Genomic DNA, 110620 nt, shown 5'->3' on the forward strand with positions numbered 1-110620 from the left:
CGGGCGCCTCGAGCGCGAAGGCGCGGGCGACGGCGAGCGCGTGGCAGCCCTGTCGGAGTTGAGCGCGCGGGTCATCCTGGCCGGCGACCCCGATGGGGTACCCCGGACACGAACCGACCCACCGCTGGAAGGCGATGACGCGCTTCTGCACCGGCCCACGGTGTCGACCTACAACAGCTTCGCCGACGCGATCGTCCGCGAGCACGCCGTCCGGATCGGATGGGACTCCGAAGCGGCGATCCTCTCGGAGTCGGCGGCGTGGCTCCTCATGCGCCGCGTCGTGTTCGCGTCGGACGACGAGCGCCTCGATACCCGCGAGGAGGCGGTGCGGAGCATCATCGACGGTGCGCTGCGCATCGCCAGGGACGCGGTGGACAACCTGGTCGACCTCGACGACCTGTGCGGGTTCCCCGAACGTTTCCGAGATGTGCTCGAGCGGCCGTCGACGAACAAGCGCACCACCGTGTACGCAGACGTCAAGAAGATCGAGGTGTCGGTCTCGGCACTGTCGCTGCTCACCGATCTCGCCCGTGCGTACGCCGCCGAGAAGCGCCGACGCGGTGTGCTGGACTTCTCCGACCAGGTCGCCGGTGCGACGCAGATCGTGCAGAGACACCCGGCCGTCGCCGAGGAGCTCCGACAGCGGTACCGAGTGGTGCTGCTCGACGAATACCAGGACACTTCGGTCGTCCAGACCGACCTGCTCGCGGCGCTCTTCGGTGGCACGGCCGTCATGGCGGTCGGAGACCCGCACCAGGCGATCTACGGGTGGCGCGGTGCGAGCGCGGGAAACCTCGGCGGCTTCGCGGCGGCCTTCAGCCCCGGCATCCGCTCCGCCTCGTACTCCCTGCTGACGAGCTGGCGCAACAGCGAAGGAGTGCTGGCGGCCGCGAACGCGGTGCTGGCCCCGCTGGCACCGCGATCACCGGTCGCGGTGCAGGAGCTGCGTGCGCGCCCGGGCGCTCCCCTCGGGCGGGTGGAGCTCGGGTTCGACTCCGACCTCGACACCGAGGCCGGCCGGGTCGCCGAATGGTTCGAACGGGTGCGCGCCGAGCGCGCGCGCGACGGTCGCCCCACGACCGGCGCGGTGCTGTTCCGCAGCAAGAAGCACATGCTGCGCTTCGGTGACGCCCTCGGTCAGCGCGGCATCCCACACCGCATCCTCGGACTGGGCGGTCTGCTGTCGACCCCCGAAGTGGTCGATGTCGTCTCGGCGCTGCGCGTGATCTCGGACCCGTCGGCCGGCTCGGCGCTCATCCGCCTGCTCGCGGGCCCCCGCTGGAGCATCGGACTCGCCGACCTGCGGGCGCTGGCGCAGCTGAGCAGACGCATCGCTCGACACGATGCGGCACTGCAGCCGCTCACCCCCGAGGTGTCGGAGCGCATCCGCGCGGGGGCGGGTGAGGAACAGGGTTCGCTGGTCGACGCGCTCGACTTCGTGCTCCGGCACCCGTCCGATCACGGTTGGCTCGCCGAGTTCACGGCCGAAGCGCGCGATCGGCTGAGCGAGGCCGGTTCGGTGTTCGCCGCGCTCCGACAGGCGGCCGGGATGCCGATTCCCGATCTCGTGCGGGTGATCGAGCGCGAGCTGCGGCTCGATGTCGAGCTCGCCGCCAACGAGTCGCGGGGGCCCGCCCGCATCGCGTCGTCGCAGTTGCGCGCATTCGTCGACGAGCTGCATGCCTTCCTGGCGGCGGACGAATCCGGGTCCCTCTCGAGTCTGCTCGCCTGGCTCGACCACGCCGAGATGCTCGACGAATTCGCCCCGCGCACCGAGCCGCCCGAAGACGACGTCGTTCAGCTCCTGACGATCCACGGCTCGAAAGGACTGGAGTGGGATGCCGTCGCCGTCGTTCGACTCGTCAAGGACGAACTGCCCAGCGCCGCACGCGACACGAAGGGCTGGCTCGCGTTCGGCGTGCTTCCCTACGCTTTCCGCGGCGACGCGCCCTGGCTTCCCGTCTTCGCGTGGGAGCGGCACCGCGCGCCCACCCAGCAGGATCTGAAGGGCGCGCTCGACGATTTCGTCGAGGCCAATCGTTCCCGGCAGCTCGACGAGGACCGGCGCCTCGCCTATGTCGCGGTCACCCGGGCGCGTGACCATCTCCTCCTGACCGGTGCGACGTGGTCGGGAACCAAGCGGCCGCGCGAGCGCAGCGCGTTCTTCGACGAGATGGCGACAGCGCTGGAGGTGGATCTGCCTGTCGATGACGCGGGAGAGAACCCCTACCTCGGAGAACGGCGCGTGCTGGAGTGGCCGATCGACCCGCTCGGGGGCCGACGGGAGAGGGTGGAGTATGCTGCCGCCGTCGTCCGCGCCGCGGGTGGAGCACCGCGCGTGGAGCCCGAGGCCGATCTCGCGCTTCTGCTCGCAGAGCGCGAGGCCCGACGTGCACCGGGTGGGCGGACGGCTCCGACGCGGATCCCGGCGTCGCGGTACAAGGAGTTCGTGACGGATTACGCGGGCACGGTGGCACGCATCGCGCGCCCCCTGCCCGAGCGCCCGTATCGACAGACGCGCCTGGGCACGCTGTTCCATGCGTGGGTCGAGACGCGCTCGGGTTCCGTGGGAACGCGGGGGTCGCTGGATGATGCGCTGTGGGAGAGCGACGAGGAGCAGCCGGGCAGCACGGGCACGTCGGAGGATGCGGCGGACCTCGAGCGCCTGCAGCAGAACTTCGAGAGGTCCGAGTGGGCGCGTCTACAGCCCCTCGAGGTCGAGACCGAGATCGATTTCACCGACACCGGGCTCGACGGAACCGCGCATGTCGTCATCTGCAAGCTCGATGCCGTCTACCGGCGCGACGACCGCGATGGTCGCATCGAGATCGTCGATTGGAAGACCGGCAGGCCGCCGGCGAACGACACGGAGCGCCAGGAGCGGATGCTGCAGCTCGAGCTGTACCGCCGCGCCTATCATCTCGGGCGCGGAGTGCCGATGGATCGTATCGACGTCGCCCTCTACTACGTCGCCGCGGACGTGGTCCTCCGGGGGTGAACCGCGGCCGGTGGCGGGTGCAGGCTACTTCTCGTCCTGCGTCCAGCGGCGCAGCGCTGCCTCGGCCGACCGATCAGCGGCGGCCTGATGGTCGTCCGTCGAGCGCAGGGAATCCTGACCGACGTCCTGACCGGGTCGCGATCCGTCGCTTCCACCGCCCAGGCTCTCGCCGAGCGGGGCGGTGTCCTGGAGGAGGGCCGCGATGTCGATCGGTGCGGTGGACACGTCGTCGGCGACGCGGGTCCCGCTCGCGGACGATTCCGCGGGAGCCGGGACCACGAGGGGAACGGGCGATGCCGCTCCCTGCTCGGCGCCGTCGTCCTCGCGCCGCACGTCCGGATCGGAACCCGCGTCCGCTTCCGCGATGAAGAGCGAAAGCATGGCCGGATCGTAGGCATCGGTCTGCATGGAGGTGTCCACAGCCGCGGTCGAGGCATCCGGCACCCGGCCCAGCAGCGCGATCGCGTCATCCACGTCGAGCGACGCGTCCGAGATGAGGTCTTCACCCTGCAGACCCGTCGCCAGGGCGGTGAGAAGATCGACCGCATCGCCGACGACGTCCTCACTGCCAGCGTCGAAGCCGTGCACGAGCCACTTGGCGAACTCGAGCTCCGCGTAGAACCTCGCGCGTTCGCGCACCAGACCGTCCGGTGCCCGCCGGCTGTGCGCGGCGTACGCCCGGTAGACGTCGTCAGCCGCGTTGGGCGCGGAGGCAAGCCACTGCAGATCGGTGGCCGGGTCGCCGACCGAGAGACCGTGCCATTCCAGGACCCCCGTGACCGTCGGCGCGCCGTCGGCGTCTTCGAACAGGAACGATGCCGCACCCGCGCCGCCGAGGACGACCGCAGACTCGAAACGCCACAGCGCATCGGCCTCCACCGCCCGCCGCCAGCGGGCGACCAGCTCTGCGGGGGCTCGGCGTGTGTGCTCGACGCGGTCGAGGAGTCGGTTCACGTCGTCGCGGATCTGCTGAGGCGTGCGTACCGGGAGTCCCTCGGTGCGGACGATCGACAAGGGGAGTGCGTGCAGCGCGGCGAGGGCCTCGCCGATCGAGGTGGCCGCCCCACGGCCCGCGGGCACATGTGCGGCATCGACCCGGTAGCCGGGCAGGAAGTCCACGACCACCGTGGGGGCGCCGCCGATACCGGATTCGCCGAGCAGCTCAGGCGCCCGGAACGGGAGCAGTCCGCGCACGCCCGGAGTGAGCGCTTTCAGCGCTCTCGCCTCGGCGGCGAGCTCCGACGAGTCGGCGGGGTCGGTCGGGGTGCGCACGACGACCCGCCGTCCGTCGTCGAGTTGGGCGACCGCGGAGTCGTAGCGCCCGGCTGCCCCCTCGGTCAGCGCGCCGACCCCGATGACCCCGGCCTGGGGCAGAGCCGAGGCGACCGACGCGGCTAGAGTGAGAGGAGATCGTGCCATGAGCCCAGGGTAGGTCTGGCTAGTCGGTGGAGCCTCGCGCCACGCCCGGCATGGCCACGCCCGGCATGGCGAACGTCGTAGAAAGGTCTCTCCGATGGCGCCTGCCCGCTCGAATCCTCCCGTCCTGCCCACCGCCTTCGATCGCGCCGCCGACGAGCGGACGGTCGACGGACTGGTCGATGCCCTCCGAGCGGATGCCGCCACGAGGGTTCTGGTGCTGCACGGCGACGCCGCTCCGTTGGGCGCGGATGACGCGCTGCAGTTCTTCGCCCCTGATGACGTGGCCGACGGTGGCGAATGGGCGTTCCTCGGACGCGATGGCGACGGGACCGCCGTACTGACGTCCGTCTTCGCGCGCGACGCCGCCGCACCCGTCGAGCCGATCGGGGGGTGGGGGGCGCTGCGTGCCGTCGGCGGCGGGCTGGCACCGGGGGAGTCGGCGCTGTTCGTGGAGGCTCTCAGTCTGGGTCGCTGGCTGTTGGACGCACCGTTCTGCCCGGCGTGCGGCGCACACACGGAACAGCGACAGGCGGGCTGGGCCCGGCACTGCCCGTCGTGCGGTCGCGAGCACTTCCCGCGCACCGATCCCGCCGTCATCGTCGCCGTCGCCAGCGCGCAGCAGCCATCGCGCCTCCTGCTCGGTTCGAACGCGATGTGGGGGGCGAATCGCTTCTCCTGCTTCGCCGGTTTCGCGGAGGCAGGCGAATCGCTGGAGTCCACGGTCGCGCGTGAGGTGTACGAAGAGGCCGGGGTCGCCCTGCGCGACATCCGGTACAGCGGATCGCAGGCCTGGCCGTACCCCCGTTCGCTGATGCTGGGCTTTCACGCCATCGCCGCGGACGACGACGCCGCGCGTCCCGACGGCGACGAGATCGTCGACGTCCGCTGGTTCACCGCCTCGCAGATCGGCGAGGCTCTTGCGGGGGAGGGCGAGCTGCTGCTGCCCGGACCCGCGTCGATCTCGCGGCGACTGATCAAGGAATGGCACGCGAGCGCCCGATGACGCAAGACCCTCTTCACGGTCTCGACGAGATGCAGCGCGAGGCGGTGACCACCCTGCGCGGTCCGCTCCTCGTGCTGGCGGGCGCGGGCACGGGCAAAACGCGCGTGATCACCCACCGGATCGCGCACGGTGTCGACACGGGCGCCTATTCGCCCGGTCGGGTCATGGCCGTCACGTTCACGGCGAAAGCCGCGGGCGAGATGCGCGGGCGACTTCGTGCGCTCGGCGTGCAGGGCGTCTCGGCCCGGACCTTCCACGCGGCGGCGCTGTCGCAGCTGAACTACTTCTGGCCGACGGTCGCGGGCGATTCGGCTCCGACCATCATCGACAACAAGGTGCGCGTGCTCGCGCATGCGGCCGACGGCATCGGGATGGAGCCCGACACGGCGACTCTTCGCGAGATGGCCGGCGCGATCGAGTGGCGCAAGGTCACGATGCGCAGCGTCGAGGCGTATGCGCGCGACCGGCCCGACGGGGTGGGGCGATACGACATCTCACGCGTCGCGGATCTCATGCGCGCCTACGAGAAGCTGAAGGATGAGCGGCGGCAGTTGGACTTCGAGGACGTGCTGCTCGCGTGCGCGGGGATGATCGAGAGCGAACCGCGCGTCGCTCAGTCCGTGCACGAGCAGTACCGACACTTCACGATCGACGAGTTCCAGGATGTGTCCCCTCTGCAGCACCGACTGCTCGAGCTCTGGCTCGGCGGACGTCGCGACCTGTGCGTCGTGGGTGACGCGAGTCAGACCATCTACTCGTTCGCCGGCGCCGAGGCTCGTTTTCTGCTCGAGTTCGAGCAGCGCCACGACGACGCGCGCGTCGTCCGTCTGGAGACCAATTACCGGTCGGATGCCGCGATCCTGGCTGTGGCGAACGCGCTCATGCGCGACCGGGCGGGGGCACTGGCCCTGCACCCACCGGTGAGGTCGGACGTGGCCGATGACGCAGCCGCCGGGGCCGCCCTTGTCGATGCCTCCGGTGCCGTGGTTCCGTCTCCCGCGGGCGACGCTGTTCCGACGGTCACCGCGTACGACGACGATCAGGCCGAGGCGCGCGGCACAGCCGCCGCGATCGCGGCGGCGCTGCGGACGGGCGTCGACCCGCAGGGGATCGCCGTCCTCTACCGCTCTCATGCGCAGTCGGCGGAGCTGCTGCGCGCACTCTCGGACCGAGGCATCCCGACGACGGTGCTGGGCGGCAAGCGCTTCTTCGACATCCCGGAGGTGCGTCAGGCGGTCATGGCTCTGCGTGGCGCGTCTGTCGCGACGCAGGAGGGAACCCTGGTCGACGCCGTGCGTGATGTGCTGCGGTCGCTCGGCATGACCGACGAGCCGCCCGCGGCGGGCGGCCCCCTTCGCGACGCGTGGGAGGCGCGCGCCGCGCTGCGGAGGCTCGCGGAGGAGTCGCCCGCGGGGACCACCCTGCGGGTGTTCACCGACGACCTGCAGGCCCGCGCCAAAGCGCAGCACGAGCCCGCCCTGCGCACCGTGACACTGTCGACGCTGCACGCCGCCAAAGGCCTCGAATGGCCTCACGTCCACCTGGTCGGGCTCGCGGAAGGACTGTTGCCGATTTCATACGCGACCACTTTCGAGCAGATCGACGAGGAGCGCCGACTCGCCTACGTCGGCATCACGCGAGCCGAGCGGACGCTGTCCCTGTCGTGGGCGCGGACGTCGGGGCATCGGGAGCGGACCGTGTCGCGCTTCGTGCAAGAGATCGGCAGCGGCACGCTTCGTGCGGGCGATGCACGCGCCACCACCGCCGAGCGGAGTCGTCGTGCAGGCGCACCGACCGGGAAGCGGGCCCCGCATCACGAGCCGCGCTGATCAGGCGCGCGGCGACCAGGCCCGCCTCGCACGCGAGGGCGTCGCTGATCGGTGCGGGATCGCGACCGATCAGCTGCGCGGCGATCATCGGCCACGCGGGATCCACGTCGGTGCGGTGCTCGTCGATGCACGCCAGACATGCGGTCTCGCCCGGGACGACGAGCGGCCCGACGTCGACGCGCCCGGCCGTGAACAGCACGGGGATGTGCGGGACGTCTGCGCTCAGGAGGGCCGCCCCGCGCCGCGGCTCGATGACGTGGTGCCCGACGAGGACGACAGCGGTTGCGACCTCTTCCGTGCCGCTCGGGCCGGCGGGCCGGGTCGTGTGGCCGCCGACGGCCGCGGCGATCTGCGCGGCCGCCCGAGCGGGGAACGCGTCGGAGACATCGACGCGCACGTTCTGCGACCGCGTGGCGAGCGTCGTCGACACCAGCGCGGGGCGCAGCTCCGCCAGGAATGCGGGAATGTCGGGAGGGGCTGCGCCGAACGACCTCGCCATGCCGGCGAAGGCGATGTCGGGCACGCCGCGCGTGAGCTCGTGCAGCATACGCTGCTGCCAGGGTGAGGGGTCATCGATCACCACGAGCGCGTCGACGCCGAACTGCAGCGTCGACGCCGTGCGCCACACCAGAGGGTGGGCCGGGTCCAATCGGAGCATCTCCCGATTGTGTGCGCGTTCAGCCGGGCGCAGGCGAACTCCACAGGATCATGCCGTCCGTTGCGCGGATCGCCGCCCTGGGGAGGAGGGGATGCTGTGACCGCACGCGCGTCGATGCTCGACGGGAGCGGCATCCGTCACCGTCAGACGGGGCGGGGGTCCTCCGGGACGTCGTCGTCACCCTCGGCGTCGGTCGCCGGATCGCCGTCCGCCGCCGGCGACTCGTCCGCAGCTTCGCCCGAGACCTGCGTCTCCTCCCCGGCCAGCAGCCGCGCCAGAGCGTCGTCGAACTCGTCCGGTGCCGGCTCTTCGCCGCGCGCACGCGCTTCGAGCCGCGCGATGAGTGCAGCCGGATCGTCGATGTCGTCTGCGGTGGGCATCAGGTCGGGGTAGTCCCACAGGGCATCACGCGCGCCCATGCCGACGGCATCACCCACGGCACGCCACATCGCCGCCGCTTCGCGCATGCGGCGCGGCCGCATCTCGAGGCCGACGAGGGAGCCGAGCGCCTGTTCGGCAGGGCCGCCGACCGCGCGCCGACGGCGGACCGCTTCGGCGATACGCGGCGAGGTGGGCAGGCGTGAGGTCGCGTCCTCCGTCACGACGTCGACCCAGCCTTCGATCATCGCCAGCACGTTCTCGAGGCGGGCGAGCGCGGCGCTCTGCGCCTCGGAGCGCGCAGGGATGAGCGCGCCGCTCTCGAGCGCCTGACGCAGCTCGTCCGGCTGAGAAGGATCGAACCGCGACGCGAGGTCCTCCAGTGCGCCGGTGTCGATGTGGATGCCGCGGGCGAAATCCGTCACCTGCGACATGACGTGCAGCCGCAGCCACTTCGCATGCCGGAACAGCCGGGCGTGCGCGAGCTCCCGCGTTGCGATGTAGAGCGCGAGCTGATCGTCGGGGATCTCGAGATCGCGGCCGAAGTCCGCGAAGTTCTGGGGCAGGATCGCGGCCTCGCCGGCGGGCATCACGGGGATGCCGACATCGCCGCCGCTGACGACCTCGGTGGCGAGACGGCCGACGACCTGGCCCAGCTGGGTGGCGAAGAGCGAGCCTCCGACGGTCCGCATGAGCTTGCCGGCGCCGGCGATGAGGCTCTGCATCTCTTCGGGCGCCTGTTCCCGCAGTGTCGCGGTCAGGGCGTCGGCGATGCTCGAAGCCACCGGCTCGGCGAGCTCCTGCCACACCGGCAGCGTCTCCTCGACCCAGCCGCCACGGGTGAGGGTGCGCGGAGGAGAGGAGAGTTCGGAGATCGTCGTGGCCTCGCTCAGCCAGAGGGTCGCGAGAGCGAAGGCCTGATCGAGGTCGGTGCGCTGTCCGGCGGTCACTCCCAGGCCGTCCTGATTGGCGATGTGCAGGGCCTGCCGCTTGGCGAGATCCCAGGAGATGCCGCCGGGGTCGGAGGTGTTGAACGCCCCCTGGAGCTGGCTCATCACGGCCTGCATCATCGCCGGGTCCATACCCGACATCTTCGCCAACTGCTCGGGGTCGACGTCGCCGCCCATACCCGCGAACAGCTGCCGCATCAGCTCCTGGAAGTCGTCTTCCGGGCTCCGGTCCTCATCTGCCACTTCAGCCGCCTTTCAGCCCGGTCATGACGTTGCGATCTACGCTAGTCGCACGGACCATCGCAGGTGCCCGGCTGCGACCCTCGCGCTTACGCCGGTCGCGAACGACCAGGCAGAGGAAGACCACCAGTGGCACTGTTCGACGAAAACGTCGTGATCACGCCCGCTCCGCGGCGCCGGATGAACCGCAGGACGAGCGTCGGCGTCTGGGCTCTCGTGGTCGCGATGGTGGTGCTCCTCGTCCTCACCTTCCTGCCCACCGCCTACGTGATCCAGCAACCCGGACCGGTGTACAACACGCTGGGTGAGACGCAGTCCTCCGACGGCACCACGGTGCCGCTCATCTCCGTCGAGGGCGCCGAGACCTACCCGACGGAGGGGGCGCTCGACCTCCTGACCGTCCAGGTGGTCGGCAACCGCGAGCGCACGCCGTCGTGGTTCGAGCTGGCACTGGCATGGTTCGATCCCTCCCGCGCGGTCGTTCCGATCGACGCGGTGTTCCCCGCCGGGCAGTCCAGCGACGAGCGCAATCAGGAGAGCGCGGCGATGATGGTGGACTCGCAGAAGGAGGCGACCGCGGCCGCGCTCACCGAGCTCGGCTACGACGTCGACGCGAAGCTGACCGTCTACTCGCTGTCGGACGGGTCGGCCTCCGAAGGTGTGCTCGAGGCAGGCGACGTGATCCAGAGCGCGAACGGGCAGCCGGTGACGGATGCCACGTCCCTGCGTGCGGTCATCAACGAAGGTGGCGGCGCCCCCGTGGAGATCGGCATCGAGCGCGGGGGAGAGCCGCAGACCGTGACGGTCACGCCCTCCGAGGCGACGGCGGAGGACGGCACGTCGGTGTGGCTCATCGGTGTGACGCTCACCACGGACTTCGACTTCCCGATCGACGTGACGATCCAGCTGAACAACGTCGGCGGGCCGAGCGCGGGAATGATGTTCGCTCTGGGGATCATCGACACCCTCACCCCAGGCTCGCTCAACAGCGGCCAGAACGTCGCGGGTACGGGCACGATCGACGCTGCCGGCACAGTCGGACCGATCGGCGGCATCCGGCAGAAGCTGTGGGGTGCCGAGGAGGCCGGCGCGACCGTGTTCCTCGCTCCGGCGTCGAACTGCGACGAAGTTGTCGGTCACGTTCCGAGCGGTCTGCGGGTGTTCTCCGTCGCCACGCTCGGCGACTCGATGGCGGTGCTGAAAACCATCGCCGACGGCGGAGACCTCGACGCCCTGCCGACCTGCTCGGCGGGCTGACCTTTCCTGGGAGATGCTCAGGCGTCCCATCGGCATCCGCCCAGAGGGCCCCGCTTAGGATGAGTGGGTGACCTCCACAGCATCCCCCACCTCGGCCACACCGAATCGTTCCCGAAGGATCATCGCCATCTCGCTGGCGATCATCGCCGCGCTCGTCGTGGCCTTCTTCGTGTTCGCTTCCCTCTATGCGGACTGGATGTGGTTCGCGCAGCTGGGGTTCGACCAGGTGCTGCTGACGCAGTGGACCGCGCGCGTCGTGATGTTCGTCGTCGGATTCCTCGGCATGGCCTTGCCCGTGTGGCTCGCGATCCAGCTGGCGTACCGCCTGCGGCCCGTCTATGCGCGTCTCAGCTCGCAGCTCGACCGCTACCAGGAGGTCGTCGAGCCCCTCCGCCGACTCGCGATGTGGGGAATCCCGATCTTCTTCGGCTTCTTCTCCGGGTTCGCGGCGTCGGCCCAGTGGGAGACCACGTGGATGTGGTTCAACGGCGTCCAGACCTCGGCCACCGACCCCGAGTTCGGCCTCGACACCGGCTTCTACCTGTTCGCCATGCCGTTCTACAGCGCCGCGCTCGGGTTCATCTCCGCGGTGCTGCTCATCTGCCTCCTCGTCACGGCGCTGGTCGCGTACCTCTACGGCTCGGTGCGCGTCGGTCAGCGCGAACTGCGGATCTCGAAGGCCGCACGCATCCAGCTCGCCATCATCGCCGGGCTGTATCTGCTGGTGCAGGGGGCGAGCCTGTGGCTCGACCGCTACAAGACGCTCGTCGAACCGGGTGACCGCATCACCGGGCCCGGCTATGTCGGCGTCAACGCCATCATCCCCGGGCAGACGATCCTCGCGATCGTCGCCGTGCTCGTCGCGGCACTGTTCTTCGTGACGGCCTTCGTCGGGCGCTGGCGCTGGCCCCTGATCGCGACGGCGCTGCTCGTCGTCTCGGCCATCGTGCTGGGCGTCGGCTACCCGTGGGTCGTCAACACGTTCCAGGTCAAGCCGAACCAGCTGTCGCTCGAACGCGAGTACTACCAGCGCAACATCGACTCGACGCAGACCGCCTACGGCATCGACGGCCTCGAGAAGAGCGACTACGACGCGGCCACCGACGCCGAAGCGGGACAGCTGCGATCGGATGCCGCCACCACGGCCTCCATCCGCATCATGGACCCCGCCATCATCACTCCGACGGTCGCGCAGCTCGAGCAGTACCGTGCCTACTACCAGTTCCAAGACCCGCTGGACGTCGACCGCTACCAGATCGACGGGCAGTCGCAGGACAGCATCGTGTCGGTCCGCGAGCTGAACCAGGGCGCGCTCGGCGCGGCCGCCTCCTGGCAGAACACGGCGCTCGTGTACACCCACGGGTACGGACTCGTCGTGGCCAAGGGCAATGAGCGCACCGCCGACGGCGACCCGGTCTTCATCGAAAGCGGCATCCCTGCCACCGGCTTCCTCTCGTCGACCGACTTCGAGCCTCGCGTGTACTTCGGCGAGAACTCACCGGCCTACTCGATCGTCGGAGCCCCCGAGACGACCGACCCGATCGAGCTGGACTACCCCTCTGGCGCCGACGGTGCCAGCGAGACGAAGACGACGTTCGAGGGCGACGGCGGACCGAGTGTGGGCAACGTCTTCAACCGTCTGATCTACGCCCTCAAGTTCCAGTCCGAGCAGATCCTCTTCTCCGACTACGTGAACGACGACTCGCAGATCCTGTACGACCGCGACCCGGCGCTGCGCGTCCAGAAGGTCGCGCCCTACCTCACGCTCGACAGCGACCCGTACCCGAGCGTCGTGGACGGCAGGATCGTCTGGATCGTCGACGGCTACACCTCGAGCGCGACGTACCCGTACTCGACCACGGTCAGCTTGGCTGCTGCGATCCAGGACGCGAACAACACCGCGCCGCGCTTCGCGCTCGACAACATCAACTACATCCGCAACTCGGTCAAGGCGACCGTCGATGCTTACGACGGCACCGTCACGCTGTACGCCTGGGACCCGGATGAGCCCGTGCTGAAGACGTGGCAGAAGGTCTACCCGACGACGCTCAAGCCCATCAGCGACATGTCCGCCGACCTCATGAGCCACGTGCGATACCCGACCGACCTTTTCAAGGTGCAGCGGGCCATGCTCGGCATCTACCACGTCGACGACGCGCAGTCGTTCTACCAGCGCGACAACGCATGGGCGACGCCGAACGACCCGCAGACCGATGCGCGTCTGCAGCCGCCGTACTACCTCACGATGCAGATGCCCGGGCAGGAGTCGCCGGTCTACTCGATGTTCACGTCGTTCATCCCTTCTTCGGAGGGGGCGACGTCGCGGAACGTCCTCATGGGCTACTTGGCGGTCGACTCGAACGCCGGATCGGACGCCGGCACGAAGGCCGAGGACTACGGCAAGCTCCGGATGCTGGAGATCAACGCCGACACGACGATCCCCGGTCCCGGGCAGGTGCAGAACACCTTCAACTCCGACCCGACCATCTCGGCGCAGATCAACATCCTTAAGCAGGGCCAGTCCGAGGTGCTCAACGGCAACCTGCTGACGCTCCCGGTCGGTGGCGGGTTCCTCTATGTGCAGCCGGTGTTCGTCCAGGCCTCGAGCGGAACGCAGCTCCCCCAGCTGCAGAAGGTCCTCGTCGCCTTCGGCACGCAGGTGGCCTTCGAGGACACGCTCAATGACGCACTGAACACCCTCTTCGGCGGGGAGTCCGGCGCCAACGCCGGCGACGAGGATGTGGCGCCCGATTCATCGGCCAGCCCCAACCCGTCGCCGTCCGACACGGGCGCGACCGACGGTGGCTCCAGCGATGGCGCCACCGGTGGAACGACGCCGACCATCGAGTACCAGGCCACTCTGCAGGAGGCGCGCCAGGCGCTCCTCGACCGACAGACGGCGCTGACGGCCGGTGACTGGACCGCCTACGGCGCCGCCGACGCCCGCCTCACCGCGGCGGTCGACAAACTGATCCAGCTCGGCGGCTGAGCGCCACCGCCTCCGCGCGACGACCGGGCCCGGTCGTCGCGCGGAGGCGCGCGTCGGCGCGGGCCGTCAGAAGATCAACCTGCGGTGACGGGCATCAGCCAGCGCCAGCACAGCAGCAGGGTGACGCCGAAGCCGGCGACCTGATTGATCCAGAGGAACCGCCGCCACCCCCGCGTCGCCGTCTGTGCGGTGTCGTCTGTCACGGCACGGAACGGCCACACGGCGGCGAGGTAGGGGATCACCAGCACCGCCGCGAGGGGACCGGGCCACGCGGTGAAGAGCATGACGACGCCCGCGGCGGTGTAGCAGGCCAGAGCGAACCACACCGTCCAGCGGGCCCCGCGTGCGGTGGCGATCGAAGCGATGCCCGCTTCGCGGTCCGCCACCACGTCCTGCACGGCGCCGAAGGCGTGCGATGCGACACCCCACAGCGCGAACGCCAGGATGACGGCCCACAACGGTGCGGTCCACGACGCGCCCGCGAGGACCAGACCATAGACGGCGGGCGAGAAGAAGTGGATGCTGCTCGTCATCGAGTCCGCGAACGGCACTTCCTTGAGGCGCAGCGGGGGCGCCGAGTAGAACACGACGAAGAACAGGCTGATCGCCAGGACCAGCCAGGACAGGGGCGAGCCGTCGATCGCCAGATAGACCACGAACGGCAGACAGCTCAGGCCGGCGGCCCACAGCGTCAGGCGATGCAGCCGGCGGTCGAGCACGGCTCCGTGCGCACCGCCCTTCCGCGGGTTGCGCAGATCCGACTCGTAGTCGAAGACGTCGTTGATCCCGTACATCGCGAGGTTGTAGGGGATCAGGAAGAACAGCGTTCCGACGACCAGCGTCGCGTCCACGTGGCGCGTGGTCATCAGGTACGCCGCCGCGAACGGGAAGGCCGTGTTGATCCAGCTCACCGGACGAGAAGAGACGAACAGGGTCTGCAGGACGGATGCCGCGCTCAGGCGCGCAGCGGATCGGTCGGTCATGCGCGACCGGCCGAGAGATCGGACGGGCCGGGGCGCGCGCGACGGGAGAACAGGGTGAACAGCGCCGGCAGGAGGAACGCGGCACACAGCGGGTAAGAGAAATCCTCGAGAGGTGCCGCGCCGATGCGCAGGCCGCTCAGGTGCACCGGCGGATAGGTGAACAGGCCCGCGGCGATCATCACATTGTCGAAGATGGCCGTCAGGACGAGCAGCACGACCGCGGTGATGCCGGAGGCCGCCATACGGCGGCCGAAACGGGGGCGTGCCAGTGTGCACAGCGTGATCACCGCGGTGACCACGACGAAAGGCAGGACGATGAGCGGGTAGGTCATGAGGCGTCCTCGCGGCGCGCAGCCTTCGACACGGCGGCGGGGGAGCTCCGGCGCCCGGGGTCGCGGCGCGGTCGAGCGAGCAGGCGCTGCACCCCGGCCCAGACCACGATCGCAAGATAGCAGAGGAACGCGAGGAAGAAGGGTTCCTCGATCGGGAGCTGCGGGGCCAGATCGATGCCGACGAGGAGGGGGCTGCCGCCTTTCACGAAGACGCCGGTGGCGATGCCCACCGCGTCCCAGACCAGGAAGAACGCCGTGCCGATGACGACGACGAGCGCTGTGCGGCCGGGCGCGCGCCACGCCGCCAGCCGCCCGCGGGCGTCGATCGCCGCGATGCCGGCCGCCGAGACCAGGATGGCCAGGAGGTACAGCCCCGGCACGTCAGACCTTCGCGGGGATCGGTTCGGGGAGGGGGCCGGCGGTGTGGTCGCCTCGCAGTCGCTTCACGACGAGCTCGGCCGAGATCAGGCACATGGGAAGGCCGATACCGGGCAGCACCGATCCACCCGCGTAATACAGCCCCGCGACCTTCTTCGAGGCGTTCCGCGGCCGGAACACGGCACTCTGCCCGAGCGTGTGCGCCAGTCCGAGGGAATTGCCGCGCCAGGAATGCAGGTCGTGCGAGAAGTCACCCGGAGTGACGGTGCGGCGGGTGACGACGCGCTCGGCGAAGTCGGGGATGCCGCACCACTCGCCGATCTGCCGGATCACGTGGTCGGCGGCAGCCTCGATCCGGGCGTCACCGTCTCCGTCGACCCCACCTCGTCCCAGCGACGGGTCTGCCGGGATCGGAACGAGCACGAACAGGTTCTCGGACCCCTCGGGCGCGACATCCGGATCCGTCGCGCTCGGCTTGCACACGTAGATCGACGCGGGTTCGGGGATGTGCGGAGTCGGCCCGAAGATCGCCTCGAAGTTCGCCCGCCAGTCGTCCGTGAACACGAGGGTGTGGTGAGCCAGCTCGGGGATGCGTCCGCGGACGCCGAGCATGATCAGGAGCGCGCCGGGGCTCGGGGTCTTCTTCGTCCACCACGATTCGGGGTAGGTCTGAAGCGCGGGCGGCAGGAGCTTCGTCTCGGTGTGGTGCAGATCGGCTGTCGAGACGACGATGTCGGCGGTGAGGGCGGTGCCGTCGGCGAGTCGGACCCCGGTGGCCGCAGTCCGATCGGGCCGCCCCGACGCCGCACGCGGCGCGTCGGTGCCGCCGCGGCCTGCGGACGTGGTGATCTCGAGCACCTCGGCGTTCGTCCGGATCTCGACGCCCCGAGCGCGCGCGAGGCCCTCGATGGCTGTGATGATCGTCGTGAAGCCGCCTTGCGGGTACACGACGCCCTCGTCGAGGTCGAGGTGGCTCATGAGGTGGTAGAGACTCGGCACGCCGTACGGAGATCCGCCGAGGAAGACGGCGGGGTAGCCGAGCACCTGGCGCAGCCTCGGGTCGTGGAAGCGCTTGTCGATGTATGAGGCGAGCGTGCGGGTGAGGAGCGGAACGAGCGTGGGCAGCCGCGTGAGCAGCGCGGGGTCTCGGAGGCCCGTCGTGGTCTCGTAGGTGTCGTACAGGAACCGCGTGACGGAGAGCTCGTAGGCGTCCGCCGCGGAATCGAGGTAGGCCTCGAGTCGCTCGCCGGCGCCGGGCTCGATGTCCTCGAACAGTGCGGTGGCGGCGCCGCGACCGGAGACGATGTCGAGTGGCGCCCGCTCCGTCTCGGTGTACAGCCGATACGCCGGCTCGAGCGGCACGAGGTCCAACTGTTCCGCCGACGTGGTGCCGAGCAGCCGGAAGAAGTGGTCGAAGACCTCCGGCATGAGGTACCAGCTGGGGCCGGTGTCGAATCGGAAGCCCTCGCTCTCCCATGACCCGGCTCGACCTCCGAGTTCGCCGTGGGCCTCGAGCACCGTCACACGGTGTCCTTCGTCGGCGAGGAGGGCGGCGGTGGCGAGACCGGCGATGCCGCCGCCGATCACGATCGCGTGGCTGCTCATGCGGGCACGTCCTTGTCTGTCGCGGAAGATGTCGTCACCCTCGATTCTCCGCTGTCGCGGGAGGGTGAGGATCGGCTGAGACGGCCGGAAAACGCGCGGGCGGCGATGAGCGCCTTCACGGGGTCGGGGACGCGGACCCGGGTGTAGGGCGGGGAGTCCCGGCGAAGACGTGCGGCCAGTTCGGCGAAGAGGTCGTGTGCGAGGCGCACGGCGCGTCGGGAATCGGCCGGAAGGGCCGGGATCACGGCCGCGGCCGCCGCCAGATCGGCGTCGATGCGCGCGAGCACCTCTGCGCGACGGACCGTGGAGTTCCGGTCGCCGAGGTAGTCCCGTCCGAGTGCCGCCGTGTCGTCCTCGATGTCGCGCAGGAAGTTGACGTCCTGGAACGCGGCCCCGAGTCGTCGAGCCCCGTCGACGAGCGCGGGGTCAGGTGCGATCGGGTGCGCACGCCCCGCGTTGACGAACACCTGCAGGCACATCAACCCGACGACCTCCGCGGAGCCGTACACGTAGGCGTCGTGCGACGCCCGATCGTGCGCCGCCTGCGTGATGTCCGTGCGCATCGACGTGAAGAACGGTGCGATCTGGTCGGCGCCGATGCCGCACTCGCGCGCCGTCAGGGCGAAAGCGTGCACGACGAGATTGGCGCTGAACCCGCGCGCGATGGCCGCCATCGTCTCGGCTTCGAGCGCGTCCAGCACCTCACGCTCGGCCGCCTGGTCCATGCCCGCCTCCGCGGCGGGTCCGTCCACGATCTCGTCGGCGACGCGCACGAGGGCGTAGATGCTGCGCACGTGTCCCCGCACGCGGGGACCGAGCAGCCGGCACGCGAGGCCGAACGACGTCGAGTAGGCGGTGATGACCGTGGCGGCGGCATCCCGCGCCGTCCTGTCGTACAGCGCGAGCCCGGTGCGCGCGGCGCGACTCACCGGAGCCTCGCCTCGAGCACGTCGGCGAGCTCTCGCAGCAGATCGCGGGCGGACTCCGGGAGAACGGGTGTCGCGGCCTGGGTCCGTGCCCGATTGAGCGTCTGGCCGATGACGGCCTCCAGGCCGATCCTCGCGCCGCTCTCGTCGAGGATCCGCTGCGCTTCGCGGACGGCGATGGGGCCGGTGTGCGCCTGAGAGAGGGCGATGTTGACCTCGGGCCACCACGCCGTGTCCCGTGCCATCGCGACCAGCGGAGTGCGCTTCGCCTCGCGCAGATCTCCGCCGGGTTCACGGCCGGCCTGGTCGTGCGTCCCGAAGGCGCCGATGAGGTCGTCGCCCAGCTGATACGCGAGGCCCAGACTGCTCCCGCATTCCAGCAGGGCTTCCGCTTGGATGCTGGTCGCTCCCGCGAGGGCGGCACCGGCGCCGAGCGGGGCGCCGAACGAGTACACCGCCGTCTTGTCGTGCGTGGCGCCCATGATCGCATCGGTGTCGGCGCCGTCACCCGAGAGCGCATTCACGACGTCCGCCAGCTCGCCGGCCACCGACACGAACACGGCCTCGTCGATGAGCTCGAGGAGAGCTGTCCGCAGTGCGGTCTCGAGCGGTGCGAGCGAGATCATGCGCACGGCCTCGTGCAGGAGCAGATCGCCCGCCAGGATGGCGGCGGCGTCACCCAGAGTCGTCGATCCTGCGGCGTCGGCGCCCAGCAGGCGACCCAGCTCGCGGAACTCGCCGGAGATGTTCGGGATGCCGCGTCGCTCGATGTCGTGGTCGATCACGTCGTCGTGCACCACGAAGGCGGTGTGCAGCAGTTCGAACGCCGCGGCAACCGTGTACAGCGCGGGTGTCGCCGCGACGGAGCCGTCGAACGCACGGAAGGCGCTCACGACCAGGGCCGGTCGGAAGCGTTTGCCGCCGCCTGCCGCACGGGCGATGGCATCGGCGAGTTGGACCGCGTGCGGACCGAGACGGGCGGACCGGTGTTGGATGCGCTGCAGGGCACCGTCGATCTCGGCGTCGATCGCGGCACGCTCGGCGGGGTCTGTGCGCAGCTTCATCAAGACGCTCGGCGACTTTCGAGGGGCGGGGATGCGGAGCGCGTGCCACCGAAGAGGTGCAGCTGCTCGGCCTGGAGGACGAGCCAGGGGCTGAACGCCCACGGCGTCGCGACGAGAGCAGCGGCGAGGTCGGTGGGATCCACCCAGCGGGAGTCGGCCACCTCGAGCGGGTTGAGAACCGGTTCCGCGTGTGCGCGGGCGATGTACACCGGGCAGATCTCGTGCTCGACGATGCCGCTCGCATCGACGGCGCGGTAGCGGAACAGGGGGAGCGACAGCTCGATGTCGGAGAGTTCGAGGCCGATCTCGTAATCCGCGCGACGCTGCACGGCCGACAGCACGGGCTCGGCAGGTCGGGGATGACCGCAGAACGAATTGCTCCAGACTCCCGGCCAGGTCGTCTTCCCCAGCGCGCGCCGCGTGACGAGGACCTGCCCGTCGTCGTTCACGACATGGCACGAGAAGGCGAGGTGCAGCGCGGTGTCCGTGCCGTGCACGCTGCTCTTGAGGGCGGTGCCGATTTCGCGGCCGTCGTCGTCGAGCAGGACGACTCTGTCTGTGTCGATCATGTATTCCTCCGCTCGCTAGCTTAGCTAGCTAAGTCGTGGGACGATATCACTGCAGCGGCGAGGGGGTGTCCGATGGCTGAGCGGTGGGTGCCGCAGACCGAACATGACCATGCTGTCATGTCTGCGCTGCTCGAGGTCCGCGCGTTCGGCGATGCCATGGATCGCATGCACAGCGGTATGAAGAGCGGGATGGACATGAACGCGACCGATCTTGCGGCGCTGCGCATGCTCATCATGCGCGAGCAGCGCGGTGTGGCCGTCAGCCCGCGCGACCTGGCTGATCACCTCCGCATCTCGACGGCGTCCACGACGAAGCTGCTCGATCGTCTGACGGAATCGGGTCATCTCGAGCGTCGGCCGCACCCGCGCGACGGTCGTGCCCGGGTCGTGGTGCTCACGGATGCGTCGCGGCGTGAGTTCTTCCAACAGCTCGGCGAGAAGATCCTCGAGATGCGGGGAGCCGCGCAGAAGTACAGCGAAGACGAACTGGCGGTCGTCACGCGTTTCATGTCCGATGTCGGCGCTGTGATGGACAGCGACTGAACGGGTCGCAGGGCGCAGGCGCCTCGATTCGCCGCCCCCCGGATCGCGTGCTAGGCTCACTGCTTGTGCCGCGGGGTGGAGCAGTTCGGTAGCTCGCTGGGCTCATAACCCAGAGGTCGCAGGTTCAAATCCTGTCCCCGCAACGAAATGAAGAAGGCCCCGGTTCGCCGGGGCCTTCTTCTTCGTGTCGGAGTGGTCGTGGAGAAAACATCGCGACGCCCGAGTGCGCCCACCCTATTCACGCCGCGCGTGCACCCGGCTTGCCCGACGACCCGCGCCCGGGCAGGGTGGACGCATGGCCACGCTGCGAGACCCGGACGCCCTGGACGACCGGGCGGACGGGCGCGACGAGAGCCCGGTGGAACGGGCCGACCGCAACTGGCTGGAGGTGCTCCAGGAGTTGCGCGTGCTCCAGACCGGCACGCAGATCCTGACGGGCTTCTTGCTCGCGCTCGCCTTTCAGCCCGCGTTCACGGAGCTCAGCACGGGTCAGCGGATGCTCTATCTCGCCCTCATCGTGCTGTCGGCGCTGAGCGCCATCATCGCGCTCGCCCCGGTGGCGCTGCACCGGGCGCTCTTCCGCCGACAGGTCAAGCCCACGCTGGTGACGCTGGGACACGTCGCCCTGGTGGCCGCGCTCGGCGCCGTCGCCCTTCTCCTGGTGGGCGTCGTCGCCTTCGTCTTCGACGTCGTCATCGACATCCAGGCCGCGTGGATCGTCGTCGCGGGCCTGGGCCTCGTGATCGCTGTGCTCTGGCTCGTCATCCCCTTCATCGTCCGTCGCCGTCACCCCGCCGAGGAGCATTCATGACCGATCACGCGGACCCGGGGAGGGTCGTGGTGGCGGTCGCGCAGTTCGCACCGACGGCCGACCGTGCGGCCAATCTGACGCTGATCGACGAGCTCACCGGCGAGGCATCCGCTCGAGGCGCACGTGTCGTGCTGTTCCCCGAGTACTCCAGCTACTTCATCGACCCGTTCGACGCGTCATTGGCCGACCATGCGGAAGAGATCGGCGGGGACTTCACGAACGGCCTCGCAGAGATCGCCGCACGATACGACACGCACGTGGTGGCCGGGCTGCTGGAGCGCGCAGGCGATGATCGGCGTGTACGCAACACGGTGGTCGCCGTGGATGCACAGGGTGTCCGTGCCCGCTATCGCAAGCTGCACCTCTACGACGCGTTCGGACAGCGCGAATCCGACTGGGTCGAGCCGGGGGAGATCGGCGCCCCCGAGACCTTCGAGGTGGACGGTCTGCGGTTCGGCATGCAGACCTGCTACGACCTGCGGTTCCCCGAGGTCTCCAGGACGCTTGCCGATGCCGGGGTGGACGTCATGCTCGTCGCCGCGGAGTGGGTCCGCGGACCGCTGAAGGAGCAGCAGTGGCGAACGCTGCTGCATGCCCGGGCGATCGAGAACACGTCCTACGTGCTGGCCGCGGATCACCCGCCGCCGCTCGGCGTGGGCCACTCGATGATCGTCGACCCGCAGGGGGTCGAGATCGCCGCGGTCGGCGTCACGACCGACGTCGTCGTCGCACACCTCGATCGCGCCGCCGTCGAGCGTGTGCGCCGGGTCAACCCCGCGCTGGCGCTCCGGCGCTATCGGGTGGTTCCCCGCGACTGATCCGCAGGCGGTGCCCCCGCGCCGCTCGAGTGCGCGCTCGTCGTGTCAGGCGAGAACGGCGAGACGGGATGCCGCGTCCTCGAGCACGTCGATGCGCTTGCACGCTGCGAACCTCACGAGCCGGGAGTACTCCGCCCGACGCTCGGGCGTGACGAACGCCGTGAGCGGGATCGCCACGACGCCGGCACGCTCGGGAAGGGAGCGGCAGAAGTCCGCGGCATCCGTCCCCTCATCCGTCGGTATCGCCGCGACCGTGAAGTACGACCCCTGCGGTACGGACACCTCGAACCCGGCCGCGCGGAGTCCGGCGCCCAGCAGATCGCGCTTGACGCGGAGCTCGTCGGCCACGCCCCGGAAGAAGGCGTCGGGCAACCGCAGGCCGGTCGCGATCGCCGGCTGAAAGGGGGCCCCGTTGACGTAGGTCAGGAACTGCTTGACCGCAAGGACCGCGTCGATCAGGAAGGCCGGGCCCGACACCCAGCCGATCTTCCAGCCCGTCGTCGAGAACGTCTTGCCGGCGGACGAGATCGTCAGCGTGCGCTCCCACGCTCCGGGAAGGGTCGAGAGGGGCACGTGGGCATGACCGAAGACGAGGTGCTCGTACACCTCGTCGGTCACGATCACCGCGTTGTGGCGCTCCGCCAGCCGCACCACTTCGCTGCGCACCTCGGCGGAGAACACCGCACCGGTGGGGTTGTGCGGGTCGTTGACCAGGATCAGGCGTGTCCGGTCGGTGACCGCACGACGCAGATCGTCGAGGTCGGGCTGAAAGTCGGGCCGGCGGAGCGGCACCGTGATGAGGCGAGCGCCGGCCAGGGCGACGCACGCCGCATAGGAGTCGTAGAACGGCTCGAAGACGACGACCTCGTCCTCGGGCCCGGCGATCAACGCGAGGAGCGTCGCCGAGAGCGCCTCCGTGGCACCCGCCGTGACGAGAACGTCCCGCTCCGGGTCGAGAGTCAGACCGTAGAACCTCTTCTGGTGCTCGGTGATGGCCACCCGCAGGTCGAGGATGCCGCGGCCGGGCGGGTACTGATTCACCCCATGCGCGATCGCATCCCGCGCTGCGTCGAGCACGACGGCCGGGCCGTCCTCGTCGGGAAAACCCTGGCCGAGATTGATCGCGCCGGTTCTCGCCGCCAGCGCGCTCATCTCGGCGAAGATGGTGGGGCGGGAGGAGCCGTCCGGAGCGAGCAGTCCCGCGCCTTGCGCGGTGCGGCGCCAGGCGCCTGCGAGGTCGTGCATCTGCTTCACGCTACTCCCATAGGTCCATCCCACCCTCGGCATAAGAAATCCACAGGAACGGTTGACAGTGTGAGCAGTGCCTGGAAAGAGGAGCAATCATGAGTGACACCCAGGGCGACCGCCCGGACGAGTTCGCCGCATCCACGTCATCCGACGACGGCTCAGCCGCGTCGGTCACACCCCAGTCCTCGGACGGTTCGCACGGCAGCGATGCCGGAGCGCCGGTCGAGAGCGCGCCGGTTCAGGACGCGCCGGCCCAGCCGGCCGCCGGCCAGCCGACCGCGAGCGGGTCCGCACACGGCGAGCCCAGCCCGGACGCGCCTGCCCAGAGCGCGCCGGCCGCGCCGCCTGCCCCGCCGGCGTACACCGGGGCGCCGCCCTCGGGCACCGGCTACACCGCGCAGGGGTATGACGCCCCCCAGCAGCCGCAGCCATACTCCGGCGCCTCCGCGCCGCAGAGCCCGCAGGCGCCGCAGCAGGGCACGTACGCCTACCCGACCGGTGCCGCGTTCGGTGCTGCGCCTCAGGGCACCCACCCGACGCAGCCCACTCAGCCGCTGCATCCGACGCAGGCGTACGCCGGATCGGTCACGACCGATACGGCCGCCCCGGCCAAGAAGCGCTCCGGCGCCGGTGCCGTGGTCGGTCTGATCGTGGCGGCGGCGCTCGTCGGCGGTGCCGCGGGCCTGGGCGGCGCCTACGCGGGTGTCAACATGTGGAGCACGTCTGCCTCGGCTCCGGCGTCCGGACCGGGCACCGTCACGGTCAACAACACCGACTCGGTGACGGCCACCACGGCGATCGCCGCGAAGGTGACGCCCAGCGTGGTCACGATCGAGGTCTCCGGCGGTACGTCGGGCGGCACCGGGTCGGGCGTCGTCCTCACCGCCGACGGCTACATCGCCACCAACACGCACGTCGTCACCCTCGACGGCGCGACATCCGACCCCACGATCCGCGTCACGACGTCCGACGGCAAGGTGTACTCCGCCACGCTCGTCGGCACCGACCCGACGTACGACCTCGCGGTGATCAAGCTCGAGGATGCGTCGAACCTCACGCCCATCACGTTCGGCGATTCGAGCAAGATCAACGTCGGCGACCAGTCGGTCGCGATCGGCGCGCCCCTCGGACTCTCGAACACCGTCACGACAGGTATCGTCAGCGCGCTCAACCGCTCGATCGAGATCGCCTCGTCGGCCGCTCCGGAATCGGGCGACTCTTCGGGTGACAGCGGCGACAGTGGTGAGAGCAACGGTCAGAACGGCCCGTTCTTCTTCGACAACGGTCAGGGCACGCAGCAGCAGTCCGCGACCGAGACGATCAAGATCGCCGTGATCCAGACCGACGCGGCCATCAACCCGGGCAACTCGGGCGGCGCTCTCGTGAACGGCGACGGCGAACTGATCGGCATCAACGTCGCCATCGCGACGGCCGGCGGCACGACGAGCAGCAGCCAGTCGGGCTCGATCGGCGTGGGCTTCTCGATCCCGTCCGACATCGTCAAGCGGGTCACCACCGAGATCATCGACAACGGATCGGCGACGCACGGTCTGCTCGGCGCCGGGGTGCGTGACGCGGCGTCGGTCGACGGCTCGACCATCTCCGGTGCCTACATCTCCGAAGTCGTCGACGGCGGCGCGGCAGCGGGCGGCGGGCTCCAGGTCGGCGACACCGTGACCGAGTTCAACGGTGTCCCCGTCACCGACGCGACGGACCTGACCGCTCAGGTGCGGGCGGCCGCGGCCGGCAGCCAGGCCTCGGTCACGTACGTACGCGACGGCAAGACGGCGACGGCGGACGTCACCCTCGGGACGCTCGGCCAGTAACCCCGGCCACTCACGATCAGGACGCCACCCCGCGATAGGCTCGTGGGGTGGCGTCCTTCTCTTTCGGCGCGGGTAACGCGCGGAAGCTGATGCGCATCCCGCTGTACGTCGCGGGCCGGCTCGCCACCCTCGTCATCCCGCGCTCGCGGGACGAATGGGTCTTCGGCTGCGGTGTCGGGGTCGCCGACGGAGCGCTCGCCCTCTGGCCGGTCGTCGCCGCCGGTGGGCATCGCGCCGTGTGGCTCGGCGACAGCGCACGCGAGAGGGCGGATGCTGCGGCCCGCGGCATTCCGTTCGTCCGTGGTCACTCGCTGCAGGGGTTCTGGCGGACGGCGAGGGCCCGCGTGGTCGTCGTCACGCACGGCCTCGGCGACGTCAACCGGTATGCCGTCGCCGGGGCGTTCGTCGTGCAGCTCTGGCACGGGATCCCGCTGAAGCGCATCGGGTTGGACTCGCCGGAGACGACGCGTCTGAGCGGGCGCGCACGGCCCTCACTCGCCGCTGTCGTGGCCTCTCGCGTGCTGCACCAGCTGTATCGCCGGACCGTGAGCGGCATCCGCGTTCTGCCCGCCGCATCCCACCTCGTGCGCGGACGCCTGCAGTCCGCCTTCGCGTTGGCCGATGGCTGCGTGCCCGTCACGGGCGAGCCGCGCGTCGACGTGCTGTCGCGAGGCACCGCGGAGGAACGCCGCTCAGCCGCGCGCGCCGGTGTCGTCGCGGCGGTGGGCGAGCTTTCTGACGACACCCGATTGGTGCTCTACGCGCCGACCTGGCGCGACGGACAGGTCGATCCGGCGATCCCCACGCCGTCGGAGTGGAAGCTGCTCGAAGAGGTGCTCGCGGCGAACGACGCCGTGCTCCTCATCCGATCGCACCCGCTCGGCGCCGGGCACTACACCCCTCCCGCGGCCACCCCGCGCGTGCGCCTGATCGGGAGCGACGTCGTCGCCGATGTCACTCCACTGCTGCCGGCACTGGATGCGCTCATCACCGACTACTCGTCGCTGGCATTCGATGCCGCGCTCGTGCCGCTCCCCGTCATCTACCTGGCTCCCGATGTCGAGGAGTACGGCAGCCGTCGCGGCTTCTACGGACGATTCGTGGACGTGGCCGGCGAGGACTGGGCGAGCGATTGGACGCGCGCGGCGGCCGACCTCGGTGCCGTGCTCGGCGACGCCGTCGAGGCGGAACGGCGCCGACAGCGGTCCCGTGAACTGAGCGACCGCGTGCACGCCTTCCGCGACGGGTCGAACACCCAGCGTGTGTATCGTGCGATCCAGTCGCGGCGGGGGCGCCGGACACCGGTCGGGCGCATCGATGCCCGCACCGGACTCACTGCAGGAGGAAGCTCATGAGCGGTCCCATCGTGTCGGCGTACTTCGAGACCGGCGACGAGCCGGCGCTCGTGCTCACCGGCCAGAAGCCGGTGCCCACGGCGGTGGTGCTGCGCGGACCGCGCGCGCACGTCGACGCCGAGGTGACGACCGACGAGGACGCAGGAACGTGGCGCGCACACGCGCCGCTCAGGGCGTCGCGCTGGGGTGGCCCCGAGCTTCCGCTGCCCGCGGGGGAGTATGCCCTCGAGGTCACACCCGACGGCGGAGAGAGCTCGACAGGTGCCGGCGCGGAAGCCGCAGCATCCGTCCCCCTCGCCCAGCTCGGAACCCTGCGTGCGGAGCTGGCTGAAGGCGTGCTGACCGTGGGGCCGCCGATGGACCCCGCCTACGACTCCGGCGAGGGGCAGGACGCCCTCGAGCGACGCTACGCGACTCGTCCGGGCGGCGTGGAGAACGCCGTCTTCTTCGAGAGCTTCTACGGACGGAACGCGAGCTGCAATCCTCTCGCGATCGACCGCGAGCTCGCGCGGCGCGCTCCGCACGTCACGCGGTACTGGAGCGTGATCGACCTCTCGGTGCAGGTGCCCGAGGGCGCGGTGGCCGTGGTCGACGGTACACCCGAGTGGTGGCGCGCCCGCGGCACGGCGCGATTGCTCGTGGTGAACGACTGGCTGCGCCGCCGGTTCTCGCGCCGCACGGGACAGATCGTGCTGCAGACCTGGCACGGCACGCCGTTGAAGCGCCTCGCGCTGCATCGCCCCGGGTTCGATCCCCGGCGGGCGGTCGCGGTCGTGAAGGAGTCGCGGCGCTGGAACGTGCTCCTCGCGCAGAACCCCTACTCTGCGCGCATCCTGAGCAAGGCGTACGCGTTCCTGCGCCGCCCCATCTGGATTGAGGGATACCCGCGCAACGATGTGCTCACGACCGGCGACGGAGCCGCGACACGCGCGACACTCGGCATCGGACCCGACGAACGGGTGCTGCTCTACGCGCCGACGTGGCGCGACGACCGCACCGAGATGGTCGATTTCGTCGATCCGGCGGCGCTGGCCGCGGCATCCGATGCGGTCGTCCTGGTGCGAGGTCACTCGCGCACCCTTCAGCCGGGGCGAGATGCCGAGGGTCCGCGCGTCATCGACGTCACGGGCTTCCCCGACACCGCACAGCTGCTGCTCGCGGCCGATGCGCTCATCACGGACTACTCCTCGGTGATGTTCGACTTCTCCGCGACGGGCAAGCCGATGTACTTCCTCGTCCCCGACATCGAGCATTATCGCGGCGAGCTGCGGGGGTTCTACTTCGACCTGCCGCGCTACGCGCCCGGACCCGTCGTGCGCACGCAGGACGACCTCATCGCCGCTCTGCGCGACACCGACCCCTCGGAGTTCGCCGCACGCTACGCGGCGTGGCGCGCCAAGTTCAACGCGCGCGACGACGGAAGAGCAGCCGAACGGGTGGTCGCGCGTATCATCGATCAGGGACTCCTCGATCCGTCCTGAGCGACGGGCACGGATGCTCCGCCGTCAGGGAAGCGGCGTGTTCCGGTCGCCCAGCCTCGAGGTGTCGACGGTGTCGCGCGCACCGCGCGCCACCCCGACGAGGAAGCCGAAGCCCCAGGACAGGTGCATCGTCGGCAGCACGGCGGCCATCCACAGCTTGTCGCGCCATCCCGTCCCGCCCGAGGGTCCGATGGCGACTACCAGGACGAGCAGGACGTACGCGAGCAAGGGAAGGTAGACCACGGAAAGCACCAGCGACCACCAGCCGATAACGATGCCGGTGAGCTGGAGGACCCCGATCACGATCGCCGCCACGAGGGCGAGCAGAAGGATCGGCGGAGCGAAGAACCGCAGGGAATTGCGTCTGCCGTAGCGCCGCACGAGCTCGCCGCGCCATGCGCCGGTGGCGCGGAACTGACGAGCGAGGCGCACCCAGCTCTCGCGCGGCCAGTAGGTCACCGACAGCGCGGGGTCGAACCAGACGCGGTAGCCGGCGCGGCGGATGCGGAGGTTGAGCTCCCAGTCCTCGCCGCGCCGGATGCTCTCATCGAACAGTCCGACCTCGTCGAGGACCGCCCGGCGCATGACGCCGAGGTACGCGGACTCGGCTTCACCCTCCCGGGTGCCGCCGTGATAGGCGCCGCCACCGAGCCCGATGGGGGAGTTGTAGGCACGCGCGACGGAGCGCTGGAACGGCGTCCTGCCGTCGGCGCGCATGACACCGCCGACATTGGCCGCCCGCGTGCGCGCCAGCACGCCGAGCGCGCGGCGGGTGTAGTCCGCGGAGAGCTCCGAGTGGGCGTCGACACGCACGATGGTGGGATGCGATCCGGCCCGGATGGCGAGGTTGAGGCCGACCGGGATGTCGGCGGCCGGGTTGTCGACGAGCACGATGCGCGAGTCCTCGGAGGCCATCCTCTGCGCGAGTTCGGTGGTGCCGTCGCTCGAGGGCCCGAGGGCGAGGATCAGCTCCGCGGGCCCGGGCACGTCCTGGTCCAGGACCGTCCGCACCGCCCGCTCGAGGTAGGCGCGTTCGTTGAGCACCGGCATGACGAAAGTGACGCCCGCGCTGTCCGGCGTGGCGGGAGCATCCCGTCGTCCCGCTTCGTGCACGTGCATCCGTCGATCATGTCATGTCGCCCCTGCTGGCTAGGGTGTAGTGATGGGCCTCGGATCGGATGTGCAGACCGCCGTGGGCTTCGTCCGCAAGGCGCTGGTGAGCAGATCCGCCGTGCGTGACATCCGCCGCATGACCGCGCAGCGCGCGCCGCACCCTGCTCAGCACTACCGGGTCGCGGTGTATTTCGCGGACGGCGTCGTGAACATGTACCAGATACGCCAGTGGTATCGACCGCTCGCGGACATCGCTGCAACGTGGCCGGTCGTGGTGTTGAGCCGGTCCGCGACCGGCGCGCAGGCGCTGCTGCAGGAGAATTCGCTTCCGGTGGCTTTCGTGCCGTCGGTGCGAGACCTCGAGGACTTCCTCGCCGCGCAGGACATCCGCGTCGTGCTGTACGTCAACCAGAACACGCGCAACTTCCAGATGTTCCGCTACGGGCATCGCTGGCACGTCTTCATCAACCACGGCGAGTCCGACAAGATGTACATGACCACGAACCAGTACAAGGCCTACGACTACGCCTTCATCGCGGGCGAGGCCGCTCGCGAACGCCTCTCGCGCATGCTGTGGGACTACGATCTCGACCGCCGGACGATCCAGATCGGCCGTCCGCAGGCCGACCACTATTCGGGGATCCTCCCGTACACCCCCGACGGACGCATCGTCGTGCTCTACGCCCCGACCTGGGAGGGGGACCGTCCGTCCGCCCGGTACGGGTCGATCGCCACGCACGGCGAAGCGCTCGTGCGTGCGTTGCTCGCCACCGGGATGCATCGGGTGATCTACCGGCCGCATCCTCGGTCGGGCGTGGTCGATCCCGCCTACGGAGCGGCGAACAGGCGGATCGTGGCCGCGCTCGAAGCGGCCAACGCAGCGGATGCGGACGCCCACCACGTCTTCGACGACGGACCCGATCTCGGATGGCAGCTCGCGGCAGCCGGCGTCGCCATCGTCGACATCTCCGCCATGGTGTACGACCGCCTCGCCGCCGACAAGCCGCTGCTGATCACCCGACCCGTCGAGGTGGAGGCGATCGTCGACGACCACGGCTACCTCTCGGCATGCGAATGGCTCGAGGCGTCCGACGCGCCGCAGATCGTGGCCGCGTCCGACCGGCTGCTGCGAGACCCGGAGGCGACAGCCCGCCTCGAGCATTGGGTCGGCCACTACTTCGGGGACACCGCGCCGGGCGCGGCGACCGCTCGATTCCGCGCGGCCATCGAACGACTGATGGACGACTGGCAGGTCTGGCATCGTCGGGCTCCCGCTTCCGGTGCGGACACCGTCGGGGAGGACGCGGACCTCGACGATTGACGCGCTCCCCGAGGGTGGACCGGGTCACGGGGCGTCGGCGCCGCGTGCCTCCCACGTCTCGACCGATGTCAGCGGCCCGTCCCACAGCTCCGATCGCGTCAGGCCGGCTTCGCGCAAGGCGCGGAGGTCGTCGGCGATATCGGCCGCCGACAACGCGCGACTGCGGACGTAGAACACGCGTGCCTTCTCTCGAATCGCGGGAACGGCCGCCGTCGCGGAGGATCGTTCCGCGAACAGGGCCGCGCGCTCGTCACCGGGTGTGAGGAGGGTCAGATCCTTCAGGTCGGCGACGTCCCCCGGATAGACCAGTCCGATCAGACTCGGCCACGTCCGGTAGTCGATCGGCGCGGAGTAGAGAACGCCGTCGGATGGCGTCGACGAGGATGCCAGGTGGGCCGCGACGAGGGGCCAGTCCGCGTTCTTCGACGTCAGCTCGCGGTTGAGGGGGAATGCGCCGGCACCCGCGACCACGATCACGACGACCAGGACGAGCGGAACCACCCTGCCGAACGCCCGCCGAGTCGCCTCCGCGAGGAGCACGCAGAGGGCGGGCGCCGAGATCACGAGCGCGCGCGGCTGGAGGACGGACGGGCCGACGAAGGAGAGCGCGATGACGGCGACGGCCGGCAGCACCAGCCAGGGCACGAGGACCGGCCATGGAGAGGAAGACGCCGCGTGACCGGATGCCGCTGTCGTGTCCCGATGACGCCGGACCGAGATGACGGCCACGGCCACCGCCAGAGTCGACCAGGCCAGCAGCGCCTGCAGCAGTTCGCGGTGGAAGAATCCGCCGACGAGCACATGACGAATGGCGTCGGCATCGAGGGGGAACGTGCCGCCGAGCTGGCCCCGCTGGGAGAGCACGACGAGTCCGAGAGGGATGCTGAGCGCCACCGCCGTCCCCGCCGCCCCCAGGAGCCGCCACCGGCGGTCGGCGGGGATGCGCAGCCAGAGGATCGCGACCACGTGCGCTCCGACGACGAACACCAGATAGACGAACACGTGGATCGCCACCAGCGCCACAGCACCGTAGGCGAGGGCCGGCGCGGTCGCGCGTCGCGCGCGCAGCGCGACGACCAGGAGCAGTGTGAGCACCGAGGCGAGGAGCGTCGCCAGTGCGAATGAGCGCGCTTCGGTCGACATCCACGTAGCGCGTCCCAGCCCGGCGGACAGGATCGCGGCCGCCGCCGCCGACCAGGCCGTGCCGAAGAGGCGTGCGAGCGCGTACACCGCCGCCGCGGTGGCACCCACGCAGAGCGCCGACGTGAGCCGCAGGGCCGACATGTCCGGACCGACGGCGTGGGCGAGCGGGTGCAGGAGCGCGTAGTAGAGACCGTGCACGGCGTCGATCGAGCCGAGCATCGACCACAGGCTGGACCATGTCCGGGAGGCGCCGGAATAAGTTGCCGCCTCGTCGTACCACGGCGAGGGGACGCCGATGCCCTGGGCGTGCACGACCACCACCAGGACGGCACCGAGCACGACGACGAGGGGCTCGCGGTACCCGATCCGCCGACGAGCGACTTCCCCGAGAGCCCGCGGGACGACGGGTGGAGCGGTGCCGGTCATGGTCCCCCTATCGGCGGCCTTCGGCATGGCGGGTCAGCCGGAACTTTACCCGACCACCGCTGCGTGGCCCCTGGCGTCGCGCGGACGCGGTGTACGTTCGGGTCATCCGGGCTCACCCCGAGCGATCCCGGACGCGGCTTCTCATCGACGAGGACGAGCCGGAGAACGATTGCAAGATCGGCGAAACAGCGACGAAACGTTGGGGCCGAACAATGACAAGCAAGCGACACGACGGAGGCGACAATGGCGATCGTACGAGCGGCCATCACCCAGACGACCTGGACCGGCGACAAGGAGTCGATGCTCGACAAGCACGAGCAGTTCGCCCGGGACGCGGCGGCGGAGGGCGCGCAGGTCATCTGCTTCCAGGAACTGTTCTACGGGCCGTACTTCGGCATCACCCAGGACAAGAAGTACTACGAGTACGCCGAACCCGCCGACGGTCCGATCGTGCAGCGCTTCGCCGCCCTCGCCGCCGAGCTGAACATGGTGATGATCCTGCCGATCTACGAGGAGCAGCAGACCGGGGTCTACTACAACACCGCGGTCGTGGTCGACGCGGACGGCACGATCCTCGGCAGCTATCGCAAGCATCACATCCCGCACGTCGAGAAGTTCTGGGAGAAGTTCTACTTCCGTCCGGGCAACCTGGGGTACCCGGTGTTCGACACCGCGGTGGGAAAGGTCGGCGTCATCATCTGCTACGACCGCCACTTCCCCGAGGCGTGGCGGGAGCTGGGGCTGAACGGAGCCCATCTGGCCTTCAACCCGAACGCCACGAAGCCGGGCCTGTCCAATCGTCTCTGGGAGGTCGAGCAGCCCGCCGCGGCCGTCGCCAACGGCTACTTCGTGCTCGCCCCCAACCGGGTCGGGCTCGAAGACAACGAGTACGGCGATGAGGCGGTGAACTTCTACGGTACGAGCCAGGTGGTCGATCCGCGAGGCGACTACGTCGGCGCCCTCGGCTCGGGCGAGCACGAGGAGATCCTCATCCGCGACCTCGACATGGACCTCGTGCGTCAGATGCGGGACGACTGGCAGTTCTACCGCGACCGTCGGCCGGATTCCTACGGCGAGATCACGGCACCGTAGGCGGCGATGATGACCACCACACTCATCTCCGGCGGCACCGTCGTCAGCGCCACCGGCCGGACCGCAGCCGACGTCCTCGTCGACGGCGAGCGCATCGTCGCGGTCCTCGCGCCGGGCTCGAACCTCCTCGGAACGGATATCGCGGCATCCGTCGACCGCATCATCGACGCCACCGGGAAGTACGTGATCCCCGGCGGCATCGATGCGCACACCCACATGGAGCTGCCCTTCGGCGGCACGGCCGCATCGGACACGTTCGAGACCGGCACGCGTGCCGCGGCGTGGGGCGGGACGACCAGCATCATCGACTTCGCCGTGCAGCGGACGGGCGAACGCATCCAGGACGGATTGGCGGCCTGGCACGAGAAGGCGGCAGGGAACTGCGCCGTCGACTACGGCTTCCACCAGATCATCGGCGGGGTCGACGGCGATGCACTCGCGGCGATGCCCGGCCTGATCGACGAGGGGATCACGAGCTTCAAGCTGTTCATGGCCTATCCGGGCGTGTTCTATTCGGATGACGCCCAGATCCTCAAAGCGATGCAGGTGTCGCGCGACACGGGCATGCTCACGATGATGCACGCCGAGAACGGCCCGGTGATCGATGTGCTCGCCGAGCAGCTCGTGGCCGAGGGCAAGACCGACCCCTATTTCCACGGCATCGCGCGGGCGTGGCAGATGGAGGAGGAGGCCACACACCGCGCGATCATGCTCGCGAACCTCACCGGTGCGCCGCTCTACGTGGTGCACGTCAGCGCCAAGCAAGCGGTCGAACAGCTCGCAGCGGCGCGCGACAAGGGTCAGAACGTCTTCGGCGAGACGTGTCCGCAGTACCTCTACCTCTCGCTCGAGGAACAGCTCGGCGCGTCCAGCGAGCAGTGGGGGCATTTCGAGGGTGCGAAATGGGTGTGCTCCACGCCGCTGCGCTCCCATGAGGAAGGCCATCAGGGCGCGATGTGGCAGGCGCTGCGCACGAACGACCTGCAGATGGTCTCGACCGACCACTGCCCGTTCTGCATGAAGGACCAGAAGGAGCTCGGCCTCGGGGACTTCCGCAAGATCCCGAACGGCATCGGTTCGGTGGAGCACCGCATGGACCTCATGTACCAGGGCGTCGTCACGGGCGAGATCACGCTCGAGCGCTGGGTCGAACTGACCAGCACGACCCCGGCCCGCATGTTCGGCCTCTACGGCAGGAAGGGGGTGATCGCTCCGGGGGCGGACGCCGACATCGTCGTCTACGACCCGCGCGGTCACACGTCGATCGGGTACGACAAGACCCACCACATGAACATGGACCACTCCGCGTGGGAGGGGTTCGAGATCGACGGACACGTCGACACCGTGCTCTCGCGCGGACGCGTCGTCGTCGACGACGGGCAGTATCTCGGCGCCGCGGGACACGGATCCTTCCTCAAGCGCGGGTTGAGTCAGTACCTCACGTGATGACCCCACGCCTCCTCCCGCAGAAAGAGGTCCGATGATGGATTTCGGTGCCGTCCTCCAGACCAACCCTCCCGCGTCCCGCACGATCGCGCTGGCCAAGCTCGCCGAGCAGCACGGGTTCTCGCACGTATGGACGTTCGATTCGCATCTGCTCTGGCAGGAGCCCTACGTCATCTACAGCCAGATCCTCGCCGAGACGCGGCGCATCACGGTGGGACCGTTCGTCACCAATCCCGCGACGCGGGATTGGACGGTGACGGCGTCGGTCTTCGCCACCCTCAACGAGATGTTCGGCAACCGCACCATCGTCGGGATCGGCCGAGGCGATTCCGCGGTGCGCGTCACCAACGGCGCGCCGACGACGCTGAAGGCGCTGCGGGAATCGATCCACGTCATCCGCGAACTCGGGAACTCACGCGAGGTCGAGTACAACGGCGCGACCCTGCGGTTCCCGTGGTCGGTCGGCAGCACCCTGGATGTGTGGGTGGCCGCCTACGGCCCCCTGGCCCTCAAGCTGGCGGGAGAGGTCGGCGACGGTTTCATCCTGCAGCTCGCCGACATCGACATCGCGCGGTGGATGATCACGACGGTGCGACGCGCGGCAGAAGCGGTCGGACGCGACCCGATGAGCGTCAAGATCTGCGTCGCTGCGCCGTTCTACATCGGCGAGGACTGGGCGCACATGCGTGATCAGTGTCGCTGGTTCGGAGGAATGGTCGGTAACCACGTCGCCGACATCGTCGAGAAGTACGGGGCGTCCACCGGGTCGGTCCCGGCGGCGCTCACCGACTACATCGCGGGGCGCCAGGGATACGACTACAACCAGCATGGACGGGCGGGCAACACGCACACGGACTTCGTGCCCGACGAGATCATCGACCGGTTCTGTCTGCTCGGGACGGCCCCCGATCACATCGCGAAACTCGAGGAGCTCAAGGCGCTCGGCGTCGATCAGTTCGCCGGCTACCTCCAGCACGACAACAAGGAGGAGACCCTGCGCGTGTACGGCGAGACCGTGATCCCCGCACTCGCCGACCACGTGACGGCGAAGTCGTGACGGCATCGGTCCTCGCAGATCGTGCCGCCCCACCCCCATCCCTGCGCCGGCGCCCCCGACGGCGGTCCCACGCCTGGCTGTGGGGCATCGTCGGACTCGTCTCGGTGGCGGTGCTCTGGGAGGTGTACAAGCTCATCGCTCCGGCGGACGGCGTCGTCGTCGGCGACCTGCGCGTGCTTCCCCGTCCCACCGATCTCGCCATGCCGCACGTGTGGGACATGGCAACCCGTCTGCTCGAGCCCGTCACGAGTGCGCCCGGCGCCCGCCCGCTCTGGGTCGAAGTACTGCTGGCGGCCCTCGTCACGCTCGGCATCGCGGCCGCCGGGTGGGTGGTCGGCGTCGTCGTGGGCATCGGACTCGCCATGCTCATGCAGCGCTGGCGCCTCGCCGAATGGGGCCTCCTGCCGTGGATCGTCCTCTCTCAGACGGTGCCGCTCATCGCCTTCGCCCCGATCGTGAAGAGCTGGGGGTCACGGATCCAGGTCGGGGCGTTCGAGTGGCAGGACTGGATGAGCGTGGCGCTCATCGCGAGTTACCTGGCGTTCTTCCCCGTGGCCATCGGGGCGCTGCGCGGCCTCCAGGCTCCCGATCGGCTGCACCTCGAACTCATGCACACGTACGCGGTGGGACACTGGTCGACGCTCCGCCACCTCCGGTTCCCCGCGGCGGTGCCCTACCTCATCCCCGCGCTCCGACTGGGCGCCGCCAATGCTGTCGTCGGCGCTGTCGTGGCCGAGGTGTCGACCGGCCTCCAGGGCGGTATCGGCCGCATCCTCATCCAGTACGCGGGCCAGGCCTCCGGCGACCCCGCCAAGGCGTGGGGGCCGATCTTCGGCGCCATCGTCCTCGGGCTCGTCGCCGCGGGTTCCGTCGCCATCCTCGGACTCATCCTCAAGGACTACCGACGCGTGGAGGTCAGCGCATGACTGGAAGCACCGCACGCGACGAGACATCCCGCACCGGTCTTCCGGGGGCGGACGCGGTCACCGTGGAGGGCCTCGACAAGGTCTTCGACACGCGAACGGGCCCGGTGCACGCACTCCAGGCGATCGACCTCACCGTGTCGGCGGGGGAATTCGTGTCGCTGATCGGACCGTCCGGCTGCGGCAAGTCGACACTGATGCGACTGATCGCCGATCTGGATCAGCCCACGGCCGGAAGTGTGCGGGTGTTCGGGAAGACCGCCGACCGTGCGCGTCGCGATCAGGACTACGGCATCGCGTTCCAGCAGGCGGGGCTGCTGCCGTGGCGCACGGTGGCCGGGAATGTCGGCCTTCCGCTGCAACTGCACGGGACGGATGCCGCAGCCCGACGAGCCCGGATCGCCGAGCTGCTCGAGATGGTGGGCCTCTCGGACTTCGCCGACCGCTACCCCGACCAGCTCTCGGGGGGGATGCAGCAGCGGGTCGCGATCGCGCGGGCGCTGGCGGAGCGACCGAGCCTGCTGCTCATGGACGAGCCTTTCGGCGCACTCGACGAGATGACCCGCGAGCGCATGCAGACCGAGCTCGTGCGCATCTGCGCGGAGACCGGTGCCGCTGTCGTCTTCGTCACGCACTCCATTCCCGAAGCGGTCTTCTTGTCGGACCGCGTCGTCGTGATGTCGCCGCGCCCGGGCCGCATCCAGCAGATCGTGCCGATGAGCCTCGAGCAGACCACAGCTCGCACCGACGAACTCCGCGAGGACGCCTCGTTCTTCGAGATGGTGACGGCGGTGCGCGAGGCTTTGCATCAGGGGACTCCGACCGCGCGCGGTGTGGAGAACAGATGACGTCGGCCATGTCCGGGGCGGTGCGATCCCCGGCTCGCGCGCGGGACCGGCGGGATGCCTGGCTTCGCGTGATCGCGCCGGCCGTCGTGGGCGCGATCGTGCTGGGCGGCTGGCAGTTCCTGGTGGGGGTCGTGGGAGTGAGCGACTACCTGCTGCCCAGCCCGGCCGCGATCGCCGCTCAGTTCGTCGAGTTCGGCCCCGCGATCCTCTCCGCCACCGCCATCACCGGCACGAACGCGCTGGTCGGATTGATCGTCGGCTCCCTGGGGGGAGTCCTCCTCGCAGCGCTGGCTGCGCGGTGGAGGGTGCTCGACCAGATGGCCGCACCGGTCGTCGCGAGTCTCGCGGTGATCCCCATCGTGGCCCTGGCCCCCGTCCTGAACTCCATGTTCGGCGCCGACAGCCAGTTCGGCCGGCAGGCGATCGCCGCCCTGGCATCGTTCGTTCCCGTGTTCCTCAACACCCTCCGCGGCTTCCGTCAAGTCATCCCCGTGCACCGTGACCTGATGCGCGTCTACGCGGCGCGGGGCGGTCAGGTGCTGCGCACGGTCACGCTTCCCACGGCAGCGCCCTTCGTCTTCACGGGCATCCGCATCGCATCGTCGCTCGCGGTCATCTCCGCGCTCGTCGCCGAGTACTTCGGAGGGCCGCGCGGCGGGCTCGGCGGCCTGATCTCGACGTCCGCCGCAACGAGCGCCTACGCCCGCGCCTGGTCGTACGTGTTCGCAGCCATCCTCCTCGGGCTCGTGTTCTACGTCGTCGCCCTTCTGCTCGAACGACTCGTCACCCGCAGACGGTCAGCGTGACGACCCCGTCGCATCGACCCGACCGCACCCGACCGAACCATCACCACACGAAGACATGAAAGGGAACGACATGAGACACAGCACACGCCGCATGCTCGCCGCCGGGGCGATCGCCCTCACCGGAGCGCTCGCCCTCGCGGGCTGCTCCGGAGGAACCGACGACGGCGGTTCATCGGCTGACGCAGGCGGAGGTGCAGACCTGACGCCGGTCAAGCTGCAGCTGCAATGGCTGCCGCAAGGGCAGTTCGCAGGGTATTTCGCGGCTGCCGACCAGGGCTTCTTCGAGGAGGAGGGACTGGACGTCGAGATCATCCCCTCCGGCGGTGACATCGTGCCTCAGGATGCCCTGGCCAACGGTGACGTCGATTACGCGATCGCCTGGGTGCCGAAGGTGCTCGGGTCAATCGAGGCCGGCGCGAACCTCACCGACATCGCGCAGATCTTCCAGCGCTCCGGCACCCTGCAGGTGTCGTGGGCGGACTCCGGCATCGATTCGATCGCCGACTTCGAAGGCAAGAAGATCGGCTCGTGGGGTTTCGGGAACGAGTGGGAGATCTTCGCGGCGATGGCGGCCGAGGGCCTCGATGCGACGACGGTGCAGATCATCACGCAGGACTTCAACATGAACGCGTTCCTGCAGGGCGACATCGACGCCGCGCAGGCGATGACCTACAACGAGTACGCGCAGCTCCTCGAGACGACGAACCCCGACACGGGTGAGCTGTACACGCCCGACGACTTCAACGTGATCAGCTACGAGGACACGCAGGGCGCGATGCTCCAGGACGCGATCTGGGCCGACACCGAGAAGCTCGCGAGCGACACCGCCTACCAGGAGACGACGGTCAAATTCCTCAAGGCCGTCATCAAGGGGTGGGTCTACGCGGCCGAGAATCCGGAGGAGGCGTCGCAGATCACGATCGCCGCGGGCTCCGCCTGGGGTCCGAGCCACGAGCTGTGGATGGTCAACGAGACCAACAAGCTCATCTGGCCTTCGACGGAGGGGATCGGCGTGATCGATGAGGCCGCGTGGGACAAGACCGTTCAGGGAGCCCTCGCCGCCGTGAACGAGACGGGCGCGCACCTGATCACCGAGGATCCGCCCGCGACGGCGTACTCGAACGAGTGGATCCAGAAGGCCCACGACGAATTGGCGGACGCGGGCCTCGACCTCACCGGTGCGGACTTCGCGCCGATGGACGTGACCCTCACCGAGGGCGGTCAGTAGGAGACCGACCGGGATCGGCGGCAGCCGCGCACACCGCGGCGCCGCCGATCCGGCGGCACGGAAGAACGCCGGCGAGCGCGCCGACACCACCGGAGATACCCTTCAACCATGACCGATGCTGCTCAGCCCGATCTCGACGCCCGCACCCGCGAACTGGACCGCGCGCATGTCTTCCATTCCTGGTCCGCGCAAGCGCTCATCTCGCCGCCGGTGCTGGCAGGCGGCCTCGGGAGCACGGTCTGGGATCACGCGGGCAACCGCTGGCTCGACTTCTCCAGCCAGCTCGTGAACACGAACATCGGCCACCAGCATCCGGCCGTCATCTCGGCGATCCACGCGCAAGCCGATCTGATGGCGACCGTGGCCCCCTCGACCGCGTCCCTTCCTCGGGGCGAGGCCGCACGCCGCATCCTCGCCCACGCACCCGACGGGTTCTCGAAGGTCTTCTTCACGAACGGCGGCGCCGACGCGATCGAGAACGCGATCCGCATGGCGCGTCTGCACACCGGTCGCGACAAGGTGCTCTCCACCTATCGCTCGTATCACGGCAACACCGGCGCTGCGATCGTGTCGACGGGGGATTGGCGTCGCATCCCCAACGAGTATGCCCGGGGTCACGTGCACTTCTTCGGGCCGTACCTCTACCGGTCGGAGTTCTGGGCGAGCACGCCGGAAGAGGAGTCGGCGAGAGCGCTGCACCACCTCGAGCGCGTCATCCAGTCCGAGGGCCCGGCCGGTATCGCGGCGATCCTCCTCGAGTCCGTGCCCGGCACCGCGGGCATTCTCATCCCACCGCCCGGCTACCTGGCGGGGGTCCGCGCCCTGGCGGACAAGTACGGCATCGTGCTGATCCTCGACGAGGTCATGGCGGGCTTCGGTCGTACGGGACGGTGGTTCGCGTTCGACGGCTATGACGTCGTGCCCGACCTCATCGCCTTCGCGAAGGGTGTGAATTCGGGATATGTGCCGGTGGGCGGTGTCATCATCTCCGACGTCATCGCCGCCGACTTCGACGAGACAGTCTTCCCCGGGGGGCTCACGTACAGCGGACATCCTCTGGCGGCGGCGTCGATCGTCGGCGCCCTCGACGCGATGGAGTCCGAGGGGATCGTCCCGCACGCTGCGCACATCGGCTCGGACGTGATCGGTCCGGGCCTGCGCGCCCTGCAGGAGCGGCACGCGATCATCGGGGAGGTGCGGGGTGAGGGCGTGTTCTGGGCCATGGAACTGGTCACGGATCGAGACTCGCGCGAGCCGGTGTCGGCAGGCGCGATGGCAGAGCTCAAGAAGGGCCTCTTCTCGGCGGGACTCCTGCCCTTCGTCCAGGACAATCGCATACATGTCGTCCCGCCGTGCGTCGTCACCGAAGACGAGGTGGCGCAGGCGCTCTCGATCTATGACGACGTGCTCGGGAAGAACAATGAAGGCTGACGTCACAGGCGTCACGACGTCGACGGCCGCGGGAGAATCCGGTGGCGCGGGAAAGGACACAATCTCATGACCGATACGACCGCGATCGAAACCGACACCTCCGAGAGGGCGGTTGACACTCTCGACCACTGGGTCGGCGGGGCGAGCTGGGCCGGCGACTCCGACCGCACCGCCCCGGTCTACGACCCGGCGCGAGGGGTGGTGCAAAGACGCGTCCGGCTCGCCTCCGCGGCCGACGTGGACGCTGCGGTATCGGATGCCCGCACGGCAGCGGAGTCCTGGCGGGACGCCTCGATCGCGAAGAGGCAGGGTGTCATGTTCGCCTTCCGCGAGCTCGTCAATGCCCGCCGCGAAGAGCTCGCCGCGATCCTGACTTCCGAGCACGGCAAGGTCACCTCCGATGCTCTCGGCGAGATCGCCCGCGGCATCGAGGTCGTGGAGCTCGCCTGCGGCATGGCGACCATCACCAAGGGCGCCTACTCGGAGAACGTCTCCACCGGCGTGGACGTGTACTCGCTACGGCAGCCGCTCGGGGTCGTCGCCATCATCAGTCCGTTCAACTTCCCCGCGATGGTGCCACTGTGGTTCTTCCCTGTGGCGATCGCCGCCGGCAACGCCGTGGTGCTGAAGCCGTCGGAGAAGGATCCCTCCGCAGCGAACTGGCTGGCCGCCGTCATGAAGGAAGCAGGCCTCCCCGACGGCGTGCTGAACGTGGTGCACGGCGACAAAGAGGCTGTCGATGCGCTCCTGGAGCACCCTGACGTCCGAGCCGTCTCCTTCGTGGGATCCACACCGATCGCCAAGTACATCTTCGAGACCGCGAGCGCGCACGGCAAGCGTGTCCAGGCGCTCGGGGGAGCGAAGAACCACATGCTCGTCCTGCCCGACGCCGATCTCGATCTGGCGGCCGATGCCGCCGTCAACGCGGGATTCGGCTCAGCAGGTGAACGCTGCATGGCGATCTCCGTGGTCCTCGCGGTGGACAGCATCGCCGATCGCTTCATCGAGAAGGTGTCGGAGCGGATGGCGACGCTCCGCACGGGCGACGGAACGCGAGGCTGCGACATGGGCCCGCTGATCACCGGCGTTCACCGCGACAAGGTCGCCGGCTACATCGACATCGCTGCCGCAGACGGCGCGGACGTCGTCAGGGACGGTCGGGATGCCCCCTTCGACGGCGACCCCGACGGCTTCTGGCTCGGCCCCACCCTGATCGATCGGATGCCGACGACCTCGGCGGCGTATCGCGACGAGATCTTCGGACCGGTCCTCTCGGTGGTCCGAGTGTCAGGATACGAGGACGCGCTGGCCATCATCAACGGCAGTCCCTACGGCAACGGCACGGCGATCTTCACGAACGACGGCGGGGCTGCGCGGAGATTCCAGCGCGAGGTCCAGGTCGGGATGATCGGCATCAACGTGCCGATCCCCGTGCCCGTGGCATACCACTCGTTCGGAGGATGGAAGGACTCGCTGTTCGGGGCGTCCAAGGCCTATGGCGAGCACGGGTTCGACTTCTTCACCCAGGAGAAGGCGGTGACATCGCGCTGGCTCGATCCCTCGCACGGCGGCCTCAACCTCGGGTTCCCGCAGCACGAGTGACGCCCCGGGCGCGGGCGCTCAGGTCGTGATGAGCAGAAGCACCCCCGCGACGACGGATGCCACGGCCAGCAGCAGCGCGATGCCCACCAGGACGGCGTGCACGCGCAGGAACGCCGTGGGTCGGCCCGCGGCATCCCGCGCGCGAGGATCGCGCAGCACCCGCCGGAAGAACGACGGCCAGGCGACGATGTTGAAGAGGGCGTTCGCGAACAGGATGAGGGCGATGACGACGGGCACCCCTCGAGGCTAATCGACCGCCATGGCCGCGCATCCTTCCGTGTCTGCGACGATGAGCAGATGGATGAATTGGACACGTGGAGCTATGAGGCCGTGACCTTCGACGGGGAGACGAGGGACGTCTGGCGCAAGGGGTCGGGGACCGGAGTCATCGTCATCCACGAAGTGCCCGGCATCGAGCCGTCGCTCGTCGCCTTCGCCGAAGAGGTGGTCGCGCGGGGTCACACGGTGCTGCTCCCGCGTCTGTTCGGCACACCCGGCGGGGGCCTCGGATTCCGTAACGTCGCGGGCGACCTCGCCCGGTTCTGCGTCCGACGCGAGTTCTCGGTCTTCGCGCGTGGCAAGACCAGTCCGGTCGCGGGCTGGCTGCGGGCGCTGGCACGACGTCTGCACGAAGACGTCGGGGGCCCGGGTATCGGTGTCGTGGGCATGTGCTTCACCGGCGGTTTCGCGCTGGCCATGATGGCCGACGCGCCGGTGATCGCGCCCGTGCTCGCGGAGCCGTCGCTCCCGGCCGCGGTGGGCCTCCCGAAGGGCGCCGCCGCGCGTGGCGCCGACCTCGGCCTGAGCCCCGCCGATCTGCAGGTCGTCCGCGATTCAGGCTGCGAGGTGCTCGGTCTGCGCTATCGGACGGATGCCGCCACGGGAACGCGATTCGACACGCTCCGTCGCGAACTCGGTGATCGGTTCATCGCGGTGGAGTTCGAGGGCAAGGGCCATTCCGTCCTCACGATGGACCGGCAGCAGACCGGCGTCGACAGGGTGCTGGACTTCTTCGACGACAAGCTCTCCGCGGGGGTCTAGTCGGACCCGGTGCTGCCCCCCGGATCGCCGCCGCCCGCGTCCACGCCGCCCTCCGGCGCGGTGTCGACCGGCAGCGGAACGGGGATGAGGATCGACTCGATCGAGCTGCTGCCCTGAAAGGCGAGCAGATCAGCGGATGCCGCAGCATCCGCCAGTTGCTCGGCAGGAGACTTCTCCGACAACGGCTCCGACGGCAGTCCCGCCCACTCGGTGGGTTCTTCGGGACGCGAACTGAACAGGCCCATGAGACCATTCTGCGCCCGCGTTGGAGGTCTTCGGACCGCGCGTCAGGACCTCCCGGTGGCCACCGCCGTCAGGACGGCGTAAGCGACCTGGCGTCCGGTGATGTCGGAATGTCCGGAGATGAACGCGTCGCCGTTCAGCGACGACACGCGCCCGGCCTCGAAGGCGTAGGCCCCGCCCACGTCCAGCAGAGTGCCCGCGGGGAGCGATGCCGCGGTCTTGAGTGCGCCGTTGCGCCCGATGCCTCCGTACGGGTCCTGCTGATCCCCGAGACCGGCGCCGATCTGCCGCGCGAGTCGCGAGGCGATCGGGTACGCCACCCCCACGGCCTTGTCGTTGCGGGTGAAGGTGACGATGATCGGTCCGTCGATCCTCGACGGCACCTTCTCGAAGGCGCCGTCCTTCCCGGTTCCGTCCCAGTCATCCGCCATGCCGAAATGGCTGTACGCGGCCTGCAGGAGGGACAGGGACGACACCTTCGCTGACGTCGCCAACGCCGCTGCGGTGACGGCGCGTCCGCCGAACGAGTGACCGACCAGGTGCAGCCGGGCATCCGGCGCCGCGTCGTGGAGTGCCTCCAGAGCTTTCGCGACACCGTTCCGGCCGACGGCGCCCGCGCGCTCCTTCATCGTGTAATACGTCGTCAGGTTGAGGAGGTTGCGGCCGGCACCCATGATGCTGTCGAAGAACCCCGCGCCGCCGCCGTCATCGAGCGGAGCGACGCCCATCGGATCGATGCCGGCCGCCCCGCCCGCCGCCGCGAGCGCGTCCGGCGCGTCGGTTCCGCCTTTGGCGGCCGACAGCACCTCTCCGACGTCGCCGGTCGCCAGCATCTCGAACGCGGCCTCGTCCTCGCCTTCCGTCGAGGCAGGCAGCGTCTTGCGAAGGAGGGCGACGAACTGCTCCTGCGCCGTCGACGAGGCCTCGAGCCGGGGCACGAGTTCGACGAGCCGGTCGGCGACGGACGCGTCGTCGATGCGCGCGCGGATCATGTCCTGAAGCGTCTCCTGCTCGTCCGCGACACCGGCTCCCGCGCCCGAGTCCTCATCGTCCGCCCACTGGATCGACGGCCACAGCACGCCGATGACCACCATTCTGCGGCTGGCGGCACCGGGTACTTCTGCCTGCACCATGTGCATCGATTCCACCACTCGGGTGTACAGGTCGCGTGCCTGGGCCGCGGTGTTGTTCCAGCCGTGACAGATCACGATGACGTCGGTCGCCTTTTCCCGGGAGATGACGGATGCTGCGTCCTTCACCTGCCCCGGGTGTACCCGTTCGCCCGTGTCGTCGAACTCGATCTCCGCATACGGCAGCTTCATCGCGCGCCCTCCTAGGTATCGGTTGCTTTCTGAATCACACGCTCTGGATGGCGCGCATGGCGTCCACCAGTCCGCGACCCTGGAACGTCCGCTCGCGACCGAGGTCGCTCGCGGAGTCCATCAGGATCCGCTTCACCTCGTCGGGCTTGCCGATGAACTCCCTGTGCACAGAGAGGAACGCCGCCGCCACTCCTGATACATGCGGCGCCGACATCGAGGTGCCCGAATCCTCGACGTAGGTGATGTCCGCGGCATTCTGTCCCGCGCCGAGGGCGACATTCGCACGCGCCTTCTCGAGGAGCTCGCCCGACCCGGCGCTGACCACGCGTTCGCCCGGCGCGACGAGGTCGGGCTTGAGACGGCCGTCCCCGGTCGGTCCTTTCGAGGAGAAGTAGGACACCCCTGACGAATACGGATTGATGGATGTCGAGCCGACCGTGATCGCGCGGGCGGCGTTACCCGGGTCGTTGATGGTCATGCCGAACCCGAGGCGCATTTCGCGCCCGCCGGTGTCGCGTGCGGCACCATAGCCCGTGTTCCCCGCGGACACGACAACGCAGACCCCGTCGGCGACGAGCCGATCGACCTCACGGCAGACAGGGGAGAGGCCGGTGGCGAACCACGAGGGATCGAAGGGGTACCCGAGCGAGAGGTTGATGCCGTGGACGGCGATGTCGCGCCCTCCGCGGTTGAGCTCCTGGATGTACTCCAGTGCCTCCAGCAGGGAGGCGAGGTCGCCGGTGCGGTCGTCTCGCAGCACCTTGAGGGGGAGGATCTTGGTCTTCGGGGCCATTCCGCTGATGCGATCGAGCTCGACGCGCTGCACCCCGGTGTTGCCCTCGGCCGTGCGGTACCACGTGGCGGCGCAGATGCGCTTGCCTCGCGGTGTCGCACGCTGACCGCCCGCGATGATGCCCGCGACGTGCGTGCCGTGGCCGTTCGGGTCACGGCGGGCATCGGCATCCGTCGTTCCTGCCACGAAGCTGCGCGGTGCCAGAGCAGCCGGAAGAGCGAGGGTGTCGTACGTTGCGAAGTGCTTGTGGCGGGCGTCGATGCCGGTGTCGAGCACCGCCCACACGATGCCTTCGCCGGTCGCGTCGAATGAGCGGACGGCAGCATCGGACTTGGTGGTGATGACCGAACGGTGGATGGTCGCCCGCACTTCGAAATTCGGCCAGATGCGATTGATGAAGCTGCGCGGCGCGGTGCGCTGCTCCTGCCGACCTGCGCGGGCGCGACCGCCCTTGTCGGAGTCGATCTGCACGAGTTCGAGGATCTCGGACACCGTCAGGGCCACGGTGAGGTAGGCGCCCACTCGTCTCGGCTCATCCGCGTCCTTGCGTTTGCGAGCGGCGATCCGCACGAGAACCGACAGCTCGTGCACCACGTCCTCGAGAGACAGGCCACCGTCCGTGCGCAGCTCGATGACCAGTCCGATCAGTTCGTCCGGGCGCGCGGACGACATCCGTTCCGCGAGCGGGCGAGTGAGCACCGAATCCGTGACGAGCGAGACGGTCGACGGCATGTCGGGCAGAGCGAAAGCCGGCGAGTCGGTGCGTGCGGGCGGCGCCGGCGCGCGGGGCAGATCTTCTCCCGGTTCTCCGAGTGGCCCCGGTCGCGCGGGATCGGGGGCGAGGTCGGCTTCCGGTTCGATGCCCGTGAACTCACGGGGCAGTTCCGGCCGCCGATCGCTCTCTGAAGGCATGTCGCCCTGCACTTTCTCTCCCCGCGGTGAGAGTACCGCTCTCGGTGTCCGGTGTCACTGGGATCACGGGGCGGAGCGGGGCGTGCAGAGGCTCAGGGGTGGGAGAGCGACCCCTCGGGACTGTCGTCGGGATGCTCGGAGGGAGCGTCTACCGGATCGGCCGACGCAGCGTCTTTCTCCTCGAGGGCCTTGCGCCGGCCCGGGGTGACGGCACCGCCCACCTTGCGACCGGCACCGCCGACGGCGGAGACGCTTCGTGTGAGGCCGCCCGCGATGGCACCGCCGGCACGACGCAGACCGTAGACCGTCGACCGCTCGAGCGGTCGGGCACCGGGACGCGGCTCGAGATCTGCAGGAAGATCCACGGGCGGTGCGCCGAATGCCCGACGGGAGTTGACCAGGACGCGGCGACCCAGGATGTGATTGCCCGTGCCGCCGATGACGGCGCCGATGCCGAAGGGAAGCGCCTTGCCGACGATCGAGGCGCCGCCCTTCGCGGCGAACTGGTGCACGAACGACGTCTTCAGGCGATCGACGAGCGGGGCGAGGGCTGCGCGGGGGAGTGTCTTGGTGATCATCTCGCCCCAGTACTTGTCACGCGTCCCTCCTTTGCCGCCCGCCTGCTTCGCCAACTGGGACACGAGGTCGATGCCTTCACGGCCGAGCATGAGCGTCAGGACGAGTGCACGGGCACGCTCGGGGTTTTCGACCGGGATACCGTGAACTTCCGTCACGGACTGCGCGAAGAGTGCCGTGGCTTCGAGGAAACCCACCGTTTCGACACCGCTCAGGGTGAGGGTGATGGCGGTGCCGATGCCGGGCACCACCGCGGTCGCACCCACTGCGGCGCCGCCCGAGGTGACCGCGGTCAGGTAGCGGCGCTCGAGCATGCGGATGATCTCTGCGGGACCGGCGTCGGGGTGCCGGAGGCGGATGCTGCGCAGGTGCGCGATCACGATGGGCCGCTGGATCGCGAGCACCCTGTCCAGCGCCCTCACGCCCAAGGGGTGCTCATCGGAGCCCATAGGGGGAAGCCCGCCGGCCCAGGCAGCGTCCGGGGGCAGCGAGTGGATGCGGTGAACCTTCTCAGCCATTTCGCCGATCCTACGTGGCCGTGCTGCGAGCGGGCCGAGGGCTTGACAGCCCGTCGGCCGCCGTCATCGTGACTGCCGTGCGATCAGACGTAGAGGTTCGCGCGTTCCAGGTCTTCCGCGAAATCGACCTCGACCGCATAAAGATCCGAGATGTCGAGCGGCTGGAGGCGCAGTCCGTCTTCGGCGATCGAGAGCTCGAGGCCGCGCTCGAAGTAGTCCTGGTCGTCGACCCGCCCGAGCTGGCGGATGAAGGCCCGCTTGTCGGCGGCGGCGATGTAGTTGATCCCGACGGCCTCGCCGATGCCTCCGACGACCGTCTTGGAGAGCTCTTTGACGAAGCCTTCGCCGGTGACCGTGTATTTGACCTCTTCGTCGCTCACCTTGGCGGTGTTGACCGTCACGAACGACTGCTCGCGCTCGATGAGCTCGATCGCGCGGCCCAGGATGCGAGCGTCGAACACGACATCGCCGTTCATCCAGAGCACGCCGCCCTTGCCCGAGCGGTTCAGTGCGCGAAGAAGGCTCTTGGACGTGTTCGTCTGGTCGTACCGCTCGTTGTAGACGTAGTCGGCGTCCGGGAAGGCGTCGACGATGGTCTCGGCGCGGTACCCCACGACGGCCGTGATGCGCGCGCTTTTGCCGAACACGGCGCGGATGTTGTCGTGCTGCTGGCGCATGATCGTGCGTCCATCGCTCAGCTCGGTGAGGGGCTTGGGCAGGGCACGACCCAAGCGCGAGCCCATGCCCGCAGCGAGGATGACTGTGTGAAGTGCCATGTGTGTGCTCCTGGAGTGTGGTGGTTATCTATCGGTTAACCGAACGGACACTCCGTCGTGCCGCTTTCATGGTAGCGAAGTCGCCTGGGAAGGTGCATAATGCGGGCGCGCCGTTGCGCATTCGTGACCAACCGTGTACGGCTGCGGCACGCCGTGGGTGGGTGGGCGTGGGGGAGGGTCTTGGTAGGTTGGTGGCGTGACTGCCTCCCTGCCGCTGCCACATGACTCCTCTCCGGAACACCCGGACGGGAAGTCAGGCAGCGCTCGCATCACGCGGCCGCACATCGTGCGGATTCCGACCGCTCCGCCCGTGACGACGGATGATCCGGCCGCGGACCAGCAGACGTTTTCCGCTCCTTCGGGGGCGCCCGACGACCTGGTCGAGGACGCCGCACCATCCGCGCCGGACGCAGCTCCATCGACGCCCCCCGTCCCGAAGCCGCCGGTGCGGAAGACTCCCGCGCGTAAGCCTGCGACACCCCGGAACACGGCCGCGAGGTCGACCACCGCGGCGAGGTCGACCACGGCGAAGACTCCGGCCACCAAGCGAGCGCCGCGGGCGACCCCTGTGCGACAGAAGCCTGCGTCCGACACGGTGGTTCTGGCGGAGGCGCACCCGGATCCGGTGATACCTGCCGAGGTGCCGACGCAGATCGTCCCCCCTGCCGAGGTGCCGGCGGAGACCGCTGACACGCCGACGAATGCAGACGAGGCGTCCCCGCGCCCGCCCGTTCCGCGTCCGGTCGCGCCGGGGCCGCCGCCGCCGCTGCCGGCCGATGTCACGTCGGCATTCTTCATTCCGCCCCGGCCACCGCTGCCTCCGCTTCCGGTCACCGCGCCGGCCTCGGCGCTTCTGCCGACGGCGGACGTCGTCGAGACGGACGTGGAGCCCGCGGACGTCGTCGAGACGGACGTGGAGCCGGCGGACGGTGCCGGAATCGTCGGAGACGCCGGGACCGAGGTCGAAACCGACTCGTCGACGGATTCTCTGACGGCGATCGATTCGGCACCGGCAGTCCCATCGACCGAGGATGCGTCGACGGACGATCCTGACGACGCCGGCGTGCCCGCGGATACGATGACGGCTCCGCAGCGCATCGAGAAGGCAGATCAACCCGAGACTGCGGAGCCTGCCGAGATGGCCGAAGGCGCGCAGCTCGCCGATGATCCTCTGTCGACGGCTGTCCGGGAACTCACGGGCGACCCGACCGCCGACGCTCCCGGCGCCGTGGAGCTCGATACGGACGTCGACGCGATCGCCGCCCTCCTCGACGAGCAGACACAGGGCGCAGCATCCGTCGATGTCGATGTCGATGTCGATGTCCCCGCGCTGACGGTGCACAACGTCAGCAAGTCTTTCGGCGAGACGCGCGCGGTGGACGGAATCGATCTGACCGTTCCCGCGGGCACGTTCTACGGTCTCGTCGGACCCAACGGCGCCGGAAAGACGACGACGCTCTCCATGATCGCCGGACTCCTGCGCCCGGACGGCGGCAGCATCTCGATCAACGGGATCGACGCCGGCGCCGACCCTGTCGCGGCCAAGCGGATGATGGGCGTGCTGCCCGACCGGCTGCGGACATTCGATCGGCTCACCGGACGTCAGCTGCTGTATTACTGCGGGGTGCTGCGCAAGCTGCCGCCGTCGGTCGTCGAGAGCCGTATGAACGACCTGGCGCGCGCGTTCGACCTCACCGAAGCCCTCGGCAGGGTCGTCTCGGACTACTCCGCCGGGATGGCGAAGAAGGTGATGCTCGCCGGGGCGATGATCCACTCGCCGAGGCTCCTCGTACTCGACGAGCCGTTCGAGTCCGTCGACCCGGTCTCGAGCGCGATCATCCTCGACATCCTCGGTGCATATGTCGCGCACGGCGGCACCGTCATCCTGTCCAGCCACGGGATGGATCTCGTGGAGCGGGTCTGCTCGCGCGTCGCGGTGATCGTGGCGGGCCAGGTGCTCGCCGAGGGCACGATCGACGAGGTGCGCGGCGAACTGACACTCGAGCAGCGCTTCATCGAACTCGCCGGGGGCCTCAGCGACGTGGAGGGTCTCGAGTGGTTGCACACGTTCTCAGACTAAGACTCTCGCTGCTGCTCGGAGCCCTGCGCGGCGATCCGTCGCACGTCGTGCGCACGGTCAGCGGCATCGTCCTGCTGCTCGTCGCGGTCGCCGCAGCGTGTGCCGGGGTCTTGACGCTGCAGGACGCGTCGAGCGACGTCGCCCTCGCGGTCGTCGTCATCGCGGGCTCCGCCGTGACGCTGGGATTCGCCCTCGCGCCCCTCATGGCGGGGGCGATCGACCCGCTCGACCCGCGGCGGTTCGCGATCCTCGGTCTCGAACCACGACCGCTCGCGGCGACCCTCGCCCTGGCGGGACTGATCAGCGTGCCTGTCGCGTCGCTCGTGGCCGTGGGGATCTGCCTGGTCATCGTCTGGTCCGCGCACGGCGTGGCCTGGGTCGTCGCCGTCATCGGTGTCGTGATCGCGGTCGTCACGTGCTCGCTCTTCGCTCGCGTCTGCATGGCGTTGGCCGGCATGTTCCTCCGTGAGCGTCGCTCCCGCGAACTGACCGGTCTTTTCGCGATCGTCGTGCTCGTGGTGGTGGTGCCGGTGGGCGTCTTCCTGGGATCGCTGGACTGGCAGGGGTCGGTACCCCCACAGCTCTCCGAAGCGGTCACGGCCCTCGCCTTCACGCCACTCGGAGCCGCATGGGCGCTTCCCGGACGCGCGGCGCAGGGCGCGGCATCCGCGTGGGCATCCGCCGGGATCGCGCTCGCCACGGTGGCGCTGCTCGCGCTGCTGTGGACCTGGGTGGTCCGAAGGGTTCTCACCACGACGGAGCGCCCCGTCGTCGCACGAGAGCGAGGGGGACTCGGGTGGTTCACCGTCGCCCCCGCCACCCCCGCCGGCGGCGTCGCGGCCCGAAGCCTCACGTATTGGCTGCGGGACCGCCGCTACCTCATGAACATCGTCGTCGTGCCTGTCGCCTCGCTGATCATGCTGGTTCCCTTGATTGTCGCCGGAGTGCCGTGGGCATACGCCGTCCTGGTGCCCGTGCCGATCGCCGCCCTCTTCTTCGGCTGGCTGCCGCACAACGACCTGGCGTACGACTCCACCGCCGTGTGGATGCACATCGCGAGCGGCATCCGGGGCGCATCCGACCGCATCGGGCGGCTGGTGCCCGTGCTGTTGATCGCCGTACCCGTGCTCGCGATCGCTGTTCCGCTCACCACGCTCGCCCACGGACGCTGGGCGCTTCTCCCTGCGATCGCGGGCGTCTGCACGTCGCTCTTCCTCTGCGGCCTCGGCCTCTCCAGCATCTCCTCCGTGCTCGCGCCGTACGCGGTGACGCGCCCCGGCGACAGTCCGTTCCAGCAGCCCCAGCGGACGGGCGCGGCCGGCGGCATGGCTCAGGGCCTCGTGCTGCTCGGTGCCGTCGTGTTCAGCCTTCCCGCACTCTGGTGGGCCTGGCAGGCCCTCACCGGTGACGTGGAACAAGCCATCTCCGCGCTCTGGGCAGGCGTGGGTGCGGGCCTCCTCGTCCTGGTCGCCGGCATCGTGATCGGATCGTTCGTCTTCGAGCGACGCAGCGGGCGGCTGATGGAATTCGCCGAGTCCACCTAGGCCCTTCGCCGCTAAACTGGCTCACCATGAGCACTCCTCTCGACAACCCGGATGCCGGCGGTCTGGCCACTCTCGATCGGGAGCTCGAAGAGCTCATCCGCGAGGAGAGTCTCGAGCCGGGCGACCACGAGCGCTTCTCGCATTTCGTCAAGAAGGACAAGATCCTCGAGTCGGCGATCAGCGGCAAACCGGTCCGAGCGCTCTGCGGCAAGAAGTGGGTCCCCGGCCGGGACCCGGAGAAGTTCCCGGTCTGCCCGACCTGCAAGGAGATCTACGAGTCGATGGTCGGCTGACCGGCTGTCATCCGGGGGTCAGCCCGCGTCGACGAAGATCGTCGGGATCGCCGGATCCGAACGGCTCAGGGCAAGGGCCTGCACGGGGAGTTCTTCTCTGATGCGCTGATGGTGCGCCCGTGCGGCACGGACACCCGCGGGGCCCTCGGAGCTGCCGTCGACATCGCCGTGATCCACGAGGGGCACCTGCAGCACCCGCGATCCCGGATGCTCCGCCGCCGTGTCGACGTCTTCGAAGCCGTCCGACACCGTGATGAGTTCGGACGTCGCCGTACCGTTCTCGAGGGTACGGAAGGCGGCCTTCCGACCGCCAGTGGAAGCCTTGTCGGCGGACGCCTTGGCGACCGATACCCACGCGCCTGCGGCACCCTGCCGGGCGACCAGTTTGTAGACCATGCCCGCCGTCGGGGTGCCGGATCCCGTGACCACTGAGGTGCCGACTCCGTACGCGTCGACGGGGGATGCTGCGAGAGCTGCGATCGCGTACTCGTCCAGATCGCTCGTCACCGTGATGCGGGTGCCGGTGGCGCCGAGCCCGTCCAGCTGGGCACGCACCTGCGCCGCCACCGCGGGGAGGTCGCCGGAGTCGATGCGCACCCCGCCCAGCTCGGTGCCCGCGACACGGACAGCCGTGTCGACACCCGTCGGAATGTCATAGGTGTCGATCAGCAGCGTCGTTCCGACGCCGAGCGCGTCGATCTGCGAACGGAACGCGTCTTCCTCGGTGTCATGCAGCAGCGTGTAGGAGTGGGCGGCGGTGCCCATCGTCGGGATGCCCCAGCGCCGACCGGCCTCCAGGTTCGACGTCGCGCCGAACCCCGCGATGTACGCGGCGCGCGCGGCCGCGATGGCTGATGACTCGCCGGCCCGTCGTGAGCCCATCTCGGCGAGCGGCCGGTCACCAGCGGCGACGCTCATGCGCGCCGCGGCCGTCGCGACCGCGGAGTCGTGGTTGAGCACGCTCAGGGCGAGGGTCTCGAGGATGACGGCCTCGGCGAACGTGCCCTCGACCGTCAGGACCGGCGACCCCGGGAAATACGCCTCGCCTTCGCGGTACCCCGTGATCGAGCCCGTGAAGCGGTAGTCCTGGAGATAGCGCAGAGTCGACTCATCGACGACGCGCTCATCCCGGAGGTAGCGCAGTTCGTCGTCCCCGAATCGGAAATCGCGGATGAGGCTGAGCAGCCTGCCCGTCCCGGCGACCACCCCGAAGCGCCGTCCGGCGGAGAGCCTGCGACCGAACAGCTCGAAGACGCAGCGGCGATGCGCCGTGCCGTCCCGGAGCGCCGCATCCAGCATCGTGAACTCGTAACGGTCGGTGTGCAGGGCCGTGCTGTTCGAGACGTCGCTCATGGGGTCACTCTATCCAGCGCCGGCGGTCTCACCGACGCCGCGGAGACGGGTGCCGCGGGCGGCTGGCGTAGGCTGGATGATCGTGAATGACGCGCCGATCGGCATCTTCGACTCCGGGGTCGGCGGTCTCACCGTGGCACGAGCGGTCTCGGCTCTGCTGCCGCGGGAATCGCTGCTCTACCTCGGCGACACGGCACGCTCACCGTACGGACCCAAGCCCATCGCCGACGTGCGTCGCTACGCGCTCGAGGTCCTCGACACGCTCGTCGATGAGGGCGTGAAGATGCTGGTGATCGCCTGCAACACCGCGTCCTCCGCGATGCTGCGCGATGCTCGGGAGCGCTACGACGTGCCGGTCGTCGAGGTGATCGGTCCCGCGGTCCGCACCGCGATGTCGACGACGCGCAGCGGACGGATCGGTGTCATCGGCACCGTCGGAACGATCGGCTCGGGTGCCTACCAGGACATGCTCGAAGTCAACGAGCGCCTCACCGTCTTCGCCGAGGCATGCCCGCGCTTCGTCGAATTCGTGGAGGCCGGCATCACCGATTCCGCCGAGGTGCTGGCCGTGGCCGAGGAGTACCTGGCGCCGTTGCGGCATGCCGGCGTCGACACCCTGGTGCTCGGCTGCACCCACTACCCGTTCCTCGAAGGAGCCATCAGCTACGTCATGGGGCCGGATGTGTCACTCGTCTCCAGCGACACCGAGACCGCCAAGGACGTCTACCGCCAGCTCGTCGGCCGCGACCTGCTCGCGGGACCGGATGCCTCGACCACGCATGTCTACGAGGCCACCGGCGACTCCGCCGATGACTTCCTCCGTCTCGCGCACCGCCTGATGGGCCGCGAAGTCAGCACGGTCCGGCTGGTGCAGACCGGAGCCATCGAGTTGCCGCGCTGAGTCGCGGCATCCGCTCGCCCTTCGCTTGTCCACTCCCTGCACGATCCGCGGCGCCAGACCAGGCCACACCTGGACACGCACCACCGAAAGGAACACCCCATGACCGACATCACCCGCGCCGATGGTCGCACCCTCGACCAGCTGCGCACCGTCACGATCGAACGCGGCTGGAGCGCTCAGGCCGAGGGGTCCGCGCTCATCAGCTTCGGCGGAACGAAGGTGCTCTGCACCGCCTCGTTCACGAACGGAGTGCCCCGGTGGCTGACGGGCAAGGGCAAGGGCTGGGTGACTGCCGAATACGCGATGCTGCCGCGCGCGACCAACAGCCGCAACGACCGCGAAAGCGTGAAGGGCAAGATCGGCGGGCGCACCCACGAGATCTCGCGCCTGATCGGGCGCGCACTGCGCGCGGTCGTCGACACGAAGGCGCTCGGCGAGAACACGATCGTGATCGACTGCGATGTGCTGCAGGCCGACGGCGGCACTCGGACGGCGGCGATCACCGGCGCGTACGTCGCCCTCGCTGATGCGATCGAGTGGGGCCGCGCGAAGAAGTTCATCGCTCAGAAGGCCACGCCGCTGGTCGATTCCGTGTCCGCCGTCTCCGTCGGAATCGTCGACGGCGAGCCCATGCTCGATCTCGCGTACGTCGAAGATGTGCGCGCGGAGACCGACATGAACATCGTGGTCACCGGGCGCGGGCTGTTCGTCGAGGTGCAGGGGACGGCAGAGGGGGCGCCGTTCGACAAGCGTGAGCTCGATGCGCTGCTCGAACTGGGTGTGAACGGCTGCGCCGACCTCAGAGACCTCCAGAGCGCGGCCCTGGCGGGAGAGTAGCGTGACCGCGGGGCAGAACTCCTCGGATGCCCTCGCGGCACGCCGCAAGATCGTCCTGGCGACACACAACCCGCACAAGGTCGAGGAGTTCGGCGCGATCGTCGAGGCCACCCGGCCCGATCTCGAAGTGGTCGGGTACGACGGACCCGAGCCCGTCGAAGACGGCGTGACCTTCGCGGCCAACGCGCTGATCAAGGCGCGGGCGGCCGCTGCGCACACCGGCCTTCCCGCGCTGGCGGACGACTCGGGTATCTGCGTCGACGTGCTCGGCGGGTCCCCGGGCGTGTTCTCCGCCTACTGGGCGGGTCATGCGAAGGATGCGGCAGCCAACCGCGACCTGCTGCTCGACCAGCTCTCCGACGTCGCCGACCCGCACCGCGCGGCCTCCTTCGTCTCGACGATCGCCCTGGTCACTCCGACGGGGGAGGAGCACGTCGTAGAGGGACGCTGGCCCGGCCGCCTGGCCACGGTCGCCGCCGGGGACGGCGGGTTCGGGTACGACCCGGTGTTCATCCCCGACGGTCAGCCTGCCGGGTCGCAGCGCTCCGTCGGCGAGTGGACGGCCGAGGAGAAGAACGGTGCCTCTCATCGTGCCCGTGCCTTCGAGAAGCTCGCACCCCTTCTCGAACGCCTGTGACGCCGTCCTGCGGTAGATGAGAAGCACACTCATTCCCGATTACGCGCACATCACCCGGCCGAGCCGCGCGACGTCCTAGCCTGGGCCTATGCACGATCATGCACCGGATGCCGGCATCCGCGGTGCGAGCAACCGGCGGCTCCTCGCCATCTCTCTGGGCATCACGACCATCGTGATGGTCGTGCAGATCGTCGGCGCGGTGCTGTCGGGATCGCTCGCCCTCCTCGCGGATGCGGCGCACATGTTCACGGACGCCGCCGCCCTCATCATCGCGCTCATCGCCAGCGCGGTCGCGGCCCGGCCGGCGAACGAACGCAGCACCTTCGGCTATCAGCGCGCAGAGGTGTTCGGCGCACTGATCAACGGTGTGATCCTGATCGGCCTCTCGGCCTGGGTGGCCGTCGAGGCCATCCTGCGCTTCCTGAATCCTTCGGAGAGCGCGGTCGCGGGCGGGTTGATGCTGATCGTCGCCGTCGTCGGGCTGGTCGCGAACGCCGCGGCGATGTGGCTGCTCAGCACCGCTCAGCGGACGAGCATCAATGTGCGGGGCGCGTACCTGGAGGTGCTCGGCGACCTGATCGGCTCGGCTGCCGTCATCGTCGCCGCCATCATCATCGTGACGACCGGATGGGCTCCGGCCGACGCGATCGCCTCCCTGCTCATCGCCGCGATGATCGTGCCCCGCGCGATCGGGCTCCTGCGCGAAGTCGCGTCGGTGCTGAGCGAGGCGGCCCCTCAGGGCATGCACGTGGAGGAGATCCGCGATCACATCCTGTCGACGCCGGGAGTGGTCGACGCGCATGACGTGCACGTGTGGCAGCTGACGCGCGGCGCCCCTGTGTTCAGCGCGCACGTCGTCGTCGAGGAATCGGCCCTCACCGACGGACGATCGGGCCAGATCCTCGGCCGACTGCAGACGTGCCTGGCCGATCACTTCGACGTCGATCATTCGACGTTCCAGCTCGAGCCGGCCGGGCACATCGAGCACGAGGCCCACGCCTGACCGCGTTCAGCTCTCTCGCGAGACCTCTTCGGGCGACTTGTCGGGACGCAGTCCTCGCCATCGCGAATGACGGAGGATGCCGCCCGGAGTGAACTCGCCGAACTCCACCTCGCCGACGAGCTCGGGTCGCACCCACAGCGCGTCGCTCGCGTCGATGGCCGGTACGCCGAGCAGGGGGTTCTCGTCGGTGCGGAGCGGCATGAGGCGTTGCAGCAGGGTGGCGAGCATCGAATCGCTGAACCCCGTGCCCACGCGTCCTGCGTAGCGCAGCCCGTCCTCGCCGGGGATCCCCAGCAGAAGAGACCCGAACGTGTTGCTTCGGCCGCCCTTGCCGGGGCGGATGCCGGCGATGACGACTTCCTGCGTCCGTGTGATCTTGACCTTGAGCCACGACTCCGAGCGCAGCCCCCTTCGGTAGGTCGATGACGGGTCCTTGACCACGATCCCCTCGAGCCGCAGTCGATCAGCCGTTTCGAGCGCGGTGTCGACGTCTTCGGACACCGGCGGGACGATGACGGATGCCGCGGAGGGCTCCGCGATCTCCTCCAGCACGCGCCGCCGCTCGTGGAGCGGTTCGCCGGTGAGGTCACGATCCCCGCGCACGAGGGCGTCGAAGAGGTAGTACTGCACGGGCGTGCGCCGTGCCTCGCGGGCGATGTCCCCGGCCCGCTCGAGGTTCATGCGGGTCTGCAGCAGCGGGAAGCTCGGGCGGCCGTCCGGTTCGAGGGCGACGAGCTCCCCGTCGACGACGGCATGTTCGTCTCCGAAGCCGAGGTCGGGCCCCGTCAGCTCGGGATAGCGGTGCGTGAGCTCGTTACCGCTCCGCGCGTACAGCCGGAGGTGCGCGCCGTCCCAGACGCCGATCGCACGGATCCCGTCCCATTTCGTCTCGACCCAGGGCGTTCCGCCCCATCGGGCGGCGGCACCGCGCGCGATCCCCGGTGTCGCCGAGGTCGACAGCATCGGTCGGAGCGCGTCCGAGGTCGGCGGCCACGCCGACGAGGCACTGCCGGCGCTCGGCCCGTGCGCGCCGGGCACGACGGAGGGACGACCGCCGGAGCCGGCCTTCGTGCGCACCCTCCCCGGCGTCGGGCGTTCCGTCTCGTCACCCTGCAGTCCGGCTTCGACGACGGTGCCGTCGGGCTGCACGCGGCCGGCGGCATCCGTCTTCATCCTGTGCAGCAGCCAGCTCGACTTCTCGCCCGCGCCGGACGTGCGGATGAGGGCCAGCCGCACGCGTCCCAGTGGCCCGCCCGGACGACCCTCGAGGGTCACGATCACTTCGTCGTCGCGCCATTTCTCGAGGTCGTAGCGCCCCTCGTCCCAGATGGTCACCGTACCTCCGCCGTACTCGCCGGCCGGGATCGACCCCTCGAAGCCGCCGTAGCTGAGCGGGTGATCCTCGGTCATGATGGCGAGGTTGTTGCGCGTGTACGAGTGCGGGACCCCGCGGGGCACGGCCCAGCTGACGAGCACGCCGTCGTGTTCGAGCCGGAAGTCCCAGTGCAACGCGGTCGCGTGATGCTCCTGGATGACGAAGGTGGGTCGTTCGTTGTGCGGAGTCTCGCCGAGCGGATTGACGGGCACCGGCTCGGGCGTGCGCCCGGCGCTGCGTTTGGAGATGTAGGCCGAAAGCGGGCCCACCTCGGCATCGCGACCGCCCGAGTGGAACCCGAGGGCCGCCATCGGGTCTCCCTCGGTACCCATCCGCTCGAGGACCTCGTCGAACCTCAGCTGCCGGAAGTTCGGCTCGGTGAGCTCCGCCCACGTCCGGGGGGCGGCCACGGTCGGGTGCGGTCGACCCCGGAGCGAATAGGGGGCGATCGTGGTCTTCGCGCCGTTGTTCTGGCTCCAGTCGATCAGCACCTTGCCCGTCCGCTCGGTCTTCTTCATGCTGCTGACGACGAGGTCCGCATGGTCGCTCTCGATCGCGCGCGCGAGCTCGTGGGCGAGGGCCGACGCGTGCTCTGTGGACTGCCCCGCAGGGAGTGCCGCGTAGAGATGGATCCCCTTGCTTCCGCTCGTCACGGGGTACGGTTCGAGGCCCATTCCGGTCAGGATGTCGCGTGCCCACCCCGCGACGATCGCGCACTCCGCCAGTCCCACGCCGGGGCCGGGGTCGAGGTCGAGCACCAGGCGGTCGGCGGGGCCCCGGGAGCCGTCCGGAGCGAAGCGCCACTGCGGGACGTGGAGCTCGAGGCTCGCGACCTGGGCCAGATACACCAGAGTGGGCACGTCCGAGACGAGGGGATAGTACTTCGCGCCGCCCGAGTGCTCGATCGGCATCCGCGCCACCCAGGACGGCGCACCGCGTTCGAGGTCCTTCGCGAAGAAGACCGGTTCGGGGTGGTCCTCTGTGCCGACGCCCTCGACCCAGCGCTTGCGGGTGACGGGCCGACCGATGACATGCGGGATCAGGAACGGGGCGATCCGCGTGTAGTAGTCGATGACCTCGCCCTTGGTGGTGCCCGTCTCGGGGTAGAGCACTTTGTCGAGATTCGTCACGCGCAGGCGACGGCCACCGACACGCACGAGTGTCTCGCCGCTCCCTGCCGCAGACTTCGCCACGGTCCTATCCTGACGGTCGCGGGCGCCGCCGTGTCACAACTCGGGTGGACTGCGTGCCACGCCGCGAGCCGACCCCGGAAATAGGAAGCTTCGACCGCCCGACCGGAGTCGTGTCGCGGGTCGCCGCGCAACCCCTGGCCACAGCATCCGTTCTTCGTGTTCACTGGGGTCATGAGAGCGATCTGGAAAGGCGCGCTGACCTTCGGCCTCGTCAACGTGCCCGTCAAGGTGTATTCCGCGACGGAGGACCACGACGTGTCGCTGCATCAGGTGCACGCCGCAGACGGCGGTCGCATCCGCTACCAGCGCATCTGCGAGATCGACGGGGAGGTCGTTCCCTTCTCCGACATCGACAAGGCCTTCGACGACGGCGAGCGCACGGTCGTCCTCACGAAGGATGACCTCGGGTCGCTCCCGTCGGAACGCAGCCGTGAGATCGAGGTCGTCGAGTTCGTGCCGACCGAGCAGGTCGATCTGCTGACACTCGACCGCGCCTACTACCTCGAGCCGGATTCGGTGTCGCCGAAGGCTTACGTCCTCCTGCGGAAGACGCTCGAGCAGACCGACCGGACGGCGATCGTCCGTTTCTCGCTGCGGCAGAAGACACGCCTGGCCGCTCTGCGAGTCCGCGGTGACGTCCTCGTGCTGCAGACCCTGCTCTGGGCCGACGAGGTGCGGGAGGCCGCATTTCCCGCCCTCGACGAGACCGTGCGCATCTCGGCGAAGGAGCTCGAGCTGTCGGCCTCGCTCGTCGACAGCTTCGCAAGCGACTTCGACCCCTCCGAGTTCGTGGACGAGTACCAGAACGAGCTGCGCACGCTGATCGACGCGAAGCTGGAGAAGGGCGACACCCTCGACACGACAGAGACCTTCGGCGAACCCGAGGAGGCTGAGAGCGGCGGCGAGGTCATCGACCTGATGGAGGCGCTGCGTGCCAGCGTCGAGCGGTCCCGGGCGGCTCGTCAGGGATCGAAGACGACAGACGACGCGGATGCCGAGTCCGAGGCATCCGGAAAGAAGACGTCATCCGCATCGACGTCGTCCACTAAGCCTGCCGCCAAGAAGACCGCGGCGAAGAAGAAGACCGCGAAGGCGTCCTGACGCCGCTCTTCCCATTAGGGGCGGGTGCCACCCGACGATCCGCGGTCATCGTGCTCCGGCCCGCGGTCGAAGACATCGGCGTCGAGAACGAGCGCCTCGGCCTCCACTTCGTCGATGACGTCCGTGCCGGCCGCGGCATCCTTCTTCGCCTTCCGGCGTTCGCTGAAGTAGTGATAGGCGGTGACGAGGAGCGTGCCGACCACGGCGGCGAGGAGGATCACGTCGATGTACTCGGCGACGAAGTCACCGAGGCCCGGGATGAAGCCGATGAGGTAACCGAGCATGGTCAGACCAAAGCCCCAGAGCATCGCTCCGATGAAGTTGAAGAGGGTGTAGCGGCGCCACGGCATGTGCCCCACACCGGCGGCGACAGGAGCGAACGTGCGCACGATCGGCACGAAGCGGGCGATGATGACCGTCAGTCCGCCGTACTTCTCGAAGAACGAGTTCGTCCGTTCGACGTTCTTGCGGCTGAACAGGCCGGATTCCTTACGCTCGAAGATCGCCGGGCCGCCCTTGTGCCCGATGTAATAGCCGACCTCGCCGCCGAGGAAAGCGGCCAGCGCGATCAGCAGAGCCACCCACCACACGCTGATGCCGAAGACGCCGTTCGGGGCGACCGGACTCGGGTGCGACAGCAGGCCGGCGATGATGAGGAGGGTGTCGCCCGGGAGCAGGAACCCGATGAGCAAGCCCGTCTCGGCGAAGACGATGAAGCAGACCACCAGCAGAGCCCACGGGCCCGCCGCGGCGATGAGCGTCTCGGGGTCGAGCCAGGGGATCAGAGCGATGGAGTGCAAGGTCGTTCCCGTCACGCGGTAGCGGTCGTCGTCGGTGGTGGTGGAGCCGGAACCTGAGCACCGGGCCCGTGCGGAAGGTGGGACTTGAACCCACACGCCCGAAGGCACAGGAACCTAAATCCTGCGTGTCTGCCGATTTCACCACTCCCGCTGGTGCGCTCAGTCTATCCAGGCGACTGGACAATGCCTGGGGACATCCGCGGGTGCCGGTCGGGGGGGTCCGCCACGCGGTATGTTGGCGAAACTCGTCGTCATAGGAGCACTCGTGGACGCACTCTGGCAGCTGCCGGTCATCGAAGGCCCAGTCCCGTCGATCGTCTACGCGGTCGGCATCGTCCTTGTGATCGTCTTGCTGTTCCGGCGGGTCACGCCGCGATGGTTGCTCACCGCGGTACTGGGTATCGGCCTGGGCGCGCTTGTGGGCTTCGGCATCTTCTTCCTCGCCAACGTGACCGGCGCCTTCGGCGACGCGCTGCCTCCCGAGGTGGGAGTGTGGGCGACGATCGCCTTCGCCGGCATCGGACTGGCGGTGGTGAGTCTGTGGAGTTCGCCTGTCTGGCGGAAGATCGTGGCGGCGTTCGCCATCCTGTGGTTCGCGATCGTGGGCATGATCGGCGTCAACGCGTTCTACGGATTGAACCCGACGCTCGGCAGCATCTTCGGGGTCAGTTCCGACAATCCCATCGCGATCCCCACACCGAATCCGTCTACGACGGCGAGCGGTCCGCTCTACGCTTCCTGGACACCGCCATCCGGCATGCCGCAGAAGGGCTCGCAGGGAACGCAGGTCATCCCGGGCACCGTCTCGGGGTTCAACGCCCGCCCGGCGGGTCTGTACCTGCCCCCGGCTGCACAGGTGCAGGGCGCGCCGGCGCTCCCGCTGGTGATCTTGATGATGGGGTATCCGGGCAATCCGGATCCGAGCTACATCGGTGCCGTGCTCGACGACTTCGCCGCGAAGAACAAGGGTCTGGCGCCGATCGTCATCGTCGCGGACCAGATCGGAACGGTCGGCGATCCCGCGTGCGCCGATTCGTCCGCCTTCGGCAACGCCGAGACCTATATCAAGACCGATGTCGTGAACTGGGCCAAGAAGAACCTGAACATCATCGAGGATCCCAAGTACTGGGTGATCGCCGGATACTCGAACGGTGGAGGATGTGCGATCAAATACGGCGCCCAGCAGCCGGACGTGTTCAAGAACATCCTCGACATCTCGGGCGAGGAATTCCCCGGTTCCGAGGACGTCGCCTCGGTGACGGCGCAGATCTACGGCGGTGATTCCGCCAAGTTCGAGGCCTCGAAGCCGATCAACATCATGGCGGCGGCCCCCGCGGGCACCTACGCCGGGGTCACCGCCGTCTTCACCGTCGGCGGCAACGACCCCGGCTTCCAGCCGGCTCAGCAGGCGGTCTCGGCCGCAGCGAGCAAGGCGGGCATGACGGTCACGAGCTACACCGTCCCCGGCGCAGGTCACGTCGTGGACGGCCTGAACGGCGGCTTGCAGGAGGGCTTCACCGTCCTGTATCCCGTGCTGGGACTTTCCGCTCCCTGAATCAGCGCTTGTGGCCGAACGCGAAGTAGGCGAGCGGTCCGATCCAGTTGACGAGGATGACCGGGATCCACACCGGCTTGGGGCCCCGGATGTCGCGGGCGGGTCGATGGGCGAGGTCCCAGAAGGCGAGGAACGCGAACGCGAGCTGGAGGGTGCCGACCAGGAAGAGCCAGATACGGGCGACGGGGCCGACGGCCTTCACGGCTTTCACGGCCTTGGCAGCGCCGGCGGCCTTCGCCGCATCCAGTGCGATGTCCTTGAGCGATTCCTTCGTGGTGTCGTGAGTCATGGGCTCATCCTCCCACCTGTGGATAACTTCCGCGGCCGTCTCCTCGTCTTGCGAGGATTCACGGATGAGTCTCGCCTCCGCCACTGTGGTCGGCCCTGTCGCCGCCGTGGCCGAGCGTGTGCGCGAACGGCTCCGCGCAGAGCAGACCGATCCCGCCCGGGATCCCGAGGTCGCCGCCCGGATCGCCCGCGCCGAGGTCCTACGGCACAACGACTTCGCGCTCGCCCGGGGACTTGCGACCGTCGACGATGAGGCATCCGCGGTCCGCGACGTGCTCGCGTCGATCGCGGGCTACGGCCCGCTGCAGGCCTATCTCGATGATCCCACCGTCGAGGAGCTCTGGATCAACGCGCCCGACCGCATCTACGTGGCGAGGGCCGGACGGTCCGAGCGGATCCCGGTGGTGCTCACCGACGCGGCCGTGCGTGATCTTGTGGAGCGGATGCTGCATGCCACCGGTCGTCGCGTCGATCTGAGTCAGCCCTTCGTGGACGCATCGCTGCCGGACGGGTCCCGGCTGCACGTCGTGATCCCCGACATCACCCGCCGCCACTGGTCGGTGAACGTCCGGAAGTTCCTGCCGGCCTTCCGTGACCTCGACGCGCTCGTGACGACGGGGTCGATCGAACCCGCGGCCGCACGTGCCCTGCGCGACGCGATGCACGACGGCCGCAGCGTGCTGGTCTCGGGTGCGACGCATGCCGGCAAGACGACGCTGCTCGGCACGCTGATCGGCGTGTGTCCGCCCAGCCACCGGATCGTCACGGTGGAGGAGACCTTCGAGCTCGGTGTCGATGCGGCTGACCTGGTGGCCCTGCAGGGCCGGCAGCCGAGTCTGGAGGGCACCGGCGAGGTGACCCTCCGCCGCCTCGTCAAGGAGGCGCTCAGGATGCGCCCCGATCGTCTGGTGGTCGGCGAAGTACGCGACGCCGAGGCGCTCGATCTTCTTCTCGCTCTCAACACCGGTGTGCCGGGCGCGGCCACCATCCACGCGAACTCTGCGCGTGAAGCGCTGTCGAAGCTGGCTGCGCTGCCGCTGCTCGCGGGCCGCAACATCGACAGCGGGTTCGTGCTGCCTGCTGTCGCTGCGTCGGTCCATCTCGTCGCACACTGCGCGAAAGACGGAGCCGGTCAACGCCGCGTGGTCGAACTGGTCGAGCCGACAGGCCGCGTGGTGGACGGTGTCATCGAGGCGCGGACGGTGTACAGCCGGAGCGGAAGATGATCATCGTGTGGGGAGCGGTCCTGGGAGCCGGCATCCTCCTCCTCATCTCGCCCTGGGTGTGGCCGCATGGCGAGCGCGCGGCTGCCGTGCCGCAGCCGGGCGCGCTCGACCGGCTGCTCGAGGCGGCCGGCTTCGCCCGCATCCCGCCGAGAGCGGTCCTGATCGTCTCGGCCGCGACGGCGCTGCTGGCCGCTTCGACCTCGTGGCTTGTCGCGCCGGTGCCGGCACTCGCCGGCGTTGCCGGAGCGGCGGGCGCGTCGACTCCGTTCCTCTGGCTGCGCGCGAGGGTCTTGCGGCTGCGGCGCTCGCGGCGCGGCCTCTGGCCCGACATCTGCGACCTGTTGATCGCATCGGTGCGGTCCGGCATGGCGCTTCCGGACGCGGTGGCGAGTCTGCAGGATTCCGCGCCGGTCGTCCTTCGTCCCGCCTTCGCGCAGTTCGCGCGCGACCTTTCGGCGTCCGGGCACTTCGATTCCAGCGTGGCTCAACTCAAGACGACCCTGGCCGACCCTGTCGCGGACCGCATCATCGAGACCCTCCGCATGGCGCGTCAGGTCGGCGGCACGGAACTCACCGCGGTGCTGCGTGCACTGTCGGGGTCGGTGCGCGCGGACGCAGCGCTGCGGGCCGAAGTCGAGGCTCGGCAGTCGTGGGTGCGAGGCGCCGCGGTCCTCGGCGTCGTCGCACCCTGGGTCATCCTCGCTCTGCTCGCCCTCCGGCCCGAGGGCGCGGAGGCGTATTCGAGCCCCGAGGGCGTGGCCCTGATCGTGACGGGCGCGGTCGTCTCCTTCCTCGCCTACCGGATCATGCTTCGTATCGGCCGACTGCCCGAGCCGCGGCGGTGGTTCGGGTGACTCCCGTCGACCTCACCCAGATCGCGACGGCCGTCGTCTTGGGTGGGGCGTTCGGGATCGGCGTCTGCCTTCTCGTCTCCCTCGCCCCGCGCTGGGGTGCGCCCAGCCTGTCGCGGCGGATCGCCCCGTACATCCGGGACGTCACCGATCCGCGCGGCACGACCGTATGGGTCGCCCCGCTGTCGGTCGACGTACGAGCCGTGTGGCGTTCGGCGCAGCTGCGATTCGGTGCGGCGATCGGCGGTTCTGAGACCATCGTGCGGCGTCTGAGGCAAGCAGCGTGGCCGATGGATGTCGCGGCTTTCCGCGGGCGGCAACTCGCCTGGGGCGTGGGCGGACTCGTCGTCGGTGGAATCCTCGTCGTCGTCCTGGCGCTCTTCGGACGGCTGTCTGCCGGCGGAGTGCTCATCCCGCCGGTCTCCGCCGTCATCGGGGTCGTCCTCGCCGACGTGCATCTGACGCGCGCGGCGCGCGCACGGGTCGGGCGGATCGAGGAAGAGCTGCCGACCGTGCTGGAGTTCCTCGCTCTGTGCCTCTCCGCCGGTGAGGGCCTTCTGGATTCGCTGCGGCGGGTCGGTGCCGTGGGTGCCGGTGACCTCACCAGCGAGCTGCGCGGAGTGGTGCTGGCCGTCGGCACCGGTTCGTCGCTGGGTGACTCGCTCGCCCGTCTCGCCGAGCAGGTGCAGGTGCCCGCGCTGTCTCGCACCATCGACCACCTGATCGCAGCGATCGACCGCGGCGCACCCCTCGCGCACGTGCTGCATGCGCAGGCGCTCGATGCTCGTGAAGACGCGAAACGCGGCCTCATCGAGCAGTCCGGGCGCAAGGAGATCCTGATGCTCCTGCCCCTCGTCTTCCTCATACTGCCGCTCAGCATCCTGTTCGCCGTCTTCCCCGGCGTTTTCATGCTGCGACTCGGGATCGGTTGACCGCACGCGGTCGGAATGGAGAGAACGATGATGCGTGAACTGTACGGACGGGTGACGGCGCGACTGCGCACAGCCTGGGGCGACACGATCCGTCTGCGCGACGACGAACGCGGTGATGTCCCCGGCTGGGTGCTCATCACCCTCATGACCGCCGGGCTCGTGGTCGTGATCTGGGCGCTCGCGGGACCGGCGCTGGCCGGCCTGTTCGAGCAGGCGATCTCGCGCGTCTCCGGTCTGTAGCCGTGCGAGGCGTCCGCTCGCTCGCGGATGACGAATCCGGCTCCAGTCCCGTCGAGTTCGTCCTGGTGGGGGCGCTGCTGACCCTGCTGACACTCGGCGTGCTCCAGCTGTCGCTGGCCATCTACGTGCGCAACGTGGTGCACGATGCGGCAGTCGAGGGGGCATTCCACGCGGCCTTGGCGGACACGGCGCTGTCGGAGGGCGCAGACCGCACCCGCGCGATCGTCACGCGGGCCGTCGGAGCCGCGTACGCGGACGACGTCGACGTGCGCCAGACAGATCGGGGTGGCCGATCCGAGATCGCAGTCACGATCCGCACCACGCTTCCCCTGATCGGGCTTCTCGGCGCTCCTCGGCTGCTGGAGGTGACCGCGCATGCCCCGGTCGAAACGCTGGACTGAGAGGGGTCGGGACGACGAGAGCGCGCCACGCCAGGACCGCGGGTGGTTGCCCGGGCAGGGCGATCGCCTGCTCGAGGACGAGATCGGATCAGCGGCCCTCGAGTTCATCCTCGTCGGGCTGGTTCTCCTGGTGCCCGTCGTCTACCTCATCATCGCCCTCGGCCTGATCCAAGGGCAGGCACTCGGGGTCGAGGCGGGCGCGAGGCACGTCGCGCGCACGGTCTCCACCGCGCCGGATGCCGCGACCGCTGCCGTCAGAGCCGACGCCGTCATCGCGGTCGTGACGGAGGAGTACGGAATCGATTCCTCGGCGATCGACGTGTCGATCGCCTGTCGACCCGTGTCAGCGTCGTGCCCGTCCGCCGGTGCCACCGTGGTCGTCACCGTCGCGACCCGGGTGTCGCTGCCCCTCGTGCCGGAAGTCCTCGGCCTCGAGCGGCTCGCGAGTATCCCGGTCGAGGCATCCGCCGCGCAGAAGGTATCGCGCTTCTGGAGCGCGCCATGAAAGGCCCGCGTGGGCCCGTGGACGATGACGAGGGCAGCATCCTGATCCTGACGATCGGCTACGCCGTGCTGGCGCTCGTGGCCGTGCTCGTCTGTGCGAATGCGACGAGCCTCTACCTCGCGCAGAAGCAGTTGGATTCGCTGGCGGACGCTGCGGCCCTCGCCGGCGCGGACGGTTTCACGATCTCGGTCGACGGCACGGGGGAGCCGATCGCCGCCCTCACCAGCGACGGGGTCCGCGCGCAGGCGGAGTCCCTCGTCACGGATGTCGGGAACGGCGCGGCGCTGCTCTCGGCGACCACCCCGGACGGTCTGTCCGCCCGGGTGACGGTCGCAGCCGTCTGGCACCCACCGGTCATCACGCTGTTCGTCCCCGACGGGGTGCCGCTGCAGGCGACGGCGACGAGTCGCACCGCTCTGCGGTGAGGGACCCTGGGCTCGGTCGACGCCCCACGAGGGCAATCCAGCCGCCGTCATCGCTTACGCGGAACGAACATCGGCACCCAGCGGATGAACGCCGCCGCTCCGACGAATCCGAGCACGCCCATGGTCGCGGTGGCGATCGACAGGCTGGCCACGGCGGTCACCGCGGACACGATCAGCGGCGCCACCGCGCCGCCCGCATCGGTGAGGGTGCGCCACGATCCGAGGAATGCGGCGGGGGCCGTCTCGGGCGCCACGTCCGCCCCCAGAGTGAGCAGGATGCCGCTCGAGAGGCCGTTGCCCAGGCCGAGTACCGCGGCGAAGATCGTGAACCACATGCCCGCGCCCTCGACGTCGTGCGTGAACGACAGCGCCAGGAATCCGCAGCCCATCAGCACCATCGCGGGCAGCGCCGCCCAGAGTCGGCCGAACCTGTCCATCACCTGGCCGCTCGCGTAGAACAGTGTGAAATCGATGGCACCCGAGATCCCCACCACCAGCGCGATGTTCTGCGCGTCGAGTCCGATCGACAAGCCCCACAGCGGCAGCACCACCTGGCGGGCCGAGCGGATGGCCGAAAGGGATGCCGCGGCCAGGCCGAGCCTCGACAGCACCCGGCGGTTCAGCCACATGGTCCGCAACACCCCCACGCGGGCCGCGGTCGGTATCGACCCGGTGACGGCCTCCCCGGTGTCCTCGACGGCGGAGCCAGTGGCCGCGCCGGTCGGTGCGGCGACCGGCACCGCGGCCTCCGGATCGGGGCCGAGCAGCACGAGCAGTACCGTGGCGACGAGGCAGCCGGCGAAGAACCAGATGGCGGAGTGCTCTTCGCCGAACAGCCCGAGCAGGCCCGCCGCGATGAACGGCCCGACGAACATCCCGAGCCGGAACGATCCGCCGAGGAGCGACAGCGCCCGCGCGCGGAAGGCGAGCGGCACACGCGTCGTCATGAACGAGTGCCGAGCGAGGCCGAAGGCCGCGGCGCAGAACCCGATGAGGAAGACGGATGCCGCGAACACGCCGAGGTTCGGAGCCCACAGCATCCCCGTGATTCCTCCCAGGGCGACCGCCCCGGCGATGGCCATCGTGAGGCGTTCGCCGACACGCGCGACCGCCCACCCCGACGGGATGTTGCCGCACAGCTGACCGACCACGAGCGCGGAGGCGACGAGGGCGGCGCCGGCGACACCTGCACCGAGCTGTGCGGCGATGACCGGGATCAGGGGGATCACCGCGCCCTCGCCGAGTCCGAACAGGACGGTCGGTCCATAGATCATGGGGCCGAATCGCCACAGCACGCGAGAGGTGCGTTCGGGATCGGCCATCACTTCAGGCTATCGGCGCATTCCGGCGCCGGTCGTCCGGGCGGCTCCTGTGACCCGGTCGATCGACGGGCCGGAGGTGAGGCCGCATCCGCGATACCCTGGACTGTCATGCTCGAACTAGATCTTTCCGCCGATATCCAGGCGCTGCGCGCCACCTTCGCCGACATCAAGGCCGTGGTCGATCTCGACGCGCTCACGGCGGAGATCGATCGCCTCAGCGCAGAGGCCGGCGTCCCCGATCTCTGGGATGACACGGACAAGGCGCAGAAGGTCACGAGCGCGCTCAGTCACCGGCAGTCCGAGCTCGCCCGCATCCAGAGCATCGAACGCCGCCTCGACGACATCGAGGTGCTCGTCGAGCTCGCGAACGAGATGGGTGACGAGGATTCCGCAGTCGAGGCTCGGGCGGAGCTCGTCGAGCTGGAGGGCCTGATCGGCCAGCTCGAAGTGCAGACGCTCCTCGACGGCGAGTACGACGAACGCCCCGCGGTCGTGACGATCCGCGCGGGTGCCGGCGGAGTGGACGCGTCGGACTTCGCCGAGATGCTGCTGCGCATGTACCTGCGGTGGGCCGAGCAGCACAAGTATCCCGTGACCGTCATGGACTCGTCCTATGCCGAAGAGGCCGGCATCAAATCGGCCACCTTCGAGGTCGACGCGCCCTATGCCTTCGGAACGCTCAGCGTCGAGGCCGGCACCCACCGGCTCGTACGCATGAGTCCGTTCAACTCCGCCGGCAAGCGTCAGACCTCTTTCGCGGCTGTCGAGGTCATCCCGCTCATGGAGGAGGCCGTCGAGGTCGAGATCCCCGAGAACGATCTGCGCGTCGACGTGTTCCGCTCGTCCGGCCCCGGTGGGCAGTCCGTCAACACCACCGACTCCGCGGTGCGTCTGACCCACATCCCGACCGGCACGGTCGTGTCGATGCAGAACGAGAAATCGCAGATCCAGAACCGCGCCGCCGCGATGCGCGTGCTGCAGTCGCGCCTCATGCTCATCCAGAAGGAGCAGGAGGCCGCGATCAAGAAGGACCTCGCCGGGGTGATCACCGCGAGCTGGGGTGACCAGATGCGTTCGTACGTGCTCGCGCCGTACCAGATGGTCAAGGATCTGCGCACGGACTTCGAGGTCAACAACCCCACCGCGGTGTTCGACGGCGATCTCGACGGCTTCATCTCCGCCGGCATCAAGTGGCGCAAGCGCCCGCAAGACGACTGACCGGATGCTGCCGCCATGCCCCCGGTTCCGGAAGCGGTGACCGACCGGCGTGCAACGCTCACGCTGTTCTGCGGTCTCCCCGGCGCGGGTAAGACGACACTCGCCCGTCGTCTGGAGAACGAAGGCCGCGGCATCCGACTCTGCACGGACGATTGGCAGGCGGACCTCGGCGTCGACGCGGAGGACGGCGACTTCCACGGGCGTCTGCAGACAGCTCTCTACCGTCATGCGCTGCAGCTGCTGGCGCACGGCGTCGATGTGATCCTCGAGGACGGACTCTGGATGGGCGCGGAGCGCGCCGAGAAGTTCCACGACGCGCGTGAGGTGGGTGCGCGCATCGAGCTGCACGTCTTCGATGTGGAGCTGGAGACGCTGTGGGCACGACTGCAGGTGCGCAACACCGGCGCGCGACGGGGAGCGCACCCCCTTGGTCGCGAGGACCTCGAGCGTGCGTGGTCGCTGTTCGAGCCGCCCGGCGCCGACGAGCTGGCTGCGGTCGATCGGTATCTGATCCACCGGTCCGCCTGACCGTCGGGCGGCCCCCTCGTGGGCGAGGGGGCCACGGCGGGACCGATCCGCCAACCCCGGGTGTCGCACCGGGGCCGCGGAAGCCCCCCGCTTAGGCTCTAGTGGCCATGATCAGGTTCGAGAACGTCACGAAGCGCTACCGCGGAACCTCCCGACCCGCCTTGAGCGCCGTCGACTTCGAAGTGCTCCGCGGGGAGTTCGTCTTCCTCGTCGGTGCATCCGGCTCGGGGAAGTCTTCCTGCCTGCACCTCATCCTCCGACAGGAGACGCCGAGCGACGGCAGAGTCGTCGTGCTCGGCCGCGACCTGCGCACGCTGTCGAACCGAAAGGTGCCCTACTTCCGCCGGCACGTGGGTGCGGTGTTCCAGGACTTCCGGCTGCTGCCCACGAAGACGGTGTTCCAGAACGTCGCCTTCACCCTGCAGGTGATCGGATCCTCCAAGGGGTTCATCAAGCAGGCGGTGCCGGAGGTGCTGGCGTTGGTGGGGCTCGACGGCAAGGAGAAGCGGTTCCCGCACGAGCTCTCCGGCGGGGAGCAGCAGCGCGTCGCGATCGCTCGTGCGCTCGTCAACCGTCCCCAGGTCCTCCTCGCGGACGAGCCGACCGGAAACCTCGACCCCGGCACGTCCGTCGACATCATGCAGCTGCTTTCGCGCATCAACGCGGCGGGAACCACGGTCGTCATGGCCACGCACGAAGCGGGCTTCGTCGACCAGATGCAGCGTCGTGTGATCGAGCTCAAAGACGGCGTCATGATGCGCGACGAGCGCCACGGCGGGTACGGCGACACCTCCGGTATCCCGAGTCTGGCTCCCGAGCCCGTGCGCGGCGCGGCCGCGATCGCGGCACTGACGGCGGTCCTCGAGGTGCAGCGCGAAGTCAATGCGGGCGAGAGTGTCGACCCCGCGGTGCTCGACACGGCCGTCGAGGCGGCCGAGGAGGTGGTGGTCGAGACCGTGCAGGAAGCCGAGGCGACGGATGCCGCGGCCAAGGCCGCCGCACTCGCTGCGGTGCAGGCCCGAGCGGAGGCGTCGTCCGGCGCCGCGTGGTCTGCGCCCGCCGAAGCGTCCGCTTCTCATGCGTCGCCCTACGGCCCCCTGAGTGCCGTCGGCCCCGCGTCGGCGCAGACGTCCGCGGCCACCGGTGCGCACACCGCGCCCGTTCCACCAGCCCCGACCGAGACCGCCGCCCTCACTCTGCCCACGATCGACGTCCCCGCCGCGGATCTCGCGGATCTGGGCGTCGCCGACCGTCTCGGCCTGGGTGAGACCGATCCCGACGACGAAGTGGGGCCCACCTCATGAGGATCGGACTGATCCTGTCGGAGGCGCTGTCGGGGCTCCGGCGCAATGCCTCGATGGTCATCTCGGTCGTGCTCGTGACGTTCGTGTCACTCACATTCGTGGGGTCGGCGATGCTCATGCAGATGCAGATCGGCACGATGCGCGACTACTGGGTCGATCGTGCGCAGGTGTCGGTGTCGATGTGCACGGCGCTGTCGCAGGCGGCGACCTGCACGGGGGGTCTCGCGACCGATGAACAGGTGGCGGAGGTGCAGGCCAAGCTCGACGGCGAGGCTCTCGCGCCGCTCATCCGCAGCGTCCAGTTCGAGACGCAGCAGGAGGCCTACGACAATGCTCTCGCGCTGCTGCCCGACGATTACGCCTCATTCCTCACGCCGGAGCAGTTCAACGAGTCCTTCTACATCAACCTGGTCGACCAGACCCAGTCCGACGTGATCATCGAGGCGTTCCAGGGCATGACCGGCGTCGAAGAGGTGAACGATCAGCTGCAGTACCTCGAACCGCTGTTCTCCGCATTGACGGTCGCCACATACATCGCGATCGGCATCGCCGTGCTCATGCTCGTGGCCGCCGTCCTCCTGATCGCGACCACGATCCGGCTGTCGGCCTACGCGCGTCGGAGAGAGATCGGCATCATGCGCCTGGTCGGGGCCTCCAATCGGTTCATCCAGACCCCGTTCATCCTCGAGGGCGTGTTCGCCGCGTTCATCGGCTCGGTGCTGGCCAGTGGTGCGGTGCTGGCGATCGTCCACTTCGGGGTCAACGACTATCTGCGCGCGCGGATCGACTTCGTCACCACATGGGTGCGGGTGGAGGACGCGTGGCTGGTCATTCCCGTCATCATCGGGATCGGCATCGTGCTCGCCGCCCTCTCAGCGGGGTTCGCCATCCGCCGATGGTTGCGAGCCTGACAGGACGCCACCCGTCGGCGCTTGCTATGCTGGTGGGCTGTCGTGCGGACGCACGGCTCGAGCACAGGAGTACGTCATGCCACGGGAACGCGGAGAAAAGGTCATCGCGACCAATCGTCGTGCCCGGCACGAGTACACGATCGAGAAGACGTACGAGGCCGGTATGGTGCTCACCGGCACCGAGGTCAAGTCGCTGCGGCAGGGCCGCGCGAACCTGTCTGACGGCTACGCCTATATCGACGGCGGCGAGATCTTCCTCGACTCCGTGCACATCCCCGAGTACTCGCAAGGCCACTGGACGAACCACGCGTCCAAGCGGGTCCGCAAGCTGCTGCTGCACAAGGACGAGATCGTCAAGCTCTCGCACGCCGTCTCGGCGGGCGGCTACACCCTCGTTCCGTTGAAACTCTACTTCTCGGACGGCCGGGCGAAGGTCGAGATCGCCGTCGCGAAGGGCAAGCACGAGTGGGACAAGCGGCAGACGCTGCGTGAGCGGCAGGACAAGCGCGAAGCCGAACGCGCGATGCGCTCGCGAAACCGCCTGGGCGACTGACCACCCCCGCGGCGCCGTCCCGCTCCGCGAAGTCCCTCACTCGATGAAGGGCGTCACTCGGCGGACGCGCGGACCGTCGCCTGTTCGATGGAGCGGTCGGTGAATGCCCGCTTCGGAACGAAGAGCAGCAGCACGGCCGCCGCCAGAGCGGTCACTCCGCACACCGTCCACACGACGAGGTAGCCGGTGAAAGATCCGGCCGTTCCTCCGGCGGAGGCGCCGGTTGCCCCCTGCAGCAGCGCGATGCCGAAGACGCACGACGCGATCGCCCCACCCACGGTCTTCACCGAGTTCGTCAGGCCCGTTGCGACGCCCGTCTGCGTCGGCGGCGCGGCGGATGCCGCAGCGGCGGGCAATGCCGCGACGAGCGCTCCAGAACCCAGACCGACGACCACCATATTCGCGAGCAGCTGGCGATACGAGTCGTGGAACGGCAGGAACATCAGGAACCCGGCACCGACGAGCACGGATGCGCCGATCAACGTGATGCGCGGCGTCGCACGACGTGCCACCGCGGGGAATGTGATCGCACCGGCGATCATCGCGATGAGGTAGACGCCGATGATGAGAGAAGTCTGGAAGCCGGTCGTCCCGAGACCGTAGCCGTACACGTCGGGATCCGTGCGGGCGAAGGTCGACAGAGGCGCCTGGGCGCCGAGCACGCTGACACCGAAGAGTCCGGCGGTGAGGAACACCGGTCCGAGCGCGGGGGAGCGGAACATCCGGACGTCGATCACCGGATCATCGTGGCGCAGCTCCCACCGCGCGAAGGGCCAGACGAGCAGTACTCCGAGGGCCACCAGGCTCCACGCGAGCACATCGCCGACGCCGTTCAGGCGCAGGAAGCTGAGCCCGCCCGTGAATGTGATGAGCGCGACGGAGATGAGCACCAAGCCGACCGTGTCGAGCCGTCCGCCGGTGGGCTCCGGAGATTCCTGCACTCCCCACAGGATGACGAAGAAGCAGACGACGACTGCGATGGCGGGAACGAGCAGCACCACCGTCAGCGGAAGCGCGTCCACGAGAGCACCCCCGATGAGGGCGCCGGAGATCGCGCCGGTCTCGAGCGCGGCGACCAGAAGTCCGGCCGCGCGCGCGGTGATCATCGACCTGCCCGGCATGCTGCGCGACCGCGACCAGATCAGAGCGATCTCCAGGGGAAGCCACACGACGTAGAAGCCCTGCAGCGCCCAGGCCACCAGGAAGATCGGAAACGAGTCGGTGAACGGCAGGACGAGGGATGCCGCGGCGGTGATCGCCGTCGAGATGAGCAGCATCCGCTTGTGGCCGATCATGTCGCCGAGCTTGGCGAAGGCGGGAACGACGAGTGCCGACAGCATGAGCTGTGTTCCCTCGAGCCAGTTGACGTCGGCGTCGTGGATGCCGAGATGGCGTGCGATGTCCGTCAACATGGGTGTGAAGTACCCCTGTAGAACACCGCTGGTGAACTCGACGAAGGCGAGGAAGCCGACAACGCCCGCAAGGGTTCCCAGAGTGGCGCCTCGCGTCATCGCGGAACCTTTCGTCCGGAGCGTTCTAGTGGCATGTCGGTGCGCTCACTGTAATCGTTGCAGCAGGGCTCGATGGAACCGCTCGCCGCGCTCGAGCGACGCGATCTCCACGCTCTCGTCGACACCGTGGATGGTGGCGCGTTGCGCGCGGGACATCTCGAGCGGGGCGAAGCGGAACACGGCAGGGGAGAAGCGATGGAAGTGACGGGAATCGGTGGCGGCCATCATGACGTAGGGCACGGCGGGGATGCCGGGATATGACCGGGAGAGGGCACCGGCGAGGAGCGCGAACTGCGTCGTGTCGGTGCGCGACTCGGGTGAGGGCTCGCTGGCCTCGAGCACGTCGATCTCAACCAGCCGGTCGCGCACGCGACGACGGACACGGCGAACGGTGGTGGCGACGTCATCGCCCAGCGCGATCCGCAGATTCAGGGTGGCCGATGCCTGGGAGGGCAGCACGTTGGCTGCCGTCCCCCCGGACTGCATCGTTGCGGCGACGGTCGTCCGAACGAGAGCTGCCGGCTCTCCGCCGAACGCAGCGAATACCTGTCCGGTGAGCGGTGGAGCCCCCGCCAGGAGGCGCAGGAGCAGCCGAGCGGGGCCGGAACTCTGCGCGGCGAACTGGCGCAGCATCCGTGAGACGGCTCTCGGAGTCCGAGCCGGGAACGTGCGCGCGTCGAGCCGGTCGACCGCCCTGCCGATTCGCCGCACGGCCGTCATCGACGGCGGAGCGGAGGCATGCCCGCCGGTGCCGCGGGCGGCGAGCCTCAGAGTGAGCACGCCCTTCTCGCCGACGCCGATCATGGCGGCCCGACCGGGGACGAAGGGGAGCGGCGCATCGACCACGGCTCCTCCCTCGTCGAGGACGAGCCAGGGCACGATGCCGCGGCGGCGGAGGTCCGCGGCGATCGCCTCGGCGGCGGCGCCGTAGGTCTCTTCGTTGCCGCCGAAGGACAGGTAGACATCGCGCGCGGGGGTGAACCCGCTGCGAAGGAGGTTCTCGACCGCTTCCATGATGACGACGAGCGGGCCCTTGTCGTCGAGCGCACCGCGGCCGTAGACCGAACCGTTCGCGATCCTCCCCTCGAACGGTGGGTACGTCCACGCGTCGGTCTCATCCACCGGCACCACGTCGTAATGAGCCATCAGGAGCAGGGGACCGTCGTCGGCCGCACGTCGCCCTCGCCAGTGCAGCAGGAGCCCGAAATCGGTGTGTCGCTCGAGGGTGAGCGCCGCATGCGTCAGCGGATACAACTCGGCGAGCAGGGTGACGAAGTCCTCGAAGGGCTGCTCACCGCGCTCGACGAGTTCCGCCGACACCGTCGGCAGCTGGATCATCCGAGACAACCGGTCGGCGATCCCAGGGCGCGTCGTCACGGGGGTCACCGCGCGACGAACCGTGCTTCCACTCCCGCGGAGACCACGATGTCTTCAGGCTGGAACTGCACCGAGGGACCGACGCCGTCCATCGACGACATCGCCATCGCGCGCATCATCTTGGGCGCTGGTGCTCCGCCGTCCTGCGCCTGCCGCGTGAGCAGCCCGATGTCGGCGATCTCCACGGGGGAGACCGAGGTCAGGCCGATCGCACTCGCATAGGCCGTGGCCCGATCGACGGCCACGCGGACGGCCGTGGCCGCAGCATCCGCCTCGGTGTCCTTGGCGGTCGCGCGCGACAGACGCCACTGCACGCCGTCCACCTGGACACCGTCGCGCTCGGCGACGTCGCTCACCCACCATGACAGGGCCGCGAAATCCTGGAATGTCGCCGAGATCTCGACCGACGCATAGTGCACGAGTGCGAGCTGCTTCCCCTCGTTGTTCCACGGCCGGTTCGCCCATACGGTGGCTCGCTGACTCGACCATTCTGCGATGGTGCCGTCCTCCGCGCGGGCAGTGAGATCAGCTCGGAGGGGAGCCGCGAGTGCGGCGATGCGCTCGACGACCGCGCCTCGGTCGGTCCCTTCCGCCTTCACCGAGATGGTGGCCACCGCCTCTTCGGGCGCGACCCGCGTCTCGTGTTCGCCGCGCACGGTGATGATGACTTCGCTCATGAGCTGAGCCTACGCGCCGAGAAAAACTTCTTCATGCGCCTGCATCCAAATGAGCCTGCTTGAGAGAAGTACTCCATGACGGGCGGAACAGCCGCCCCATCTAGGAGGACATCGTGCGCAAGACTCTCACCGCGGGACTCGCGGTCGGCATCGTCGCCGCTTTCGGGCTCGCCGTTCCCGCCCAAGCGGTATCCAGCACCACCGCCGACCTGTCCGTGCTCCACGGCATCCCGAACACCCCTGTCGACGTCTACGTGAACGGGGCCCTGACCCTCGACGACTTCCAGCCCGGTGACCTCGCGGGGCCCCTCGACCTTCCTGCGGGGGACTACACCGTCGCACTGACGGCGACCGACGCGGCGGATGACAGCGCCCCCGTTCTCGGCCCGGTAACCCTCACGCTCGCTGCCGGCAAGAGCTACACCGCCACCGCCAACCTCGATGCGTCAGGAGCGCCTGCGCTCAACCTGTTCACGAACGACATCGCGGCCACCAACGCCGGTGAGGGACGCTTGACGGTGCGCCACGTCGCGGCCGCCCCGGCCGTCGACATCCTCGCGGGTGGTGCCCCTGTGGTTGAGGACCTCTCGAACCCGAACGAGGCCAGCCTCGCGCTGCCCGTCTCGACGGTGTCGGCCTCCGTCGCCCTCGCGGGCACGACCGACCCGGTGATCGGGCCGGCAGACGTCGCGATCCAGGACGGCGTTCTGACCGTGCTCTACGCCTGGGGCAGCGCCACCGACGGCAACCTCGCTCTTGCCGTCCAGACGGTCACCGTCGGCCACTCGAACCCGGGCGGCGTGCCGTCGGGAACGGCCGGCTATGCCGCGCAGCGCGATGACGCCGTTCGCTCGGTATGGATCGGCGGCGGAACGGTCGCTGCCCTCGCCCTGGTCGCGGGTGCCGTCCTCATGGTGCGTCGCCGCACCCAGTCCTGAGGGAATCCCGACTGCGGACCACCGCCCCCAGGGTGGTCCGCAGTCGGCCTCCTCTGCCCGCGGCATCCGATCTCGGATGCCGCGCCCGCCGTTCCCAAAGGAATTCCGTGAAGCGACTCGCCCTCCCGCTGGCCCTGGTGGCCGTGCTTCTGTCCGGATGCTCGACGCCGGCACCGCCCGCCGCCGATGTTCAGACGGCGACACCCACGCCGACGGCAAGCCCGACGTCGACGCCGCCGCCGACAGCGGCGATCGACGTGCCGATCGTCTCGTCGACACCCGGTGCGATCACCGAGGCTCAGCCTCCGACGCGGGTCGTGATACCCGCGATCGCGGCTGACGTACCCGTCATTCCGGTCGGCGTCGAGACGACCGGTGCCATGGAACTCCCGGCCGACCCCGCGGTGGCGGGCTGGTACCGCTACGGCGTGGAGCCGTCCTCCGGCCAGGGCAACACGGTCATCGCCGCGCACATCGATTCGCCCGACTACCCGATCGGTCCGTTCGCCTCGCTCCGCGATCTCGCGGCGGGCTCCGACGTCGAGGTGACATCCGCGACCGGCGCGGTGACCACCTACGCCGTGGAGAGCATCACCTACTACCCGAAGGCCGAGCTGCCGATCGACCAGCTCTTCGCCCGGACGGGAGCCCCATCGCTGGTGCTCATCACGTGCGGGGGGGAGTTCGACGCATCAACCGGCCACTACCGGGATAACGTGGTCCTCGTTGCGAGGCCGATCTCGTGAACGGTGGTGAGCAGATGGAGCCGGCATCCGTCGACGCGGAGGCGGCGCTCAACGCCCGTTTCCGCGGCGGTGATGAGCGTGCTCTGGAAGAGATCTACCGTCGCTGGTCGCCCGTGGTCTACACGCTGGCGTTGCGGTCACTCGGTGACCGCGGCGACGCCGAGGACGTGACCCAGAAGACTTTCGTGTCGGCGTGGACATCACGCGGTTCCTATGACCCGGGCAAGGCTCGGCTTTCGACATGGCTCGTGGCGATCGCGCGCCGACGCATCGCCGATACCCACGAAGCGCGGTCGCGGATCCGCGCCCTGCACGAACAGCTTCAACGCGTCACCTCACCCGATGACCTGTTGGCGACGCCCCAGCTCGATCTGGGCGAGACGCTCCTGGTCGCGAGCGAACTCGATCGTCTGGAGCCTGACGCGCAGCGCGTGATGCGGCTGGCGTTCTTCGACGATCTGACGCACCAGGAGATCGCGACGCGCCTGGACATGCCGCTGGGTACCGTGAAGAGCCACATCCGCCGAAGTCTCACCCGTCTGCGCACCCGATTGGAGGTGACCCATGTCGCATCTTGACCCTGACGAGCTCGCGCTGTTGGCGATGGGGGAGCCTGCGCGTTCCGCCGACGAGTCCGAGCATCTGGAAGCGTGCCCCGCGTGCGCCCGGGCGCTGGCCGAATTCGTGCACGCGGTCGATCTCGGACGTGCGAGTCTCGCGGTCGGCGAGCTCGAGATTCCTGCCTCGGCGGTGTGGGATCGCATCGCCGAGGAGCTCGAGCTCGGCGCGTCCGACCCGCGGTCCGAGGCCGAGGCCGGCGCTGTGCTCGCGGAGACGTCTCCCGCCCTGCGGGAGCGCACTCGTTCTCGACGCACGGCGCGTCGGCGGACTCGCGCGGTGTGGATGCTGGCGGCAGCACTCGTCCTCGTGGCCGGCGCCGGGCTCGGCGGGTGGATGCTCGCGCAGCGGGCAGCGCTGACGCCCGTGGCGGAGGCGGCGCTTACGCCGTTCCCCGACCACCCCGGTGCGGAGGGGTCTGCGCTCGTCGAGAAGAAGGGCGACGGCGAGCAGTTCGTGCGGGTCACGCTGGCGGCCTCATCCGCCCCCGACACCTACCGCGAGGTGTGGCTCATCACCGCGGATGCATCGGCGCTGATCAGCCTCGGAGTGCTCGACGGTGATGAGGGCACGTTCTCCATCCCGTCGGGCGTCGATCTGCGCGACTATGTGCTGGTCGACGTCTCGCAGGAGGCCATCGACGGCGACCCCAACCATTCCGGTGACTCGATCGTTCGCGGTGAGCTCAGCTTCGACGGGCCGGCACAGGCGCTCCCCTAGCTGAATCCCGGGGGAGCGGTGATGTAACCGACGTCGACCCCTGCGGGAGCCCACCGCACGTCATTGCCGGTGAACAGATACACGTCGTCCCCCTGGGGCGCCGAAAGACGAACCCCGATCGCCTCGTCCGTGCGGAGGTAGCCGGAGTCGACCAGCGACTGGATCGCCGCCGCGGCATTTTCCGAATCGATCGGGGACCACGCCAGATCGATGACGTTATCGGTGGGCGCGCCGGGGTCGGCGCCCCACCGGCAGATGATCGTGCGCTCGGGGCTGCCGTTGGGGAATCGGTCGAAGGGACGTGCTCCCGTTTGGGCGTCCTGCGTCTCGGCCGAGACCCACCCGTTGCCCGCCATCAGCGCGAGGAAGTCCGGCGTAGCGGTGTTCTCGCACGTGGCCGTGATCGCCTGCGGCGGGGGAGACGCGGCAGATGCCGTCTGCGTCGGTGTCGTCGACGGCGAGGGCGTAGGCGCCGTCGCTCCCGTCGAAGACGCGGTCGGCGAGGGCGCGGCCGGGACCTCGGAGCTGCGCGGCACGAAGACCATGGCAAGGGCGACCACCACGGCGAAGAGGACGGCGGCCGCGCCGGCGATCACCCAGAGACGCTTCGTCGACATGCCCTCAGGCTAGCGGGGCGAAAAGGGAATTCCGGTTGCTGCGGATTCGTTGTATTCTGATGTGCTCGGTGCCGCGGCATCCGAGTGAGAACTCCACAGTGTGACAGCAGTTGTTTCACCCTTCGTCAGAGGGTTCACGGGGATGATCGGTTTCGACATCGCCTGAGAATCTGCGAGAAGCGGGCCGAGGATGCAGGGTTATCTCGTTAACGATCTCTGCAAAACCATAGTTGCCGAAACCAAGCGCAACGACTTCGCCCTCGCTGCATAAGCGAGCCCGATAGTCCGTCAGACCGTGGGCGATCCCGCCACGGATCCTGGCGTCATTTAGGGATCTTGCTGTGTGACGGCGTCTTGGACGTCACACGGGACTTTTTCCAGACTGGGCCTGTCGACTTGGATGCCTGTGGCAAAGGTCGGGGCCGAGCAGAACGCTTTCACAGGCTGCGCCCGGAGAAAACGTAGAAACACAGCGTTGGACGGGGGTTCGATTCCCCCCATCTCCACGAACTGCTGTCACGGAAAAGGGCTCGAGAACCGCGGAATCACGCGGATCTCGAGCCCTTTTTCTGCCCCCCGGCGGGCACTCGTCGCGAGCTTGCCCACGATATGCCCACAGCTCAATTGGCGCCGACACTCGTCTTTGCTCGACGCAGGTGGTGTCCGTCCGCGTCAGTGAAGACGAGGTCATCCGGACCCTTGCCACGACACAGCTCGGCGAGAGACCGTTCGAGGAAGGCCGGGAACGGGACAGTTCTTCGCTCCCAGTTCTTGGGGGCGCCCACCACGATGCGACGCTCGACTTCCACGGCCGCGCGATTCACTTGGATCCGGGTTCGCTCGAAGTTGATGTCCCGCACGTGCATGCCGATCGCTTCACTCCACCTGAGACCGCACTAGGCGAGAAGGAGGATCAAGCTGCGGTGGGTCGTTGTCGTTGCAGCCTCCGCGAGAAGAACGACCTCGGCGTGCGTCAGGTATCGCCGCGGTTTCTCTGAGCGCTTCGTCGGAAGGTTCTGAGCACATCCATCACCTGTTCACTCCGGCGTGGTTGTACGGCGCCACCGGCTGCCCTAACGTTCGAAAGGTGGGCGCCACGAGATCGACCTCAGCGGGCTCGAGCATTGTCGTGTCGTGGGTTGCCCTCGCATTGGCCAGCGCCGCCGCCGCGCTGCTCTGGATTGCAAACGCCGTCTGGTACGGGGTTCCCAGTTCGGGTGGTCCCGGACTCAGTCTGCTCTTCATCGGCGGGTGGGCTCTCCTCGCGTGGGCGGTGTTGCTCGCGGTCGGCCTAGTGGTGCATCTTGTAATTTCCGCGGTCAACCAGCGCGGACGTCACCCCCTCGAGTTCGGGGTGCTGGCCGCCACCATCCTGATCATCGCGGGGACGATACTCGCGCATCCACTCTCGGGCAGTGCTTCCGCTTGATCCTCACCGACGCCGACTCTCGCACAAGCGGATCCCTATGAGGAACGCCCTCATACGCGCCGTCGCCAGGGCGACAGCTGCCTCCCGTACCGTGCTCCTGTGATGGAATACCGCGTCCAGTTCGCGAATGCCTGGTCGGAGAAGAATGGCGACGAGGTGCCATCGGAGACGATGTCGCTCGAGGATGCGCAGCGCTTCATCGTTGACCATCCCGAAACGGAGTACGTCATCTTGGTCCGGACGGTTGGCGCGGAGCCGTCCATCTGGTCGCTCCTGCCGTTTGACGAACGGTGAAAAGAAATTGACGCCGTCGATTGTTGAACGGCAGGTGGCTTCGCGCGGCTGCGGTGCCCGCACGGTGAGACGGCGGAGCGACACCGGCGCTGGCATCAAGTGGGTTTCGCGAAACTGCTGTCACTGCGAAGGGCTCGAGAACCGCGGAATCACGCGGATCTCGAGCCCTTTTTCTGCCCCCTGGCGGCCACTCGTCGCGAGCCTACCCACGATTCGCGTGCATTCCATGGAGAAGATCTGCGATGACGGATCGCTGCAGGGTGCCCGGTGACACGAGTGGACCCCGCCCCGGACGATGCGAGAATCCCAGAAAGTTGACGGTTCGTGTCGATTTCGGGCTTGCCCGTTCGCTATAGGGATGAAACGGTTCCCATGACGAAAGGACACGACCGTGAAGTACGTCATCATGTTCACCACCACGCCCGAACTCGACGCAGCAGTGCCGCCCGAGCAGGCCGAGCAGGTCTATCGCCGCACCTACGACTGGTTCGGCACGAACCGCGAGGTGCTCACTCCGGCGGGCGCCGAGCTGCAGCCGGTCACGACCGCGACCACGGTCATCCACGGCGGTGACGGGCCGGTCGTGGTCGACGGGCCGTTCTCCGAAGCGAAGGAGGTCATCGGCGGGTTCCAGGTGATCGATGTGCCCGACCTCGACGCGGCCATAGCCATCGTCAAGACATGGCCGTTGCTGGAACTGCCCGGCGTTTCGGTCGAGATCCGCCCGATCGTCGGCTGAGCCACATCGCGCCGTGAACGAATCGGATGCCGCGGCAGCGGAGTCGACGCGGGTCCACGCCGCGGCATCCGATCACCTTCTCGCGCGGGTGATCCGCGAGGAGTCCGGGCGGATCGTCGCGACGCTCACGAGTTGGGTCGGGAGCCTCGACCTTGCGGAGGAGTCGGTCGCCGAGGCGATCGAGGAGGCCGTGGGCCAATGGCGTACGCGCGGGGTACCCCCCAATCCCGGAGGATGGCTGACGCAGGCGGCCCGCCACAACGCCCTTGACCGACTGCGGCGCGAGAAGCGGTACCGCGAGAAGCTGGTACTTCTCGCTGATCCGGCTGAGGCCGCACCGCTTGCCCGCACCGGCGAGTTCGACGAGCGACTGCCTCTTCTGTTCGGCTGCTGTCACCCCGCTCTCTCGCCGGACGCGCAACTCGCTCTGACTCTCCGTGCGATCTGCGGCCTCACCACCGCGCAGATCGCGCGTGCCACCCTGGCTCCGGAATCGACGGTCGCGCAGCGCATCGTGCGCGCCAAACGGAAGATCGGTGCCGCTGGCATCCCTCTGCGGATCCCCGAGGGATCCGAGCGGGCCGCCCGCCTCGACATCGTCCTGACCGTCGTCTCCGTGATGTACAGCGAGGCCCACCTGGTCGCAGGCGGAGACGCGGCCGCCGACCGCGACCTCGCCGACGACGCCCTCTGGCTCGCGCGCGTCGTCGCACACCAACTGCCGCGCGAGGCGGAGACGCAGGGACTGCTCGCACTGCTCTTGTTCCACCGAGCACGCGAAGGGGCACGCTCCGTTGATGGAGAGCTCATCCTGCTCGCCGACCAGGACCGGGCGCGGTGGAATGGCCGACTGATCGCCGAGGGACAGGCCGTGCTGGAGAAGGCGGCGATGCTACGACGTCCGGGGCGTTGGCAGCTGCACGCGGCGATCGCCGCATGCCACTCCGACACGCGCGAAGGTGACGACACCGACTGGCTCCAGGTGCTCACGCTCTACGACATGCTGCTGACATACGACCGCTCGCCCATCGTGCGGCTGAATCGCGCCGTGGCACTCGCCGAGGTCGACGGACCGCAGGCGGCTCTGGACGAGGTGGATGCGCTCCGACGCGCTCTCACGGGGTATCACCTCTGGCACGCCGTACGCGCGCGGATGCTTCGGCTCCTCGGCCGTCGAGACGAGGCGATGACCGAAGACCTGCGCGCCCGAGAACTCACAGCGAACATCGCCGAGCGGCGCCTGCTGGAGGCGCGGGTCGCTCGCTGAGGCAGGCGAATGCGGTCGCTGCCGCCCTGGCGTGCTGGGGCGCAGGGCCACCGCTCCAAGCCGTGGTCACATATCCGCTCGACGAATGGCGCGCGGCTCAGGCCTCTGGATGCCGGCTGTGGTCCTCGAGGTCGGGCTGGGTGCGAAGCACGTCGGCGATTTCCTCCTCCGGCCGCGGCGGAATGGTCTCGTCAGTCTCGAGTTCGGGGATGCTCGGCTCATCCGCGGCCGGGATGTGGTGGTCGGGAGTGTTCTCGTGGGACACGGCAAATCCTTCGGTCGGCTTCATCGACAGCGTATGCCGATACGTGTGCGCTACGCCGTCCGTCGCATGATCGAGTCTTCCTGGAGGCCATCGCCGCGAGGACTGGTGCACGTGGGGCCTGCGGGTCACTGCGTCGGTATTGCCGCCATGGCGGGCTTGCTAGAGAAGCCAGAACGGCACGGACGCTACGGCAACTCCGAGGAGGGCGAGGACGATGGCGGTCGGGACCGATCTCTTCACTGTCCCCGTGCCGAGTTTGTCGACGAGCCGCCCCAGCCATTCGCGGACTCTTGCACCGTTGGTGAGGCCGATCGCGAGCAGAACGAGGCATGGAAGGCAGTAGATGACGGTGTAACCGGCCAGGATCGCAAGGCCGGCACCGATCGGTATCTCCGTAGCAACCAGACGTTCGATGGCAATGAAGTAGGGGAAGGCGTTGGGGAGATCGGCTGCGGTGAGGAGCACCCCGAAGGGCAGGGCCGTCCAGGCGCTGAACCAGGCTGGTAGCTCAATGGCCCGTCGCGGCCGTTCCCGCAGTCGCCGGATACCGGCAACGATGAGCGCGATTCCGGCTGCGCCGAAGGCCACGAATCGAAGTCCGGCGACGATCCCGTCGACCGCGCCGGCGGCGGCACCGGCGGTGAGGAACAACGCTGCGCCTGCGACGAAGACGGTCAAGGCCGCCCCCAGCACGGCGGCACCGGCGACGAGCGCGGGTCGGCGGGGAGCAGCGATCAGCACAAGGGTCACCGCGACGATCGTCGCGGGGTTCAGCGAATCGAGCAACGCTAGTCCCGCGATCCCCGCGATCAATGCGCCGGTCATCGACCATTACTCGAGCGCGCGACGCGCCCGGCCGTCACGAAGCCCAGGAGCTCCTCCACATCCTCGTTGGGCGAGTCGAGTCCGACGAGGGCGTTGCCGACGAGCGCGTCTCCGATGAGGCGGATCACGTGAGCTTGGGTCGCGTCCCCGACCTCAGCCGCAATGAGCGACTCCCACCGCGCGATGGCCGAGGCGGAGTCAGTCAACAGCAGGGTGAAATCATCGTCGGTTGGCTGGAAGCTCGACGCCATGGCCCGCATCAGTGCCCGCTCGTCGCCTTCGGGCAGGGACAGCTGCAGCCATGTTCTCGCCGCCGTACCCCTCGCCGCGGCCGCCGACATCGCCACGTCCACCTCGTCGAGAGCTTGCCGAGCAAGACCCACGACGAGGGACGAACGCGTGGGGAAGTGGTGCATCAAGCCGCCCTTGGAAACGTTCGCAGCCTCTGCGACCGCGTTCAGGGACGGCACCAGGCCGTGTTCGAGGGTCAATCGACGAGCCGTTTCTAGGATGTGCGATCTCATACGATGCATCTTATGACCAAACCGACCGGTCGGTCGGTCGATTGGTCGGCCAAAGAGGAGCCTCGGGGCAGGCCAAGGTTTCATGAACGGGTCGGTGAGGGCGATGGACCGCCAGCCCGCCCCGAACGTGATGCGAACCGGCTACCGCAGGTGCGTCGCGATCACCCGGGCGGTGGCCGCGGGATCGGGTCGGTGCATCACCGACTCCGGCACGATGACGAGTTCAGCGTGATCGATCTCGTCGGCGATGCGATCGGAGGCCGCGACGAGCATCGGGAAGGTCTGCTCGCCGCGCAGCACGACGACGGGCTGCGACACCGAAAGCATGGCAGGTGTCGGTGTGGAGACCTGCCGAGTGAGGGTTGCGTCGTACACGGTCGACTGCGCGAGCGGGACGATCGCGGCGAACGTGTCGCTCGCCCGGATCTGCTCGACCATCCGCTCGGGCAGGCCCACCCCCTCGAGCTGGAAGGTCGTGACGGCATCTTCGGGGCGACCCTCGTCAACGAGCGCCTGAAGTCGCTCCGGCAGGTCGTCGGCCGGTTCACCCTGACCGAAACGGAACGGCGGCTCCGACAGGAAGAGGGCCGAGATGGGCGCGCCGGTCGACGCCGCCAAGAGCGCCAGCACCGCACCGGATGAGTGTCCCAGTACCGCAGCGTCACCGCCGATGACGTCGATCACCGCCCGGAGGTCTTCGACCTCGCGCTCCGGAACCGAATGTCGCGCGTCGCCACTATCGCCCCGCGCGCGTCTGTCCCAGGTGACGGCGCGGAAACCCGCCGCGGCGAGGGCCGCAGCAAGAGCGGCGGCATCCGATGCCCGCGACATCGCCCCATTGACGATCACGACGGCAGGTCCGTCACCCTCCTGCCAGTACGCGATCGAGGAACCGTCTGCGGAAGTCGCGAAGTCCATCCCGACACCAAAGCACGGCGGCCGCGGCCCCACAACCCCGACCGATATCAATTCGGTTCGGCGCGATCGCGACGCGCCTTTCCGACGGGTAGCCGGAGTCGACAGTGAGAGCGAATGCGACAGGCTCGGTGCCGACGGCTCCGTCTTGGCAGTGCCCATCACGTACCGTCAGGGCCGCAAGCCAAAGATTGATGCAGGCGGCGCGTATCAATTCGAACGGAACGCTCTCTCAGAGATGAGGGATCGATCTGAGGGGGAAAAATGGCACTTCACGCAAGCTGGATCCACGGGAACGCGTTGACGGTGGAGGATCCGTCCGCACTCGAAGGCGACGGTCACTATGGATGGGGCCGAGATCTGGCGTTCGTTCCCGGCAAAGCGAGTTGGTTGCACATCCCGCTGCCGACGCCCGTCATCGTCGCCGACAAGCGCACCATGGTTCAGCGATTCTTTCTGCTGTTCAAGGCTGAGTCCTGCGAGATCAGGGACGTGCACATCTACGACGGCTCGGGCAAGGTGCAGGAGATCAGCGGGCTGCACGCTGAGGGCGAGCATCGGACGATCCTCGACGGCATGAACACCTTCGATCTCGCTGCCGCGCATACCGTGGCGTTCGGCATGGGTATCACTTTCCGTGTCCAGGCCGCGATCGGCTTCGACACCCGGATCACGACGCGGTTCATCCTCGCGAGCGCCGGCGCCGATTTCTCTGCCTAGTCGGGTCGACTCTGCGACCGGCACACGCACGTCGATCGTTCCGCGGACGCTCGACCGTCGTCCGTCGTCCGTCGTGCGGGCTACGGAGCTCGGCGGTCGTAGGTCACGACGCGAACGCCACTGTCCAGTTGGACCTCGTCGACCGGTTCGAAGCGGGTCGAAGCGAACGGGCCGTCCACGAGGGGCACGCCTGAGCCGATGAGGAAGGGGTTCTGCTTGAGGACGAGTCGGTCGATCTCGGGCAGGAGCGCGGCGGCGATCTTTCCGCCTCCGACGAGCCAGATGTCTTTGCCCGGCTCCCTCTTCAGTTCCCGTGCGAACTGAGCCGGATCGGAGTTCACGATTTCGACGCCTCTGTCCGGGCTGACAGCCATGGACCGTGAGAAGACGATGTGCCGGAGGTGTGGGTATGCGTTGGTCAGGCCGGCGGCGAGCCCGATCTCATACGAATGGCGCCCCTCCACGACGGTGTCGAAGACGAGCGGGGGACCCTCGATGCGGAGCGCCTGCCTGGCGGGCCCCGGGAGGGTCTCGGGATAGTTCCCGACGATGAAACGCATGAGATCAGGGGTGACGGGAAAGTACTCTTGGCCGCTCGGGTCGCCGGCGTCCGGTCCGGCGATGAATCCGTCGAGAGTGGTCGCAACGTAATAGACGAGCTTGCGCATGCGTTCCTTTCGAAGTGCCGGCCGGGGTGATCATCAGTTTCGCAGCGGGGAACCAGCCAGCACGCTTCCCGCTCGGGAAGTTCGAGCGAAACGGCCCCGAGGCGTGCGATCATGACCCGGTGATCGAACTGTTCCGGATCGTCGTCGACGGCGAAACGTTCGATGTGCACAACCAGGATGGCTCAATTCAGTTCTCCTGGGTCAGCGGACCGAACGCAGGCTACGGGTTCGCCACGCGCCGATCGGATGGTGCGCCGCCCACCGCAGAAGAGGCGCGCGCTCACGCGCGATCCTTTCTCTCATCGATCGATCCGGCTACCGGCTACCTCGCCGAATAAGCATCCGTCATCCCTGCACAAGGCGGACGACGAATACCTGCCACGTGGGTCAGCCCGGCGACCGCGTGGCGAGCGCGAGTCGGTACTGATCAGGGTCGTGGCGTGTCACGCGGGAGACGACGAGGGTGGCCGCATTCACACGCTCCGCGAAGTAGCCGGCGTAGGGCAGCTGAATGACCGTCGTCAGACCGGTTCGCCACGCCGGTACGAGCGCATCGAGGCAGCGCCGCTCCGGATGCTCGGCAAGCGGTAGCGAATGGTCGTCGTGCAGGCTCATGGACCACGCGTTGAACGCGTCACGGTCGGTCCCGTCAGCCCAGTAGGTCGACGGCATCGTGGAGAAGGCTTCCAAGAGATGCTCATCGGGCAGCTCGCGGAGCAGGCGCGCCGTCTCCTCGTCCGGTTCGCGCACAGTGCGGTCGAGCGGCTCGAACTGCGTCAGAGCACGAGACCACTCGCTGCGCCATTGCGCGACCGCGTCGGTCGGATCCACCGCCGGTGGCCGATGTGATGTGCCCGTCGCCGGTACCGGGTCGACGTCGGGGAGTTCGGTGATGTCCAGGCGCCACCCGTGTCGGACGAAGAGGAGATAGGTGAGCGCGTACGGCTCATCGACGCTGATCAGCATGTCGTGCGGCCAGGGGTTTCCCGGTATCGGCTGGTCGCTGCGCATCTCGGCCCTCTCCACCATCGGTCAGGTGATACCTCATCTTCTCGTGAGCGGAAACCTGTCGCTACCGCCGATCCGCTCACGGAGTCTGCGAGAAGGCCGTAGCCTCGCTGCATGACGGACCAGGCGGTGGAACGTGGCCTCGGACGCTGCGCCGGGCACCGCGCCGCCCTTTCGAGCGTGGCAGTGTCCGTGCTGGCCGTTGCCCTGACCGCATGCGCACCGCTCGGCGCCCCCGCGCCGGTGCAGAGCGCGACGGCCGGCGAACTGCCGGCCGGCATCGACGTCGAGCTCTACCAGCTGCGCTCGGATGTGGCAGACCGGGGCGCCCAGGTGCGGATCGTGAACGACTCAGCCGACGATCTCGTGGTGAGCCGCATCACCTTCGTCGACGACTGGTTCATCGCACCCAGTGTGCGCGAGCGAACAAGCATGATCGCGGCGGGCCGAACGGTCGACCTGCGTATCGCGCTGGCGGAATCCGCGTGCGACGACGAGCCGGATGCCGCGGACCGCACCAGCCGCGTGACCGTCGAGTTCACCGTGGGGGGCACAGCCCCCGGACCATCACGCGCCGCGACGGTCGATGTCGCCGACCCGCTGGGCTTCACCGAGCTCGTTCACGAGAAGGAGTGCCTGCGGCACGATCTGGCCCAGCTCGCGGTCCTGAAGTGGGCGTCGTTCACCGCGTCCGAACCGCCGGCTCCCGCTCGATTGGAGCTCGCGGTCACGTCGGCCGACGACGGCGGTGGCACCGGTCAGCTGACCCGGATCGAGACGACGAACCTCTTGCAGTTCGGCGATCTCCCCGCACCCTTCCCCCTGGGTATCGCCTTGCCGCTGGACGACGGTGAGACGCGCCTGACCGTCCCCTTGCTCCCACTGCGATGCGATCCGCACGCGGTCATGGAAGACAAACGGGGCAGCGTCTTCAACGTCGGTGTCGAGGTCGACGGCATTTCAGGTGTCGTCGAGGTCGCGGCATCCGAGCAGATTCGCGGCGAGATTCTCCGCTGGGTGTCGGAGTGGTGCGGGTTCGGTCCGGGCCAAGGGTGAGTCCGCCGTTCGCGCGGACACGTTCGACGGATCCTCCGCCCGCGGACAACTACGGAATGGGCGGCGGCTGACGCTCGTCGAGCCACGCGTGCACGGCGGGCCAGTGGGGTGCTCCCGGGGCGATCGCGTCCATGTGCGAGAGTCTCGTCAGCTCGATGAGATCGACGTCGCCGCCTGCTGCCCGTGCCGCCTCGACGTAGTCGCGCGTGTGCGCGAAAGGGACGCGGGCGTCATCCCGTCCGTGCACGACGAGCACTTCGGCGGGAGGCGGGAGGTGGGCGAGAGGGGAGGCAGCCGCGTAGAGGTCGGGGCGCACGGCGGGGGAGTCGCGGAAGAACTCGGCCACCGCACCGTCGCCGATCCCCTCCTGATATCCGCGTGTCACGTCCGACACGGGCGCGAGCGCGATGACGGCGTCGCCCGTGTGCCCGGCGAGCAGCGCCAGTTGTCCTCCCACGGAGTGTCCGATGATCGCCACGCGGGCCGTCGGCGCCAAGGATCTCGCCGATGACATCGCGCCGGAGAGATCCTCGCCCATGGCCGCCCAGCCGTCGTCGCCACGTCGGTACTCGACGTTCGCGACGACCCAGCCGCGTGCCAGGAAGGAAGGCACGAGCGGCCGCATGAGCTCGGCCGTGAACGGGGTGCGCCAATAGCCGCCGTGGATGAGCACGGCGATCCCGCGGACGTTCCCGGTCGGGTACGACACCTCGACCCACTGGTCGTCGGACCGGCCATAGCGGAGGATTCGTCCAGGTGCGGCGAGGTCGCCCTCGACCGCGGTCACGCCCCTTCGACCGCCCCTTCAGGGAGGAAATCCACGCCGTTCAGGGCTGAGAGCCGGACGACCTCGGCCGGATCGGTGACGTTGTGCAGCAGGCTGAACAGATTCGCAAGCTTGCCGCCGGGGGAGACCCAGAACAGAGACTTCGCGGTCGAGTCCTGCTTGTTGTAGTACGCGTGGGGCAGGTTGCGAGGCATCTGCACGAGGTCGCCGGGTCCTGCCGTGGTCCATCGGCCGTCGAGGTAGAGGGTGTAGACACCCTCGAAGACGTAGATGAACTCATCCTGTGTGGGGTGCACGTGTGGGGGCACACCGGTTCCGGCGGGGTCCAGCGAAAGCCATGAGTAGGTCGATGCGCTCTCGATCTTGGTCGTGTAGGTATGTCCGAGAACGTTCCACACGCGGCCGCCGAACGCCTCGTCGGCGCGCACGATACCGGCGGGCAGGTCGCCCAGAATGATCTCTTCGGAATTCGTCATCGTGTTCCTCTTGTCGGGTGTGGTGCTGTCAGTGTGGCAGAGCCACGGCTCCGCCTCACTCGCAGACGCGGAACCTGCGTCCATCGAGACCCACGATGTCGCCGACCTGCAGCTGCCGACCCCGACGGCGATCGATGTCACCGTTCACGGAGACGTAGCCGTCGATGATGGCCTCCTTCACATCTCCGCCCGAGTCCAGGAGACCGGCGAACTTGAGGAACTGCCCGAGGCGGATGCTGTCGCCGCCGATCGGTACATCGTCGATCGCACCCGAGGTCGTCATGCCGAAATGCTAGCCGCCATGGGACACGGGTCGGTCGTCATCACAGGCCGGTCCCCATCGCGGATCCCGGCCAGACCGAAGGGGGGCGCCCGCGTGTGTGTTCGTCGAGGCGGGCCGGTGGTGTCACCGTGAATGCCGACGTAGCGTGGGGGGATGGATGAGAACACGCGCGCAGGGAAGCAGCCCGCACCTCGGCCCAGCCGGATCCTCGCGTTGGCGGTGGTCGCCGCCGGCGGTGTCGTCGTGGGCGTGGTCGCCGGGTTCGTCACGCAGAGCGTGGTGATCGGCCTCGTCGCGGGCCTCATCGTGGCGGGGATCGCGGCGCTGTGGGTGCGCCGCGTTCGTCGCGTCGGCGAGAACACCGGAGACATGAACGACCTGGCGGAGGAGCGGCGGCTTCGCAGAGACCAGGGCCCGTTCACTCAGCCCGGGTCTTCCGGCTTCGGCACCCCGGGCATCTGAGGTCGCGCGCTTCGTCTCGGTGTGCGCGCTCGGAGACCGGGATCAGGATCTCGGAGCGAGGAGCGCGGCGGCCAGACGAATCCCCGAGGTCTCAGGATCAGTCCGGCGGCTCGACCGTTCCGCCGTCATTCTGGTTGAGCGTCGGGATGTCGGCCTCGTCGGGTGCGACACCGTCCGCCGGGTCTTCCTCGACGACGGTCGGGTCGACCGGGGCATCGTCCGCGGCGGGCTCGTCGGCGCCGCTCTGCCGCGTGACATCCGCGGGCTGCTGAGGCGTCGGCTGCACCTCCGCATCGGCGTCGCTCGGCTCAGCGGCGGACACCATCGGCTCCTCGTCCGCAGCGGAGTCGGCGCGCACCTCGTCGGTGAAGGCGTCCGTCGGCGGGCCGTCGTCGGCTCGGGCGTCGTCACTGTGGTGAGCGTTCGGTGTCGTGTTGTCAGTCATGGTCGACCTCCTAGGTTGCCTGCACCATCCTCCTCACGAGAGCCGCGTGCGGCACGGGGCTTGACAGCCTCGATGGTCAGCACACTCCATCGCGATGCGCCAGCCCCTCCGCCTCCGCGGCCTCGGTGGAGTTAGCTGAGCGCATGGCTGAGAACACGTCCGGCGCCCTCGCCGTCCTGCTCGACATCGACGGCACTCTCGTCGACTCGAACTACCTGCACATCGACGCGTGGGACCGCGCGTTCACCGCTGCCGGTCACCCCGTCGACGTCTGGCGGATCCACCGGGCGATCGGCATGGACTCGGGGAAACTGATCGAACGCCTCGCAGGGGACGCCGCGGACGACATCAGCGACGATGTCACCAGCGAGCACAGTCGACTGTACGAGAAGTCGAGCAATCGTCTCCGGACGATCCGCGGGGCGCGGGAACTGCTGAGTGCCCTGTCGGAGCGCGGCGTCACGGTGGTCCTCGCCACCTCCGCACCCGAAAGCGAGCTGAAGATGCTGCGCGGCCTGCTTCAGGTCGAAGAAGACATCGACGTCGTGACGTCGGGAGAAGATGTCGCGGTGGCCAAACCCGACCCCGGCATCGTCGAAATCGCTCTCGAGCGTGCCGGAGTGCCCGCCGATCGCGCGGTCATGGTGGGCGACTCGGTGTGGGACGTCGAGGCCGCCCGCCGCGCGGGTCTGTCCTGCATCGGCGTCCTGAGCGGCGGGTACGGTGCGGGTGAACTCATGGATGCCGGTGCGGTGGCGGTGTACAACGACGTCGCCGATCTGCTCGAACATCTCGATGACAGCCCGGTCTCCCGCCAGCGGCCATCGACCTGATCCACCAACGAAAGGACGACCATGAACGACAGCAACGACACGACGCCGACGCCGGACGACAACGACTCCCAGACCACCACCGATGACTCGGCTGCCGATGCCGGCTCGGAGTCACCCGAAGAGGGCGCCAACGCCATGTCCAGCGCAGAAGACGCCGTGGTGGGCAAGGGCAAGCCCAGCGAGTAGGACCTTCACCCGACGGTCCTCGCGAGGGCGGTGGCGGAAGATGCCGCAGCCCTCGCGAGCGCAGTCCCCCTAGCGGACCCGAATGGCCGAGGGCTGGATCGTAACCGTGAAGTTCTTCGTCTCGCCGATCTCCTCGCCATCGATCTCGAAGGCGCGTTCCTCCGGCAATGTGACCGTGAGTTTCTTCGCGCGGCCGTGGCTCACGGTTTCGCTGTCCTTCGTCTCGTCCGACTTCGTGAGCAGCTTCTTCAGGCCGTTGTCCCACATCATCGTCTTCACCGTCCCCGCCCACTCGCCGAAGCCCTCAGCACTCAGCACGAGGTAGTCCAGCTCACCGTCCGACGGATCGGCGTCCGGAAGGAGGGTGAACCCGCCCTGCAGGGTGCCGCAGTTCGCGATCATCAGCGTGTGACCCTCTTCGTCTTTGCCGGGGTGTCCGTCCACGGTGATGTTGAACGGCACGACCTCACTGGCCTGGAGCGCGCGGCCGAGCGACTCGACATACGCGAGCCAGCCGGCCTTGTCCTTGAGGTCTTCGTTCGTCTCCGCGATCATGTGGGCGTCGATGCCGAAACCGATGAGCACGACGAAGGCATGGCGCTCAGAGCCGGACTGCAGGTCGACATCCACCCAGCCCACATCCACCGCGCGAGCCTCGGCGGTGAGAGCGCGATCCATCGCCGCCGGGAGATCGTTGATCGGCACGTCGAGGTTGCGCGCGAGCAGATTCCCGGTCCCGAGCGGAACGATCCCCATCTCCGCGGTCGCCGAGACCGCGGCCAGGTGTTCGGCCACCGCCCGCACCGTGCCGTCTCCTCCGGCCACGATCAGAAGGTCGGCACCGGCGTCCAGAGCCCGGCCCGCCGCGCCCTGGCCAGGGTCCTCCTTCGCGGTCTCCCAGTAGGTGACCTCATGAGTCTGGCTGCTGAGCGCGGCGGCGGCGGCCGCCTCCAGCGTCTCCTTCTCGGTCTTCGTGGGATTCCAGATGATCGCGATGTGGCTCATGGAGGTTCTACTTTCGTTGATGTGGTCTCATTTTCGCGTGACCCCGCAGACTCCGCGAACCCCCTTGCGCGCGGCGACCGCGCAGGTCATCGTGGTCGTCGCGGTGCTCAGGAGACCGGACGGCTGAGGATGTCCGTGCTCAGGGTCGTGCCGTTGAGCTCGAGGTAGAGGTGGCGCTCCGTCACGGAGACGGTGAGGGCGTTGCGGCGCTCGAGGGCAGCGGCCGCGGCATCGACGAAGGCGGCGTCGAAGCTGTGCAGCACGATCTCCTCCCCGCGATGGATGCGCTTACCTGCCCAGGGAGCCGACACCTTGGCGGGATCCCGGTGCGTGTACACGACCGTGCGCTCGGACTGCATGCTTCCGGAATGCAGGCGCGCAGCATCCGGCGCGCCCACCTCGATCCAGGCCGTGAGCTTGCCTGTGAGGTCGCGCACGACCACGGGGGGCTCGTCGGTGTTCGAGAGTCCCTCGCTGAACGCGATGCCCTCCTCGAACTCCAGGCAGTACGCGAGAACGCGCGTCAGCATGTACGCCGCAGTCTCGGAAGGATGCCGCGCGACCCGCAGCGACAGCTCGTCGTAGACGCCTCGGTCGACATCGGCCAACTGAACGGTGAACGTGTACATCGTCGCGCCGAGAGCCATAGCGTCCGAGCCTACGCGGTCATGGCTCACGCCCCTGCCAGCGGGGAGCCGACGGCGAGCTTGCGGGTCAGGGTGTCGGCCAGGTGACGAGCAGCAGTCCCTGCTTCGTGTCGGCGAAGCTGACCCAGCCGTCCCCGAACTGGTAGGTCGAGCCGAAGCCCTGGTCGTCGGCCTCCATGATCATGCCCTGACCGGCGGTGACATAGCGGGCGTCGCCCTCCTGCACTTCTCGCCACCCCTGCGCGACGAGGTCGGTGATGGCGTCTTCCGCCAGATCCTCGGTGATCGGCGCCCACCCGAAGACCTGCACGTGATCGCTCGGCTGCGCCGCGTTGCCCCACTTGCACTGCAGGCCGTCCGCGAGCTCCTCGCCGCCCAGGATGAACGGACCCGGGACGGGGGTGAGACCGGATTCAGTGAACACGGTCACCGTGTCGGCCGGAATGAGCGTCTCGCAGGTCGGGTCTCCGACCGGCTCGTTCGCACCAGAGCCCGACGGCGTCGGTTCGGGTGACGTCGCATTGGGGCTCGGTGATTCGGTGGACAGCGTCGTCGGGGTCTCCGACGAGGAGCACGCGGTGAACGCGAAGACGCTGGCGGCGACCAGCAGCGTGGCGCCCCAGCGGGCGAGCGGACGGGTCATCGCGAAGGCTCCGATGTGAGCGGGCGGGACTTCGGGGATTCCGGATGCAGCAGCCGCAGGAAATCGTCGTGCAGCACCCCGTTCGTCGCGAGCGAGGACAGCGACGAGATCGACTCGCTGCCGTCGTACGCGGTGAGGCGCCCGCCCGCCTCGGAGATGATCGGAACGTGCGAGGCGATGTCGTATTCCTTGACCCCGAACTCGGCCACGAGTTCGAGTCTCCCCTCCGCGAGGAGCATGTACGGCCACGCATCCCCGTAGCCACGATCGCGCCACACCGCGCCCGTGAGTCGGTCGAGCGCGTCGAGTTCGCCCGCTTCTCGCCATTGGCCGATGCTTTGGAAGCTGGCGCTCGCGTCCGCGATCGAGTCCACCGTCGATACGGCCAGCCGTCGGGGGTCGCCGCCGGGGCGGTTGGTCCATGCACCATGGCCGATGGCCGCCCACCAGCGTCGTCCGATCGCCGGCTGACTGACCACGCCGACCTGAGGCACGCCGTCCACGGCAAGCGCGATCAGCGTCGCCCACATCGGGATGCCCTTGAGATAGTTCGCCGTTCCGTCGATCGGGTCGATGATCCACTGCCGGTGGGTGTCGCCGGCCGACCCGAACTCCTCGCCGAAGACGCCGTCGTGGGGGCGTTCACTCTCGAGGATTCCTCGGATCGCCTGTTCGGTCGAAAGGTCCGCTTCGGTCACGTGCGAGGCGTCCGGCTTGAGGCGGACATCGAGGTCGGGAGCATCGAAGCGCTCCATCGATACCGCGTCGGCCGCATCGGCCAAGCGCAACGCGAGCGCCAGGTCGTCGACGAGCGTCGGGGGCTCGGAAGCTTCGGGCGGCGGGGGGAGCGTCACACGCTTCAGAATACCGGGCGGGCCCCGCCTCGATTGGCGGTGGGGCCGATCGTGATGGTAACGTTTACCCTCGGTTCGCCTGTCGCGGACCAGGCACCTCTAGCTCAATCGGCAGAGCAATTGACTCTTAATCAATGGGTTCTGGGTTCAAGTCCCAGGGGGTGCACCACCGGCCGCCTCTCCTCGTCTCACACGAGGAGAGGCGGTTCTTTTTTTCCCGAGGGGAGGCGGTTCTCGCCTCGCGGAGAGCGACCGCCGTGATCTCACCGCACGGGCACGGAGCGGCGACTCATCGCATTCCCGACGGCGCGGATGACGAGCGCCAGCACGATGAAGCCGATCAGCAGCACGACGCAGTACAGGGCGACACCGCCGTAGCCGCCGACCGCAGCCGGGTTGAAGAACGGATAGCAGTAGAAACCGGTGATCGCGCCACGCACGACCGAGTAGACGGTGTAGACGACGGGAACCAGAATCCAGACGAACGCGGTCCGGAGCGAGAGTCGCGTGCGAGGCGGCAGCAGCAGCCAGTCGATCACCACGGCGAGGGGCATCAGCATGTGGTGCACGACGTTCGTCCAGGGCAGCAGGGGCCCCACGTCCGCACCCGCGAGGAGCGTGTTGAAGACGATGCCGACGAACGCCATGTAGACGACCGATGACCCGCGCACGGCGTCCCAGCGCGGGCCGGCCGGCTTCTTGCGGATGATCTGGGCGGCGCCGACGAGGAACACGATGCTGGCGAACAGATTGCTCAGGGTCGTGAAGTAGCTGAAGAAGTTCACGACGCCGAAGTCGATCTGGACGGCGATCACGAACTGCGTCACGACACCGGCGAGCGACGCGGCTGCCATCACGAGGCGGAGGACGAGGGCGGCTGTCTGTCTCATCGGCTCAGGATACTGAGCGGCGCACCCTCGACGGTCCACGACGCACGACGTTCGTCACTCGGATGCCTCGTTCGGCACGCCGGACTTCACGGTCTCGGTCGCACAGGTGACCCTCGAGCCCGGGACGGGCTCGCTCATGTGCCGCCGCAGCTCGTGGCGGCTCACCTCGACATCGAGCGGGCCGTCCTCGCGACCTTCCCTCATGGGGCACATCACCCCGCTGCGGTGACCGCGACCGCCCGCGCGTCCGACCGCCCGACGTAGTGTGGCCCCATGCCCACCACGCTCTCGATGAAATTCATGAACGCCGTCCATCGGGGCGCGATCGCGGTGACGCGCGGCCGGTTCGGATGGGATCTGGCGGGGATGCCCGTCATCGAACTCACCACCACGGGGCGCAGAAGCGGTGAGGCGCGCACGAGCATGCTCACGGCGCCGTTGGCCGAGAACGGGGGCTACGTGATCGTCGCCTCCCGCGGCGGCGACGACAGGCACCCGGCCTGGTTCCTCAACCTTCGCGATCAGCCGCTCGTGCAGGTGGCGCGCAAACGCAGAAGTGCAGTGCCGATGCGGGCGCGCATCCTCGGTGGCGCGGAACGGGCCGAGGCCTGGAACCGCATCGTCGACGTCTTCCCGCACTACGCCGGGTACCAGCGCAAGACGACCCGCGAGATCCCCCTGGTGTCGCTGGAGCCCCTCGGCTGAGGAGCCGGCACTCAGCCGACCCCTCAGGTTGCCGCGCACGATCCGACAGCTCAGGCAGCGTCACCGATCAGCACGGACGCCGCCTCGTCCGCGGCATCCGCTTCTCTGACGTCGATGCGCGCCAGTGCACGACGGCCGAGCAGAATCGTCAGCGCGGCGACGAGGACGGATGCCGCGGCGAAGACGTAGGGCACGCTCGGCCCGTAGGCGTGCCAGAGCAGCGCGGCGATCGGCGGGGCTGCCGCGCCACCGAGGAAGCGCACGGCCGAATACGCCGACGACGCGACGGAGCGCGGAAGGTCGGTCGCCTCCATCACGGATTCGGTCAGCACGGTGTTCATGATGCCGAGCAGCAGGCCGCCGGCGACGATGCACGCCACAAGTGCGGCGGCGTTCGTGACGAAGACGGCTGCGGCGAGCAGGTCGAGGGCGAGCAGCGGGAGCACGATCAGGATGACGGTCGTCCGCGGCATGCGACGGACCAGGGCCGGCGCGACCCAGACGCTCGTTATCGCGAGCGCGAGCCCCCACCCGAAGAAGGTGAAGCCGATGCCCATGGCGCCGAAGCCCAACGGGAACGGCGAGAACGCCAGGAGGACGAAGAAACCGATGTTGTAGAAGAGCGCGGTCACGGCGAGGAGCGCCAGCGCGGGCTGCGCGAGGGCGCGGAAGGGAGCCGAGAAGGCGACGGGCGTGCGCTTCTCTTCCGTGCCGCGGAGCAGGACGGCGACCGCGACGAAGGCGATGGCCATGAGCACGACGACGCCGAAGAAGGGACCGCGCCAGCTTATTTCGCCGAGCAGACCGCCCAGGAGTGGGCCGATGGCGATTCCGAGGCCGAGCGCCGCTTCGTAAAGGACGATGGCTGCTCCGCTCCCGCCGGAGGCCGCGCCGACGATCGTCGCGAGCGCGGTGGAGATGAACAGCGCGTTGCCGAGCCCCCATCCCGCGCGGAAGCCGATGATGGCATCGACGCTGCCGCTGAGGGCGCAGAACAGCGCGAACGCGACGATCACGGCCAGGCCGATGAGGAGGGTCCGCTTGGCGCCGATGCGGCTGGAGATCCAGCTGGTGACGAACATGGCGAGGCCGGTCACGACGAGGTAGCTGGTGAAGAGCAGCTCGGTCTGCACGGGCGACGCCTGCAGCGAATCCGCGATCGCAGGGAGGATCGGGTCGACGAGGCCGATGCCCATGAACGCGACGACACTGGCGAACGCGACGGCCCACACCTGTGGCGGCTGACGCCACGGTGACGTGCGGGTGTGGGAGGTCGGCGCCGCGCCTGCGGTGCGGGTCATCGGGAGGCCTCCATCGTCATCGACGTTCGTGTCGCGAGGATCGTCGCGGCGCGCGACAGGGCTGCCCAATCGTCGTCGTCGAGGTCAGCGAAACGCGGCGCGAGCGCGCTGCTCAGCTGCACGAGCCACGCGTCGAGGGCGCGGAGACCGGCAGCGGTCGCAGACACGACCGTGGCGCGCGAGTCCGACGGATCCTCGACGCGCTCGACGAGCCCGGCTTCGTGCAGCTGCGTGACGAGCCGTGTCATACCGGGCTGCGTCACTCGACTCTCGCGGGCCAGCTCTCCCAGGCGCAGGGGTCCCTCGGTGCGAAGGATGCTCAGGGTGCGCCACTGGGCGGCGGGCGCCTCGTTCCTCGTTTCGATCGCGGCGATGCGGGTCAGTGCGTGCGCGGCGACCACGATCCGTTCGAGGTCTTCGGCTTTACTCATACCCTAAGTATATACCCCGGGTATGCTTCGAGATGGCCCGGCATCGACAGGGCGAAGCTCAGGCGTGATGATCTGTTCATGAGCGAACCCGGTCTTCGCGAGCCCGATCCGGAAGGGCCCGTCACCCACACGTATCGGACGATGGATGTCGCGGTGGCGGGCGGTGACCTTCACGTCGGGGTGTGGGATCCGGTGCAAGAACCTTTCGCCGATGCGCTTCTCGTGCACGGGGTGACCGCCTCGCACCTCGCGTGGCAGTTCGTCGTCGAGTTCCTTCCCGGTGTGCGCATCATCGCGCCGGACCTGCGCGGTCGAGGCCGCAGCAATCGGCTCGGCGCGCCGGTCGGGATGCGGGCTCACGCGGCCGACATCGCCGCGGTCCTCGATGCGATGGACGTGGAACGCACCCTCGTCGTCGGCCACTCCATGGGGGCCTTCGTCGCCCTCGTCTTCGCGCACCGCCACGCGGATCGGGTGTCGAGAATCGTGCTGGTGGACGGCGGTCTGCCGTTGGACGTCCCGGTCGGGATGGACACCGACGCACTCGTCTCATCGATCCTGGGTCCAACCGCCGCGCGACTGTCGATGCGATTCGCCGACGTCGCGGAGTACCTCGGATTCTGGCGCTCCCACCCGGCGTTCGCGGGAGCGTGGACGCCCGAGCTCGAGAGATACTTCGCCTACGACCTCGAGGACGACGGCGGGGGCAGGCTCAAGCCGGCGACGAGCTACGCCACGACGGCCGATGACACCCTCGACTTGAACACCGGTCAGGATCTGCCCGACGCGGTCGCGGGGCTGCGGCATCCGGCGATCCTGCTCACCGTTCCGCGCGGCCTGCAGGACCAGGTCCCCGGGCTGTACGCCCCGAAGCATCTCGCCCGCGTCCTGGCGGCGTCGCCCGGCGTGCGCCATCGCCGGCTCGACGACCTCAACCACTACACCGTGGTGATGTCGGCGCGGGGGGCCGCCGCCGTGGCGACGACCGTGCGCCGCGAGCTCGGGCAGGAGCGCGTCAGCGGCGAGCCGTAGCGATGCGTCCGGACAGTTCGTGGGCATGCGCCAGCAGAGTGCGCGTGAGCTCGGGGAGTCGATCGGGTCCGAACCGGAACTGCACACCCGTGAGGCTCAGCGCCCACTGCGGGCGACCGTCGCGGGAGAACACCGCCGCACCCAACCCGAAACTGCCCTCGACGATCAAGCCGGGATTGAGGGCAGCGCCCCGCTCCGTCGTCTCCCTCAAGCGCGTGCGCAGTCGGGCCTCGCCGTGCGACGGCCCCCACGTGTCGGACAGCTGCGGGTGTCGGCGGAAGTAGTCGTCCACATCCTGTGGCGGGAGGAAGGCCAGAATCGCCAGACCCGCGGATGCCACGCCCAGCGGGAACCGCACACCTTCCGACAGGACGAAGGAGCGAATGGGGAAGCTGCCCTCCTCTCGCAGGAGGCAGACGGTCTCGTCGCCGCGCCGGACCGACAGAAAAGCGCTCTCCTCCGTGCGCACCGCGAGCGATCGCACGACATCACGGGCGACGGCGGTGATGTCATAGCGCCCCGCGGCCACCGTGCCCATCAGGTAGAGCTCGGGGCCCGGCATCCACCGTCCCGTCGTCGCGTCCTGATCGACCAGGCCCTCGTGGGCGAGGGCGGTGAGCAGGCGATGCGCCGTCGGGCGGGTGAGGTCGGCCGAGCGCGACAGTTCGCCGGCCGTCACGCCGCTCTCACCGCCGGCGGTCACCAGCCGGAGGAGCCGGGCCGCGCGCGCGACGGACTGCGCACCGGGCACGCTCGCAGTGTTCACAATATGGACGATAGCGCCCCTCACTTCCATATGGCAGACGAGGATTCGGCGCGGCTTGCACCACGGATGATGCTGGGGTGGGCGTCATCACCGGCAGACAGCGCCACGCCGGACACGAGGGAGTGCAAGTGATCGACAAGACCATCGACTCAGCGTCGAAAGCCGTCGCGGACATCCCCGACGGAGCTTCCCTCGCCGTCGGAGGCTTCGGGCTCTCCGGCAACCCGACCCAGCTGATCGAGGCTCTGCTCGCGCAGGGCACGTCCGACCTCAGCATCGTGAGCAACAACTGCGGCGTCGACGACTGGGGGCTCGGCGTCCTGCTGAATGCGAAACGGATCCGCAAGATGACGTCGTCGTACGTGGGGGAGAACAAGGAGTTCGAGCGGCAGTTCCTCTCAGGGGAGCTCGAACTCGAGCTGACCCCGCAGGGGACCCTCGCCGAGAAACTGCGCGCCGGCGGCGCGGGAATCGGAGCGTTCTACACGCAGACCGGGGTCGGGACGCAGGTGGCCGAAGGCGGACTGCCTCGCCGTTACGACGGTCAGGGGGGCGTGGCTGTGGCGTCACCGGTCAAGGACGTCCGCGTCTTCGACATCGGCGGCTCGTCTCACGAGTACGTGCTCGAAGAAGCGATCGTGACGGACTTCTCGCTCGTGCACGCCCTGCGGGGCGATCGTCACGGCAATCTGATCTTCAACAAGTCCGCCCGCAACTTCAATCCGCTGGCCGCGATGGCAGGACGGGTCTGCATCGCGCAGGTCGAAGAACTGGTCGAACCGGGGGAGCTCGATCCCGACGACGTGCATCTTCCCGGCATTTACGTGCACCGGATCATCGAGGTGGGCAGCGACATCGAGAAGCGCATCGAGCGTCGCACCGTGACCCCGGAAGGACACTGACATGCCACTCACGCGTAATGAGATGGCGGCGCGCGCCGCTGCGGAGCTCACCGACGGCTCGTACGTGAACCTCGGAATCGGTCTGCCGACCCTGGTGCCCAACTACGTGCCCGACGGTGCCACCGTGGTGCTGCAATCGGAGAACGGCATCCTCGGGGTCGGGCCCTACCCGACCGATGACGCCGTGGACCCCGACCTCATCAACGCGGGCAAGGAGACCGTCACGGTGCTTCCGGGCGCGGCGTTCTTCGACTCTGCGACCAGCTTCGGGATGATCCGTGGTGGCAAGATCGACGCGGCGATCCTCGGGGCGATGCAGGTCTCGGCCTCGGGCGACCTCGCGAACTGGATGATCCCCGGCAAGATGGTCAAGGGCCCGGGCGGTGCGATGGACCTCGTCCACGGCGCGGCGCGCGTGATCGTGCTGATGGAGCATGTGGCCCGTGACGGATCGGCCAAGATCGTGCACGAATGCTCGCTGCCGCTGACAGGACGCGGTGTGGTCGATCGCATCATCACCGATCTCGCGGTGATCGACGTCACAGACGCCGGGCTGGTGCTGGTCGAGACGGCGCCCGGTGTCACGGTGGAGTCCGTGGTCGCCGCGACAGAGCCGCCGCTCACGATCTCGCCCGCGCTGCTCGCGCGCCAGGCGTAGGAGGTAATCATGGACATCACCGACGACATCGTCATCGTGGCGGCGGCCCGCACCCCGCAGGGCAAGCTCAAGGGGCAGCTCGCGTCGTTCAGCGCCCCGCAGCTCGGAGGATTCGCGATCAGCGGCGCACTCGCGCAGGGCGGCATCTCCCCTGCAGACGTCGACGCCGTCATCGTCGGCCAGGTGCTGGCCGCCGGCTCGGGCCAGAATGCGGCGCGCCAGTCCGCGATCAACGCGGGCATCGGCTGGGACGTCCCCGCACACAGCGTCAACAAGGTGTGCCTGTCGGGGCTGACGGCCGTCATCGACGCTGCCCGGATGGTCCGGGTGGGGGATGCCACGACGGTTGTCGCGGCCGGCATGGAGTCGATGACCCAGGCTCCCCATCTGCTCATGGGATCGCGCAACGGCTGGCAGTACGGCTCTGTCGAAGTGCTCGATCACATGGCTCTGGACGGCCTGACAGACGCGTACGACGGTGTCAGCATGGGCGCGTCGACCGAGCGGCTGAACGAGAAGTACGAGATCACGAGGGAGCAGCAGGATGCGGTGGCGGCCCGATCGCATCAGCGGGCGGCCGCCGCGCAGGAGGCGGGTGTCTTCGACGCGGAGCTCGTCACCGTCGAGGTGCCGCAGAAGCGCGGGGAACCCGTCGTCGTGCGGGCCGACGAAGGCGTGCGCCCCGAGACCACGATCGAGACTCTCGCCAGACTGCGGCCGGCTTTCGCCGAGGGGGGCACCATCACCGCGGCCAGCTCGTCGCCCATCTCAGACGGCGCGTCTGCGGTGGTCGTGACCTCTCGGTCCCACGCCGACGAGAAGGGCTGGACGGTCCTCGCGGCGGTCGGCGCTTCCGGTCAGGTCGCCGGACCCGACAACTCGCTGCACGCGCAACCGGCCCGCGCGATCGCGAAGGCGCTCGCGAAGCAGGGGATCGGGGCATCCGATCTCGATTTCGTCGAGATCAATGAGGCGTTCGGCGCGGTGGTCGAACGCTCGCAACGCGAGCTCGGACTCTCGGACGACGTCGTGAACATCCACGGCGGCGGAATCGCGATCGGCCACCCGATCGGCGCTTCGGGCAATCGGCTCATCGTCCACGCCGTGCATGAACTGGTGCGCCGGGGAAGCGGTGTCGCGGCCGTCGGTCTCTGCGGCGGCGGGGGACAGGGCGACGCGCTGATCCTCACCCGTTGACAGGGTGAGGCGCCCGGCGTACGGCATGCCGACCGGAGCGCGTCCGGCGGTTTCCGTGCGTTCAGGCTCGACCTCCCGCACGCGCTCCTACGCGCGGAGGCGCTTCTTCAACAGCTTGTCTTCTTTGCCGGAGACCGGCGAGTCAGCCGAGACGCGGTGACCGCGCGAGGCCCGCCGCGTGTCGACGATGGCTCCGACCGCGAGCGCGAAAGTGATGGCCCAGCTCAGCCAGGCCAGTGCCTCGCGCCAGGTGAACTCGGTGTCGCGCGCTCCGCGCAGCAGGGTGACGCCACTGACGACCGCGCCCATGATGCCGGTTCCGAAGAGGTACTTACGCATGGCACCACGTTAGCGGGCGCAAGCGCCGGCGCGTGGCCCTTGACAGAGGCCGCGCGGGGGTCCGCGTGGGCGGAACCCGACGACGGGTCATGACGGATGCCTCGCCCGGATCGGTCTCGTCGGGAGCCGGTCTCGTCGCCGCTGTAGCCTTGGCTGACGCCCGCTACCAGGAGGTCCCGTGCCTGAGGCAAATTTCGTCGTCGTCGCCAATCGCCTTCCCGTCGATCGGGTGGACGGGCCGAACGGTGAACCCGGTTGGCGTCCCTCTCCCGGCGGACTCGTGACGGCACTCGACCCCGTGATGAAGAAGTCCGACGGCGCGTGGGTGGGGTGGCCCGGACAAGCGGACCTCGAAGTCGAGCCGTTCGAGTTCGGCGGCACGTGGCTGGTGCCGGTGGCGCTCTCGGAAGAGGAAGTCGCCTCCTACTACGAGGGGTTCTCGAACGACACGATCTGGCCCCTCTATCACGACGTCATCGCGTCGCCGCGATACCGCCGCGTGTGGTGGGACGCCTACGTGAAGGTCAACCGGCGGTTCGCCGAGGCCGCGGCCGCGGCCGTCTCCGAGGGAGGCACCGTCTGGGTTCAGGACTACCAGCTGCAGCTCGTGCCGAAGATGGTGAGGGAGCTTCGGCCCGACGTCACGATCGGCTACTTCCACCACATCCCGTTCCCGGCATATGGGCTGTATTCGCAGCTGCCCTGGCGCAGACAGGTCCTGGAGGGGCTCCTCGGCGCCGACGTGATCGGCTTCCAGCGCGTCGCCGATGCCGGCAACTTCGCGCGGGCCGTGCGCCGCCAGCTTCGCTACGACACCAAAGCGACCGGCATCCGCGTTCCGCAGGCGGACGGCAGCTCGAGGCTCGCCCTGGCCAAGGCGTTCCCCATCTCGATCGACACGGCGTCCTACGTCGCGCTCGCGAAGCGCCCCGACGTGCGTGCCCGTGCGGCGGAGATCCGCGAGAGCCTCGGCAATCCCTCCAAGATCCTGCTCGGGGTGGATCGCCTGGACTACACCAAGGGCATACAGCACCGCCTGAAGGCATACGGCGAACTGCTGGCCGACGGCACCCTCAAGGTCGAGGACGTCACGCTCGTCCAGGTCGCGAGCCCGAGCCGCGAACGTGTGCAGACCTACGTCGAGTTGCGGGATGAGATCGAACTCACGGTCAGCCGCATCAACGGTGACCGCGACACGATGGGTCACACCGCGATCCGGTACCTGCACCAGGGGTATCCCCGCGAAGAGATGGTCGCGCTCTTCCTCGCGGCCGACGTCATGCTGGTCACGGCTCTCCGCGACGGCATGAACCTGGTCGCGAAGGAGTATGTGGCCACGCGGACCGACAATCGCGGTGTCCTCATCCTGAGCGAGTTCGCCGGTGCCGCCGACGAGCTCGGCACGGCTCTGCGCGTGAATCCCCACGACATCGACACGCTCAAGGAGACCATCGTGAGCGCGGTGAAGATGGCCCCGGCCGAGCAGGGCCGACGCATGCGCGCCCTCCGTCGCAAGGTCATCGAACACGACGTCGACGCATGGTCCCGTGACTTCCTGTCGGCGCTGGCCGCCGTGCACCCCGTCCCGAAAGGTAACGCATGACCCCGCTCCCGCCTGAAACCGTCGACACCCTCCGCCCGTTGGCCGAGACTGCGGTGCTGCTGGTGGCGCTCGACTTCGACGGCACGCTGGCGCCGTTCGAGAACGAGCCGATGAAGGCGCGGATGCTGCCGGAGTCGCGCGCGGCCGTCGAATCCCTCTTCACGCTGCCCGACACGGTCGTCGCCCTGGTGTCGGGACGCAGCCTGTCGGACCTCGAGCAGATCTCCGAGCACACGGAGGACAGCGCGATCGTGCTCGCCGGCTCCCACGGCGCCGAGTTCTGGATTCCCGGCGAGGGGCTCGTGACGCCGACCGAAGAGGCGCGTGAGACAGAGCTCCGCGACACCCTGCGTCACGACGCCGAACGGGAGCTGGCAGGTTTCCCGGGTGTCTGGGTCGAGCCGAAGACGTACGGATTCGGCATCCACACGCGCACGGCGAGCGCCGACGACGGCGAGCGGGCGTGGCAGTACGCCGACGCGCTCGTCGCCCAGCACGCTCCGCATTGGCGTCGCCGCACCGGCCACAACATTGTCGAGTACTCCTTCCGACAGGAGGGGAAGGATGCCGCGGTCGCTGTTCTGCGCGAGAGGCTGAGTGCGACCGCCGTGCTGTTCGCGGGCGACGACATCACGGACGAAGACGCGATGAAGGCGCTGCGGGTGGACGACCTGGGCATCCGCGTCGGCGGCGGGCAGACGGCGGCCGCGCTGCGCGTGTCAGACATCGAAGAACTCGCCGCCGTGTTGTCCGCGTTGGCCGAGATGCGGGCCGCCCGCCGGGAATAGACTGCAGGGATGCCTGAGTCCGATCCCCACACCGCCGCGTCCGTCGACATCAAGCCCCGCAGCCGCGTCGTCACCGATGGCATCGAAGCCACGACCTCGCGCGGGATGCTCCGTGCCGTCGGCATGGGCGACGCCGATTGGGAGAAGCCGCAGATCGGCATCGCCTCGAGCTGGAACGAGATCACCCCCTGCAACCTGAGCCTGGACAGGCTCGCCCAGGGCGCGAAAGAGGGAGTGCACGCCGGCGGCGGCTACCCGCTGCAGTTCGGCACGATCTCGGTCTCCGACGGCATCTCCATGGGCCATGAGGGAATGCACTTCTCGCTCGTCAGCCGCGAGGTCATCGCCGACTCCGTCGAGACCGTCGTCATGGCCGAGCGGCTGGACGGCACGGTGTTGCTCGCCGGCTGCGACAAGTCGATCCCGGGCATGCTCATGGCGTCCGCGCGTCTGGACCTCTCGAGTGTCTTCCTCTACGCGGGCTCGATCGCCCCCGGTTGGGTCAAGCTGTCGGACGGCACCGAGAAGGACGTCACCATCATCGATTCGTTCGAGGCGGTCGGCGCGTGCCTGGCGGGCAAGATGAGCGAGGCCGACCTCAAGCGCATCGAGTGCGCCATCGCCCCGGGGGAAGGAGCCTGCGGCGGCATGTACACGGCCAACACCATGGCGTCCGTCGCCGAAGCCCTCGGCCTGAGCCTCCCCGGGTCGGCGGCGCCGCCGGCAGCCGACCGCCGCCGCGACTACTACGCGCACCGTTCGGGCGAGGCCGTCATCAATCTGCTCCGTCAGGGCATCACCACCCGCGACATCCTGACCCCCGAGGCCTTCGAGAACGCGATCGCCCTGGCGATGGCCCTCGGTGGATCGACCAACGTCGTGCTGCACCTGCTGGCGATCGCCCGCGAGGCCGACGTCGAACTGAGCCTCCACGACTTCAACCGGATCGGCGACAAGGTTCCGCACGTCGCCGACATGAAGCCCTTCGGGAAGTACGTCATGAACGACGTCGACCGCCACGGCGGCATCCCCGTGATCATGAAGGCGATGCTCGACGAAGGGCTGCTGCACGGGGACGCGCTCACCGTGACCGGCAAGACGCTTGCCGAGAACATGCGCGACCTCGATCCCGATCCGATCGACGGCACCGTGATCCACTCGTTCGACAACCCGATCCACGAGAAGGGCGGCATCACGATCCTCCACGGATCCATCGCGCCCGAGGGCGCCGTCGTCAAGTCGGCCGGCTTCGACTCCGATGTGTTCGAAGGCCCTGCCCGCGTGTTCGAGCGCGAGCGTGGGGCGATGGATGCTCTCGAAGCAGGCGAGATCGCGGCCGGCGACGTCGTCGTCATCCGCTACGAGGGCCCGAAGGGCGGACCCGGCATGCGCGAGATGCTCGCGGTGACCGCCGCCATCAAGGGCGCCGGCCTCGGAAAAGATGTATTACTGTTGACGGACGGCAGATTCTCAGGCGGCACAACCGGCCTGTGCATCGGCCACATAGCACCCGAAGCAGTGGACGCTGGTCCCATTGCCTTCGTGCGCGATGGTGATCTGATACGGGTCGATATCGCGGCTCGCACTCTCGACCTACTCGTCGATGAGGCTGAGCTGAACTCCCGCCGTGAGGGCTGGGAGCCACTTCCCCCGCGCTATACCCGTGGCGTCTTGGCCAAGTACTCCAAGCTCGTGCGCTCCGCCGCCGAAGGCGCGACCACGGGCTGACCTCGGCCCCCGACATCCGTCTCCATCACTCAGAGGTTCATCATGCCTGCAGAATCCTCCTCGGCCGTGCCCCGGCCGCCCGCCCGAACCGCATCGGCACCCGTGCTCACGGGCGCCCAAGCCGTCGTCCGATCGCTCGAACTCCTGGGTGTCACGGATGTCTTCGGGCTTCCCGGGGGCGCCATCCTCCCCGTCTACGACCCGCTGATGGACAGCACCGAGCTGCGCCACATCCTGGTGCGCCATGAGCAGGGCGCGGGACACGCGGCGGAGGGCTACGCCTCCGCGTCGAACAAGATCGGCGTTGCGATCGCGACGTCCGGTCCCGGTGCGACGAACCTCGTGACCGCCATCGCGGACGCCTACATGGACTCCGTCCCGATCGTCTGCATCACCGGCCAGGTGTTCTCCACGCTGATGGGCACCGACGCCTTCCAGGAAGCCGACATCGTGGGCATCACGATGCCCATCACCAAGCACTCCATCCTCGTCAAGCGCGCCGAGGAGATCCCCGGCGCCATCGCCGCCGCCTTCGAGATCGCGGGGACCGGTCGACCCGGCCCCGTGCTCGTCGACATCACGAAGGACGCGCAGCAGGCCGAGGTGCCGTTCGTGTGGCCGCCCAAGATCGACCTGCCGGGCTACCGGCCCGTGACGAAGGCGCACGGCAAGCAGATCCAGGCCGCGGCACAGCTGCTGGCGGGCGCGAAGAAGCCCGTGCTCTACGTCGGCGGCGGCGTGATCCGCTCGCGGGCGTCGAAGGAGCTGCTCGCGTTCGCCGAGGCTACCGGTGCTCCGGTGGTCACGACGCTGATGGCACGGGGTGCCTTCCCCGACTCGCACACCCAGCAGCTCGGGATGCCCGGCATGCACGGCACCGTCCCGGCGGTCCTGGCGTTGCAGGAGTCCGACCTGCTGGTGTCCCTGGGTGCACGGTTCGACGACCGGGTGACCGGCAAGGCGGCGTTGTTCGCGCCGAACGCGAAGGTCGTGCACATCGACATCGATCCCGCGGAGATCGGCAAGATCCGCGCGGCCGACGTTCCGATCGTGGGGGATCTGCGGGACGTGCTCGTCGACCTCGAAACGGCC

The 110620-nt window shown here is 68.8% G+C and carries 113 protein-coding genes, 3 tRNA genes and 1 other RNA gene (2 of these 117 running past the window's edge); 69 read left to right on the forward strand and 48 right to left on the reverse strand.

From position 1 onward, the window contains the following. Positions 1-2998 carry the 3' portion of a UvrD-helicase domain-containing protein gene (locus tag ACFXOO_RS04595; RefSeq protein ID WP_394562881.1) on the forward strand. It extends 383 nt beyond the left edge of the window, so 2998 of the gene's 3381 nt are visible here — the last part of the coding sequence; its start codon lies beyond the left edge, outside the window; its stop codon occupies positions 2996-2998. A gap of 24 nt (positions 2999-3022) precedes the next feature. On the opposite strand, the gene ACFXOO_RS04600 is transcribed toward ACFXOO_RS04595, so the two are convergent. Beyond that, a complete protein-coding gene (locus ACFXOO_RS04600) occupies positions 3023-4417 on the reverse strand; it encodes a phosphotransferase (RefSeq protein WP_394562882.1) in 1395 nt (464 codons plus the stop codon). Between the two features lie 94 nt (positions 4418-4511). On the opposite strand from ACFXOO_RS04600, the gene nudC reads away from it, so the two are divergent. Together nudC and ACFXOO_RS04610 are read left to right on the forward strand one after the other, a co-directional pair. Beyond that, entirely contained in the window at positions 4512-5420 is a 909-nt protein-coding gene (gene nudC / locus ACFXOO_RS04605) for an NAD(+) diphosphatase (RefSeq protein ID WP_394562883.1), read from the forward strand. Beyond that, positions 5417-7249 (forward strand): ATP-dependent helicase, encoded by a 1833-nt coding sequence (locus tag ACFXOO_RS04610; protein ID WP_394563209.1) that lies wholly within the window; start codon positions 5417-5419, stop codon positions 7247-7249. The genes nudC and ACFXOO_RS04610 overlap by 4 nt, the downstream gene beginning before the upstream one ends. Before the next feature lie 801 nt (positions 7250-8050). On the opposite strand, the gene ACFXOO_RS04615 is transcribed toward ACFXOO_RS04610, so the two are convergent. Continuing rightward, the gene (locus ACFXOO_RS04615; protein WP_394562884.1) at positions 8051-9478 is read right to left on the reverse strand and encodes a zinc-dependent metalloprotease; all 1428 of its coding nucleotides are present in this window, start codon (positions 9476-9478) and stop codon (positions 8051-8053) included. 126 nt (positions 9479-9604) lie between these two features. On the opposite strand from ACFXOO_RS04615, the gene ACFXOO_RS04620 reads away from it, so the two are divergent. Next, complete coding sequence (locus ACFXOO_RS04620; protein ID WP_394562885.1) at positions 9605-10732, forward strand: PDZ domain-containing protein; 1128 nt, start codon at positions 9605-9607, stop codon at positions 10730-10732. Between the two features lie 67 nt (positions 10733-10799). Then, on the forward strand, positions 10800-13721 hold the full coding sequence (locus ACFXOO_RS04625) for a UPF0182 family protein (RefSeq protein WP_378851050.1): 2922 nt from the start codon (positions 10800-10802) through the stop codon (positions 13719-13721). A 74-nt stretch (positions 13722-13795) separates the two neighbouring features. On the opposite strand, the gene ACFXOO_RS04630 is transcribed toward ACFXOO_RS04625, so the two are convergent. The 7 genes from ACFXOO_RS04630 to idi are packed head-to-tail and all read right to left on the reverse strand — an operon-like array spanning position 13796 to position 19578. After that, positions 13796-14704: a prenyltransferase gene (locus ACFXOO_RS04630; RefSeq protein ID WP_394562886.1), complete on the reverse strand. Its 909-nt coding sequence runs from the start codon at positions 14702-14704 to the stop codon at positions 13796-13798. Further along, positions 14701-15036, reverse strand: coding sequence for a lycopene cyclase domain-containing protein (locus ACFXOO_RS04635; RefSeq protein ID WP_378838687.1), 336 nt, complete (start codon positions 15034-15036; stop codon positions 14701-14703). The genes ACFXOO_RS04630 and ACFXOO_RS04635 overlap by 4 nt, the downstream gene beginning before the upstream one ends. Beyond that, positions 15033-15416: a lycopene cyclase domain-containing protein gene (locus ACFXOO_RS04640; RefSeq protein WP_378851044.1), complete on the reverse strand. Its 384-nt coding sequence runs from the start codon at positions 15414-15416 to the stop codon at positions 15033-15035. The genes ACFXOO_RS04635 and ACFXOO_RS04640 overlap by 4 nt, the downstream gene beginning before the upstream one ends. Before the next feature lies 1 nt (position 15417). Continuing rightward, complete coding sequence (gene crtI, locus ACFXOO_RS04645) at positions 15418-17019, reverse strand: phytoene desaturase family protein (protein ID WP_394562887.1); 1602 nt, start codon at positions 17017-17019, stop codon at positions 15418-15420. After that, entirely contained in the window at positions 17016-17948 is a 933-nt protein-coding gene (locus ACFXOO_RS04650) for a phytoene/squalene synthase family protein (RefSeq protein ID WP_394562888.1), read from the reverse strand. The genes crtI and ACFXOO_RS04650 overlap by 4 nt, the downstream gene beginning before the upstream one ends. After that, the gene (locus ACFXOO_RS04655; protein WP_378838698.1) at positions 17945-19009 is read right to left on the reverse strand and encodes a polyprenyl synthetase family protein; all 1065 of its coding nucleotides are present in this window, start codon (positions 19007-19009) and stop codon (positions 17945-17947) included. The genes ACFXOO_RS04650 and ACFXOO_RS04655 overlap by 4 nt, the downstream gene beginning before the upstream one ends. Then, positions 19009-19578, reverse strand: coding sequence for an isopentenyl-diphosphate Delta-isomerase (gene idi, locus ACFXOO_RS04660; protein ID WP_378838701.1), 570 nt, complete (start codon positions 19576-19578; stop codon positions 19009-19011). Before idi ends, ACFXOO_RS04655 begins: the two co-directional genes overlap by 1 nt. 117 nt (positions 19579-19695) lie before the next feature. Here idi and ACFXOO_RS04665 point away from each other — a divergent pair, with 117 nt between their 5' ends. The 4 genes from ACFXOO_RS04665 (at position 19696) to ACFXOO_RS04680 (ending at position 21750) form a co-directional block, all read left to right on the forward strand. Next, positions 19696-20121 (forward strand): MarR family transcriptional regulator, encoded by a 426-nt coding sequence (locus tag ACFXOO_RS04665; protein WP_378851035.1) that lies wholly within the window; start codon positions 19696-19698, stop codon positions 20119-20121. A 69-nt stretch (positions 20122-20190) separates the two neighbouring features. Further along, positions 20191-20264: transfer RNA gene (locus tag ACFXOO_RS04670), tRNA-Met, on the forward strand. A gap of 152 nt (positions 20265-20416) precedes the next feature. Beyond that, a complete protein-coding gene (locus ACFXOO_RS04675; RefSeq protein ID WP_394562889.1) occupies positions 20417-20932 on the forward strand; it encodes a DUF6328 family protein in 516 nt (171 codons plus the stop codon). Beyond that, on the forward strand, positions 20929-21750 hold the full coding sequence (locus tag ACFXOO_RS04680) for a carbon-nitrogen hydrolase family protein (protein WP_394562890.1): 822 nt from the start codon (positions 20929-20931) through the stop codon (positions 21748-21750). Before ACFXOO_RS04675 ends, ACFXOO_RS04680 begins: the two co-directional genes overlap by 4 nt. Before the next feature lie 45 nt (positions 21751-21795). Here the strand turns inward: ACFXOO_RS04680 and ACFXOO_RS04685 are convergent, their stop codons facing one another. Continuing rightward, positions 21796-22995 carry an aminotransferase class I/II-fold pyridoxal phosphate-dependent enzyme gene (locus ACFXOO_RS04685; RefSeq protein ID WP_394562891.1) on the reverse strand — a complete coding sequence of 400 codons (1200 nt, stop codon included), beginning with the start codon at positions 22993-22995 and terminating at the stop codon, positions 21796-21798. Between the two features lie 98 nt (positions 22996-23093). Between ACFXOO_RS04685 and ACFXOO_RS04690 the strand changes: the two genes are divergently transcribed. The 3 genes from ACFXOO_RS04690 to ACFXOO_RS04700 are packed head-to-tail and all read left to right on the forward strand — an operon-like array spanning position 23094 to position 27660. After that, complete coding sequence (locus ACFXOO_RS04690) at positions 23094-24824, forward strand: trypsin-like peptidase domain-containing protein (RefSeq protein WP_394562892.1); 1731 nt, start codon at positions 23094-23096, stop codon at positions 24822-24824. A 47-nt stretch (positions 24825-24871) separates the two neighbouring features. Next, positions 24872-26179, forward strand: coding sequence for a CDP-glycerol glycerophosphotransferase family protein (locus ACFXOO_RS04695; RefSeq protein WP_394562893.1), 1308 nt, complete (start codon positions 24872-24874; stop codon positions 26177-26179). Continuing rightward, positions 26176-27660: a CDP-glycerol glycerophosphotransferase family protein gene (locus ACFXOO_RS04700; RefSeq protein ID WP_394562894.1), complete on the forward strand. Its 1485-nt coding sequence runs from the start codon at positions 26176-26178 to the stop codon at positions 27658-27660. Before ACFXOO_RS04695 ends, ACFXOO_RS04700 begins: the two co-directional genes overlap by 4 nt. Positions 27661-27684: 24 nt before the next feature. Here ACFXOO_RS04700 and ACFXOO_RS04705 read toward each other — a convergent pair whose 3' ends face one another. Then, on the reverse strand, positions 27685-28779 hold the full coding sequence (locus tag ACFXOO_RS04705; RefSeq protein ID WP_394562895.1) for a glycosyltransferase family 2 protein: 1095 nt from the start codon (positions 28777-28779) through the stop codon (positions 27685-27687). Between the two features lie 43 nt (positions 28780-28822). On the opposite strand from ACFXOO_RS04705, the gene ACFXOO_RS04710 reads away from it, so the two are divergent. Continuing rightward, positions 28823-30094: a hypothetical protein gene (locus tag ACFXOO_RS04710; protein ID WP_394562896.1), complete on the forward strand. Its 1272-nt coding sequence runs from the start codon at positions 28823-28825 to the stop codon at positions 30092-30094. Between the two features lie 24 nt (positions 30095-30118). Here the strand turns inward: ACFXOO_RS04710 and ACFXOO_RS04715 are convergent, their stop codons facing one another. Next, a complete protein-coding gene (locus tag ACFXOO_RS04715) occupies positions 30119-31663 on the reverse strand; it encodes a hypothetical protein (RefSeq protein WP_394562897.1) in 1545 nt (514 codons plus the stop codon). 243 nt (positions 31664-31906) lie between these two features. Here ACFXOO_RS04715 and ACFXOO_RS04720 point away from each other — a divergent pair, with 243 nt between their 5' ends. The 9 genes from ACFXOO_RS04720 to ACFXOO_RS04760 all read left to right on the forward strand — a co-directional run bounded on the left by ACFXOO_RS04720 (position 31907) and on the right by ACFXOO_RS04760 (position 42096). Next, positions 31907-32755 (forward strand): nitrilase-related carbon-nitrogen hydrolase, encoded by an 849-nt coding sequence (locus ACFXOO_RS04720; RefSeq protein WP_394562898.1) that lies wholly within the window; start codon positions 31907-31909, stop codon positions 32753-32755. Positions 32756-32764: 9 nt separating this feature from the next. After that, entirely contained in the window at positions 32765-34201 is a 1437-nt protein-coding gene (gene hydA, locus ACFXOO_RS04725; RefSeq protein WP_378838734.1) for a dihydropyrimidinase, read from the forward strand. Between the two features lie 37 nt (positions 34202-34238). Further along, complete coding sequence (locus ACFXOO_RS04730; RefSeq protein WP_378839469.1) at positions 34239-35258, forward strand: TIGR03842 family LLM class F420-dependent oxidoreductase; 1020 nt, start codon at positions 34239-34241, stop codon at positions 35256-35258. After that, complete coding sequence (locus tag ACFXOO_RS04735; protein ID WP_394562899.1) at positions 35255-36184, forward strand: ABC transporter permease; 930 nt, start codon at positions 35255-35257, stop codon at positions 36182-36184. The genes ACFXOO_RS04730 and ACFXOO_RS04735 overlap by 4 nt, the downstream gene beginning before the upstream one ends. After that, positions 36181-37029 carry an ABC transporter ATP-binding protein gene (locus ACFXOO_RS04740; RefSeq protein WP_394562900.1) on the forward strand — a complete coding sequence of 283 codons (849 nt, stop codon included), beginning with the start codon at positions 36181-36183 and terminating at the stop codon, positions 37027-37029. The genes ACFXOO_RS04735 and ACFXOO_RS04740 overlap by 4 nt, the downstream gene beginning before the upstream one ends. Continuing rightward, positions 37026-37835 carry an ABC transporter permease gene (locus ACFXOO_RS04745; RefSeq protein WP_394562901.1) on the forward strand — a complete coding sequence of 270 codons (810 nt, stop codon included), beginning with the start codon at positions 37026-37028 and terminating at the stop codon, positions 37833-37835. Before ACFXOO_RS04740 ends, ACFXOO_RS04745 begins: the two co-directional genes overlap by 4 nt. A 70-nt stretch (positions 37836-37905) precedes the next feature. Then, positions 37906-39063, forward strand: coding sequence for an ABC transporter substrate-binding protein (locus ACFXOO_RS04750; protein ID WP_378851002.1), 1158 nt, complete (start codon positions 37906-37908; stop codon positions 39061-39063). A 108-nt stretch (positions 39064-39171) separates the two neighbouring features. Beyond that, a complete protein-coding gene (locus ACFXOO_RS04755; protein WP_394562902.1) occupies positions 39172-40494 on the forward strand; it encodes an aspartate aminotransferase family protein in 1323 nt (440 codons plus the stop codon). Between the two features lie 66 nt (positions 40495-40560). Continuing rightward, positions 40561-42096 (forward strand): CoA-acylating methylmalonate-semialdehyde dehydrogenase, encoded by a 1536-nt coding sequence (locus tag ACFXOO_RS04760; protein ID WP_394562903.1) that lies wholly within the window; start codon positions 40561-40563, stop codon positions 42094-42096. An 18-nt stretch (positions 42097-42114) separates the two neighbouring features. Here ACFXOO_RS04760 and ACFXOO_RS04765 read toward each other — a convergent pair whose 3' ends face one another. Beyond that, a complete protein-coding gene (locus tag ACFXOO_RS04765) occupies positions 42115-42333 on the reverse strand; it encodes an SCO4848 family membrane protein (protein WP_378838749.1) in 219 nt (72 codons plus the stop codon). A 60-nt stretch (positions 42334-42393) separates the two neighbouring features. On the opposite strand from ACFXOO_RS04765, the gene ACFXOO_RS04770 reads away from it, so the two are divergent. Next, positions 42394-43137, forward strand: a complete 744-nt coding sequence (locus ACFXOO_RS04770; protein WP_378838751.1) for a dienelactone hydrolase family protein — start codon at positions 42394-42396, stop codon at positions 43135-43137. Here ACFXOO_RS04770 and ACFXOO_RS04775 read toward each other — a convergent pair. The 5 genes from ACFXOO_RS04775 to ACFXOO_RS04795 all read right to left on the reverse strand — a co-directional run bounded on the left by ACFXOO_RS04775 (position 43134) and on the right by ACFXOO_RS04795 (position 48277). Further along, positions 43134-43382, reverse strand: a complete 249-nt coding sequence (locus ACFXOO_RS04775; RefSeq protein WP_378838753.1) for a hypothetical protein — start codon at positions 43380-43382, stop codon at positions 43134-43136. The genes ACFXOO_RS04770 and ACFXOO_RS04775 overlap by 4 nt on opposite strands. A gap of 42 nt (positions 43383-43424) precedes the next feature. After that, positions 43425-44702, reverse strand: a complete 1278-nt coding sequence (locus ACFXOO_RS04780; protein WP_394562904.1) for an alpha/beta fold hydrolase — start codon at positions 44700-44702, stop codon at positions 43425-43427. Between the two features lie 34 nt (positions 44703-44736). Next, on the reverse strand, positions 44737-46407 hold the full coding sequence (locus ACFXOO_RS04785) for a S8 family peptidase (RefSeq protein ID WP_378850988.1): 1671 nt from the start codon (positions 46405-46407) through the stop codon (positions 44737-44739). Between the two features lie 92 nt (positions 46408-46499). Next, a complete protein-coding gene (locus ACFXOO_RS04790; protein WP_394562905.1) occupies positions 46500-47501 on the reverse strand; it encodes a hypothetical protein in 1002 nt (333 codons plus the stop codon). Between the two features lie 83 nt (positions 47502-47584). Then, positions 47585-48277: an NTP transferase domain-containing protein gene (locus tag ACFXOO_RS04795; RefSeq protein ID WP_378838763.1), complete on the reverse strand. Its 693-nt coding sequence runs from the start codon at positions 48275-48277 to the stop codon at positions 47585-47587. A gap of 568 nt (positions 48278-48845) precedes the next feature. On the opposite strand from ACFXOO_RS04795, the gene ACFXOO_RS04800 reads away from it, so the two are divergent. The 3 genes from ACFXOO_RS04800 to ACFXOO_RS04810 are packed head-to-tail and all read left to right on the forward strand — an operon-like array spanning position 48846 to position 52194. Next, on the forward strand, positions 48846-50357 hold the full coding sequence (locus ACFXOO_RS04800; protein WP_394562906.1) for an ATP-binding cassette domain-containing protein: 1512 nt from the start codon (positions 48846-48848) through the stop codon (positions 50355-50357). Next, complete coding sequence (locus ACFXOO_RS04805; RefSeq protein ID WP_394562907.1) at positions 50333-51901, forward strand: hypothetical protein; 1569 nt, start codon at positions 50333-50335, stop codon at positions 51899-51901. Before ACFXOO_RS04800 ends, ACFXOO_RS04805 begins: the two co-directional genes overlap by 25 nt. A gap of 26 nt (positions 51902-51927) precedes the next feature. Continuing rightward, on the forward strand, positions 51928-52194 hold the full coding sequence (locus tag ACFXOO_RS04810; protein WP_378838770.1) for a DUF3039 domain-containing protein: 267 nt from the start codon (positions 51928-51930) through the stop codon (positions 52192-52194). Positions 52195-52212: 18 nt separating this feature from the next. Here ACFXOO_RS04810 and ACFXOO_RS04815 read toward each other — a convergent pair whose 3' ends face one another. Then, a complete protein-coding gene (locus ACFXOO_RS04815) occupies positions 52213-53547 on the reverse strand; it encodes a nicotinate phosphoribosyltransferase (protein WP_394562908.1) in 1335 nt (444 codons plus the stop codon). Between the two features lie 82 nt (positions 53548-53629). On the opposite strand from ACFXOO_RS04815, the gene murI reads away from it, so the two are divergent. The 4 genes from murI to ACFXOO_RS04835 all read left to right on the forward strand — a co-directional run bounded on the left by murI (position 53630) and on the right by ACFXOO_RS04835 (position 56925). Then, positions 53630-54448, forward strand: a complete 819-nt coding sequence (gene murI / locus ACFXOO_RS04820; RefSeq protein ID WP_394562909.1) for a glutamate racemase — start codon at positions 53630-53632, stop codon at positions 54446-54448. A 99-nt stretch (positions 54449-54547) separates the two neighbouring features. Then, positions 54548-55285 (forward strand): ribonuclease PH, encoded by a 738-nt coding sequence (gene rph / locus ACFXOO_RS04825; protein ID WP_378838778.1) that lies wholly within the window; start codon positions 54548-54550, stop codon positions 55283-55285. 1 nt (position 55286) lies between these two features. Continuing rightward, a complete protein-coding gene (gene rdgB / locus ACFXOO_RS04830; protein WP_394562910.1) occupies positions 55287-55922 on the forward strand; it encodes an RdgB/HAM1 family non-canonical purine NTP pyrophosphatase in 636 nt (211 codons plus the stop codon). Positions 55923-56010: 88 nt separating this feature from the next. Next, complete coding sequence (locus tag ACFXOO_RS04835) at positions 56011-56925, forward strand: cation diffusion facilitator family transporter (protein ID WP_394562911.1); 915 nt, start codon at positions 56011-56013, stop codon at positions 56923-56925. 6 nt (positions 56926-56931) lie between these two features. Here the strand turns inward: ACFXOO_RS04835 and ACFXOO_RS04840 are convergent, their stop codons facing one another. Next, a complete protein-coding gene (locus ACFXOO_RS04840) occupies positions 56932-59493 on the reverse strand; it encodes an ATP-dependent DNA ligase (protein ID WP_394562912.1) in 2562 nt (853 codons plus the stop codon). 171 nt (positions 59494-59664) lie between these two features. Between ACFXOO_RS04840 and ACFXOO_RS04845 the strand changes: the two genes are divergently transcribed. After that, positions 59665-60594 (forward strand): Ku protein, encoded by a 930-nt coding sequence (locus ACFXOO_RS04845; protein ID WP_394562913.1) that lies wholly within the window; start codon positions 59665-59667, stop codon positions 60592-60594. Positions 60595-60608: 14 nt separating this feature from the next. On the opposite strand, the gene ACFXOO_RS04850 is transcribed toward ACFXOO_RS04845, so the two are convergent. Both ACFXOO_RS04850 and ACFXOO_RS04855 read right to left on the reverse strand, forming a co-directional pair. After that, positions 60609-61394 carry a DedA family protein gene (locus ACFXOO_RS04850; RefSeq protein WP_394562914.1) on the reverse strand — a complete coding sequence of 262 codons (786 nt, stop codon included), beginning with the start codon at positions 61392-61394 and terminating at the stop codon, positions 60609-60611. A 69-nt stretch (positions 61395-61463) separates the two neighbouring features. Then, a tRNA-Leu gene (locus tag ACFXOO_RS04855) sits at positions 61464-61545 on the reverse strand. 114 nt (positions 61546-61659) lie between these two features. Here ACFXOO_RS04855 and ACFXOO_RS04860 point away from each other — a divergent pair. Further along, complete coding sequence (locus tag ACFXOO_RS04860) at positions 61660-62949, forward strand: alpha/beta hydrolase-fold protein (RefSeq protein WP_378838795.1); 1290 nt, start codon at positions 61660-61662, stop codon at positions 62947-62949. Between the two features lies 1 nt (position 62950). Here ACFXOO_RS04860 and ACFXOO_RS04865 read toward each other — a convergent pair whose 3' ends face one another. Beyond that, positions 62951-63238, reverse strand: a complete 288-nt coding sequence (locus ACFXOO_RS04865; RefSeq protein WP_378838798.1) for a PLDc N-terminal domain-containing protein — start codon at positions 63236-63238, stop codon at positions 62951-62953. A 64-nt stretch (positions 63239-63302) separates the two neighbouring features. Between ACFXOO_RS04865 and ACFXOO_RS04870 the strand changes: the two genes are divergently transcribed. From ACFXOO_RS04870 to ACFXOO_RS04900, 7 genes are read left to right on the forward strand one after another with little or no spacing between them, the layout of a single operon-like run. Further along, a complete protein-coding gene (locus ACFXOO_RS04870) occupies positions 63303-64463 on the forward strand; it encodes a CpaF family protein (protein WP_378838801.1) in 1161 nt (386 codons plus the stop codon). After that, positions 64460-65317: a type II secretion system F family protein gene (locus ACFXOO_RS04875; protein ID WP_378838803.1), complete on the forward strand. Its 858-nt coding sequence runs from the start codon at positions 64460-64462 to the stop codon at positions 65315-65317. Before ACFXOO_RS04870 ends, ACFXOO_RS04875 begins: the two co-directional genes overlap by 4 nt. Beyond that, the gene (locus ACFXOO_RS04880; protein WP_394562915.1) at positions 65314-66246 is read left to right on the forward strand and encodes a type II secretion system F family protein; all 933 of its coding nucleotides are present in this window, start codon (positions 65314-65316) and stop codon (positions 66244-66246) included. The genes ACFXOO_RS04875 and ACFXOO_RS04880 overlap by 4 nt, the downstream gene beginning before the upstream one ends. 27 nt (positions 66247-66273) lie before the next feature. After that, complete coding sequence (locus tag ACFXOO_RS04885) at positions 66274-66486, forward strand: hypothetical protein (RefSeq protein WP_378850951.1); 213 nt, start codon at positions 66274-66276, stop codon at positions 66484-66486. 2 nt (positions 66487-66488) lie between these two features. After that, on the forward strand, positions 66489-66887 hold the full coding sequence (locus ACFXOO_RS04890) for a TadE/TadG family type IV pilus assembly protein (RefSeq protein ID WP_378850949.1): 399 nt from the start codon (positions 66489-66491) through the stop codon (positions 66885-66887). Next, positions 66862-67392, forward strand: a complete 531-nt coding sequence (locus ACFXOO_RS04895; protein ID WP_378850947.1) for a TadE family protein — start codon at positions 66862-66864, stop codon at positions 67390-67392. The genes ACFXOO_RS04890 and ACFXOO_RS04895 overlap by 26 nt, the downstream gene beginning before the upstream one ends. After that, the gene (locus ACFXOO_RS04900; protein ID WP_394562916.1) at positions 67389-67817 is read left to right on the forward strand and encodes a pilus assembly protein TadG-related protein; all 429 of its coding nucleotides are present in this window, start codon (positions 67389-67391) and stop codon (positions 67815-67817) included. The genes ACFXOO_RS04895 and ACFXOO_RS04900 overlap by 4 nt, the downstream gene beginning before the upstream one ends. Positions 67818-67864: 47 nt before the next feature. On the opposite strand, the gene ACFXOO_RS04905 is transcribed toward ACFXOO_RS04900, so the two are convergent. Then, positions 67865-69139 carry an MFS transporter gene (locus ACFXOO_RS04905; protein ID WP_394562917.1) on the reverse strand — a complete coding sequence of 425 codons (1275 nt, stop codon included), beginning with the start codon at positions 69137-69139 and terminating at the stop codon, positions 67865-67867. 108 nt (positions 69140-69247) lie between these two features. Here ACFXOO_RS04905 and prfB point away from each other — a divergent pair, with 108 nt between their 5' ends. The 5 genes from prfB (at position 69248) to smpB (ending at position 73653) form a co-directional block, all read left to right on the forward strand. Beyond that, positions 69248-70357 carry a peptide chain release factor 2 gene (prfB, locus tag ACFXOO_RS04910; RefSeq protein WP_378838820.1) on the forward strand — a complete coding sequence of 370 codons (1110 nt, stop codon included), beginning with the start codon at positions 69248-69250 and terminating at the stop codon, positions 70355-70357. A gap of 15 nt (positions 70358-70372) precedes the next feature. After that, the gene (locus ACFXOO_RS04915) at positions 70373-70885 is read left to right on the forward strand and encodes an AAA family ATPase (RefSeq protein ID WP_394562918.1); all 513 of its coding nucleotides are present in this window, start codon (positions 70373-70375) and stop codon (positions 70883-70885) included. A 107-nt stretch (positions 70886-70992) separates the two neighbouring features. Beyond that, positions 70993-72189 (forward strand): cell division ATP-binding protein FtsE, encoded by a 1197-nt coding sequence (ftsE, locus tag ACFXOO_RS04920; RefSeq protein ID WP_394562919.1) that lies wholly within the window; start codon positions 70993-70995, stop codon positions 72187-72189. Further along, positions 72186-73100, forward strand: a complete 915-nt coding sequence (ftsX, locus tag ACFXOO_RS04925; protein ID WP_394562920.1) for a permease-like cell division protein FtsX — start codon at positions 72186-72188, stop codon at positions 73098-73100. Before ftsE ends, ftsX begins: the two co-directional genes overlap by 4 nt. Before the next feature lie 76 nt (positions 73101-73176). Continuing rightward, positions 73177-73653 carry an SsrA-binding protein SmpB gene (gene smpB, locus ACFXOO_RS04930; protein WP_378838828.1) on the forward strand — a complete coding sequence of 159 codons (477 nt, stop codon included), beginning with the start codon at positions 73177-73179 and terminating at the stop codon, positions 73651-73653. Positions 73654-73706: 53 nt separating this feature from the next. Here the strand turns inward: smpB and ACFXOO_RS04935 are convergent, their stop codons facing one another. From ACFXOO_RS04935 to ACFXOO_RS04945, 3 genes are read right to left on the reverse strand one after another with little or no spacing between them, the layout of a single operon-like run. Continuing rightward, complete coding sequence (locus ACFXOO_RS04935) at positions 73707-75164, reverse strand: MFS transporter (RefSeq protein ID WP_394562921.1); 1458 nt, start codon at positions 75162-75164, stop codon at positions 73707-73709. A gap of 45 nt (positions 75165-75209) precedes the next feature. Then, the gene (locus ACFXOO_RS04940) at positions 75210-76541 is read right to left on the reverse strand and encodes a M20/M25/M40 family metallo-hydrolase (RefSeq protein WP_394562922.1); all 1332 of its coding nucleotides are present in this window, start codon (positions 76539-76541) and stop codon (positions 75210-75212) included. 5 nt (positions 76542-76546) lie between these two features. Further along, positions 76547-77218 (reverse strand): SIMPL domain-containing protein, encoded by a 672-nt coding sequence (locus tag ACFXOO_RS04945; RefSeq protein ID WP_394562923.1) that lies wholly within the window; start codon positions 77216-77218, stop codon positions 76547-76549. Between the two features lie 113 nt (positions 77219-77331). Here ACFXOO_RS04945 and ACFXOO_RS04950 point away from each other — a divergent pair, with 113 nt between their 5' ends. The 4 genes from ACFXOO_RS04950 to ACFXOO_RS04965 all read left to right on the forward strand — a co-directional run bounded on the left by ACFXOO_RS04950 (position 77332) and on the right by ACFXOO_RS04965 (position 80240). Beyond that, positions 77332-78156 (forward strand): DUF4397 domain-containing protein, encoded by an 825-nt coding sequence (locus tag ACFXOO_RS04950; protein WP_394562924.1) that lies wholly within the window; start codon positions 77332-77334, stop codon positions 78154-78156. Positions 78157-78263: 107 nt separating this feature from the next. Next, the gene (locus ACFXOO_RS04955; RefSeq protein WP_394562925.1) at positions 78264-78902 is read left to right on the forward strand and encodes a sortase domain-bontaining protein; all 639 of its coding nucleotides are present in this window, start codon (positions 78264-78266) and stop codon (positions 78900-78902) included. 14 nt (positions 78903-78916) lie between these two features. Then, the gene (locus ACFXOO_RS04960; protein ID WP_378851323.1) at positions 78917-79480 is read left to right on the forward strand and encodes an RNA polymerase sigma factor; all 564 of its coding nucleotides are present in this window, start codon (positions 78917-78919) and stop codon (positions 79478-79480) included. Beyond that, complete coding sequence (locus ACFXOO_RS04965; protein WP_394562926.1) at positions 79467-80240, forward strand: anti-sigma factor; 774 nt, start codon at positions 79467-79469, stop codon at positions 80238-80240. The genes ACFXOO_RS04960 and ACFXOO_RS04965 overlap by 14 nt, the downstream gene beginning before the upstream one ends. On the opposite strand, the gene ACFXOO_RS04970 is transcribed toward ACFXOO_RS04965, so the two are convergent. Beyond that, positions 80237-80857, reverse strand: a complete 621-nt coding sequence (locus tag ACFXOO_RS04970; RefSeq protein ID WP_394562927.1) for a hypothetical protein — start codon at positions 80855-80857, stop codon at positions 80237-80239. The genes ACFXOO_RS04965 and ACFXOO_RS04970 overlap by 4 nt on opposite strands. A 138-nt stretch (positions 80858-80995) precedes the next feature. On the opposite strand from ACFXOO_RS04970, the gene ssrA reads away from it, so the two are divergent. The 5 genes from ssrA (at position 80996) to ACFXOO_RS04995 (ending at position 84586) form a co-directional block, all read left to right on the forward strand. Then, positions 80996-81366: a transfer-messenger RNA gene (gene ssrA / locus ACFXOO_RS04975) on the forward strand. 620 nt (positions 81367-81986) lie between these two features. After that, positions 81987-82286: a hypothetical protein gene (locus tag ACFXOO_RS04980; protein WP_394562928.1), complete on the forward strand. Its 300-nt coding sequence runs from the start codon at positions 81987-81989 to the stop codon at positions 82284-82286. A 99-nt stretch (positions 82287-82385) separates the two neighbouring features. Then, positions 82386-82580 (forward strand): hypothetical protein, encoded by a 195-nt coding sequence (locus ACFXOO_RS04985; protein WP_394562929.1) that lies wholly within the window; start codon positions 82386-82388, stop codon positions 82578-82580. A 391-nt stretch (positions 82581-82971) separates the two neighbouring features. Next, positions 82972-83319, forward strand: a complete 348-nt coding sequence (locus ACFXOO_RS04990) for a YciI family protein (protein WP_394562930.1) — start codon at positions 82972-82974, stop codon at positions 83317-83319. Between the two features lie 13 nt (positions 83320-83332). Further along, positions 83333-84586, forward strand: a complete 1254-nt coding sequence (locus ACFXOO_RS04995; RefSeq protein WP_378838856.1) for an RNA polymerase sigma factor — start codon at positions 83333-83335, stop codon at positions 84584-84586. A 97-nt stretch (positions 84587-84683) separates the two neighbouring features. Here the strand turns inward: ACFXOO_RS04995 and ACFXOO_RS05000 are convergent, their stop codons facing one another. From ACFXOO_RS05000 to ACFXOO_RS05015, 4 genes are all read right to left on the reverse strand, one after another. Continuing rightward, positions 84684-84851, reverse strand: a complete 168-nt coding sequence (locus ACFXOO_RS05000; RefSeq protein ID WP_378838858.1) for a hypothetical protein — start codon at positions 84849-84851, stop codon at positions 84684-84686. A 159-nt stretch (positions 84852-85010) separates the two neighbouring features. Then, positions 85011-85676, reverse strand: coding sequence for a GAP family protein (locus tag ACFXOO_RS05005; protein WP_378838861.1), 666 nt, complete (start codon positions 85674-85676; stop codon positions 85011-85013). Then, complete coding sequence (locus ACFXOO_RS05010) at positions 85673-86200, reverse strand: TetR/AcrR family transcriptional regulator (RefSeq protein ID WP_378838863.1); 528 nt, start codon at positions 86198-86200, stop codon at positions 85673-85675. The genes ACFXOO_RS05005 and ACFXOO_RS05010 overlap by 4 nt, the downstream gene beginning before the upstream one ends. Positions 86201-86341: 141 nt before the next feature. Continuing rightward, positions 86342-87118 carry an alpha/beta fold hydrolase gene (locus ACFXOO_RS05015; RefSeq protein WP_378838866.1) on the reverse strand — a complete coding sequence of 259 codons (777 nt, stop codon included), beginning with the start codon at positions 87116-87118 and terminating at the stop codon, positions 86342-86344. Positions 87119-87379: 261 nt separating this feature from the next. On the opposite strand from ACFXOO_RS05015, the gene ACFXOO_RS05020 reads away from it, so the two are divergent. Continuing rightward, entirely contained in the window at positions 87380-87835 is a 456-nt protein-coding gene (locus ACFXOO_RS05020) for a DUF6623 family protein (protein ID WP_378838868.1), read from the forward strand. Between the two features lie 80 nt (positions 87836-87915). Here ACFXOO_RS05020 and ACFXOO_RS05025 read toward each other — a convergent pair whose 3' ends face one another. Beyond that, complete coding sequence (locus tag ACFXOO_RS05025) at positions 87916-88503, reverse strand: dihydrofolate reductase family protein (protein WP_378838870.1); 588 nt, start codon at positions 88501-88503, stop codon at positions 87916-87918. A gap of 26 nt (positions 88504-88529) precedes the next feature. On the opposite strand from ACFXOO_RS05025, the gene ACFXOO_RS05030 reads away from it, so the two are divergent. Beyond that, positions 88530-88841 carry a hypothetical protein gene (locus ACFXOO_RS05030; protein WP_378838873.1) on the forward strand — a complete coding sequence of 104 codons (312 nt, stop codon included), beginning with the start codon at positions 88530-88532 and terminating at the stop codon, positions 88839-88841. A 49-nt stretch (positions 88842-88890) separates the two neighbouring features. Here ACFXOO_RS05030 and ACFXOO_RS05035 read toward each other — a convergent pair whose 3' ends face one another. Then, positions 88891-89514, reverse strand: coding sequence for a hypothetical protein (locus ACFXOO_RS05035; RefSeq protein ID WP_378838876.1), 624 nt, complete (start codon positions 89512-89514; stop codon positions 88891-88893). A gap of 111 nt (positions 89515-89625) precedes the next feature. Between ACFXOO_RS05035 and ACFXOO_RS05040 the strand changes: the two genes are divergently transcribed. Continuing rightward, positions 89626-90567, forward strand: a complete 942-nt coding sequence (locus tag ACFXOO_RS05040; RefSeq protein WP_378838878.1) for a hypothetical protein — start codon at positions 89626-89628, stop codon at positions 90565-90567. Between the two features lie 49 nt (positions 90568-90616). Here ACFXOO_RS05040 and ACFXOO_RS05045 read toward each other — a convergent pair whose 3' ends face one another. From ACFXOO_RS05045 to ACFXOO_RS05055, 3 genes are read right to left on the reverse strand one after another with little or no spacing between them, the layout of a single operon-like run. Then, positions 90617-91354: an alpha/beta hydrolase family protein gene (locus ACFXOO_RS05045; protein WP_378838880.1), complete on the reverse strand. Its 738-nt coding sequence runs from the start codon at positions 91352-91354 to the stop codon at positions 90617-90619. Next, entirely contained in the window at positions 91351-91830 is a 480-nt protein-coding gene (locus ACFXOO_RS05050) for a cupin domain-containing protein (RefSeq protein ID WP_378838883.1), read from the reverse strand. The genes ACFXOO_RS05045 and ACFXOO_RS05050 overlap by 4 nt, the downstream gene beginning before the upstream one ends. Before the next feature lie 55 nt (positions 91831-91885). Then, positions 91886-92113, reverse strand: a complete 228-nt coding sequence (locus ACFXOO_RS05055) for an RNA-binding S4 domain-containing protein (protein WP_378838885.1) — start codon at positions 92111-92113, stop codon at positions 91886-91888. Between the two features lie 153 nt (positions 92114-92266). On the opposite strand from ACFXOO_RS05055, the gene ACFXOO_RS05060 reads away from it, so the two are divergent. Beyond that, entirely contained in the window at positions 92267-92575 is a 309-nt protein-coding gene (locus tag ACFXOO_RS05060; protein WP_378838887.1) for a hypothetical protein, read from the forward strand. Positions 92576-92672: 97 nt separating this feature from the next. Here the strand turns inward: ACFXOO_RS05060 and ACFXOO_RS05065 are convergent, their stop codons facing one another. Further along, positions 92673-93020 carry a hypothetical protein gene (locus ACFXOO_RS05065; protein WP_378838890.1) on the reverse strand — a complete coding sequence of 116 codons (348 nt, stop codon included), beginning with the start codon at positions 93018-93020 and terminating at the stop codon, positions 92673-92675. Positions 93021-93163: 143 nt separating this feature from the next. Here ACFXOO_RS05065 and ACFXOO_RS05070 point away from each other — a divergent pair, with 143 nt between their 5' ends. Together ACFXOO_RS05070 and ACFXOO_RS05075 are read left to right on the forward strand one after the other, a co-directional pair. After that, positions 93164-93853, forward strand: coding sequence for an HAD family hydrolase (locus ACFXOO_RS05070; RefSeq protein WP_378838892.1), 690 nt, complete (start codon positions 93164-93166; stop codon positions 93851-93853). 21 nt (positions 93854-93874) lie between these two features. Beyond that, positions 93875-94039 carry a hypothetical protein gene (locus tag ACFXOO_RS05075; RefSeq protein WP_378838895.1) on the forward strand — a complete coding sequence of 55 codons (165 nt, stop codon included), beginning with the start codon at positions 93875-93877 and terminating at the stop codon, positions 94037-94039. Positions 94040-94108: 69 nt separating this feature from the next. On the opposite strand, the gene ACFXOO_RS05080 is transcribed toward ACFXOO_RS05075, so the two are convergent. The 4 genes from ACFXOO_RS05080 to ACFXOO_RS05095 form a co-directional block, all read right to left on the reverse strand. Beyond that, positions 94109-95044, reverse strand: coding sequence for a diacylglycerol/lipid kinase family protein (locus ACFXOO_RS05080; protein WP_378838897.1), 936 nt, complete (start codon positions 95042-95044; stop codon positions 94109-94111). 107 nt (positions 95045-95151) lie between these two features. After that, the gene (locus tag ACFXOO_RS05085) at positions 95152-95691 is read right to left on the reverse strand and encodes a YaeQ family protein (RefSeq protein ID WP_378838899.1); all 540 of its coding nucleotides are present in this window, start codon (positions 95689-95691) and stop codon (positions 95152-95154) included. A 67-nt stretch (positions 95692-95758) separates the two neighbouring features. Further along, the gene (locus ACFXOO_RS05090) at positions 95759-96334 is read right to left on the reverse strand and encodes a hypothetical protein (RefSeq protein ID WP_378850893.1); all 576 of its coding nucleotides are present in this window, start codon (positions 96332-96334) and stop codon (positions 95759-95761) included. Then, positions 96331-97188, reverse strand: a complete 858-nt coding sequence (locus ACFXOO_RS05095) for an inositol monophosphatase family protein (protein ID WP_394562931.1) — start codon at positions 97186-97188, stop codon at positions 96331-96333. Before ACFXOO_RS05095 ends, ACFXOO_RS05090 begins: the two co-directional genes overlap by 4 nt. Positions 97189-97281: 93 nt before the next feature. Between ACFXOO_RS05095 and ACFXOO_RS05100 the strand changes: the two genes are divergently transcribed. After that, positions 97282-97357 (forward strand) — tRNA-Lys (locus ACFXOO_RS05100). Positions 97358-97451: 94 nt separating this feature from the next. Here the strand turns inward: ACFXOO_RS05100 and ACFXOO_RS05105 are convergent. Then, entirely contained in the window at positions 97452-98078 is a 627-nt protein-coding gene (locus ACFXOO_RS05105) for a Pr6Pr family membrane protein (protein ID WP_394562932.1), read from the reverse strand. A 54-nt stretch (positions 98079-98132) separates the two neighbouring features. Further along, positions 98133-98282: a hypothetical protein gene (locus ACFXOO_RS05110; RefSeq protein ID WP_378850886.1), complete on the reverse strand. Its 150-nt coding sequence runs from the start codon at positions 98280-98282 to the stop codon at positions 98133-98135. Positions 98283-98351: 69 nt separating this feature from the next. On the opposite strand from ACFXOO_RS05110, the gene ACFXOO_RS05115 reads away from it, so the two are divergent. Beyond that, on the forward strand, positions 98352-98783 hold the full coding sequence (locus ACFXOO_RS05115; protein ID WP_394562933.1) for a nitroreductase/quinone reductase family protein: 432 nt from the start codon (positions 98352-98354) through the stop codon (positions 98781-98783). A 50-nt stretch (positions 98784-98833) separates the two neighbouring features. Here the strand turns inward: ACFXOO_RS05115 and ACFXOO_RS05120 are convergent, their stop codons facing one another. Then, positions 98834-100084 carry an MFS transporter gene (locus ACFXOO_RS05120; protein ID WP_394562934.1) on the reverse strand — a complete coding sequence of 417 codons (1251 nt, stop codon included), beginning with the start codon at positions 100082-100084 and terminating at the stop codon, positions 98834-98836. After that, positions 100081-100515 (reverse strand): MarR family winged helix-turn-helix transcriptional regulator, encoded by a 435-nt coding sequence (locus tag ACFXOO_RS05125; protein ID WP_394562935.1) that lies wholly within the window; start codon positions 100513-100515, stop codon positions 100081-100083. The genes ACFXOO_RS05120 and ACFXOO_RS05125 overlap by 4 nt, the downstream gene beginning before the upstream one ends. Before the next feature lie 78 nt (positions 100516-100593). Here ACFXOO_RS05125 and ACFXOO_RS05130 point away from each other — a divergent pair, with 78 nt between their 5' ends. Then, entirely contained in the window at positions 100594-101547 is a 954-nt protein-coding gene (locus ACFXOO_RS05130) for an alpha/beta fold hydrolase (protein WP_394562936.1), read from the forward strand. Here the strand turns inward: ACFXOO_RS05130 and ACFXOO_RS05135 are convergent. Further along, a complete protein-coding gene (locus ACFXOO_RS05135; protein WP_394562937.1) occupies positions 101531-102343 on the reverse strand; it encodes an IclR family transcriptional regulator in 813 nt (270 codons plus the stop codon). The two genes, ACFXOO_RS05130 and ACFXOO_RS05135, sit on opposite strands and share 17 nt — an antisense overlap. Positions 102344-102441: 98 nt before the next feature. Between ACFXOO_RS05135 and ACFXOO_RS05140 the strand changes: the two genes are divergently transcribed. The 3 genes from ACFXOO_RS05140 to ACFXOO_RS05150 are packed head-to-tail and all read left to right on the forward strand — an operon-like array spanning position 102442 to position 105070. Further along, the gene (locus ACFXOO_RS05140) at positions 102442-103215 is read left to right on the forward strand and encodes a CoA transferase subunit A (RefSeq protein ID WP_378851317.1); all 774 of its coding nucleotides are present in this window, start codon (positions 102442-102444) and stop codon (positions 103213-103215) included. A gap of 1 nt (position 103216) precedes the next feature. Beyond that, entirely contained in the window at positions 103217-103873 is a 657-nt protein-coding gene (locus tag ACFXOO_RS05145) for a CoA transferase subunit B (RefSeq protein ID WP_378838921.1), read from the forward strand. Positions 103874-103882: 9 nt separating this feature from the next. Further along, the gene (locus ACFXOO_RS05150) at positions 103883-105070 is read left to right on the forward strand and encodes an acetyl-CoA C-acetyltransferase (protein WP_394562938.1); all 1188 of its coding nucleotides are present in this window, start codon (positions 103883-103885) and stop codon (positions 105068-105070) included. An 87-nt stretch (positions 105071-105157) separates the two neighbouring features. Here the strand turns inward: ACFXOO_RS05150 and ACFXOO_RS05155 are convergent, their stop codons facing one another. After that, positions 105158-105409, reverse strand: coding sequence for a hypothetical protein (locus ACFXOO_RS05155; RefSeq protein WP_378838926.1), 252 nt, complete (start codon positions 105407-105409; stop codon positions 105158-105160). Between the two features lie 178 nt (positions 105410-105587). Here ACFXOO_RS05155 and ACFXOO_RS05160 point away from each other — a divergent pair, with 178 nt between their 5' ends. The 4 genes in view from ACFXOO_RS05160 to ACFXOO_RS05175 are tightly spaced (at most 42 nt apart) and all read left to right on the forward strand, a layout consistent with a single transcriptional unit that may run on beyond the window. Then, positions 105588-107012 (forward strand): trehalose-6-phosphate synthase, encoded by a 1425-nt coding sequence (locus tag ACFXOO_RS05160; RefSeq protein WP_394562939.1) that lies wholly within the window; start codon positions 105588-105590, stop codon positions 107010-107012. After that, a complete protein-coding gene (gene otsB / locus ACFXOO_RS05165; protein ID WP_394562940.1) occupies positions 107009-107800 on the forward strand; it encodes a trehalose-phosphatase in 792 nt (263 codons plus the stop codon). Before ACFXOO_RS05160 ends, otsB begins: the two co-directional genes overlap by 4 nt. Before the next feature lie 9 nt (positions 107801-107809). After that, positions 107810-109528, forward strand: coding sequence for a dihydroxy-acid dehydratase (gene ilvD, locus ACFXOO_RS05170; RefSeq protein WP_378838932.1), 1719 nt, complete (start codon positions 107810-107812; stop codon positions 109526-109528). Positions 109529-109570: 42 nt separating this feature from the next. Beyond that, on the forward strand, positions 109571-110620 hold the 5' portion of the coding sequence (locus ACFXOO_RS05175; RefSeq protein ID WP_378838934.1) for an acetolactate synthase large subunit. Its footprint extends 753 nt past the window's final position; 1050 of the gene's 1803 nt are visible here — the first part of the coding sequence; the start codon lies at positions 109571-109573; its stop codon lies off the right edge, out of view.

The sequence above is a fragment of the Microbacterium sp. P03 genome, assembly GCF_043556235.1.
Lineage (GTDB): Bacteria > Actinomycetota > Actinomycetes > Actinomycetales > Microbacteriaceae > Microbacterium.

What these genes read in the sequence shown, in the direction of transcription:
- ACFXOO_RS04600 (WP_394562882.1), bottom strand. Translation starts at nt 4,417, where the DNA reads ATGGCACGATCTCCTCTCACTCTAGCCGCGTCGGTCGCCTCGGCTCTG.
- nudC (WP_394562883.1), top strand. Translation starts at nt 4,512, where the DNA reads ATGGCGCCTGCCCGCTCGAATCCTCCCGTCCTGCCCACCGCCTTCGAT.
- ACFXOO_RS04610 (WP_394563209.1), top strand. Translation starts at nt 5,417, where the DNA reads ATGACGCAAGACCCTCTTCACGGTCTCGACGAGATGCAGCGCGAGGCG.
- ACFXOO_RS04630 (WP_394562886.1), bottom strand. Translation starts at nt 14,704, where the DNA reads ATGACCGACCGATCCGCTGCGCGCCTGAGCGCGGCATCCGTCCTGCAG.
- ACFXOO_RS04635 (WP_378838687.1), bottom strand. Translation starts at nt 15,036, where the DNA reads ATGACCTACCCGCTCATCGTCCTGCCTTTCGTCGTGGTCACCGCGGTG.
- crtI (WP_394562887.1), bottom strand. Translation starts at nt 17,019, where the DNA reads ATGAGCAGCCACGCGATCGTGATCGGCGGCGGCATCGCCGGTCTCGCC.
- ACFXOO_RS04655 (WP_378838698.1), bottom strand. Translation starts at nt 19,009, where the DNA reads ATGAAGCTGCGCACAGACCCCGCCGAGCGTGCCGCGATCGACGCCGAG.
- idi (WP_378838701.1), bottom strand. Translation starts at nt 19,578, where the DNA reads ATGATCGACACAGACAGAGTCGTCCTGCTCGACGACGACGGCCGCGAA.
- ACFXOO_RS04665 (WP_378851035.1), top strand. Translation starts at nt 19,696, where the DNA reads ATGTCTGCGCTGCTCGAGGTCCGCGCGTTCGGCGATGCCATGGATCGC.
- ACFXOO_RS04675 (WP_394562889.1), top strand. Translation starts at nt 20,417, where the DNA reads ATGGCCACGCTGCGAGACCCGGACGCCCTGGACGACCGGGCGGACGGG.
- ACFXOO_RS04680 (WP_394562890.1), top strand. Translation starts at nt 20,929, where the DNA reads ATGACCGATCACGCGGACCCGGGGAGGGTCGTGGTGGCGGTCGCGCAG.
- ACFXOO_RS04685 (WP_394562891.1), bottom strand. Translation starts at nt 22,995, where the DNA reads ATGCACGACCTCGCAGGCGCCTGGCGCCGCACCGCGCAAGGCGCGGGA.
- ACFXOO_RS04690 (WP_394562892.1), top strand. Translation starts at nt 23,094, where the DNA reads ATGAGTGACACCCAGGGCGACCGCCCGGACGAGTTCGCCGCATCCACG.
- ACFXOO_RS04700 (WP_394562894.1), top strand. Translation starts at nt 26,176, where the DNA reads ATGAGCGGTCCCATCGTGTCGGCGTACTTCGAGACCGGCGACGAGCCG.
- ACFXOO_RS04705 (WP_394562895.1), bottom strand. Translation starts at nt 28,779, where the DNA reads ATGCACGTGCACGAAGCGGGACGACGGGATGCTCCCGCCACGCCGGAC.
- ACFXOO_RS04710 (WP_394562896.1), top strand. Translation starts at nt 28,823, where the DNA reads ATGGGCCTCGGATCGGATGTGCAGACCGCCGTGGGCTTCGTCCGCAAG.
- ACFXOO_RS04715 (WP_394562897.1), bottom strand. Translation starts at nt 31,663, where the DNA reads ATGACCGGCACCGCTCCACCCGTCGTCCCGCGGGCTCTCGGGGAAGTC.
- ACFXOO_RS04720 (WP_394562898.1), top strand. Translation starts at nt 31,907, where the DNA reads ATGGCGATCGTACGAGCGGCCATCACCCAGACGACCTGGACCGGCGAC.
- hydA (WP_378838734.1), top strand. Translation starts at nt 32,765, where the DNA reads ATGACCACCACACTCATCTCCGGCGGCACCGTCGTCAGCGCCACCGGC.
- ACFXOO_RS04730 (WP_378839469.1), top strand. Translation starts at nt 34,239, where the DNA reads ATGGATTTCGGTGCCGTCCTCCAGACCAACCCTCCCGCGTCCCGCACG.
- ACFXOO_RS04740 (WP_394562900.1), top strand. Translation starts at nt 36,181, where the DNA reads ATGACTGGAAGCACCGCACGCGACGAGACATCCCGCACCGGTCTTCCG.
- ACFXOO_RS04745 (WP_394562901.1), top strand. Translation starts at nt 37,026, where the DNA reads ATGACGTCGGCCATGTCCGGGGCGGTGCGATCCCCGGCTCGCGCGCGG.
- ACFXOO_RS04750 (WP_378851002.1), top strand. Translation starts at nt 37,906, where the DNA reads ATGAGACACAGCACACGCCGCATGCTCGCCGCCGGGGCGATCGCCCTC.
- ACFXOO_RS04755 (WP_394562902.1), top strand. Translation starts at nt 39,172, where the DNA reads ATGACCGATGCTGCTCAGCCCGATCTCGACGCCCGCACCCGCGAACTG.
- ACFXOO_RS04760 (WP_394562903.1), top strand. Translation starts at nt 40,561, where the DNA reads ATGACCGATACGACCGCGATCGAAACCGACACCTCCGAGAGGGCGGTT.
- ACFXOO_RS04770 (WP_378838751.1), top strand. Translation starts at nt 42,394, where the DNA reads ATGGATGAATTGGACACGTGGAGCTATGAGGCCGTGACCTTCGACGGG.
- ACFXOO_RS04775 (WP_378838753.1), bottom strand. Translation starts at nt 43,382, where the DNA reads ATGGGCCTGTTCAGTTCGCGTCCCGAAGAACCCACCGAGTGGGCGGGA.
- ACFXOO_RS04780 (WP_394562904.1), bottom strand. Translation starts at nt 44,702, where the DNA reads ATGAAGCTGCCGTATGCGGAGATCGAGTTCGACGACACGGGCGAACGG.
- ACFXOO_RS04785 (WP_378850988.1), bottom strand. Translation starts at nt 46,407, where the DNA reads ATGCCTTCAGAGAGCGATCGGCGGCCGGAACTGCCCCGTGAGTTCACG.
- ACFXOO_RS04790 (WP_394562905.1), bottom strand. Translation starts at nt 47,501, where the DNA reads ATGGCTGAGAAGGTTCACCGCATCCACTCGCTGCCCCCGGACGCTGCC.
- ACFXOO_RS04795 (WP_378838763.1), bottom strand. Translation starts at nt 48,277, where the DNA reads ATGGCACTTCACACAGTCATCCTCGCTGCGGGCATGGGCTCGCGCTTG.
- ACFXOO_RS04810 (WP_378838770.1), top strand. Translation starts at nt 51,928, where the DNA reads ATGAGCACTCCTCTCGACAACCCGGATGCCGGCGGTCTGGCCACTCTC.
- ACFXOO_RS04815 (WP_394562908.1), bottom strand. Translation starts at nt 53,547, where the DNA reads ATGAGCGACGTCTCGAACAGCACGGCCCTGCACACCGACCGTTACGAG.
- rph (WP_378838778.1), top strand. Translation starts at nt 54,548, where the DNA reads ATGACCGACATCACCCGCGCCGATGGTCGCACCCTCGACCAGCTGCGC.
- ACFXOO_RS04835 (WP_394562911.1), top strand. Translation starts at nt 56,011, where the DNA reads ATGCACGATCATGCACCGGATGCCGGCATCCGCGGTGCGAGCAACCGG.
- ACFXOO_RS04845 (WP_394562913.1), top strand. Translation starts at nt 59,665, where the DNA reads ATGAGAGCGATCTGGAAAGGCGCGCTGACCTTCGGCCTCGTCAACGTG.
- ACFXOO_RS04865 (WP_378838798.1), bottom strand. Translation starts at nt 63,238, where the DNA reads ATGACTCACGACACCACGAAGGAATCGCTCAAGGACATCGCACTGGAT.
- ACFXOO_RS04870 (WP_378838801.1), top strand. Translation starts at nt 63,303, where the DNA reads ATGAGTCTCGCCTCCGCCACTGTGGTCGGCCCTGTCGCCGCCGTGGCC.
- ACFXOO_RS04875 (WP_378838803.1), top strand. Translation starts at nt 64,460, where the DNA reads ATGATCATCGTGTGGGGAGCGGTCCTGGGAGCCGGCATCCTCCTCCTC.
- ACFXOO_RS04885 (WP_378850951.1), top strand. Translation starts at nt 66,274, where the DNA reads ATGATGCGTGAACTGTACGGACGGGTGACGGCGCGACTGCGCACAGCC.
- ACFXOO_RS04895 (WP_378850947.1), top strand. Translation starts at nt 66,862, where the DNA reads ATGCCCCGGTCGAAACGCTGGACTGAGAGGGGTCGGGACGACGAGAGC.
- ACFXOO_RS04900 (WP_394562916.1), top strand. Translation starts at nt 67,389, where the DNA reads ATGAAAGGCCCGCGTGGGCCCGTGGACGATGACGAGGGCAGCATCCTG.
- ACFXOO_RS04905 (WP_394562917.1), bottom strand. Translation starts at nt 69,139, where the DNA reads ATGGCCGATCCCGAACGCACCTCTCGCGTGCTGTGGCGATTCGGCCCC.
- prfB (WP_378838820.1), top strand. Translation starts at nt 69,248, where the DNA reads ATGCTCGAACTAGATCTTTCCGCCGATATCCAGGCGCTGCGCGCCACC.
- ACFXOO_RS04915 (WP_394562918.1), top strand. Translation starts at nt 70,373, where the DNA reads ATGCCCCCGGTTCCGGAAGCGGTGACCGACCGGCGTGCAACGCTCACG.
- ftsE (WP_394562919.1), top strand. Translation starts at nt 70,993, where the DNA reads ATGATCAGGTTCGAGAACGTCACGAAGCGCTACCGCGGAACCTCCCGA.
- ftsX (WP_394562920.1), top strand. Translation starts at nt 72,186, where the DNA reads ATGAGGATCGGACTGATCCTGTCGGAGGCGCTGTCGGGGCTCCGGCGC.
- smpB (WP_378838828.1), top strand. Translation starts at nt 73,177, where the DNA reads ATGCCACGGGAACGCGGAGAAAAGGTCATCGCGACCAATCGTCGTGCC.
- ACFXOO_RS04935 (WP_394562921.1), bottom strand. Translation starts at nt 75,164, where the DNA reads ATGACGCGAGGCGCCACTCTGGGAACCCTTGCGGGCGTTGTCGGCTTC.
- ACFXOO_RS04945 (WP_394562923.1), bottom strand. Translation starts at nt 77,218, where the DNA reads ATGAGCGAAGTCATCATCACCGTGCGCGGCGAACACGAGACGCGGGTC.
- ACFXOO_RS04960 (WP_378851323.1), top strand. Translation starts at nt 78,917, where the DNA reads ATGGAGCCGGCATCCGTCGACGCGGAGGCGGCGCTCAACGCCCGTTTC.
- ACFXOO_RS04965 (WP_394562926.1), top strand. Translation starts at nt 79,467, where the DNA reads ATGTCGCATCTTGACCCTGACGAGCTCGCGCTGTTGGCGATGGGGGAG.
- ACFXOO_RS04970 (WP_394562927.1), bottom strand. Translation starts at nt 80,857, where the DNA reads ATGTCGACGAAGCGTCTCTGGGTGATCGCCGGCGCGGCCGCCGTCCTC.
- ACFXOO_RS05005 (WP_378838861.1), bottom strand. Translation starts at nt 85,676, where the DNA reads ATGACCGGCGCATTGATCGCGGGGATCGCGGGACTAGCGTTGCTCGAT.
- ACFXOO_RS05010 (WP_378838863.1), bottom strand. Translation starts at nt 86,200, where the DNA reads ATGAGATCGCACATCCTAGAAACGGCTCGTCGATTGACCCTCGAACAC.
- ACFXOO_RS05015 (WP_378838866.1), bottom strand. Translation starts at nt 87,118, where the DNA reads ATGGACTTCGCGACTTCCGCAGACGGTTCCTCGATCGCGTACTGGCAG.
- ACFXOO_RS05020 (WP_378838868.1), top strand. Translation starts at nt 87,380, where the DNA reads ATGGCACTTCACGCAAGCTGGATCCACGGGAACGCGTTGACGGTGGAG.
- ACFXOO_RS05025 (WP_378838870.1), bottom strand. Translation starts at nt 88,503, where the DNA reads ATGCGCAAGCTCGTCTATTACGTTGCGACCACTCTCGACGGATTCATC.
- ACFXOO_RS05035 (WP_378838876.1), bottom strand. Translation starts at nt 89,514, where the DNA reads ATGCGCAGCGACCAGCCGATACCGGGAAACCCCTGGCCGCACGACATG.
- ACFXOO_RS05040 (WP_378838878.1), top strand. Translation starts at nt 89,626, where the DNA reads ATGACGGACCAGGCGGTGGAACGTGGCCTCGGACGCTGCGCCGGGCAC.
- ACFXOO_RS05050 (WP_378838883.1), bottom strand. Translation starts at nt 91,830, where the DNA reads ATGACGAATTCCGAAGAGATCATTCTGGGCGACCTGCCCGCCGGTATC.
- ACFXOO_RS05055 (WP_378838885.1), bottom strand. Translation starts at nt 92,113, where the DNA reads ATGACGACCTCGGGTGCGATCGACGATGTACCGATCGGCGGCGACAGC.
- ACFXOO_RS05060 (WP_378838887.1), top strand. Translation starts at nt 92,267, where the DNA reads ATGGATGAGAACACGCGCGCAGGGAAGCAGCCCGCACCTCGGCCCAGC.
- ACFXOO_RS05065 (WP_378838890.1), bottom strand. Translation starts at nt 93,020, where the DNA reads ATGACTGACAACACGACACCGAACGCTCACCACAGTGACGACGCCCGA.
- ACFXOO_RS05070 (WP_378838892.1), top strand. Translation starts at nt 93,164, where the DNA reads ATGGCTGAGAACACGTCCGGCGCCCTCGCCGTCCTGCTCGACATCGAC.
- ACFXOO_RS05075 (WP_378838895.1), top strand. Translation starts at nt 93,875, where the DNA reads ATGAACGACAGCAACGACACGACGCCGACGCCGGACGACAACGACTCC.
- ACFXOO_RS05080 (WP_378838897.1), bottom strand. Translation starts at nt 95,044, where the DNA reads ATGAGCCACATCGCGATCATCTGGAATCCCACGAAGACCGAGAAGGAG.
- ACFXOO_RS05085 (WP_378838899.1), bottom strand. Translation starts at nt 95,691, where the DNA reads ATGGCTCTCGGCGCGACGATGTACACGTTCACCGTTCAGTTGGCCGAT.
- ACFXOO_RS05090 (WP_378850893.1), bottom strand. Translation starts at nt 96,334, where the DNA reads ATGACCCGTCCGCTCGCCCGCTGGGGCGCCACGCTGCTGGTCGCCGCC.
- ACFXOO_RS05105 (WP_394562932.1), bottom strand. Translation starts at nt 98,078, where the DNA reads ATGAGACAGACAGCCGCCCTCGTCCTCCGCCTCGTGATGGCAGCCGCG.
- ACFXOO_RS05110 (WP_378850886.1), bottom strand. Translation starts at nt 98,282, where the DNA reads ATGAGGGAAGGTCGCGAGGACGGCCCGCTCGATGTCGAGGTGAGCCGC.
- ACFXOO_RS05115 (WP_394562933.1), top strand. Translation starts at nt 98,352, where the DNA reads ATGCCCACCACGCTCTCGATGAAATTCATGAACGCCGTCCATCGGGGC.
- ACFXOO_RS05120 (WP_394562934.1), bottom strand. Translation starts at nt 100,084, where the DNA reads ATGACCCGCACCGCAGGCGCGGCGCCGACCTCCCACACCCGCACGTCA.
- ACFXOO_RS05125 (WP_394562935.1), bottom strand. Translation starts at nt 100,515, where the DNA reads ATGAGTAAAGCCGAAGACCTCGAACGGATCGTGGTCGCCGCGCACGCA.
- ACFXOO_RS05130 (WP_394562936.1), top strand. Translation starts at nt 100,594, where the DNA reads ATGAGCGAACCCGGTCTTCGCGAGCCCGATCCGGAAGGGCCCGTCACC.
- ACFXOO_RS05135 (WP_394562937.1), bottom strand. Translation starts at nt 102,343, where the DNA reads ATGGAAGTGAGGGGCGCTATCGTCCATATTGTGAACACTGCGAGCGTG.
- ACFXOO_RS05145 (WP_378838921.1), top strand. Translation starts at nt 103,217, where the DNA reads ATGCCACTCACGCGTAATGAGATGGCGGCGCGCGCCGCTGCGGAGCTC.
- ACFXOO_RS05150 (WP_394562938.1), top strand. Translation starts at nt 103,883, where the DNA reads ATGGACATCACCGACGACATCGTCATCGTGGCGGCGGCCCGCACCCCG.
- ACFXOO_RS05155 (WP_378838926.1), bottom strand. Translation starts at nt 105,409, where the DNA reads ATGCGTAAGTACCTCTTCGGAACCGGCATCATGGGCGCGGTCGTCAGT.
- otsB (WP_394562940.1), top strand. Translation starts at nt 107,009, where the DNA reads ATGACCCCGCTCCCGCCTGAAACCGTCGACACCCTCCGCCCGTTGGCC.
- ilvD (WP_378838932.1), top strand. Translation starts at nt 107,810, where the DNA reads ATGCCTGAGTCCGATCCCCACACCGCCGCGTCCGTCGACATCAAGCCC.